The organism is Paeniglutamicibacter sp. MACA_103, from assembly GCF_045798555.1.
Taxonomy (GTDB): Bacteria; Actinomycetota; Actinomycetes; order Actinomycetales; family Micrococcaceae; genus Paeniglutamicibacter.
Genome location: NZ_JBIXLN010000015.1, coordinates 1 through 96,670, shown reverse-complemented (window position 1 = coordinate 96,670; position 96,670 = coordinate 1). Strand labels below are relative to the sequence as shown.

At 68.1% G+C, this 96,670-nt stretch carries 79 protein-coding genes; 65 read left to right on the top strand and 14 right to left on the bottom strand.

What is annotated here, in order from left to right; translation table 11 throughout:
* The first annotated feature begins 202 nt into the window (after positions 1 to 202).
* Complete coding sequence (locus ACIPVK_RS09390) at positions 203 to 2,494, top strand: RelA/SpoT family protein (protein ID WP_407611710.1); 2,292 nt, start codon at positions 203 to 205, stop codon at positions 2,492 to 2,494.
* A gap of 30 nt (positions 2,495 to 2,524) precedes the next feature.
* Here the strand turns inward: ACIPVK_RS09390 and ACIPVK_RS09385 are convergent, their stop codons facing one another.
* On the bottom strand, positions 2,525 to 3,184 hold the full coding sequence (locus tag ACIPVK_RS09385; protein ID WP_407611709.1) for a type IV toxin-antitoxin system AbiEi family antitoxin: 660 nt from the start codon (positions 3,182 to 3,184) through the stop codon (positions 2,525 to 2,527).
* A gap of 185 nt (positions 3,185 to 3,369) precedes the next feature.
* Positions 3,370 to 5,004: a DUF349 domain-containing protein gene (locus tag ACIPVK_RS09380; RefSeq protein ID WP_407611708.1), complete on the bottom strand. Its 1,635-nt coding sequence runs from the start codon at positions 5,002 to 5,004 to the stop codon at positions 3,370 to 3,372.
* 263 nt (positions 5,005 to 5,267) lie between these two features.
* Between ACIPVK_RS09380 and hisS the strand changes: the two genes are divergently transcribed.
* The 3 genes from hisS to ACIPVK_RS09365 all read left to right on the top strand — a co-directional run bounded on the left by hisS (position 5,268) and on the right by ACIPVK_RS09365 (position 9,350).
* The gene (gene hisS, locus ACIPVK_RS09375; protein ID WP_407611707.1) at positions 5,268 to 6,605 is read left to right on the top strand and encodes a histidine--tRNA ligase; all 1,338 of its coding nucleotides are present in this window, start codon (positions 5,268 to 5,270) and stop codon (positions 6,603 to 6,605) included.
* Positions 6,606 to 6,813: 208 nt separating this feature from the next.
* Complete coding sequence (gene aspS / locus ACIPVK_RS09370) at positions 6,814 to 8,616, top strand: aspartate--tRNA ligase (protein ID WP_407611706.1); 1,803 nt, start codon at positions 6,814 to 6,816, stop codon at positions 8,614 to 8,616.
* 452 nt (positions 8,617 to 9,068) lie between these two features.
* A complete protein-coding gene (locus ACIPVK_RS09365; RefSeq protein WP_407611705.1) occupies positions 9,069 to 9,350 on the top strand; it encodes a PadR family transcriptional regulator in 282 nt (93 codons plus the stop codon).
* A 117-nt stretch (positions 9,351 to 9,467) separates the two neighbouring features.
* On the opposite strand, the gene dtd is transcribed toward ACIPVK_RS09365, so the two are convergent.
* On the bottom strand, positions 9,468 to 9,908 hold the full coding sequence (gene dtd / locus ACIPVK_RS09360) for a D-aminoacyl-tRNA deacylase (protein WP_407611704.1): 441 nt from the start codon (positions 9,906 to 9,908) through the stop codon (positions 9,468 to 9,470).
* A 190-nt stretch (positions 9,909 to 10,098) separates the two neighbouring features.
* Here dtd and ACIPVK_RS09355 point away from each other — a divergent pair, with 190 nt between their 5' ends.
* The 17 genes from ACIPVK_RS09355 (at position 10,099) to ACIPVK_RS09275 (ending at position 28,613) form a co-directional block, all read left to right on the top strand.
* Positions 10,099 to 11,805 (top strand): DUF222 domain-containing protein, encoded by a 1,707-nt coding sequence (locus ACIPVK_RS09355; protein WP_407611703.1) that lies wholly within the window; start codon positions 10,099 to 10,101, stop codon positions 11,803 to 11,805.
* 260 nt (positions 11,806 to 12,065) lie between these two features.
* Positions 12,066 to 13,709, top strand: a complete 1,644-nt coding sequence (locus tag ACIPVK_RS09350) for an AAA family ATPase (protein ID WP_407611702.1) — start codon at positions 12,066 to 12,068, stop codon at positions 13,707 to 13,709.
* Positions 13,710 to 13,950: 241 nt separating this feature from the next.
* Complete coding sequence (gene rpsD, locus ACIPVK_RS09345) at positions 13,951 to 14,577, top strand: 30S ribosomal protein S4 (RefSeq protein WP_407611701.1); 627 nt, start codon at positions 13,951 to 13,953, stop codon at positions 14,575 to 14,577.
* Between the two features lie 158 nt (positions 14,578 to 14,735).
* Complete coding sequence (locus tag ACIPVK_RS09340) at positions 14,736 to 15,107, top strand: DUF948 domain-containing protein (protein WP_407611712.1); 372 nt, start codon at positions 14,736 to 14,738, stop codon at positions 15,105 to 15,107.
* A 107-nt stretch (positions 15,108 to 15,214) separates the two neighbouring features.
* Complete coding sequence (locus ACIPVK_RS09335) at positions 15,215 to 15,448, top strand: hypothetical protein (RefSeq protein WP_407611700.1); 234 nt, start codon at positions 15,215 to 15,217, stop codon at positions 15,446 to 15,448.
* Between the two features lie 150 nt (positions 15,449 to 15,598).
* Entirely contained in the window at positions 15,599 to 18,280 is a 2,682-nt protein-coding gene (gene alaS / locus ACIPVK_RS09330) for an alanine--tRNA ligase (RefSeq protein ID WP_407611699.1), read from the top strand.
* A gap of 41 nt (positions 18,281 to 18,321) precedes the next feature.
* Positions 18,322 to 18,810, top strand: a complete 489-nt coding sequence (gene ruvX / locus ACIPVK_RS09325) for a Holliday junction resolvase RuvX (RefSeq protein WP_407611698.1) — start codon at positions 18,322 to 18,324, stop codon at positions 18,808 to 18,810.
* 172 nt (positions 18,811 to 18,982) lie between these two features.
* A complete protein-coding gene (mltG, locus tag ACIPVK_RS09320) occupies positions 18,983 to 21,064 on the top strand; it encodes an endolytic transglycosylase MltG (protein ID WP_407611697.1) in 2,082 nt (693 codons plus the stop codon).
* Positions 21,061 to 21,963, top strand: a complete 903-nt coding sequence (locus ACIPVK_RS09315; protein WP_407611696.1) for a shikimate dehydrogenase family protein — start codon at positions 21,061 to 21,063, stop codon at positions 21,961 to 21,963. The genes mltG and ACIPVK_RS09315 overlap by 4 nt, the downstream gene beginning before the upstream one ends.
* A gap of 32 nt (positions 21,964 to 21,995) precedes the next feature.
* Positions 21,996 to 23,198: a chorismate synthase gene (gene aroC / locus ACIPVK_RS09310; protein WP_407611695.1), complete on the top strand. Its 1,203-nt coding sequence runs from the start codon at positions 21,996 to 21,998 to the stop codon at positions 23,196 to 23,198.
* On the top strand, positions 23,195 to 23,722 hold the full coding sequence (locus ACIPVK_RS09305) for a shikimate kinase (protein WP_407611694.1): 528 nt from the start codon (positions 23,195 to 23,197) through the stop codon (positions 23,720 to 23,722). Before aroC ends, ACIPVK_RS09305 begins: the two co-directional genes overlap by 4 nt.
* Before the next feature lie 193 nt (positions 23,723 to 23,915).
* Entirely contained in the window at positions 23,916 to 25,007 is a 1,092-nt protein-coding gene (gene aroB, locus ACIPVK_RS09300) for a 3-dehydroquinate synthase (RefSeq protein ID WP_407611693.1), read from the top strand.
* On the top strand, positions 25,004 to 25,663 hold the full coding sequence (locus ACIPVK_RS09295) for a hypothetical protein (protein WP_407611692.1): 660 nt from the start codon (positions 25,004 to 25,006) through the stop codon (positions 25,661 to 25,663). Before aroB ends, ACIPVK_RS09295 begins: the two co-directional genes overlap by 4 nt.
* A 181-nt stretch (positions 25,664 to 25,844) precedes the next feature.
* Positions 25,845 to 26,405 (top strand): elongation factor P, encoded by a 561-nt coding sequence (efp, locus tag ACIPVK_RS09290; RefSeq protein ID WP_407611691.1) that lies wholly within the window; start codon positions 25,845 to 25,847, stop codon positions 26,403 to 26,405.
* Positions 26,405 to 26,815 (top strand): transcription antitermination factor NusB, encoded by a 411-nt coding sequence (gene nusB, locus ACIPVK_RS09285; protein WP_407611690.1) that lies wholly within the window; start codon positions 26,405 to 26,407, stop codon positions 26,813 to 26,815. Before efp ends, nusB begins: the two co-directional genes overlap by 1 nt.
* Positions 26,816 to 27,065: 250 nt before the next feature.
* On the top strand, positions 27,066 to 28,460 hold the full coding sequence (locus ACIPVK_RS09280; protein ID WP_407611689.1) for an OFA family MFS transporter: 1,395 nt from the start codon (positions 27,066 to 27,068) through the stop codon (positions 28,458 to 28,460).
* Positions 28,461 to 28,613, top strand: coding sequence for a hypothetical protein (locus ACIPVK_RS09275; protein WP_407611688.1), 153 nt, complete (start codon positions 28,461 to 28,463; stop codon positions 28,611 to 28,613).
* Between the two features lie 48 nt (positions 28,614 to 28,661).
* Here ACIPVK_RS09275 and ACIPVK_RS09270 read toward each other — a convergent pair whose 3' ends face one another.
* Positions 28,662 to 29,858 carry a PrsW family intramembrane metalloprotease gene (locus ACIPVK_RS09270; protein ID WP_407611687.1) on the bottom strand — a complete coding sequence of 399 codons (1,197 nt, stop codon included), beginning with the start codon at positions 29,856 to 29,858 and terminating at the stop codon, positions 28,662 to 28,664.
* A gap of 94 nt (positions 29,859 to 29,952) precedes the next feature.
* On the opposite strand from ACIPVK_RS09270, the gene pyrR reads away from it, so the two are divergent.
* From pyrR to ACIPVK_RS09205, 13 genes are all read left to right on the top strand, one after another.
* Positions 29,953 to 30,543: a bifunctional pyr operon transcriptional regulator/uracil phosphoribosyltransferase PyrR gene (gene pyrR / locus ACIPVK_RS09265; RefSeq protein ID WP_407611686.1), complete on the top strand. Its 591-nt coding sequence runs from the start codon at positions 29,953 to 29,955 to the stop codon at positions 30,541 to 30,543.
* Positions 30,540 to 31,520 (top strand): aspartate carbamoyltransferase catalytic subunit, encoded by a 981-nt coding sequence (locus ACIPVK_RS09260; protein WP_407611685.1) that lies wholly within the window; start codon positions 30,540 to 30,542, stop codon positions 31,518 to 31,520. Before pyrR ends, ACIPVK_RS09260 begins: the two co-directional genes overlap by 4 nt.
* Positions 31,521 to 31,551: 31 nt before the next feature.
* Positions 31,552 to 32,883, top strand: coding sequence for a dihydroorotase (locus ACIPVK_RS09255; protein ID WP_407611684.1), 1,332 nt, complete (start codon positions 31,552 to 31,554; stop codon positions 32,881 to 32,883).
* Positions 32,884 to 33,441, top strand: coding sequence for a hypothetical protein (locus ACIPVK_RS09250; RefSeq protein WP_407611683.1), 558 nt, complete (start codon positions 32,884 to 32,886; stop codon positions 33,439 to 33,441).
* On the top strand, positions 33,438 to 34,631 hold the full coding sequence (gene carA, locus ACIPVK_RS09245) for a glutamine-hydrolyzing carbamoyl-phosphate synthase small subunit (RefSeq protein WP_407611682.1): 1,194 nt from the start codon (positions 33,438 to 33,440) through the stop codon (positions 34,629 to 34,631). The genes ACIPVK_RS09250 and carA overlap by 4 nt, the downstream gene beginning before the upstream one ends.
* Positions 34,632 to 37,976 (top strand): carbamoyl-phosphate synthase large subunit, encoded by a 3,345-nt coding sequence (gene carB / locus ACIPVK_RS09240; protein ID WP_407611681.1) that lies wholly within the window; start codon positions 34,632 to 34,634, stop codon positions 37,974 to 37,976.
* On the top strand, positions 37,969 to 38,832 hold the full coding sequence (pyrF, locus tag ACIPVK_RS09235; protein ID WP_407611680.1) for an orotidine-5'-phosphate decarboxylase: 864 nt from the start codon (positions 37,969 to 37,971) through the stop codon (positions 38,830 to 38,832). The genes carB and pyrF overlap by 8 nt, the downstream gene beginning before the upstream one ends.
* Before the next feature lie 388 nt (positions 38,833 to 39,220).
* Positions 39,221 to 39,556 (top strand): integration host factor, actinobacterial type, encoded by a 336-nt coding sequence (mihF, locus tag ACIPVK_RS09230; protein WP_407611679.1) that lies wholly within the window; start codon positions 39,221 to 39,223, stop codon positions 39,554 to 39,556.
* Between the two features lie 11 nt (positions 39,557 to 39,567).
* Entirely contained in the window at positions 39,568 to 40,146 is a 579-nt protein-coding gene (gene gmk / locus ACIPVK_RS09225) for a guanylate kinase (protein WP_407611678.1), read from the top strand.
* Positions 40,147 to 40,231: 85 nt separating this feature from the next.
* Positions 40,232 to 40,495: a DNA-directed RNA polymerase subunit omega gene (rpoZ, locus tag ACIPVK_RS09220; RefSeq protein ID WP_407611677.1), complete on the top strand. Its 264-nt coding sequence runs from the start codon at positions 40,232 to 40,234 to the stop codon at positions 40,493 to 40,495.
* A gap of 107 nt (positions 40,496 to 40,602) precedes the next feature.
* Entirely contained in the window at positions 40,603 to 41,892 is a 1,290-nt protein-coding gene (coaBC, locus tag ACIPVK_RS09215) for a bifunctional phosphopantothenoylcysteine decarboxylase/phosphopantothenate--cysteine ligase CoaBC (protein ID WP_407611676.1), read from the top strand.
* Positions 41,893 to 42,054: 162 nt separating this feature from the next.
* Entirely contained in the window at positions 42,055 to 43,260 is a 1,206-nt protein-coding gene (gene metK / locus ACIPVK_RS09210; protein WP_407611675.1) for a methionine adenosyltransferase, read from the top strand.
* Between the two features lie 186 nt (positions 43,261 to 43,446).
* The gene (locus tag ACIPVK_RS09205) at positions 43,447 to 45,516 is read left to right on the top strand and encodes a primosomal protein PriA (RefSeq protein ID WP_407611674.1); all 2,070 of its coding nucleotides are present in this window, start codon (positions 43,447 to 43,449) and stop codon (positions 45,514 to 45,516) included.
* Between the two features lie 24 nt (positions 45,517 to 45,540).
* On the opposite strand, the gene ACIPVK_RS09200 is transcribed toward ACIPVK_RS09205, so the two are convergent.
* The gene (locus ACIPVK_RS09200; RefSeq protein WP_407611673.1) at positions 45,541 to 46,557 is read right to left on the bottom strand and encodes an alpha/beta fold hydrolase; all 1,017 of its coding nucleotides are present in this window, start codon (positions 46,555 to 46,557) and stop codon (positions 45,541 to 45,543) included.
* Between the two features lie 148 nt (positions 46,558 to 46,705).
* Between ACIPVK_RS09200 and ACIPVK_RS09195 the strand changes: the two genes are divergently transcribed.
* The 10 genes from ACIPVK_RS09195 to ACIPVK_RS09150 all read left to right on the top strand — a co-directional run bounded on the left by ACIPVK_RS09195 (position 46,706) and on the right by ACIPVK_RS09150 (position 62,834).
* The gene (locus ACIPVK_RS09195; protein WP_407611672.1) at positions 46,706 to 48,409 is read left to right on the top strand and encodes a glycerol-3-phosphate dehydrogenase/oxidase; all 1,704 of its coding nucleotides are present in this window, start codon (positions 46,706 to 46,708) and stop codon (positions 48,407 to 48,409) included.
* Positions 48,410 to 48,470: 61 nt separating this feature from the next.
* Positions 48,471 to 49,985 carry a glycerol kinase GlpK gene (glpK, locus tag ACIPVK_RS09190; RefSeq protein ID WP_407611671.1) on the top strand — a complete coding sequence of 505 codons (1,515 nt, stop codon included), beginning with the start codon at positions 48,471 to 48,473 and terminating at the stop codon, positions 49,983 to 49,985.
* Between the two features lie 258 nt (positions 49,986 to 50,243).
* Positions 50,244 to 52,760 carry a leucine--tRNA ligase gene (leuS, locus tag ACIPVK_RS09185; RefSeq protein ID WP_407611670.1) on the top strand — a complete coding sequence of 839 codons (2,517 nt, stop codon included), beginning with the start codon at positions 50,244 to 50,246 and terminating at the stop codon, positions 52,758 to 52,760.
* Positions 52,761 to 52,782: 22 nt separating this feature from the next.
* The gene (locus ACIPVK_RS09180) at positions 52,783 to 53,934 is read left to right on the top strand and encodes a DegV family protein (RefSeq protein ID WP_407611669.1); all 1,152 of its coding nucleotides are present in this window, start codon (positions 52,783 to 52,785) and stop codon (positions 53,932 to 53,934) included.
* A gap of 103 nt (positions 53,935 to 54,037) precedes the next feature.
* Positions 54,038 to 54,805 (top strand): helix-hairpin-helix domain-containing protein, encoded by a 768-nt coding sequence (locus ACIPVK_RS09175; RefSeq protein WP_407611668.1) that lies wholly within the window; start codon positions 54,038 to 54,040, stop codon positions 54,803 to 54,805.
* A 466-nt stretch (positions 54,806 to 55,271) separates the two neighbouring features.
* Positions 55,272 to 56,018, top strand: coding sequence for a hypothetical protein (locus tag ACIPVK_RS09170; protein ID WP_407611667.1), 747 nt, complete (start codon positions 55,272 to 55,274; stop codon positions 56,016 to 56,018).
* 447 nt (positions 56,019 to 56,465) lie between these two features.
* Positions 56,466 to 57,668: a Fic family protein gene (locus tag ACIPVK_RS09165; RefSeq protein ID WP_407611666.1), complete on the top strand. Its 1,203-nt coding sequence runs from the start codon at positions 56,466 to 56,468 to the stop codon at positions 57,666 to 57,668.
* Between the two features lie 613 nt (positions 57,669 to 58,281).
* Complete coding sequence (locus ACIPVK_RS09160; RefSeq protein ID WP_407611665.1) at positions 58,282 to 60,840, top strand: ComEC/Rec2 family competence protein; 2,559 nt, start codon at positions 58,282 to 58,284, stop codon at positions 60,838 to 60,840.
* 63 nt (positions 60,841 to 60,903) lie between these two features.
* Complete coding sequence (holA, locus tag ACIPVK_RS09155) at positions 60,904 to 61,902, top strand: DNA polymerase III subunit delta (RefSeq protein ID WP_407611664.1); 999 nt, start codon at positions 60,904 to 60,906, stop codon at positions 61,900 to 61,902.
* Between the two features lie 350 nt (positions 61,903 to 62,252).
* Complete coding sequence (locus ACIPVK_RS09150) at positions 62,253 to 62,834, top strand: dihydrofolate reductase family protein (protein ID WP_407611663.1); 582 nt, start codon at positions 62,253 to 62,255, stop codon at positions 62,832 to 62,834.
* A 137-nt stretch (positions 62,835 to 62,971) separates the two neighbouring features.
* On the opposite strand, the gene rpsT is transcribed toward ACIPVK_RS09150, so the two are convergent.
* Together rpsT and ACIPVK_RS09140 are read right to left on the bottom strand one after the other, a co-directional pair.
* Complete coding sequence (rpsT, locus tag ACIPVK_RS09145; protein ID WP_217387945.1) at positions 62,972 to 63,232, bottom strand: 30S ribosomal protein S20; 261 nt, start codon at positions 63,230 to 63,232, stop codon at positions 62,972 to 62,974.
* A 328-nt stretch (positions 63,233 to 63,560) separates the two neighbouring features.
* Complete coding sequence (locus ACIPVK_RS09140; protein WP_407611662.1) at positions 63,561 to 65,405, bottom strand: FAD-dependent oxidoreductase; 1,845 nt, start codon at positions 65,403 to 65,405, stop codon at positions 63,561 to 63,563.
* 221 nt (positions 65,406 to 65,626) lie between these two features.
* Between ACIPVK_RS09140 and ACIPVK_RS09135 the strand changes: the two genes are divergently transcribed.
* On the top strand, positions 65,627 to 66,670 hold the full coding sequence (locus tag ACIPVK_RS09135) for an AraC family transcriptional regulator (protein WP_407611661.1): 1,044 nt from the start codon (positions 65,627 to 65,629) through the stop codon (positions 66,668 to 66,670).
* Positions 66,671 to 66,710: 40 nt separating this feature from the next.
* Here ACIPVK_RS09135 and ACIPVK_RS09130 read toward each other — a convergent pair whose 3' ends face one another.
* A complete protein-coding gene (locus ACIPVK_RS09130) occupies positions 66,711 to 67,286 on the bottom strand; it encodes a type II toxin-antitoxin system PemK/MazF family toxin (RefSeq protein ID WP_407611660.1) in 576 nt (191 codons plus the stop codon).
* 131 nt (positions 67,287 to 67,417) lie between these two features.
* On the opposite strand from ACIPVK_RS09130, the gene lepA reads away from it, so the two are divergent.
* Both lepA and hemW read left to right on the top strand, forming a co-directional pair.
* Positions 67,418 to 69,262: a translation elongation factor 4 gene (gene lepA, locus ACIPVK_RS09125; RefSeq protein WP_407611659.1), complete on the top strand. Its 1,845-nt coding sequence runs from the start codon at positions 67,418 to 67,420 to the stop codon at positions 69,260 to 69,262.
* Positions 69,263 to 69,264: 2 nt separating this feature from the next.
* Positions 69,265 to 70,494: a radical SAM family heme chaperone HemW gene (gene hemW, locus ACIPVK_RS09120; RefSeq protein WP_407611658.1), complete on the top strand. Its 1,230-nt coding sequence runs from the start codon at positions 69,265 to 69,267 to the stop codon at positions 70,492 to 70,494.
* A 99-nt stretch (positions 70,495 to 70,593) separates the two neighbouring features.
* Here hemW and ACIPVK_RS09115 read toward each other — a convergent pair whose 3' ends face one another.
* Together ACIPVK_RS09115 and ACIPVK_RS09110 are read right to left on the bottom strand one after the other, a co-directional pair.
* Positions 70,594 to 71,007 carry a DUF4870 domain-containing protein gene (locus ACIPVK_RS09115; protein ID WP_407611657.1) on the bottom strand — a complete coding sequence of 138 codons (414 nt, stop codon included), beginning with the start codon at positions 71,005 to 71,007 and terminating at the stop codon, positions 70,594 to 70,596.
* 221 nt (positions 71,008 to 71,228) lie between these two features.
* Positions 71,229 to 72,083 carry a DUF3097 family protein gene (locus tag ACIPVK_RS09110; protein WP_407611656.1) on the bottom strand — a complete coding sequence of 285 codons (855 nt, stop codon included), beginning with the start codon at positions 72,081 to 72,083 and terminating at the stop codon, positions 71,229 to 71,231.
* A 280-nt stretch (positions 72,084 to 72,363) separates the two neighbouring features.
* On the opposite strand from ACIPVK_RS09110, the gene hrcA reads away from it, so the two are divergent.
* From hrcA to ACIPVK_RS09095, 3 genes are read left to right on the top strand one after another with little or no spacing between them, the layout of a single operon-like run.
* On the top strand, positions 72,364 to 73,377 hold the full coding sequence (gene hrcA, locus ACIPVK_RS09105) for a heat-inducible transcriptional repressor HrcA (RefSeq protein WP_407611655.1): 1,014 nt from the start codon (positions 72,364 to 72,366) through the stop codon (positions 73,375 to 73,377).
* Positions 73,378 to 73,426: 49 nt separating this feature from the next.
* Positions 73,427 to 74,563, top strand: a complete 1,137-nt coding sequence (gene dnaJ / locus ACIPVK_RS09100; RefSeq protein WP_407611654.1) for a molecular chaperone DnaJ — start codon at positions 73,427 to 73,429, stop codon at positions 74,561 to 74,563.
* Positions 74,560 to 75,363 (top strand): 16S rRNA (uracil(1498)-N(3))-methyltransferase, encoded by an 804-nt coding sequence (locus tag ACIPVK_RS09095; RefSeq protein ID WP_407611653.1) that lies wholly within the window; start codon positions 74,560 to 74,562, stop codon positions 75,361 to 75,363. Before dnaJ ends, ACIPVK_RS09095 begins: the two co-directional genes overlap by 4 nt.
* Before the next feature lie 139 nt (positions 75,364 to 75,502).
* On the opposite strand, the gene ACIPVK_RS09090 is transcribed toward ACIPVK_RS09095, so the two are convergent.
* The gene (locus ACIPVK_RS09090; protein ID WP_407611652.1) at positions 75,503 to 76,432 is read right to left on the bottom strand and encodes a GerMN domain-containing protein; all 930 of its coding nucleotides are present in this window, start codon (positions 76,430 to 76,432) and stop codon (positions 75,503 to 75,505) included.
* Between the two features lie 381 nt (positions 76,433 to 76,813).
* Here ACIPVK_RS09090 and ACIPVK_RS09085 point away from each other — a divergent pair, with 381 nt between their 5' ends.
* Genes ACIPVK_RS09085 through era form a run of 4 tightly spaced genes read left to right on the top strand, consistent with a single transcriptional unit; the run spans position 76,814 to position 80,677 of the window.
* Positions 76,814 to 77,929, top strand: coding sequence for a PhoH family protein (locus tag ACIPVK_RS09085; protein ID WP_407611651.1), 1,116 nt, complete (start codon positions 76,814 to 76,816; stop codon positions 77,927 to 77,929).
* Positions 77,926 to 78,399, top strand: coding sequence for an rRNA maturation RNase YbeY (ybeY, locus tag ACIPVK_RS09080; protein ID WP_407611650.1), 474 nt, complete (start codon positions 77,926 to 77,928; stop codon positions 78,397 to 78,399). The genes ACIPVK_RS09085 and ybeY overlap by 4 nt, the downstream gene beginning before the upstream one ends.
* On the top strand, positions 78,399 to 79,709 hold the full coding sequence (locus ACIPVK_RS09075) for a hemolysin family protein (RefSeq protein WP_407611649.1): 1,311 nt from the start codon (positions 78,399 to 78,401) through the stop codon (positions 79,707 to 79,709). Before ybeY ends, ACIPVK_RS09075 begins: the two co-directional genes overlap by 1 nt.
* Positions 79,706 to 80,677 (top strand): GTPase Era, encoded by a 972-nt coding sequence (era, locus tag ACIPVK_RS09070; RefSeq protein WP_407611648.1) that lies wholly within the window; start codon positions 79,706 to 79,708, stop codon positions 80,675 to 80,677. The genes ACIPVK_RS09075 and era overlap by 4 nt, the downstream gene beginning before the upstream one ends.
* A gap of 238 nt (positions 80,678 to 80,915) precedes the next feature.
* Here the strand turns inward: era and ACIPVK_RS09065 are convergent, their stop codons facing one another.
* A complete protein-coding gene (locus tag ACIPVK_RS09065) occupies positions 80,916 to 81,521 on the bottom strand; it encodes a dihydrofolate reductase family protein (protein ID WP_407611647.1) in 606 nt (201 codons plus the stop codon).
* 634 nt (positions 81,522 to 82,155) lie between these two features.
* On the opposite strand from ACIPVK_RS09065, the gene leuA reads away from it, so the two are divergent.
* The 3 genes from leuA to ACIPVK_RS09050 all read left to right on the top strand — a co-directional run bounded on the left by leuA (position 82,156) and on the right by ACIPVK_RS09050 (position 85,551).
* Positions 82,156 to 83,895, top strand: coding sequence for a 2-isopropylmalate synthase (gene leuA / locus ACIPVK_RS09060; RefSeq protein ID WP_407611646.1), 1,740 nt, complete (start codon positions 82,156 to 82,158; stop codon positions 83,893 to 83,895).
* A gap of 79 nt (positions 83,896 to 83,974) precedes the next feature.
* Positions 83,975 to 84,727, top strand: a complete 753-nt coding sequence (gene recO, locus ACIPVK_RS09055) for a DNA repair protein RecO (protein WP_407611645.1) — start codon at positions 83,975 to 83,977, stop codon at positions 84,725 to 84,727.
* The gene (locus ACIPVK_RS09050; protein WP_407611644.1) at positions 84,724 to 85,551 is read left to right on the top strand and encodes an isoprenyl transferase; all 828 of its coding nucleotides are present in this window, start codon (positions 84,724 to 84,726) and stop codon (positions 85,549 to 85,551) included. Before recO ends, ACIPVK_RS09050 begins: the two co-directional genes overlap by 4 nt.
* Before the next feature lie 11 nt (positions 85,552 to 85,562).
* Here ACIPVK_RS09050 and ACIPVK_RS09045 read toward each other — a convergent pair whose 3' ends face one another.
* On the bottom strand, positions 85,563 to 86,762 hold the full coding sequence (locus ACIPVK_RS09045; RefSeq protein ID WP_407611643.1) for an alpha/beta fold hydrolase: 1,200 nt from the start codon (positions 86,760 to 86,762) through the stop codon (positions 85,563 to 85,565).
* Between the two features lie 61 nt (positions 86,763 to 86,823).
* Between ACIPVK_RS09045 and ACIPVK_RS09040 the strand changes: the two genes are divergently transcribed.
* A complete protein-coding gene (locus ACIPVK_RS09040) occupies positions 86,824 to 87,915 on the top strand; it encodes a quinone-dependent dihydroorotate dehydrogenase (protein ID WP_407611642.1) in 1,092 nt (363 codons plus the stop codon).
* A 197-nt stretch (positions 87,916 to 88,112) separates the two neighbouring features.
* Here the strand turns inward: ACIPVK_RS09040 and ACIPVK_RS09035 are convergent, their stop codons facing one another.
* Positions 88,113 to 88,694 carry a DUF3043 domain-containing protein gene (locus ACIPVK_RS09035; RefSeq protein WP_407611641.1) on the bottom strand — a complete coding sequence of 194 codons (582 nt, stop codon included), beginning with the start codon at positions 88,692 to 88,694 and terminating at the stop codon, positions 88,113 to 88,115.
* 70 nt (positions 88,695 to 88,764) lie between these two features.
* Between ACIPVK_RS09035 and ACIPVK_RS09030 the strand changes: the two genes are divergently transcribed.
* The 7 genes from ACIPVK_RS09030 to ACIPVK_RS09000 all read left to right on the top strand — a co-directional run bounded on the left by ACIPVK_RS09030 (position 88,765) and on the right by ACIPVK_RS09000 (position 96,097).
* Positions 88,765 to 90,174, top strand: coding sequence for a dipeptidase (locus ACIPVK_RS09030; RefSeq protein ID WP_407611640.1), 1,410 nt, complete (start codon positions 88,765 to 88,767; stop codon positions 90,172 to 90,174).
* Positions 90,175 to 90,282: 108 nt separating this feature from the next.
* The gene (locus ACIPVK_RS09025; protein ID WP_407611639.1) at positions 90,283 to 90,657 is read left to right on the top strand and encodes a HesB/IscA family protein; all 375 of its coding nucleotides are present in this window, start codon (positions 90,283 to 90,285) and stop codon (positions 90,655 to 90,657) included.
* A 205-nt stretch (positions 90,658 to 90,862) separates the two neighbouring features.
* A complete protein-coding gene (gene coxB, locus ACIPVK_RS09020; RefSeq protein WP_407611638.1) occupies positions 90,863 to 91,738 on the top strand; it encodes a cytochrome c oxidase subunit II in 876 nt (291 codons plus the stop codon).
* A 6-nt stretch (positions 91,739 to 91,744) separates the two neighbouring features.
* Positions 91,745 to 93,463, top strand: a complete 1,719-nt coding sequence (gene ctaD, locus ACIPVK_RS09015; RefSeq protein WP_407611637.1) for a cytochrome c oxidase subunit I — start codon at positions 91,745 to 91,747, stop codon at positions 93,461 to 93,463.
* A gap of 2 nt (positions 93,464 to 93,465) precedes the next feature.
* The gene (locus ACIPVK_RS09010; RefSeq protein WP_407611636.1) at positions 93,466 to 93,867 is read left to right on the top strand and encodes a cytochrome c oxidase subunit 4; all 402 of its coding nucleotides are present in this window, start codon (positions 93,466 to 93,468) and stop codon (positions 93,865 to 93,867) included.
* A gap of 158 nt (positions 93,868 to 94,025) precedes the next feature.
* Positions 94,026 to 94,811, top strand: coding sequence for a GntR family transcriptional regulator (locus ACIPVK_RS09005; RefSeq protein WP_407611635.1), 786 nt, complete (start codon positions 94,026 to 94,028; stop codon positions 94,809 to 94,811).
* A gap of 95 nt (positions 94,812 to 94,906) precedes the next feature.
* Entirely contained in the window at positions 94,907 to 96,097 is a 1,191-nt protein-coding gene (locus ACIPVK_RS09000) for an alpha/beta fold hydrolase (RefSeq protein ID WP_407611711.1), read from the top strand.
* The last annotated feature ends 573 nt before the right edge of the window (positions 96,098 to 96,670 follow it).

Genomic DNA, 96,670 nt, shown 5'->3' with positions numbered 1-96,670 from the left:
GGGGGGGGGGGGTGGGCCCCCCCCCCCCCCCCCCCGTCCGCCTTTGGCGCCGAAGTGCTATAACCTAGCAAGAGGAAGTCGGGCAGGCCTTCGTCCGGGTGGCCCCGCGTGGCGCCCGGCGCGGGGGCCTGTTTCGACAGCGACGAACTTAGTGCGGAGCCAGCGCCACGGCGACGGACCCCGATCGAAAAGGAGGCACCCCATGGCCGAGAACCACGGTGTCATGATGCCCGGGGCCCCCAATCCCGTCCCCAGGCGCGGGACGATCTCCCGGCTGGTCCGCCTGGCCGGACGCGGGCCCAGCGCGCAGCCCCCGACGCTGGAGCCGTTGTTGCGCACCGTGCGCGCGCAGAACCCCAAGGCCGACCTTGACCTGCTGGCCCGCGCCTACGCCGTGGCCGAGCACTGCCACGAGGGCCAGAAGCGCAAGAGCGGGGACCCGTACATCACCCACCCGGTCGCGGTTGCCACGATCCTGGCGGAGATGGGGATGACCGGGGCGATCCTGGCCGCCGCGCTGCTGCACGACACCGTCGAGGACACCGACTACTCGCTGGAGGCCCTCACCCGGGAGTTCGGCGAGGAGATCGCCAAGCTGGTCGACGGGGTCACCAAGCTGGACAAGGTGCAGTTCGGGGAGGCCGCCCAGGCCGAGACCGTGCGCAAGATGGTCATCGCCATGTCCAAGGACATCCGCGTGCTGCTGATCAAGCTGGCCGACCGCCTGCACAACGCGCGGACCTGGCGCTACGTCTCCCCGGAGTCCAGCGCCAAGAAGGCGCGCGAGACCCTGGAGATCTTCGCCCCGCTGGCCCACCGGCTGGGCATGAACACCGTCAAGTGGGAGCTGGAGGACCTCTCCTTCGCGGCCCTGCACCCCAAGGTGTACGAGGAGATCGTGCGCATGGTGGGGGAGCGGACCCCGGAGCGCGAGAAGTACCTGACCACGGTGCGCTCCGCCATTGCCGAGGACATCACCGCCGCGCGGCTGCGCGGCACCATCAGCGGCCGGCCCAAGCACTACTACTCGATCTACCAGAAGATGATCGTGCGCGGCAAGGACTTCGACGACATCCACGACCTGATGGGCGTGCGGGTGCTGGTGGACACCGTGAAGGACTGCTACGCGGTGCTGGGGCTGATGCATGCGCGCTGGACCCCGCTGCCCGGGCGCTTCAAGGACTACATCGCGCTGCCCAAGTTCAACCTGTACCAGTCGCTGCACACCACCGTGATCGGGCCCGGCGGCAAGCCGGTGGAGATCCAGATCCGCACCCACGACATGCACCAGCGCGCCGAGTACGGCGTGGCGGCGCACTTCAAGTACAAGCACGGCTCGACCCAGGACGGCCGCAGCGTCGAGGAACAGGACATGGACTGGCTGCGCAGCCTCATGGACTGGCAGAAGGAAACTTCCGACTCCAACGAGTTCCTGGACTCGCTGCGCTACGAGATCAACACCGCCGAGGTCTTCGTCTTCACCCCCAAGGGGCAGATCATGTCCCTGCCGGTGGGCGCCACCCCGGTGGACTTCGCCTACTCGGTGCACACCGACGTCGGACACCGCACCATCGGCGCGCGCGTGAACGGCAAGCTGGTGCCGCTGAACTCCGAGCTGCACCACGGCGACATGGTCGAGGTCTTCACCTCCAAGGCCGAGAACGCCGGCCCGTCCCAGGACTGGCAGGGCTTCGTCAAGTCCGCCCGCGCCCGGAACAAGATCCGCCAGTGGTTCACCAAGGAACGCCGCGAAGAGGCCATCGAAAAGGGCAAGGAGCAGCTGACCAAGGCGCTGCGGAAGAACAACCTTCCGCTGCAGAAGCTGATGACCCACGACGTGCTCTCCGCCGTCGCCCAGGAGCTGCGCCACCACGACATCTCCGCGCTCTATGCCGCGGTCGGCGACGGGCACACCTCCGCGCAGAACGTCATCGAGCACCTCACCGCGCTGGTCGGCGGCGAGGCCGGCGGCGTGGAGGAGGTGCTGGAGGAAACCCCCATCTACGCGGTGCCTGCCCGGGCCGCCGACTCCGATGCCGGGGTCATCGTCCCGGGCGCCGGCGAGGTGCTGGCCAAGCTGGCACGCTGCTGCACGCCCGTGCCGCCGGACCCGATCCGCGGGTTCGTCACGCGCGGTTCCGGGGTCTCGGTGCACCGCACCGACTGCGTGAACCTCAAGCAGCTCGAGCAGCAGCCCGACCGCCTGGTCGAGGTGCAGTGGGCGCCGACCAAATCCAGCGTCTTCCTCGTGGAGATCCTGGTCGAGGCGCTGGACCGCAAGTCGCTGCTCTCGGATGTGACGCGGGTGCTCTCGGAGAACCACGTGAACATCCTGGCCGCCAGCGTCTCCACCTCGCGCGACCGTGTCGCGTTCTCCCGCTTTGCCTTCGAGATGGGCGACCCGAAGTACCTCAGCCACGTGCTGAACTCGGTGCGCCGGATCGACGGTGTGTACGACGTGTACCGCACCTCCGGCGGGACCCGACGCTCCTAGCGCGCCGCCCGCGGCGTGGCCCGGGGTGCCTTAGGCCGCCGCGGGCAGGTCCCGTTCCATCAACCGGGTGATGGCGCCCAGCGCGCGGCGCCGGCCCGGACGGCGCACCTGGGCGTCGACCTGCTCCAGCATCTCCGCGTAGCTGCAGCGCAGCCGGGCCGAGGCGCTGATGGCGGCCAGCACCGGCAGCGACTCGCGCAGCTCGGAATTGAAGGCAATGTCCATCGCGGTGCGCAAGGGCGAGGTGACGGCGACGCCGCCCACCGTGCAGATCTGCTCCTCGTCCAGCGTTCCCTCGCTCAGGCGCAGGATCATCCGCGAGGTCGGTGCGCAGGGGCGGTGGTAGCGCGGCACCACGATGTCCAGTTCGCGCGGCATCGGCGCGCAGCCGTAGACCCACGCCGCGGTGACCTTGCACAGGGCGCGGCCCGGCACCAGCTGCTCCCCGGCCACCGCGGCGGCGACCCGCGCGCGGGTGACCGGGTTGTCGGGGTGCACCGCGGAGACATAGGCCCCGGGCAGCATCTCCCGCAGCGAGCCGCGCAGCCTCAGGGCCTGCAGCTCGTTGAGCGTGAACGGCTCATCAACCAGGATGACCTGCGGGCCGCGGCGCGCGGCGGGATGCAGGGGTGTTGGTTCGATCGGCCCGCGGCCGATGTCCGGATCGCTCCGGGGGATTGTGCGTTCCATCCCTCCACTGTCACAGGCCCGGGTGCCTGGCGGCAGGGGAGCGGCCCAAATTGTGGATAACCCCCCCCGCCGCCGGGGAACGACCGCTTGAACTCAAGCCGGCAACGGAATGGTGCGTTAAACAACACGGGCGGGTGCGGTCCGCATGGAACCGCACCCGCCCGGTGGGCGGTGCGTGTGTGCCGTTACTGGAAGTCCGCGGAGGACTTCTGCAGGGTCTCGAGCCACAGGCGGCGTGCGTCCAGGGCTTCCTGGGCCGCCTTGATCTTGGACTCGACGCCCTTGGCCTTGGCCTTGGCCAGGTCCTCCTCGAGGCCTGCGATGGCGTCCTCGAGTTGGGTCAGCATCGAGTTCGAGCGTGCCTTGGTCTCCGGGTTGGACCGGCGCCACTGCTCGTCCTCGGCCGAGCGGACGGCCTCCTCGACCTGGCGCAGCGAGGACTCGACGCGCTGCATGTCGGCGCGCGGGACCTTGCCCGCGGCCTCCCAGCGGTCGCGGATCGAGTCCAGCAGCCTCTTGGCCGTGGTCAGGTCCTTGATCGGCAGCAGGGCCTTGGCCTCCACCAGCAGGGCCTCCTTGACGATGAGGTTCGCGCCGAACTCCTCGTCGATGGCGGCGTTCGCGGCCTGGCGGGCCTCGAAGAAGACGTCCTGCGCGGCGCGGAAACGTGCCCACAGGGCGTCGTCGTCCTTGCGCGAGGCGCGCTTGGAGGCCTTCCACTCGTCCATCAGGCGGCGGTATTCGCCGGCGGTCGGTCCCCAGTCGGTGGAGCGTGAGAGTTCCTCGGCGCGGGCGATCAACGCTTCCTTGGCGGCCTTGGCCTCGGAGTTGGTCGCATCGAGCTGCGAGAAGTACGCGCGGCGGTGGCGGTCGAAGGTGGTGCGGGCGCCGCGGAAGCGCTTCCACAGGGAATCCTCGGTCGAGCGGCCCAGGCGCACGCCGGACTTCTGCGCGGTCTTCCAGGCGTCGAAGAGGTCGTTCATGCGGTTGGACCCCTGCTTCCACTGCACGGTCGTCGGGTCCGTGGCGGCAAGCGCCTCGGCCTCGGCGACGATGGCCTCGCGGGCGGCGAGCTCGGTGGCACGCAGCTCCTCGTTGGCCTTGCGCTCGACGGCAACCAGTTCGGCAACGGCGGCACGGGCGGTCTCGATGCGCGCCTCCAGTGCGGGGATGTCCCCGACCATGGCACGCTCGGCCACGGTGGCGGCGAGGTGGTCCAGGGTCTTGTTCATGTCCGAGCTCGGGGCCTTGGCCGCGACGCGCTGCTCCAGGAGCATGAGCGAGGAGACGACCTCGTCGTGCTTGCGCACGAAGTAGGCCAGGGCTTCCTCGGCGGTGGCATCCGGGTACTGTCCCACGGGGTGCTCGGCACCGTCGATGAGCAGGAAGACGTGTCCGTCCTCGGATACGCGGCCGAACTTGGCGGCTTCCTCCGGCGGGGTGGTGAACGTCGGGGGAGCGGCAACGGGTGCGGCGACCTTCGCGGCGTGCTTGCCCGAGGGGCGCGGAGCCGGGGCCATGGCGGCGGGGGTCGGCACCGCGGAAGGGGTCGGAACGGCGGGGGCTGCCGGGGCTGCCGGGGCTGCCTTTGCTTCGGCTGCCTCCTCGGCGGGGCCTTCCGTTGCCGGGGCCTCCGCCGCTTCCTCGACTACTGCCTCGGATTCCGGGGCCTGCTCTGCTGCCTCCGGCTCGGATTCCGGGGCCTGCTCTGCTGCCTCCGGCTCGGTGGCCGGGGCCGCCTCCACGGTGCTTTCGGGTTGCTGCTCCTCGGCCGCTGCTGCCGGCTGGAGATTGTCGTCGGATTGCTGACTGGTGGTCACCGCTGAAACTCTTTCGCTAGGTTCGGCCCCGGATATGCGCCGGGACACAACTGTCACCGCCACTTTACCCGCCAAGGCCATGGCCTCGGTACTCCGCCGCCGCAAAACCGTGACGCATTCGAGTCGTTTCGCCCTCGGCGCATCGCCGCGCCATTAGACTTGGTTCCCTACGTGCCCGCCGCCGGGCACAGAGTTCCTCGCACCGGCGGCCCGCGGGACGTGGCAACCACCAGCATTCCCCCTTTACTAGGAGTACAGACTTCATGGCACGCAAGGCCTCACTATCCGGCTTCCCCGAATGGCTCCCGCAGGAGCGCGCGGTGGAGCAGCATGTATTGGACACGCTGCGCCGGATCTTCGAGCTGCATGGGTTCGCCAACATCGAGACCCGCGCCGTGGAAACCGTCGGACAGCTGCTGCGCAAGGGCGAGATCGACAAGGAGGTCTACGGGCTTTCCCGCCTGGCCGCCGAGGAGTCGGCGAAGAACGACCCGAACGCGCTGGCCCTGCACTTCGACTTGACCGTGCCCTTCGCCCGCTACGTGGTGGAGAACGCCGGGCACCTGCCCTTCCCGTTCCGCCGCTACCAGATGCAGAAGGTCTGGCGCGGCGAGCGCCCGCAGGACGGCCGCTTCCGCGAATTCACCCAGGCCGACATCGACGTGGTGGGCGACGGCGAACTGCCCTTCCGCTACGACGTGGAACTGGCCCTGGTCATCGCCGAGGCGCTTTCCGCGCTGCCCATCGGCGACTTCCGCCTGCGCGTGAACAACCGCAAGCTCGCCGAGGGCTTCTACCTGGGCCTGGGCCTTGAGGACACCGCCGGCGTGTTGCGCTCCATCGACAAGCTGGAAAAGATCGGTGCGGCCAAGGTCGCCGAGGCGCTGAAGAACGAACTGGGCGCCACCGACGAGCAGGCCGCCGCCGCGCTGGCCCTGGCCTCCATCTGCACCGCGGACACCTCCTTCGTCGAACAGGTCCGCGCCCTGGGCGTGACCCACCCGTTGCTCGAGGAGGGCCTGGACGAGCTCTCCCAGGTCATCGAGGCAGCCGTGCGCCGCGCCCCGGGCAAGGTCGTCGCCGACATGTCCATCGCCCGCGGCCTGGACTACTACACCGGCACCGTCTACGAGACGGTGCTGGTGGGGCACGAGTCCCTGGGCTCGATTTGCTCCGGCGGGCGCTACGAGTCGCTGGCCTCCACCGGGAAGAAGAACTACCCGGGCGTGGGCCTGTCCATCGGTGTCACCCGCCTGGTCTCGCGGATGCTCGCCGAGGAATCGGCCACCGCCGCACGCACCGTGCCCTCCGCCGTGCTGGTCACACTTGCCAACGACGACTCCTGGAACGAGGCGCAGGACGTGGCCGCCGCGCTGCGCGCCCGCGGCATCGCCTGCGAGGTGGCGGCCAAGGCGGAGAAGTTCGGCAAGCAGATCAAGTACGCCGACAGGCGCGGCATCCCCTTCGTCTGGTTCACCTCCGAGGACGGCACCCACGAGGTCAAGGACATCCGCAGCGGCGAGCAGACCGCCGCGGACCCGGCTTCCTGGATGCCGGCGGACGCGGACCTGTCCAACCTGGTCACCGCCGCCCGCCCCTAGCTGCGGCACCGATACCGCGGCCCCCTTCGTGGAGGCGCCGGCGTGAGTCAGCGCACAACGAAGCGGGTTGCGGTGCAGCGGGCACGGCAGTGCCGGTAAACTCGCACATAGATTCTTCTCGACCGCACCCCAGGCGCGCAACCGCCACCGGCTTCAGCCGGCCTTCGGGACACCAGCGGAAATTCGCACCTTTGTAGAAAGGAATGCAGTGCTACGCACTCATCAGCTCGGCACCTTGACCGCCGAGCACATCGGAGAAACCGTCACCCTCACCGGTTGGGTGGCCCGCCGCCGCGACCACGGCGGGGTCGCCTTCCTTGACCTGCGCGACGCCTCGGGCTTCGCCCAGGTCGTGGTGCGCGAGGAGGAGGTCTTCCACCCGCTGCGCAACGAATTCGTCCTGCAGATCACCGGCAAGGTCGAGCGCCGCCCCGAGGGCAACGAGAACCCCGCCCTGGCCACCGGCGAGATCGAGGTCATCGCCGAATCCGTCGTGGTGCTGAACACCGCCGCGCCGCTGCCCTTCCAGATCGACGAGCACGTCGAGGTCGGCGAGGAGGCGCGCCTGCGCCACCGCTACCTGGACCTGCGCCGCCCGACCCCCAACCGCAACATCCGCCTGCGTTCCGAGGCCAACCGGATCGCCCGCAACCTGCTGCACGGCGACGGCTTCGTGGAAATCGAGACCCCGACGCTGACCCGCTCCACCCCCGAGGGTGCCCGCGACTTCCTGGTCCCGGCACGCCTGGCCCCGGGCTCCTGGTACGCGCTGCCGCAGTCCCCGCAGCTGTTCAAGCAGCTGCTGCAGGTCGGCGGCTTCGAGAAGTACTACCAGATCGCCCGCTGCTACCGCGACGAGGACTTCCGCGCCGACCGCCAGCCGGAGTTCACCCAGCTGGACATCGAGGCGTCCTTCGTCGAGCAGGACGACATCATCGCGCTCGGCGAGTCCCTGGTGAAGGAACTCTGGAAGCTGATCGACGTCGAGATCCCGACCCCGATCGCCCGCATCACCTACCACGAGGCCATGGCCAAGTACGGCTCGGACAAGCCGGACCTGCGTTTCGGCCTCGAGCTGACCGACATGACCGAGTTCTTCAAGGACACCGACTTCGGCGTCTTCAAGGCCCCGCACGTCGGTGCCGTGGTCATGCCCGGCGGCGCCTCCCAGCCCCGCCGCACCCTGGACGGCTGGCAGGAATTCGCCAAGCAGCGCGGCGCCAAGGGCCTGGCCTACGTGCTCTACAAGGAGGACGGCGAACTGGCCGGCCCCGTTGCCAAGAACCTGACCGATGCCGAGCGCGCCGGATTGGCAGAGGCCACCGGAGCCAAGCCCGGTGACTGCATCTTCTTCGCCGCCGGCGACAAGAACGAGGCACGGGCCCTGTTGGGCGCCGCCCGCGTGGAAATCGGCCACCGCACCGGCCTGATCAAGGAAGGCGACTGGGCCTTCGTGTGGGTCGTCGACGCCCCGATGTTCGAGCCGGCCGCCGCCGCGGTGGCCTCGGGCGACGTGGCGGTGGGCTCCGGTGCCTGGACCGCCGTGCACCACGCGTTCACCTCGCCGCGCCCGGAGTTCCTGGACACCTTCGACACCGACCCGGAAAGCGCCCTCTCCTACGCCTACGACATCGTCTGCAACGGCAACGAGATCGGCGGCGGGTCGATCCGTATCCACCAGCGCGACGTGCAGGAGCGGGTCTTCAAGCTGATGGGCCTGGACAAGGAATCCGCGCAGTCCAAGTTCGGCTTCCTGCTCGAGGGCTTCAAGTACGGCGCCCCGCCGCACGGAGGCATCGCCTTCGGCTGGGACCGCGTGCTGCAGCTGCTCACCGGCTCCGACTCGATCCGCGACGTCATCGCCTTCCCGAAGACCGGCGGCGGCTTCGATCCGCTGACCAGCGCCCCAGCGCCGATCACCGCGCAGCAGCGCAAGGAGGCCGGCGTCGACTCGAAGCCCGAGTCCAAGAAGGCCGAGTCCAACGAGCCGGCCACGGCCGAAGCCAAGTAGTCCCGCACCGCCCACAGGCGGTTGGCCCGGGGGCGTCCACCATCACGGTGGGCGCCCTCTTGCTTGTCCGGGGGAATCCGGCGGGGGAACGGGCGGTGCCGCGAGGCGCCCCGGCCCTTGAAACGGAGGGCCGAGCCGGTCGGGGAGACGGGCCTGAGCCCGGATCGGCACGCAGCCCCGCGACACGAAAGAACGACCGTGGAAAACCCGCACGAAACGTGGACAACCTTAGTAAGATTAATTATCTAGATAAATTTTTGACTTAGTCCGTCATTTGGCGGCGTGCGTCATGCACCCGTCCCACCCCCACCGAAAGGCCTCGACATGGAACCACTGATCCCGTGGATGCCCGGCGCTTTCGCCGACGCTCTTCGTGCGGAAAACCGCCGCCGGACAGGGGAGTGGGCATGCTGAGCGGCGGCAAGGAGTTTCCCGGCGCGTGGCAACGGGCGATGCTGCCACTGAGCCTGCTCGACGCGCTGGAGGCGGGGCCCAATCACGGATACGCGCTGGCCCAAGCGCTCGAAGCCCGCGGGTTCTCGCCCATCAAGGGCTCCACGCTGTACCCGGCCCTGGTCAAGCTCGAGGCCGCCGGGCTCATGGACAGCACCTGGGAGGACGGGGACGGGGCACCGGGGCGCAAGGTCTACACGCTCACCGGCAGCGGCCGCGGTCACCTGGCTGCGCAGCGCGAACTCTGGGTTTTCTTCCAGGGCGCCGTGCTGCGGGAGTGAATGGGGGGGGATACCGGCCGGTTCGCACGTCCCGGGCCATATGGGCCGCAAGCCTGACGGAACTGCTGGCCGAACCCCGGACCAGGCCCGCGCCGACCCGTTCAGTCTCGGATGAACCTAGCCGGGCAGCTCGTCGGTGTCGACGATGAGGGTGTACGGTCCCGAGTTCACCAACGAGACCTCCATCATCGCGCCGAACACGCCCGATTCCACGTGGGCACCGAGCGCGCGCAGCTGCGCCATGAACTCCTCGTACAGCGGCTCGCTCACCGCGCCCGGTGCCGCATTCGTCCACCCGGGGCGCCGCCCCTTGCGCACATCCCCGTAGAGCGTGAACTGGCTGATCACCAGCAACGGGGCGCCGAGGTCCTCGCACGACTTCTCGCCCTCCAGCATCCGCAGGCGCCACACCTTGGCCGCCAGTTTGGCCGCCAACGCCGGGGTGTCGCCGTGCGTCACGCCCAGCAGCACCACCAGGCCGGGCCCGTCGATCTTCCCGACGACCGAACCTTCGACCTCGACCGAGGCCCGGGAAGCCACCTGCAACACTGCCTTCATGCATCCACCTTCTCATCGATTTCCGTTGCTGCGGCGCGATTCGCCGCCCACGCGCCGCCGGACCTAGCGAGCCTACCGTTTTGCCCGGGCACGGGCATATTCGGGGGACCACGGGGGCACCGCCCCACTTCCCCGCACAACCGGGGCGATCCCGGGGCGGGCGCGGGCCGGAAGGCGGACACTGGTGGGCATGGGCACACCACTATCTGCGCCACTGACGGCACAGGAGACGACTGCGGAGCTTGGCCGGAAGATGGCCGCTGCGGCACTTGCCCTGTCCGAGGTCACCGCGCAGCTGGAACAGGTCGTGCTCGATGCGTCCTCCGGTGCGGCGATGCTGGGCCTGCTCGAGCGCAGCCACCGTTCCATTGCCTATGGCCAACTCGTGGTCGTCCAGCGCGCCGCAGCCGCAGAGGTTCACCGGCTGGACCCGGTCATCGCCCAGAAAATCGACGAACTCGTGGCCCACCCCGAGGATCTGGCGAGCGGCGCCGCCGCCATCCCGAGCGAACGACTGCGCACCGGGATGGCGCCGCACCGCAACATCCTGGCCTACATGCAGGCGCACCTGCATATTTCCGGTTCCGATGGCCGACGCCGCATCACCGGTGCCAAGCTCCTGGTTGCCCCGGCCCAACCCGTGGACGACGGCGGGACCCCGGCGGCACCCAGCTACCCGATCCTGGCCCGGGCCGCGGCCGACGGCAGCGCCGACGTCGGCAACCTCTCCTCCGTCGCCGGCCGGCTCGACTCCATGCAGCCGCGCATCAAGCCACGGCCCGACGCCGGCAAGGTCAACAACGCCATCGAGGAATCCCTGGTCCATGAGGCACGCACCGGCGAGCCCAAGATGTGTGGCAAGGCCCTGCAGGACTGGGGCAGCTTCCTGGCCGAGAACGGGACTCCCCTCAGCGATGAGGAAATCCGTGCCAGGCGGGGCTGCTTCTACCGCGGATTCCGTGACGGCAGCGACGAATACCTGCTGCGCTGCGACCCCCTCGACTCCGAAACCATCGTCGCCTTCGGCGAGGCCTGGACCAACCCCCGCTCGCTGAAGGCCCCGCCGTACTCCGCCTCCACGAACCCCGGTCTCGCCACGTCCGCCCCGGACGACGCCACTGCCGACCCCGACGGTGGGTCCGAGTCCGGGACCCCGCGCTTTTCCCCGGCGGGTACACCCGCACCTGAATGGGCCAGGCCCGCAGATGCCGGGGACGAGGACATCCCGCTGAGCGGACTAGCCTGCGGACTTCCCCCGGAAGGCTCGGGGCTCGCGGCCCTGACGGCACAGGACCCACGCACCAGCCCGCAGCTGCTCCTCGATGCCCTCGTTGCCGCATGCTCCGGGGCATTGAACGGCACCGACATCAGCGAAACTGGCGGCATGAGGGTCAAGATCGGCGTCCTGATCGGCTACCGCAGCTTGCTGGGCCAGTGTGAAGAAGCGGGATTGACCGCACACAACCGTCCCATTTCCGCAGCCAACATCAGGAGACTCGCCTGCAACGGCGACATCCTGCCGGCTGTCCTCGGAGAGAACGGGGAAGTCCTCGACCTGGGCCGCGAAGTCCGCGGTTTCTCCAAGGCCCAACGCAAGGCCATCGCCATCAGGGATCGCGGGTGCATCATGCCCGGCTGCACGCGGCCCGCCTCGACCTCCGAGTGCCACCACGTCATACCCTGGCTCGAAGGCGGCGAAACGAACGTGGGAAATTCGGCACTCCTGTGTGAATACCACCATGTCCAGGTGCATGCGGGCCTCATTACGCTGAAGTCGATCGATGGTGTTCCCTATGTCATCGCCATCGACGGACAACCACGCGGCGCACCGCAGCGGAACCTTTACTGGCACCCCGAGCTTCGCACCATCGGATTCACGGCGCCCCTGTTCGACTAGGGCAGCCAGCGATTCGCGATGGCGGCGCGCCGATCGTGCCACAACTCCCGGGTGTTGTCTTTTCCTGCCGGTGGGGTTGCCCCCAGCTCCGCCGTTGTGTCGGATGTGACGGCTCCCGGGCCCTGCCGCCAACGAAGCGCCGTAAAACACCTTCGGGCGCACCGATGCATCCACAGTTCCATCAAGCCACGCTGACGGGGAAAACCACCCTGATCGGGGGCGGGGAATCGTCGGCGGCAATGCTGAACTAGGCTGGTGGGGTGAACGATCTGCTCAGTGCCTTGGGTGACGACGAGGAAAACGACGAAGAACATGTGCGCCCGCGCGCGCCCCTGGCCGTACGCATGCGCCCCCGCTCGGTCGAGGAACTCGTTGGCCAGCAGCACCTGCTCAAGGCCGGTTCGCCCCTGCGGCAACTGGCCGGGATCGACGGCCCCGGCCCGTCGGGCCCCTCAAGCATCATCCTCTGGGGCCCGCCAGGCACCGGCAAGACCACCATTGCCCACGTGATTGCCCGTGCCCCCGGACGCCGATTCGTCGAACTCAGCGCCATCACCGCCGGCGTCAAGGACGTTCGCCGCGTCATGGACCAGGCGCTCGAGGACCGCGACCTGCGCGGCTTCACCACGGTCCTGTTCCTGGACGAGATCCACCGTTTCAACAAGGCCCAACAGGACGCGCTGCTGCCAGGGGTGGAAAACCGCTGGGTCGTGCTCGTCGCCGCCACGACGGAAAACCCATCCTTCTCCGTGGTCTCCCCATTGCTCTCGCGCTCATTGCTGCTCACGCTTCGCCCCCTGGAAGAGGGGGACATCTCCGCACTCATCATCCGTGCCCTGGCCGACGAGCGGGGATTCAACGACGAGCTGGTCCTGGATCCGGCGGCACTTGACCACCTGGTGCGCATGGCCGGAGGGGATGCCCGCCGGGCACTGACGGCACTCGAGGCCGCCGCCGGGGTGGCATGGAGCGCCGCCGAATCCCACGGCCTCCTGGCTCGTCGCTCCGCGCAAAAGGCCGACGCCTCCACCGAGGCACCCGCAGACCCGCCAGCCGAGCATGCCCCCGCGGATGCAGCGCCAGGCGACACGACGGAAGCAGCCACATCTCCGGCCCCCGCCACGGAGGGAAGCGACGGCGACGGCGAGCCGGGCATTGCCGAGGCGCCCGACTCCGTCGAAGACGCCGCCGTGGATGAGGCCACTGCACCGGGAGAGGCCCCCGGCGACGGGGCGCTGAGCCCCGCGGGCCAGATCATCATCACCATCGAACACACCGAACGCGCCATGGACGCCGCCGTGCAGCGCTACGACAAGGCGGGGGACCAGCACTACGACATCATCAGCGCCTTCATCAAGTCGGTCCGCGGTTCCGACGTGGATGCCGCCCTGCACTACCTGGCAAAAATGCTGGAGGCCGGGGAAGACCCGCGCTTCATCGCCCGGCGCATCATGATCAGCGCCTCGGAGGACATCGGCATGGCCGACCCCACCGCACTGCAGACCGCCGTCGCCGCGGCCCAGGCCGTGCAACTCATCGGCATGCCCGAGGCGCGGCTTATCCTGGGGCACGCCGTCGTGCACCTGGCGACCGCGCCCAAGTCCAACGCCGCCTACAACGCCATCAACGCCGCCGTGGCCGATGTCCGGGCCGGCCGCGGCAGGGGAGTGCCCGTGCATCTGCGCGACGCGCACTATGCCGGCGCCCAGCGGCTGGGCCACGGCAAGGGCTACCAATATTCGCACGACGCGCCGCATTCGGTGGCCACCCAGCAGTACGCACCGGATGACCTGCTGGGTGTCGACTACTACCGGCCCACCGCGAACGGGGCCGAACGTTCCATCGGCGAACGCGTTGAGCGCATCCGCGGAATCATCCGGGCCAAGGACCGCCGGACCAAGTAGCCCACGTGGGCTGCGGATATATCTCACATGCCCGGCAACCACCAGCGGTGAACGCGGGGTTTGGCGGCGGTGGTAGGATGGATCCTTGGCTGGCAAGCTGCCCAACCGCAGATCGACCGGAACCTTGGTCCCGATCGGTTCGCACCGTGGCAGTTGCAGTAACTAGGGACGCGGTTTCCCGCAACTCTCCATCATGGAGGCCAGACCCAATGACAACCGCTAAAAACAGATAAGGACACTCGTGGCTAACAACACTCGTGCCCGCCGCAAGGTTCGCCTCTCGCGAGCCCTCGGCCTTGCTCTGACTCCTAAAGCTGAAAAGTACATGGAGCGTCGTCCGTACGGTCCCGGCCAGCACGGCCGTGCCCGCAAGAAGCAGGACAGCGACTACGCAGTGCGTCTGCGCGAAAAGCAGCGTCTGCGCGCCCAGTACGGCATCCGCGAAGCACAGATGACCCGTGTCTTCGATGAAGCCAAGCGCACCGCTGGCCAGACCGGTGAAAACCTGATCTCGCTGCTGGAAATGCGTCTGGACGCCTTGGTTCTGCGTGCAGGCTTCGCCCGCACCATCGCCCAGGCTCGCCAGCTGGTTGTGCACCGCCACATCCTGGTCAACGGCCAGCGCGTGGACCGTCCCTCGTTCCGCGTGTCCGAGGGTCAGCTGATCCACGTTCACGAGCGTAGCGAAAAGATGGGCCCGTTCCAGATCGCCGCTGCAGGCGCACACCGCGATGTTCTCCCCGCCGTTCCGGCTTACCTGGACGTCAAGCTTGAAGCCCTCCAGGCCAAGCTCGTCCGCAAGCCGAAGCGCTCCGAGGTTCCCGTAACCTGCGAAGAGAACCTCGTCGTCGAGTTCTACTCACGCTAAATTCATCGGGTTCACGCCCAACGAATTGAGCTTGCAACACGAAGCCCGTGGCCCCGCGCCGCGGGCTTCGTGTTATCCAAGACGTTTCGGTTCCGTGCTATCGCCAACCTTTCGGTAAGGTGGAAAAGCACATGTCACCAACGGTAGAGGAAAAGCATATGACAGGGTCGGACATCGCCGGACTCATTGCGGCAGGCGTCTTCGCCGTGCTGGTGGCACTGCTTGCCATCCCCATCTGGAAGCTCGGGAAGGTGTTTGACGAGCTGCGCGGCGCCGTCAGGGACGTCTCCGACGGCACCACACCGCTGCTGACCGAGGTCACCAACACCGTGGCAAGCACCAACGACCAGATCCGCAAGGTCGACGGCATCACCTCGCACGTCTCGGACGCGTCGGCCAACATCAGCGCACTGTCCTCCTTGACGGCAGCCACCGTCGGGCGGCCGCTGATCAAGATCGCGGCATTTTCCGCCGGGGTCCGATCGGTCCTCGACACCAAGCCGACCGGCAAGGGACGACGCTCGCGCTGACACCGGCCCGGTCCAAGGGGCCCGGTCGCAGCCGCCCGAACCCACCCGCCATGCAGCGGCACCGGGCAGCGCACGTTCCCACCATCCACGAAACGAGGAAACCGCAGATGAAGAAACTATTCTGGGTCGGCATCGGAATCGGCGTCGGCGTCCTGGCCGCCCGCAAGCTCGGCGAAGCCCGGGAGCTTGCGAGCCCCGACGGGCTGAACCGCACCGTTGGCCGCATCAGCGACTCGCTGCAGGAGCTGGCCGAGGCCTTCCGCACCGGGATGAATGAACGCGAAACCGAATTGCGCCAGGCCCTGGGCCTGGATGAAACACCTGGCCCAAGCCACCACTAGACTTATTTTCGTGGCACGCGTGCCGACGACCGCCGCCACGGCGGTTCTCGGCAGTACGCAACTCCCCGGCCGAGAGGCCACGGGGGAGCTGCACGTGAAAGCCACACCCAAGCACAGCGCCCGTAAGCACGAAGGGATCGAAGAGGAACGATGAAATCGCAGGAAATTGCACGCCGGTGGGTCGACTACTTTGAGTCGAAGGGCCACACCGCGGTTCCCAGCGCCTCACTGGTCTCCTCCGACCCGTCGTTGCTGTTCACCGTCGCCGGCATGGTGCCGTTCATCCCGTACCTGACCGCCCGCGAGGAGGCGCCCTACAGCCGCGCCACCTCGGTGCAGAAGTGCATCCGCACCGGCGACATCGAAGAGGTCGGCAAGACCGTGCGCCACGGCACCTTCTTCCAGATGGCCGGCAACTTCTCCTTCGGCGACTACTTCAAGGAAGGCGCGATCTCCTACGCCTGGGAGCTGCTGACCAGCTCCGTCGCCGACGGCGGCTTCGGCCTGCCCGCCGAGAAGCTGTGGATCACCGTCTTCCACGAGGACACCGAGGCACTGGAAATCTGGCGCGACAAGATCGGCATCCCGGCCGAGCGCATCCAGAAGATGGGCATGGAGGACAATTACTGGTCCACCGGCCAGCCCGGCCCCGCCGGCCCCTGCTCGGAGATCTTCTACGACCGCGGGCCCGAGTACGGGATCGAGGGCGGCCCGGAGGCCGACGACACCCGCTACATCGAGATCTGGAACCTCGTGTTCATGCAGTACCAGCGCGGCGAGGGCACCGGCAAGGACAGCTTCGAGATCCTGGGCGAACTGCCCAAGAAGAACATCGACACCGGCCTGGGCCTCGAGCGCCTCGCGATGATCCTGCAGGGCGTCGAGAACATGTACGAGACCGACCAGGTCCGTCCCGTGCTGGACAAGGCCGCCGAGCTTTCCGGCAAGGCCTACACCTCCACCGAGGACCCGACGGACCCGAACCACGCCGACGACGTGCGCATGCGCATGGTCGCGGACCACATCCGCTCTTCGCTGATGCTGATTTCCGATGGCGTCTCCCCGGGCAACGAGGGCCGCGGCTACGTGCTGCGCCGCCTGATCCGCCGCGCCGTGCGCGCCATGCGCCTGATGGGCGTGGAAACCGCCGTGCTGCCCGAGCTGCTGCCGGCCTCCCGCGACGCCATGAAGGGCGTCTATCCCATCGTGGAGTCCGACTTCGAACGCATCGCCCGCATCGCCTACGCCGAGGAGCGTGCCTTCCTGCGCACCATCGCCTCCGGCACCACGCGCCTGGAGGAGGCCCTGGAGGTCTCCAAGTCCAAGGGCGGCTCGCTCTCGGGCGAGGACGCCTTCGCGCTGCACGACACCTACGGCTTCCCGATCGACCTCACCCTGGAAATCGCCGCCGAGGCCGGCCTGGCCGTCGACGAAACCAAGTTCCGCGAGCTGATGAACGAACAGCGCACCCGCGCGCAGAAGGATGCCAAGGCGAAGAAGGCCGGCCACGCCGACCTGACGATCTTCACCAAGCTGCACGACGCTGGCGACGTCATCTTCACCGGCTACGAGGAACTCACCAGCGAATCCACCGTGCGCGGCATCGTGCACAACGGCTCCCTGGTCGAGGTCGCCGAACAGGGCCAGCAGATCGAGCTCGTGCTCAACGAGACCCCGTTCTACGCCGAGGCCGGCGGACAGGCCGGCGACGTTGGCTTGATCACCGGCGACGGCTTCGTCCTCGAGGTGCTCGACGTTCAGGCCCCCATCCGCGGCCTGAACGTCCACCAGGCGATCGTGCGCGAGGGCGAACTGCCCGCAGGGGCCTCGGTGCTCGCCGAGGTCGACCGCCAGCGCCGCCATTCCGGGGAACAGGCCCACTCCGCCACCCACCTGGTCCACGCCGCGCTCCACGAGATCCTGGGCCCGGACGCGCTGCAGTCCGGCTCCTTCAACAAGGCCGGCTACCTGCGCTTTGACTTCTCCTGGTCCGAGGCCCTGAGCGCCGCGGCCCGCAACGAGATCGAAGAGGTCGTGAACCTGGCCATCCGCAACAACCACCAGGTGAACACCAATGTCATGCCGCTGGCCGAGGCCCGCGCCGCCGGCGCCATGAGCCTGTTCGGCGAGAAGTACGGCAACACCGTGCGCATGGTGGAAATCAACGACGCCTGGAGCCGCGAGCTCTGCGGTGGCACCCACGTGGGCGCCACCGCGCAGATCGGTTCCCTGACGCTGCTGGGCGAGGCCTCCGTGGGCTCGGGCAACCGGCGCGTCGAGGCCCTGGTGGGCATGGAGGCATTCCGCCACGGTGCCGCCGAGCGCGCCCTGGTATCCGAGCTCTCCTCGATGTTCAAGGTCCCGGCCGCTCAGCTCAACGAGCGCATTTCCGACACCGTCGCGAAGCTGCGCAGCGCCGAGAAGGAAATCGAGAAGCTCCGCGGCGCGCAGCTTGCGGCGCAGGCCGGTGCCCTGGTGGCCAAGGCCCGCGACATCGCCGGCATCCAGGTCCTGGCCCACGACGCCGGCGAGGTCCCCTCGGCCGACGCGCTGCGCACCCTCGCCCTTGACCTGCGCGACCGCCTGGGTGCCGCGGCGTCCGTCGTCGCCCTGACCGGCGCGGCCAACGGCCGCCCGCTGGTCTTGGTTGCCACCAACGACGAGGCCCGCGCCCAGGGCGCCAAGGCCGGCGCCCTGGTGCGCACCGCGGCCAAGATCCTTGGCGGCGGAGGCGGCGGCAAGGACGACGTGGCACAGGGCGGCGGCCAGGACGTCACCAAGACCGCCGAGGCCCTCGAGGCCATGGTCCGTTCGATCCAGGAGCTGTCATAGCCTCGGCGCCCGGGTCATCCGCACCAACCCCGCGTCCCGGGGTGCTGTTAGGCGTCGACGTGGGCATGGCCCGCGTCGGCGTCGCGGCCAGCGACCGCGACGGGGTGCTGGCCACCCCGGTCAAGACGCTGAAACGCGACGTGAAGAAGTCCAGCGACATTTCCGTCCTGGTGAAGCTGGCCGCAGAGCGCGAGGCCGCACAAATCTTTGTCGGCCTGCCGCGCTCGATGTCGGGCGGGGAAACCGCTTCGACCACCATGGCCCGCGATTATGCCCGTGACTTGGCTAATGCACTGCTGCGTACCGGTTCGGACGTGGAGGTGCGGCTGGTGGACGAGCGCCTGACCACCGTCAGCGCCCATCGTTCCCTGCACGAGGCCGGACTGGACGGGCGCAAGCACCGGGCCGTCGTCGACCAGGTCGCAGCCGTGGAGATTCTCCAGCAGGTGCTCGAAATGCGCCGCAATGGACAACTTTCGCCCGGGTTGCGGGCTGCCCCGGACGTCCAGGGGCCCGGCGATGACGACTGAGCCCGGCCTGTCCACCACCCCCGGCCGGAATCCGGCGCGCCCCGACGCCCCGGATGCACTGCCCGGCGACCCCGCTTTGGGTTACGATCACATGAGATCTGAATCGGCTCAAGAAGTGGGCCCGCGTCGCCCCACGGCTACTACGTTGCCTGCGGGCAAGGGAGAAAACCGCATGACTAACGAATCGTCCAACGATTCTCCGCGCCACGAATCCGGGGTTTCGCCCCGGCGTGCCGCGCGTGCCGCGCGCGAAAATGCAGAGCGCACTCGCAGCGCGGCGCAGCCGCTGCCCCCGGTGCAGGAAGCTGCCCACCACCAGGCTGACGTCCCGGGCACACAGACGCCTGCGGCTCCCACCGCCGCGGAAGTGGCCAAGACCGAGGCCGACCTCAAGGCCGCCGCAGCGGCCGAGGACGCCCGAATCCTGGCGGCCGAAGAGCGGACCAAGGCACTCGACGCCGCCCAACGGGCCCGCACCCAGAGCGCCCAACGTGCGCGCAAGGAGGCCATCGAGGCCCAGCGCGCCGCGGCCGAACGCGTCCGACAGACCCTCCGGGCCAACGCGGCACCGCTTCGCGACAGGTCGGCAGCCGCCCGAAGCGCCATGACCCCCGATTCAGCCTCCTCGGCGCCGCGGGCAACCGACCGCAATCCGGCCCGGCCTTCCGGGAGCACGCCCTTTGACCAGGATGCCCGCCGGGAAGCCGGCGCGGATGAATCCGTCCCGGCGGTGCCCGACGCCGCCGCTGCCAAGGTGTCTTCACCGGCCGGTGCCCGGTTTGTGCCGCCGGCCCCGTCCACGCCCCCCGTGGTGAAGGCGGCTCCGGCCCCCGCGAAAGCCACGCCTGCGACAACGACCGGGACAATGGCTGGTGGCGCGAAGCCGTCCGCGAATGCCATCGACGCGCGCCCGGGGCTGAAGCCAGCAGGTGGGCAGCAGCCGGAAACTTCCGGGGTGCGGGCCACGCCGGAGAACGACGCGGTCAGTGAAGTCGCCCCGCCGTCCCACGGGGAACCGGCGCACCCGCCGGTTTCGGCAGGCGACGGGGACGAACCCAACCACCACGCCTCCGGGCACCTTCCCGTGGGCCCGCACAACGGGCCCGATGCCCACCCGGCGGACCACCACGGGTCGCACGAACGCCAGAACCTGTTCCTGACCTCCTCCTCGACATCCTCGCAAGCCCGCAGGGCCCGGCGTCGGCGCCGCAACTGGATCGTGATGGCGGTGCTCCTGGGCTTCTGCGCCGTCATCTTCGGCATCGCCCTCTTCCTGCAGGGCCTCTTGGACCGGCTGAACCCCCAGGACTTCCCGGCACCCGGCGGCGCAGCCGTCAGCTTCGAGGTCAAATCCGGTTGGGGTGCCCAGCAAATCGGGCGCGAACTGGAAAGCCGGGACATCGTGGCCAGCGACAAGCTGTTCCTCGAGGCCATCCAACTGGTGGAGACCGAGAGCCGCGAGATCCACCCGGGCACCTACGAGCTGCGCCGCGAAATGCCCGCCCTGTCCGCGGCGGAGATCCTGATCGGCGAGCCCGCCGCCAAGGTGTCCTACGTGGCCATCAAGCAAAACACCCGCATGAACCAGGTGCTGGAGGAAATCTCCACGGCCACCGGCCTGTCGTCCATTGAGCTCGGGGCCCTCGCCGAGGATCCCGAGGCCTTCGGCCTCAACCCCGAGATCCCGAACCTGGAAGGCTACCTGCACCCGGGAGAATACCGTTTCCCGCTGGACACCGACGCCAAGACGGTGCTCAAGACCCTGGTCGATGCGACGCTCAAGACGCTGACCGACAACGGCGTCACCGACGCGGACCAGCAGTACCACGTGTTGCAGGTCGCCTCGATCCTGCAGGCAGAGGCACGCCAGAACGACTACGGCACCGTGGCCGGTGCGCTGGAGAACCGCCTGCACCCCAGCAACACCGAGACCAACGGGCTGCTGCAGGTCGACTCGGCGGTGATCTACGGACTGGACAGGTACACCCTGCAGATCAGCGAAAAGGAAAAGAAGGACGCCGGCAACGCCTACAACACCTACGTGCACAAGGGCCTGCCGCCGACGCCGATCGGCTCCCCGGGAGACCCCGCGATCAAGGCCGCGGCGCACCCCACGCCCAACGACTACTACTACTGGGTCACGGTGGACACCAACAGCGGCCTGACGAAGTTCGCCAAGACCTACGCCGAGCACCGCGTGAACCAGAACGAATTCCGCGCCTGGTGCGCCGCCAACACGGACGTTTGCAAGTGAGCGCCCCGTCGGCCACCCGGCGTGCGGCGGTGCTCGGGCACCCCATTGGGCACTCCCGCTCGCCGCTGCTGCATTCGGCGGCCTACCGGGCGCTGGGCGTGGACATCGACTACGCCGCGATCGACATGCTTCCCCAGGAGGCAGCATCCTTCGCGGCCCGTCTGCGCACCGAGCCCGGCTGGGTCGGCGTCTCGGTGACGATGCCGCTGAAGGCCGCGCTGATCCCGCACCTGGACGGGCTTTCCGAGCGGGTGAAGCGCCTGGGTGCACTGAACACCGTGGTGGTCGAGCACGTTGCCGGGGCCGTCCGGCTGACCGGGCACAACACGGACGTCGACGGGATCGTGCGCGCGCTGGAGGATGTGCTGCCCGCGCGCAGCGGGAACGCCGAGCCGCAGGAACGCCGCGCCGCGATCCTGGGTGCCGGCAACACCGCCCTCGCCGCGCTGGAGGCCTGCGCGCTGCTGGGGTACACGCACGTGGACCTGGCGGTCCGGAATGCCGAACGCGCCGCCGGCGCCCTGGCCCTGGCCCGGGATCTCGGGCTGTCGTGCGAAACGGTCGATGTCGCCGGGGCCGCGGATAGGCTGGCGCATTACGGCGCCGTCATCTCCACGCTTCCCGCGCATGCGGCCGACGCATTCATCGTCCCGCTGGGCCTGGACCGGGGGACCGGCGTGCTGGCCCCCGGGGCCGTGCTGCTGGATGTCGCCTACGACCCCTGGCCCTCGGCGATCGCCGCGGCCTGGGAGGGTGCCGGAGGCACCGTCGTGTCGGGAATGTCGATGCTGGTGCACCAGGGCGTGGAGCAGGTCAAGTACTTTTCAGGAATTCAGGATGCCGACTGGCGCCACGTCACAAATGTGATGTGCGACGCAGTGGGGCTGTCCCGGCCCTAATCGGAGCCCGGGTACATGGCAGGATGGAGTGCATGTTGCGTTGGTTGACGGCGGGCGAATCACACGGCCCCGCATTGGTTGGAATTATCGAGGGACTGCCCGCGGGCATTGCCATCTCTTCACAGGATGTGCGCGATGCCCTGGCGCGTCGGCGCCTGGGCTACGGCCGCGGTGCGCGGATGAAGTTCGAACAGGACCAGGTGTCCTTCATGGGCGGGGTGCGCCACGGGGTCACCCAGGGCGGCCCGGTGGCCATCGAGGTGGGCAACACCGAATGGCCCAAGTGGGAAAAGGTCATGAACCCGGACTCCGTGGACCCCGAGGAGCTGGCCTCCATGGCCCGCAATGCGCCGCTGACCCGCCCGCGCCCGGGACACGCCGACTTCACCGGCATGCAGAAGTACGGGTTCGACGACGCCCGCCCGGTCCTGGAGCGCGCCAGTGCCCGCGAGACCGCCGCCCGCGTGGCGCTGGGCTCGGTGGCCGCGAACTTCCTGGCCCAGCTGGGCGTGGAACTGGTCTCCCACACCGTCTCGGTCGGCACCGTCGCCTCCCCGGAAAACTCCCCGCTGCCGCGCGCCGCCGACGTCCGTGCCCTGGATGCGGACCCGCTGCGCTGCTTCGATGCGGACACCTCCGAGGCCATGGTGGCCGAGGTCGACGCCGCCCACAAGGAGGGCGAGACCCTCGGCGGCATCGTCGAGGTGCTGGCCTACAACCTGCCCCCGGGCCTGGGCTCCTACGTGCACTGGGACCGCCGCCTCGACGCGCGCCTGGCCGGTGCCCTCATGGGCATCCAGGCGATCAAGGGCGTGGAGGTCGGCGACGGCTTCCTCACCGCCTCGCGCCGCGGCTCGGCAGCCCACGACGAGATCGTGCGCGGCGAAGACGGCGTCATCGACCGCTCGGGCAACAAGGCCGGCGGCATCGAGGGCGGCATGAGCATCGGGGACGTACTGCGCGTGCGCGCGGCCATGAAGCCGATCGCCACCGTGCCGCGGGCGCTGCGCACCATCGACACCGCCACCGGTGAAGAGACCACCGCGCACCACCAGCGCTCGGACGTCTGTGCGGTCCCGGCCGCCGGCGTCGTCGCCGAGGCCATGGTCGCCCTGGTGCTGGCCCAGGCCATGCTGGAGAAGTTCGGCGGCGACTCGCTCGCCGAGGTCAAGCGGAACCTGGACAGCTACCTCGGTGCCATCCCCGAGAACCTGGGGTCGGTCCGCCTTCCATGAGCACCCCGATCTTCCTGATCGGGCCGATGGCCAGCGGCAAGAGCGCCGTCGGGGCGATCCTGGCGCGCCTGCTGGGCACCACCCTGATCGACACCGATGCGGTGGTTGTTGCGGCGAACGGCCCGATCCCGGAAATTTTTGCCGCCCACGGTGAGGCCGGCTTCCGCCGCTTCGAGGCCCGCGCGCTGGCCGAGGCCGTGCGCCCGGACCCGGACGCGCCCGGCGCCCCGGCGGTCGTTGCCACGGGCGGCGGCTCGGTGCTCTCCGCCGAAAACCGGGCGGTCATCGCCGGCGGGTTCAGCGTGTACCTGCTCACCGACGCCGCCACGGTCGCCCCGCGCATCGGGGCCGATACGACCCGGCCGCTGCTCGGCGCCACGCCGATGGAATCCTGGACCCGGATCTTTGCGCAGCGCAGCGGACTCTACGAGTCCATCGCGACATTGTGCATCGACACCCGGGGGAGGGCGGCGGAGGAAATCGCCGAGTCAATACTCACTGCCTACCGTGATGCCGGACACTGAAACACCATCTGGCAGGCCGAAACACGTAGGCTTAAGTTCGGCGACGGACGCATTGACGCGCCCCGAGCATGGCTACCAGTCACCCGCGAAGAGCGGTTGACGCGTTTTCACTCACGCGCCGGAGGCCCGACGCAACGCCGCGCAAGCGGCCTGCGGCCCCGGCGCGCTACGCAGCACTTTGGAGGATCCAACGATGAACCCAGCACCCACGACGATTCAGGTCACCGGATCGGCTCCCGCCGAAAACTACGAGGTGATCGTGGGCAACGGCCTGCTGGGCCGCCTGCCCGGCCTGCTGGGCGAGCGTGTCAAGAAGGTCCTCATCATCCACCCGCGCGCCCTGCGTGCCACTGGCGACATCGTCAAGGAAGAGCTCGAGGCCGCCGGCTACGGCGCGATGAGCGCCGAGATCCCGGACGCCGAAGAGGGCAAGCACATCGAGGTCGCCTCCTTCTGCTGGCAGGTGCTGGGCAAGAACGACTTCACCCGCTCGGACGCCATCGTCGCCGTCGGCGGCGGCGCGGTCACCGACCTGGCCGGCTTCGTCGCGGCCACCTGGCTGCGCGGCACCAAGGTCATCCACATCCCGACCTCCCTGCTGGGCATGGTCGACGCCGCGGTGGGCGGCAAGACCGGGATCAACACCGCCGAGGGCAAGAACCTCGTCGGCGCCTTCCACCCGCCGGCCGGCGTGCTGGTGGACCTGGACACCCTGTCCACGCTGCCCAAGAACGAGCTGGTCACCGGCCTGGCCGAGGTCGTCAAGTGCGGGTTCATTGCCGATGAACGCATCCTGGAGCTCATCGAGGAGGACCCGGCCGACGCCACCGACGCCACCTCGCCGCGCCTGCGCGAACTCATCGAGCGCGCCATCGCGGTCAAGGCCAAGGTCGTCTCCAACGACCTGCGCGAATCCGGTGAGCGCGAATTCCTGAACTACGGGCACACCCTGGCCCACGCCATCGAGCTGGCCGAACGCTACTCGATGCGCCACGGCGCCGCGGTGTCCATCGGCATGGCCTTCGCCGCCGAGCTGGGCCGCAGCGTGGGGCGCACCTCCGACGAGGTCGCGGACCGCCACCTGTCCATCCTCAAGACGCTGGGCCTGCCCACCACCTACCGCGGGGACCGCTGGCAGACCCTGCTCGACGGGATGCGCCGGGACAAGAAGACCCGCGGGGACCTGTTGCGCTTCGTGGTGCTCGACGGCATCGGGCGCCCGCGCATGCTCGATGTCCCCGACACCTCCCTCTTGTTCGCCGCCTACCAGGAGATCGCAGAATGAGCACCGCCACGCACCTGACCCACACCCAGGCCCTGCTGCAGGTCCCGGCCGGAGGACTGGACAGCGCCCCGCGGCAGAACATCGAATCCGGGATCCCCGGGGTGCGGCTGAACCCCACCCTGATGCGCCACGAGATCTCCGACGCCGCGCTGGCCGAGACGACCCTGCGCACCGGCGAGGCAAGCTCCCAGGTGGTGGTGCTGCTGGCCAAGGGCGAGCTGCGCGCCGCCAGCGAACTGGTCGCCGAGACCCGCTTCATCGACCCGCAGAACTTCGCCATGCGCGTGCTTGACACCTCGCTGACCCGGGCCGCGGGCGACGCACCCCGGGCCATCAACCGGCTGCGCGCCCTGCTGACCGAGTTCAAGGACACCGAGCACGAGGCCATCCTGCAGCAGCACCTGGGCTTCGCCTACGTGGAAAGCGGCGACCTGCTGGCCGGCGCCAACCGCTTCCGCAAGGCCCTGGACCTGCGCACCGCCGCCGGCGCCGACGCCCACCTGGTCGAATCCTCGCGCGCCTGCCTGGAATCGGTGCTTGCCCACACCAATACCGGAGCGGCCGACGCCCCGCACCCGGCGGCGGCGAATGCGGCGGCCCAGCACCCGGCCCCGGCCACCGCGCCGATCCCGCTGCAGGACCCCGCCCAGGGCTAGGACGCACGGCGTCCGGCAGATCACCATCGCGGGGAAACCCGGAGCACGGACTCGTGCGCTAAACTTAATCTTGGATTTTTGACAACCCGCCTGAGGGAGGCCGCCCACGCGGCGGCTTCCGGCCGCTGAGCGCTTCGTGCGCACCGCTGGCCCCCGGCGACATACGGAAGAAGGGTAGATCGTGGCATCAACCACCGACATCAAGAACGGACAGGTCCTCAAGATCGAGGGCCAGCTCTGGACCATCATTGACTTCCAGCACGTGAAGCCGGGCAAGGGCGGCGCCTTCGTGCGCACCAAGATGCGCAACGTCATCACCGGCAAGGTCGTCGACAAGACGTACAACGCCGGCGCCAAGATCGAGACCGCCACCGTTGACCGCCGCGACTACCAGTACCTGTACCAGGACGGCGAAGACTTCGTGTTCATGGACCTGAGCGACTACGACCAGATCACCGTTCCGGGCACCGTCGTCGGCGACCAGGCCGGCTACATGCTGGAAAGCCAGAACGCCACCATCGCGATGCACGAGGGTTCCCCGCTGTACATCGAGCTGCCGGCCTCTGTCGTCCTGGAAATCACCTACACCGAGCCGGGCCTGCAGGGCGACCGCTCCTCGGCGGGCACCAAGCCGGCCACGCTGGAGACCGGCGTGGAGATCCAGGTGCCGCTGTTCGTCGAGCAGAACACCAAGGTCAAGGTCGACACCCGCACCGGCGATTACCTGGGGCGTGTCTCCTAGTGAGCGCACGCGCCAAGGCCCGCCGCCGGGCACTTGACATCCTTTTTGAAGCCGAACAACGCGATGTCTCGCCGCTGGCGGCCATGCGTTTGCGCCGTGAAGCCACGGACATCACCATCAACGAGTACACCGTCACCCTCATCGAGGGCGTCATGGGCGAGCTGGACCGGATCGACGAGATCCTCTCCTCCTACTCCAAGGGCTGGACCCTGGAGCGCATGCCCACGGTGGACCGCACCGCGCTGCGCATCGGCACCTGGGAACTGTTGTACAACGACGACGTCCCGGACGGGGTTGCCGTGGCCGAGGCGGTCGCCCTGGTCCGCGAGCTGTCCACCGACGAGTCCCCGGAGTTCGTCAACGGCCTGCTCGGCCGCATCCAGCAGATGAAGCCGACGCTGCTGGCCTAGCCGCGCAGCCCTTCACCATCACCGCCGGCCGGCGGGAACCCGATCCGTTCGGGGGCCCGCCGGCCGCGGTGCGTTAACGCGCAGGTGCCGTGCGGAATATCGGCCCGGACGCCGCGGGACGCGCCCCGGCGTGGGACCCGGGCAGGGGACGTGAAATGTGCCACACTGTGTGGCGGGCAGCGGAAACCGGAAACTGTTTGGTGAAGCGCCCGGATAGCACCCGCATCCGCCACGATCCGAGGAGAACCCGTTGACTTGGCTTGACCGCTCCCGCTCCCTGGCCCCTCCGGGCTTCAACCGCTGGCTGATTCCGCCGGCCGCGCTGGCCGTCCACCTGTGCATCGGCCAGGCCTACGCCACCAGCGTCTACAAATCCGCACTCATCGGGCACTTCGAGGTCTCGCAGACCGCCATCGGGGTGATCTTCTCCATCGCCATCGTGATGCTGGGGCTCTCCGCGGCCGTCATGGGCACCTGGGTGGAGCGCAGCGGGCCACGCAAGTCGATGTTCGTCGCCGCCTGCTTCTGGGGCGCGGGCTTCCTGGTCGGCGCCGCGGGCATCTTCACCGGCCAGCTGTGGCTGCTCTACCTGGGCTACGGCTTCATCGGTGGCATCGGGCTGGGCATCGGCTACATCTCCCCGGTCTCCACCCTGATGAAGTGGTTCCCGGACCGCCCGGGCATGGCCACCGGCATGGCGATCATGGGCTTCGGCGGCGGGGCGCTGATTGCCTCCCCGATGTCCACCGCGCTGCTCAAGGCCTTCGACGGGTTCGACCCGCTGACCGACGGCGCCGACTGGATCGCCTCGGGCACCTCGGTCGGCAAGCTCTTCCTCACCCTGGGCGTGGTGTACTTCCTGGTGATGATGTACGGGGTGGCCAACATCCGCGTCCCGGCCCCGGGCTGGAAGCCGCGCGGCTGGGACGCCACCGGGGCCAAGGCCTCCGCCATGGTCACCACCAAGCAGGTCTCGGCAGCCAATGCCATCCGCACCCGCAGCTTCTGGCTCGTCTGGATCGCGTTGTTCCTCAACGTCACCGCCGGCATCGGGATCCTGGAGCAGGCCTCGCCGATGATCCAGGACTTCTTCCGCGGCGCCGACGGGAACTCCGCGGTCAATGCGGCGGTGGCCGCCGGGTTCGTGGGCATGCTCTCCATCGGCAACATGGCCGGGCGCTTCATCTGGTCGAGCACCTCGGACGTGATCGGGCGCAAGCGCATCTACATGGTCTACCTGGGCGTCGGCGCGCTGTTCTACGTGGTGCTCGCCCTGTTCGGCGGCGGCTCGATGCTGCTCTTCGTGGCGATGGCCGTGGTGATCATCAGCTTCTACGGCGGCTCCTTCGCCACCGCGCCGGCCTACCTCAAGGACCTCTTCGGCACCTTCCAGGTCGGTGCGATCCACGGGCGCCTGCTGACCGCCTGGTCCGCGGCGGGCATCGCCGGGCCGTTGATCGTCAACGGGCTTCTGGACGCCCAGGGCAAGCCCGGCACGATGGTCGCCGGCAACTACCTGCCCGTGCTGTTGACCATGGTGGTGCTGCTGGTCATCGGCTTCGTCGCCACCACGCTCATCAAGCCCGTCGATCCGAAATTCCACGAGCCGGAGGAAGAACTCGCCTCCACCACGAAGGGGGCCTAGATGGACGCGCAACGGCATGATTCCGGCGACGCAATGGACGTACCGGTGAACCCGGCCGTGGGCAGGCTGGTCTTCGGCTGGCTGCTGGTCGGCGTGCCGCTTGCCTACGGGGTCATCACCACTCTGTCCCGCGTGGGGCAGCTTTTCCAGTAACCGGCCCGCGTCCCGGAGCCCGGACGGGTCCGGGACGCGGTCCTCCGGCTAGAGCCCGGCGAGCAACTGCGCCCGCTGCCGGTGGGACTGGTGCAGCAGCGCGGTCTCCCGGGCCACGTCGGCTCCGCTGGCATGGCCCGCGACGATGCGCTGGCGCACCGCGGCAAGGTTCATGGCGGTCGAGGTGAACTGCTTCATCTGCCGGCCGCGGCCGATGCCGGCGGCCCAGCGCCTGGCCCGGCGCCGCCCGGCCCGCGTGGCGAACATCGCCACCTCAGCGTCGGTGAACCAGCCTGCACCCCGGTAGTCCGCCAGGCGTTGCTCGGCAAGCCTCCGCTCGCCGCGCTGCAGCAGGATCACGGCGATGACCGCGGCGATGAACAGCGGCACCTGCAGCAGGAAATAGAAGCTCAGGAAGTCGGCGAAGAAGATGCCCACACCGCCGTTCCACAAAAAGTGCCCGACGATGGCCGGGACCAGGCCCAGCCCGAGGTAGATCGGCCAGCGGCCCCGCCTGCCCGCGGCGGCGCACAGCCCCAGCGCAAAACCCGTCCATGCGGTGAACATCACGTGCGCGAAGGGGGAGAAGAGCCCGCGCAGCACGAAGACGGTCGCCAGTTCGCCCGGCGCCCCCGGATCGGCATAGCTGGACCCGAAGTAAAGGATGTTCTCGGTGAACGCGAAGCCGGCGCCGACGATGCCGCCGTAGACGATCCCGTCGATGGGCCCGTCGAAGTGGGCGCGGTTGATCCAGAAGACCAGCAGCACCCCGACACCCTTGGCCAGCTCCTCCACGATCGGCGCCTGGACGACGGCGCCGAAGAGGTCCATCTCCAGCCCGCCGGCCGGATCGAAGAACAGCTCCATGAACACGTCGCCGACCAGCAGCGACCCGGCGACCGAGACGCCGGCACCCCAGAGCAGCCCGAGTGCCAGCAGCGCGCGCGGCTCCGGGTCCCAGCGGTCCACCCAGCGCAGCCCCAGCAGGCACAGCGCCAGCGGGACCATGGCCAGTGCACCGAGCCACAGCACCGTGCCGGAGCCGAAGACCCCGGAGAGGAACCACGCGACCCCCAACAGCACCGCGGTGCAGGCCACCAGCGCCAGCGTCACGATGCCGCCGGTCCGCGAGGCCGGTGCGCCGCCGGGGCGGCCCGGCGGGGACGCGGGGCCCGGGCCACCGGTCCACGGGTCGAGCGGGGCGGAGTTCGGGGAGGACTGCGGAGGCTGTGAGGTAACGCGCATGTCTCAAATCCTACGTGGAGCACCCGCTGTGCTAATTTTGATGGAGCAAGCAACCTTTAAATTCCGTCCAGTGAGGCGGGGAAGGAGGCCGCACATGAGCAACGAGCAGAACCATGCCCGTGCCACGGCGCCCGTCAGTGCCCGAATTGTCCTCTCCAGCGAAGACATCGACCGGGTCATCACCCGCATCGCCCACGAAATCATCGAGGCGAACAAGGGAACGGCGGACCTGGTGCTCCTGGGCATTCCCTCCCGCGGCTTCCCCCTGGCCCAGCGGCTGGCGCAGCGCATCGCCGCCACCGAGCCGGGCCTGGACGCAGCCGCCATCACCGGCCAGCTCGATGTCACGATGTACCGCGACGACCTGCGCCACTCCACCACCCGCACCCCGGTGCCCACGCGCCTTCCGGCCTCAGGCATCGACGGCAAGGTCGTGGTGCTGGTCGACGACGTGCTGTACTCCGGACGCACCATCCGCGCCGCCCTGGACGCCATCGCCGACCTGGGCCGCCCGCGCATCGTCCGCCTGGCGGTGCTGGTGGACCGCGGCCACCGCGAACTTCCCATCCGTGCCGACCACGTCGGCAAGAACCTGCCCACCGCCACCACCGAAAAGGTGCGCGTGCACCTTTCAGAGGTCGACGGGGCCGACAACAACGAGGTCGTCATCGAGGCCGCCGCATGAAACACCTGCTCTCCACCCTTGATTTGTCGCGCGAAGATGCGATCCGGATCCTGGACATCGCCGAGGAAATGGCCGCCGTGGGCAACCGCGAGGTCAAGAAGCTTCCGGCGCTGCGCGGGCGCACCGTGGTCAACCTCTTCTTCGAGGACTCCACCCGCACCCGCATCTCCTTCGAGGCCGCGGCCAAGCGCCTGAGCGCCGACGTGATCAACTTCTCCGCGAAGGGTTCCTCGGTCTCCAAGGGCGAGTCGCTGAAGGACACCGCGCAGACGCTGCAGGCCATCGGCGCCGACGCGGTGGTCATCCGCCACGGCGCCTCCGGGGCCCCGGCCCGGCTGGCCGCCACCGACTGGATCGACGCCCCGGTGGTCAACGCCGGGGACGGCACCCACGAACACCCCACCCAGGCGCTGCTCGACGCGTTCACGCTGCGCACCCACTGGTCCAAGGTCCGCGGAACCAGCCCGCTGGGCGCCGACCTGTCCGGCATGAAGGTCGCCATCGTCGGGGACATCCTGCACTCGAGGGTCGCCCGCTCCAACCTCTGGCTGCTGCGCACCCTGGGCGCCGAGGTCACCATGGTGGCCCCGCCGACGCTGCTGCCGCACGGCTCGCACGCCTGGCCCTGCGCCATCAGCTACGACCTGGACGCCACGCTGGCCGGCGGCGTCGACGCGGTCATGATGCTGCGCGTGCAGGGCGAACGCATGCACGCCTCCTACTTCCCCAACACCCGCGAGTACTCCCGGCTCTGGGGCTTCGACGACGCCCGGCTGGCGGCGCTCGACGCGCAGCCCGGGACCGAGACCATCATCATGCACCCGGGCCCGATGAACCGCGGCCTGGAAATCTCCTCGGCCGCCGCCGACTCGCCGCGCTCCACCGTGCTGGCCCAGGTGGCCAACGGCGTCGCGGTGCGGATGGCCGTGCTCTACCTACTGCTATCGGGGGACCAGCAGCGTCCCGCCGGCCTCTAAAGAACTTGTCAAGAAACGGGAGCGAATCCTCATGAGCACCACCAACACCTACCTCATCCGCGGCGCCAGGCCGCTGGGCAACGAGGCCAGCGACATCCTCATCCGGGACGGGGTCATCCTCGCCCTCGGCGCCGACGCCGCCACCCACGCCTCCGCGGCCACCGCCACGGTGATCGAGGCCGCCGGCCAGATCGCCCTGCCGGGCCTGGTCGACGTGCACACCCACCTGCGCGAACCTGGCCGCGAGGACGCCGAGACCGTGGAGACCGGCACGCGCGCCGCCTCGCTGGGCGGCTTCACCGCCGTGCACGCCATGGCCAACTCCAACCCCGTGGCGGACACCGCCGGGGTCGTGGAGCAGGTCTGGTCGCTGGGGCGCCGCTCCGGCTGGGTCGACGTGCGCCCCGTCGGCGCGGTCACCGTCGGGCTCGCCGGGAAACAGATGAGCGAGATCGGGGCGATGGCCGACTCGCGCGCACAGGTCCGCGTCTTCTCCGACGACGGCATCTGCGTCTTCGACCCGCTGATCATGCGCCGCGCCCTGGAATACGTGAAGGCGTTCGACGGCGTCGTCGCCCAGCACGCCCAGGAACCGCGCCTCACCGAGGGCGCCCAGATGAACGAGGGCGAGGTCTCCGCGGTGCTCGGCCTGGCCGGCTGGCCCGCCGTCGCCGAGGAATCGATCATCGCCCGCGACGTGCTTTTGGCCGAACACGTCGGCTCCCGCCTGCACGTCTGCCACGTCTCCACCGCCGGGAGCGTCGAGATCATCCGCTGGGCCAAGTCCCGCGGCGTGAACGTCACCGCCGAGGTCACCCCGCACCACCTGCTGCTCACCGACGAACTGGTCAAGAGCTACGACCCGGTCTACAAGGTCAACCCGCCGCTGCGCGCCGAGGCCGACGTCATGGCGCTGCGCGCCGGACTGGCCGACGGCACCATCGACGTCATCGGCACCGACCACGCCCCGCACCCCTCCGAGGCGAAGGAATGCGAGTGGGCCGCCGCCGCCATGGGCATGACCGGGCTGGAGACCGCGCTCTCGGTGGTGCAGCACACCATGATCGAGACCGGGATGATCACCTGGGCCGACTTCGCACGCATCACCTCCACCGCCCCTGCCGCCATCGGCCGCGTCCATGACCAGGGCCGCGACATCGCGGTCGGCGAGCCGGCCAACATCACCCTGGTGGATGCCGACGCCCGCTGGGTCGTGGACCCGTTTGCGATGGCCACCAAGGGGCGCAACTCGCCCTTCAAGGGGCTGGAACTTCCGGGCAAGGTCACCGCCGTGTTCTTCCACGGCCACCCCACGGTGCTGGGCGGAGAGCTGAACACCCCGCGCACCACCGAGGACGCCTAGATGGGCCAGTACGCGGCCGCCGTCTACATCACCCTGGCGATCATCGTGCTGATGGCGGCGCTGATCCTGCTGGGCTGGCGCAACCGCCTGCGCCGGCAGTCCGACGTGCCCGCCCCGGCTGCGGTTCCGCTCGACGCCGACGGCGCACCGGCACTCGGCGCGGCGCTGGGGGAGCCGTCCGAGGGCGTGTACGTGTGCACGACCACCGCCGGGGACTGGCTTGACCGGATCGCCGCGCACCGCCTGGGCATCCGCACCAACGCGGAGATTTCCGTCCACGCCGCGGGCGTGCTGCTGGCCCGCCACGGGGCAGCGGACCTCTTCATCCCCGCCGCGGACCTCACCGGCGTTTCCCGGACCAGCGGCATGGCCGGGAAGTTCGTGGAGAAGGACGGCCTGCTGGTTATCAGCTGGATGCTGGGCACCAAGGCCGTGGACACCGGCTTCCGCCCCCGCTACCACCAAGAACTCCCGGACCTCGCCGCGCGCATCGCCGCGCTGGCAGGCACCGGAACAAACGACACGCAACCACCCGCCGAAACAAAGGAAAACCAGTGACAGCAGTACAGGGAACCGAGCAAGCCCTCTTGGTGCTCGAAGACGGACGGGTTTTCCGCGGCCGTAGCTACGGCGCGATCGGCACCGCCTTGGGCGAAGCGGTCTTCTCCACCGGCATGTCCGGCTACCAGGAGACCCTCACCGACCCCTCCTACGCACGCCAGATCATCGTGCAGACCTTCCCGCACATCGGCAACACCGGGGTCAACGACGACGACGCCGAGTCGACCCGCATCTGGGCCGCCGGCTACGTGGTGCGCGACGCCGCGCGACGCCCCTCCAACTGGCGCGCCCAGCGCAGCCTGGATGAGGAACTGCGCACCTACGAGGTCGTGGGCATCCAGCAGGTCGACACCCGCGCGCTGACCCGCCACCTGCGCGACCGCGGCGCCATGAAGTCCGGCATCTTCTCCGGGGACGCCGCCAAGGCCAGCGTCGAGGAGCTGGTGAAGGCCGTCAACGCGCAGCCGTCCATGGAGGGGCAGAACCTCTCCGAGCTGGTCTCCGTCAAGGAGGCCTACACGGTTGAGCCGAAGGACCACGGCTTCGACGGCGAGGTGGAATTCTCCATCGCCGCGATCGACCTGGGCATCAAGGCGATGACCCCGCAGCGCTTCGCCGAGCGCGGGGTGCGCGTGCACGTGCTGCCCTACAACGCCACCTTCGAGGACATCGGCGCCCTCGGCGCCGACGGCGTGTTCCTCTCCAACGGCCCCGGCGACCCCGCCACCGCGGCCACCCAGGTGGAGCTCGTCCGCCAGGTGCTCGACGCGAAGATCCCGTACTTCGGCATCTGCTTCGGCAACCAGATCCTGGGCCGCGCCCTGGGCTACGGCACCTACAAGCTGCGCTTCGGCCACCGCGGCATCAACCAGCCGGTGCTCGACAAGGCCACCGGCAAGGTGGAGATCACCAGCCAGAACCACGGCTTCGCCGTCGACGCACCGCGCGAGGGCGCCGCGAACGCCCCGCTGGAGCGCTTCGGCCGCGTCGAGGTGTCCCACATCTCGCTCAACGACTCCGTCGTCGAGGGCCTGGCCTGCCTGGACATCCCCGCCTTCTCCGTGCAGTACCACCCGGAGGCGGCCTCCGGCCCGCACGACGCCAGCCACCTGTTCGACAGGTTCATCACCAACATGCGCGCGGCCAAGAACACCGCCGCCACCGCATCCACCCAGGGAGAGAAGTAAATGCCTAAGCGCGAAGACCTCAAGTCGGTCCTGGTCATCGGCTCCGGGCCGATCGTCATTGGCCAGGCAGCCGAGTTCGACTACTCCGGCACCCAGGCGCTGCGGGTGCTCAAGGAGGAGGGCCTGCGGGTCATCCTGGTGAACTCCAACCCCGCCACCATCATGACCGACCCGGAGTTCGCCGACGCCACCTACGTCGAGCCGATCACCCCGGAGGTCGTGGAGAAGATCATCGCCAAGGAACGCCCCGACGCGATCCTGCCGACCCTGGGCGGCCAGACCGCCCTGAACACCGCCATCGCCCTGGACAAGGCCGGCGTGCTGGAAAAGTACAACGTCGAGCTCATCGGCGCGAACATCGAGGCCATCGAACTCGGCGAGGACCGCGAGAAGTTCAAGGGCGTCGTGGAGCGCTGCGGCGCCGAGTCCGCCAAGTCCGTCATCGTGCACACCATGGACCAGGCCTTCGCCGCGGTCGAGGAACTGAACTACCCCGTCGTGGTGCGCCCCTCCTTCACCATGGGCGGGCTCGGCTCGGGCATGGCCTACAACGCCGAGGACCTGCGCCGCATCGCCGGCGCCGGCCTGCAGTACTCGCCGACCACCGAGGTGCTCCTGGAGGAGTCGATCCTCGGCTGGAAGGAGTACGAGCTGGAAATGATGCGCGACAAGAACGACAACGTCGTGGTCATCTGCTCCATCGAGAACTTCGACCCCGTGGGCGTGCACACCGGCGACTCGATCACCGTGGCCCCGGCCATGACCCTGACCGACCGCGAGTACCAGCGCCTGCGCGACATCTCCATCGCGGTCATCCGCGAGGTCGGCGTGGACACCGGCGGCTGCAACATCCAGTTCGCCATCGAGCCGGACACCGGCCGCATCGTGGTCATCGAAATGAACCCGCGTGTCTCGCGCTCCTCCGCGCTGGCCTCCAAGGCCACCGGCTTCGCCATCGCGAAGATCGCCACCAAGCTCTCGCTGGGCTACACGCTGGACGAGATCCCGAACGACATCACGCTCAAGACCCCGGCGGCCTTCGAGCCGGCCCTGGACTACGTCGTGGTGAAGGTCCCGCGCTTCGCCTTCGAGAAGTTCCCGGCCGCCGACGCGACGCTGACCACCACCATGAAGTCCGTCGGCGAGGCCATGGCCATCGGCCGCAACTTCACCGAGGCCCTGCAGAAGGCCCTGCGCTCCCTGGAGCAAAAGGGCAGCGAGATCGCGTTCGACAAGCCCATGGACTTCGAGATCGAGCAGCTGCTCGAGGACTCGGTCAAGGGCTCGACCGACCGCTTGTACAACGTGCAGCGCGCGCTGCTCGGCGGGGCCAGCATCGAGCAGGTCTTCGAGAAGACCGCCATCGACCCGTGGTACCTGGACCAGCTGGTGCTGATCAACGAGACCGCCGCGATGATCCGCTCCAACCCGGACCTCAACGCGGACGTGCTGCGCGAGGCCAAGCGCCACGGCTTCTCCGACGCGCAGATCGCGAAGCTGACCAACAAGACCGAGGCCGTGGTGCGCGGGATCCGCCACGCGCTGGGCATCCGCCCGGTGTTCAAGACCGTCGACACCTGCGCCGCCGAGTTCGAGGCCTTCACCCCGTACCACTACTCCTCCTACGACGAGGAGACCGAGGTCGCGCTGCACGAGAAGCCCTCGGTCATCATCCTGGGCTCGGGTCCGAACCGCATCGGCCAGGGCATCGAGTTCGACTACTCCTGCGTGCACGCCACCATGGCGCTGCGCAATGCCGGGTACGAGACCGTCATGGTCAACTGCAACCCGGAAACCGTCTCCACCGACTACGACGTCTCCACCCGCCTGTACTTCGAGCCGCTGACGCTCGAGGACGTGCTGGAGGTCATCCACGCGGAGGAATCCACCGGCGGGGTGCTCGGCGTGTTTGTGCAGCTCGGCGGCCAGACCCCGCTGAAGCTCGCACAGGAACTGGCCGACGCCGGCGTCCCGATCCTGGGCACCAGCCCCGAGGCCATCGACCTGGCCGAGCACCGCGGCGCCTTCCAGCGCGTGCTGGATGCCGGCGGGCTGATCGCCCCGAAGAACGGCACCGCCGTCTCCTTCGAGGAGGCCAAGCGCATCGCCGACGAGATCGGCTACCCGGTCCTGGTCCGCCCGTCCTACGTCTTGGGCGGCCGCGGCATGGAGATCGTGTACGACGAGGCCAACCTCGCCCGCTACATCACCAACGCCACGGAGATCACCGCCGACCACCCGGTGCTGGTGGACCGCTTCCTCGAGGACGCCATCGAGATCGACGTCGACGCCCTGTTCGACGGCACCGACCTCTACGTCGGCGGCATCATGGAGCACATCGAGGAGGCCGGCATCCACTCCGGAGACTCCGCCTGCGTGCTGCCCCCCATCACCCTGGGCCAGGACGTGCGCGACCGCGTGGTCGCCGCCACCCGCGCCATCGCCGAGGGCGTGGGCGTGCGCGGGCTGATCAACATCCAGTTCGCGCTGGCAAGCGACGTGCTCTACGTGATCGAGGCGAACCCGCGCGCCAGCCGCACCGTGCCGTTCACCTCCAAGGCCACCGGCGTGCAGCTGGCCAAGGCCGCGGCGATGATCGGGGTCGGCGTGTCCATCAAGCACCTGCGCAGCGTGCACCACATGCTGCCGGAGTCCGGCGACGGGGCCAACCTGCCCGAGGGCGCACCGGTCTCGGTGAAGGAAGCAGTGCTTCCCTTCGCCCGCTTCCGCACCCCGGAGGGCAAGGTCGTCGACTCGCTGCTCGGCCCGGAAATGCGCTCCACCGGCGAGGTCATGGGCATCGACAAGTACTTCGACACCGCCTTCGCCAAGTCCCAGGCCGCGGCCAACAACCCGCTGCCGACCAAGGGCAAGGTCTTCGTCTCGGTGGCCAACCGCGACAAGCGCTCGATCGTGATCCCGGTCAAGCACCTGGCCGACATCGGGTTCGAGATCATCTCCACCGGCGGCACCGCCGAGGTGCTGCGCCGCAACGGCATCCCCTCCACCGTGGTCCGCAAGGTCCGCGAGGGCTCGGCCGAGGGCGAGTCCAACATCGTCGACCTGATCACCGAGGGCGAGATCGCCATGATCCTGAACACCCCCTCGGGCGGCGAGGCACGCGGTGACGGCTACGAGATCCGCGCCGCGGCCGTCTCGGTGGGCACCCCGATCATCACCACGGTGGCCGAGTTCGGCGCCGCGATCCAGGCGATCGACGCGATGCGCCACTTCGAATGGACCGTCACCTCGCTGCAGGAGCACGCCAAGACCCTGCAGGCAGCCGGCGTGGCCGAGGCCGCCTCGGCGACGGCAGCCGCGAACAAGGACGGCGCCAATGCCTAGCGCGGCCGCGCGGGCGGCCGCGGCGGCCGCCCGCGCCCCCTTCGGGGAGCGCCTGGCCGCGGCCATGGCCGAGCACGGCCCGCTGTGCGTGGGCATCGACCCGCACCCGGGGCTGCTGGAGGCCTGGGGGCTTGAGGACGACGTGCACGGGCTGCGCAGCTTCTCGCTGACCGTGGTCGAGGCCCTGGCCGGGCACGTCGCGGCGCTCAAGCCGCAGGTGGCGCTGTACGAGCGCCACGGCTCGCGTGGACTGGCGGTGCTGGAGGAAACCCTGGCGCTGTGCGCACAGGGCCGCGTGCTGTCCATCGCGGACGCCAAGCGCGGGGACATCGGCTCCACCATGGCCGCCTACGCGGACGCCTGGCTGGGGGAGGGCAGCCCGCTGGCCGCCGACGCCGTGACGCTGAGCCCCTACCTGGGCTACGGGTCGCTGCGCCCGGCGCTTGACCTCGCGGCGGCCACCGGCCGCGGCGTGTTCGTGCTGGGACTGACCTCCAACCCGGAGGGCAAGTCCGTGCAGCACGTCGGCGGTGCCGACTCCGTGGCCAAGGGAATCATCGACGCGGTCGCGGCGGAAAACGCCGGCGCGGCCCCGTTCGGGTCCACCGGCCTGGTCATCGGCGCCACCGTCGGTTCGGCGCTCGAGGAACTGGGCATCGACCTGGCCGCCTCCCACGCCCCGATCCTGGCCCCGGGCCTCGGTGCCCAGGGCGCCACCGGCGCGGACATGAAGGCCTCCTTCGGGGCGTTCTGGCCGCAGGTGCTCGGCACCTCCAGCCGCGACGTGCTCAAGGCGGGCCCCGATGCCGGCGCCCTGCGCGACGCCGCGGCGGCGACGCGGGATTCGCTGCTCTAGGCAAGGCCCCGGCGGACACCGGATTTCCGGATGTCTTCAGGCCCCCGGCGCAACCCTCACGGGTCGCGCCGGGGGCCTCGTCGTCCCTCCGGGGAACCGTCAGCGGTCCCGAAACGGCCCCGGCGGGCCCCCTTTCGCCCCCGGACGGAGTCCCCGACGCATCGATGCATGTGGGGCCCGCATCCGGCAGGAACTGCCGATGGAAGATGATCTTGCTTACACCTGCCGCCCCACAACTCGCCCAATGACCGGAATTAGCCCTCCGTTCACGCATTAGTGGTAGCCACAGCACGATTAACCATTGCATCGGGGCCCATCATTCGTTATCTTCAGTTCAGGGCTTGTTGCCCTGGTGCTTGACCCAATAGATGGAATGGCGGCAAAAGGCATGGTACTGCGAGAACTCTCGGACGAGGATCGTATTCGCGCGCGGGCAAAGGCGCTGGCTGCCCGCACGCGCAGGGCCGAAATCAAGAACCAGTTCGGCACCGGCAAGCTGGGAATCAACGAACTCCTGGACCTGGTTCCCCACGACGAGGCCATCGGCAGGCTCCGGGTCATGGACCTGCTGGAGTCGGTCCCGGGCGTCGGCGAGATCCGGGCACACACGCTTATCGATAGACTAGGCATCTCACCCAGCCGGCGCCTGCGCGGACTGGGGCGCAAACAGCGCATCGCATTGGTGGATCATTTCCAGCAATCGCCACCCAAAACGAAAGAGTAACGAAGCACACCATGACGGTTAGCCCCCACCCCGCGGTCACAGTCCTCGCCGGTCCCACGGCCGTAGGGAAGGGAACGATCTCCACCTACATTCGCGACAACTACCCCCAGGTGTGGCTCTCGGTCTCCGCCACGACGCGCAACCCGCGCCCGGGCGAGGTCGACGGCGTGCACTACTTCTTCGTGGGGCCGGAAAAGTTCGGGGAACTGGTCAACGACGGGGAAATGCTCGAGTGGGCCGTCGTGCACGGGCAGAACAGCTACGGCACCATCCGCACCAAGGTCGAGGAGGCGGTGGCCGCGGGGAAGCGGGTGCTGCTGGAGATCGACCTGCAGGGTGCGCGCCAGGTCAAGGAGAACCTGCCGGACGCGACATTCGTGTTCCTGGCCCCTCCGAGCTGGGACGAACTGGTGCGCCGACTGGTGGGCCGCGGCACCGAAACCCCCGAGGAGCAGCAGCGTCGGCTGGAAACCGCTAAACTGGAGCTTGCCGCGGAATCGGAATTTGACGTGACCATCGTCAACGACGACATTTCGCGGGCCGCAAACGAGCTGGTGACCCTCATGGGGTTGACCCCGCACGCACGCTAAAAAACTTTTGTGTAAGGCCCGCCGGGTCCCCGGCGGATGCAGTACCCATACGTCTTGATCCACCAACTAGTTATTTGGAGGCTTCGTGAACACGAACCTTGAAGGCATCATCAGCCCGTCCATCGACTCGCTGCTGACCACCACCGATTCGAAGTACGCATTGGTGATCAACTCCGCCAAGCGCGCACGCCAGATCAACGCGTACTACGCACAGCTGCACGAGGGCCTCTTCGAGTACGTCGGCCCGCTGGTCGACACCCGCCTGAACGAGAAGCCGCTGTCCATCGCGCTGCGCGAAATCAACGACGGCATGCTCAACGTCACGAAGATCGAGGAAGCCGCCGAGTAGCCACTCGGCCGCAAACGATTACACCGCGTGGGTGCCGGCGCACCCGGGGGCTTGGCCATACCGGCCCGCCCGGGCCGGCGCCACGCACTAACGCATCGGTGGTAGCAGTGAAGCGCATTGTCCTAGGCGTATCCGCAGGGATCGCCGCCTACAAGGCAGCTTTGCTGCTACGGCTGTTTAAGGAGGCCGGCCACCAGGTCGACGTCATCCCCACGGCCGCCTCGCTCGAGTTCGTCGGCATCGCGACCTGGGAGGCGTTGAGCGGCCGGCCCGTGCGCACCTCGGTCTTCGAGGCCGTGGACACCGTCAACCACGTCCGCCTCGGGCAGGAAGCCGACCTGGTGCTCATCGCGCCGGCCACGGCCGACGTGATGGCGCGGGCCGCGGCCGGGATGGCCAACGACCTGCTCACCGGCACCCTGCTGGCAACCGGCGCCCCGGTGGTCATGGCCCCGGCCATGCACACCGAAATGTGGGAGCACCCCGCAACGGTCGCCAACGTCGCGACGCTGCGCAGCCGCGGCGTGCACGTGATCGAGCCCGCCGTCGGGCGCCTCACGGGCAAGGACTCCGGGGCCGGGCGTTTCCCCGAACCCGAGGACATCTTCGCCGCAGTGGCCCCCTACCTCGAGGGTGCATCCGGCCTGTCGGACGACGACGCGCCATTCGCGACTGAAGCCGTAGCAACCGCAGCCGGGCCGCTGGCCGGGAAGACCATCGCGATATCCGCCGGAGGCACCCGCGAGCCGCTGGACCCGGTGCGCTACCTGGGCAACCGGTCCTCGGGCCGGCAGGGCATCGCCCTGGCCAAGGCCGCCCTCGCCGCCGGCGCCACCGTTCGCTTCGTCGCCGCCCACATGGACCTGCCGGCACCCGCCGGCGTGGAACTGAGCACCGCCTCCACCGCCCGGCAACTTCAGGGCGCCGTGACCGAGGCCGCCCGCGGCGCCGACGTGCTGGTCATGAGCGCCGCCGTCGCCGACTTCCGCCCGGCCGAATACGTGGACTCTAAGATCAAGAAGTCCGACGAACACGCCGACCCGGTGATCACCTTGGTGCGCAACCCCGACATCCTGGCCACCCTGGTCGCCGACCGCGCCGCGGAGGGCACGGCCGGGGACCTGCCGCCGCTGATCGTGGGCTTCGCCGCGGAAACCGGCGACGCCGAATCCAGCGTGCTGGCATACGGGGCCGCCAAGCTGGCGCGCAAGGGCTGCGAGATGCTGGTCGTCAACGAGGTGGGGGAGAACCTGACCTTCGGGACCGACGAGAACTCGGTGACCATCCTCTTCGCCGACGGCACCGAGGCCGTGCACGCCTCCGGGTCCAAGGACGCGGTCGCCGAGGCCGTCATCGCGGCCGTCGCCCGCGAACTGGCCCCCGCCCGGCAGCGCTGAGGGGCCCCGGCGCCGGGGCATGGAGTCAAGTCAGCTTCCGGGCGGCGTCATGGAGCGCTGCGGTGCGCCACGAATCGTCATCATGACGGTGTGGCCACTTCCACATGACCTCGCCGTTCCGCCGAACTGACCGGCGCGGGCACTTACCGGTAGAGTGGCACAGTGACTTTAGAATCCCCGCAGCTACGCCTCTTCACCTCCGAATCGGTTACGGAGGGCCACCCGGACAAGATCTGTGACCAGATCTCCGACGCCATCCTCGACGCCATGTTGGCCCAGGACCCCAACTCCCGGGTTGCCGTGGAGACCTTGACCACCACCGGGCTGGTGCACGTGGCGGGCGAGGTGACCACCGACGGGTACGTGGAGATCCCGGAGATCGTGCGCCGCACCATCCTGGACATCGGCTACGACTCCTCGGCCAACGGCTTCGACGGCGCGCGCTGCGGCGTGTCGGTGTCCATCGGGCAGCAGTCCCAGGAGATCTCCGACGGCGTCTTCAACTCGCTGGAGGTCCGCGAGGGCACCGCCGTGGACCCGCGCGACGCCCAGGGCGCCGGCGACCAGGGCCTGATGTTCGGCTACGCGTCGGACGAGACCGCCACGCTGATGCCCACCCCGATCCACCTGGCGCACCGCCTCTCCGAGCGGCTGACCCAGGTGCGCAAGGACGGCACGCTGTCCCTGTTGCGCCCCGACGGCAAGACCCAGGTCACCGTCGGCTACGACGGGGACACCCCGGTCTCCGTGCAGACCATCGTGGTTTCCTCGCAGCACGCCTCCGAGTTCTCGCTGGAGGACCTCAAGGACGGCCTGCTGGCCGAGGTCGTCAACCCGGTGCTCGCGGGCACGGGGCTGGACACCTCCGAGACCCGCATCATCCTGAACCCCTCGGGCCCCTTCATCATCGGCGGACCGGTCGGCGACGCCGGGCTGACCGGCCGCAAGATCATCGTCGACACCTACGGCGGCTACGCCCGCCACGGTGGCGGCGCCTTCTCCGGCAAGGATCCCTCGAAGGTCGACCGCTCGGCCGCCTACGCCATGCGCTGGGTTGCCAAGAACGTGGTCGCCGCCGGTCTTGCCCGGCGTGTCGAGGTCCAGGTCGCCTACGCCATCGGCGTGGCGCGCCCGGTGGGCCTGTACGTGGAGACCTTCGGCACCGAGACCGTGGACCCGGCGAAGATCACCGCCGCGATCAACGAGATCTTCGACCTGCGCCCGCTGGGCATCATCGAGGACCTGGACCTCAAGCGCCCGATCTACCAGAAGACCGCCGCGCACGGCCACTTCGGCCGCGAGGAAGCGGACTTCACCTGGGAGAACCTGGACCGCGTCGACGCGCTGAAGGCGTACTTCAACGCCTAGGGTCCTCTTGGGGCCGGATCCTGTTCCGGGCATCGGGTGCCGCGGCCGCGAGGCGATGCGGCACCCGATGCGCGCTTAAGCCCGCCGCGCGTCGGGCGTTCCCGGAGGCCGCCCGTTTACGGGCGGGGATGGCCGGCCGGGCGGAGGTAGTGTAATTCTCAAGGTGTTCTAGGGGAGGTGTGGTGCGTGGAAAAGTCGGCTCAGCCCTCGTTGCTGGCGGGCTTCGACCTGTCCGCACCATTGCCCGGCATCCCGAACATGGCCAGCGAATTGCCGGTCGCCCGGGTCGTGATCGACTCCGCCGTCCCGCACCTGGACCGCCCCTTCGACTATCTGGTGCCCGCCGAACTCGACGAGGCCGCGCAGCCGGGCGTCAGGGTCAAGGTCCGCTTCGGCGGGCAGGAACTTGCCGGATTCCTCACCGAGCGGCTCGAGCACTCCGATCCCGGGATCAAGCTGCAGCCGCTGCGCACCGTGGTCTCCCCGGAGGTCGTCCTCTCCGCCGAGGTCCTCGCCGTGGCCCGGGCCGTGGCCGAACGCTATGCCGGCGGGGTGTGGGACGTGCTGCGCTCGGCCGTCCCGGCGCGCATGGCCCGGGTGGAGACCGAGAAGCCGGCCGCCGGCGAGTCCACGCCGGATGCGCCGGACGAGACCGACGCCGACGCGGTGGAAAAGACCGCGGCCGAACCGTCCGCGGCCCTGCTCTCGGAGTACCACGGGGGAGCCGAATACGCCCGGGCGCTGCGCGCCGGGGACTCGCCGCGCGCCGTGCTCTCCGCGGTGCCCAACCGGCCCGGGGACTGGCCGGCGCTGCTGCTCGAGGCGGCCGAACTGGTCCTGGCCTCCGGACGGGGCGTGCTCATCGTGCTCCCCGACGCCCGTGACCTCACCCGGCTCTGCGCCACCCTGGACGAGCGCATCGGCGCGAACGCCTACGCCCGGCTCAGCGCCGAGGACGGGGCGACCCCCCGCTACCGCAACTTCCTGCGTGTCGCGCGCGGGCAGGCCCGGCTGGTCGTCGGCACCCGCAACGCGGCCTTTGCCCCGGTGAAGGACCTGGGCCTGGCGATCATCTGGGACGACGCGGACAATTCGCACGCCGAACCGCGCGCCCCCTACCACCACGCCCGCGAGGTGCTGCTGCTGCGCTGCGGAATCGAGAACGCCGGGCTGCTGCTGGCGGCCCCCGGACGCAGCGCCGAGGCCCAGCGGCTGGTCCGCAGCGGCTGGGCGCAGGAACTGGGCGCGAACCGTCAGTTGCTGCGCGCCCATGCGCCCCGGGTCATCGCCGCCTCCGACGAGTTCGAGGCCGACCGCGACCCGATGCTGCACGCCGCGCGTCTGCCCGCAGCCGCCTGGCGCGAGGCCAAGGCCGCGCTGGCGCACGGGCCGGTGCTGGTGCAGGTCGCGCGCACCGGGTTCATGCCCGCGCTGCGCTGCGAACGCTGCCGCACCCCGGCACGCTGCTCCGCCTGCAACGGCCCGCTGGCCCTGGACGACGCCCGCGGGGCGCCTGCCTGCGGCTGGTGCGGGCTGGTGGCCAACGCCTGGAACTGTGTCGAATGCGGATTCATGCGGCTGCGCGCCGCGTCCATCGGCGCGGACCGCACCGCCGAGGAGCTGGGCCGCGCCTTCCCCAACATCAAGGTGGTCGCGGCCACCGGCGCCAAACCGCTGTACACGGTGCCGGCCACCCCGGCGCTGGTGGTGGCGACCCCGGGCGCCGAGCCGGTGGCGGAGAACGGGTACGCCGCGGTGCTGCTGCTGGACGGGGACCGGATGATGTCCCGCGAAGGGCTGCGCACCGGCGAGGAGGTGCTCAACCGCTGGATGGGCGCCGCGCACCTGGCCCGCGGGCGCGATGCGGCCGCCGGGCGCCCGGGCGGCGGCACCGTGGTGGTCGCCGGCGAGCCGGGGGAGCCGATGCGTGCCCTGGTGCGCTTCGACGCCGCGGCCTACGCCGAGGCCGAACTCGACGAGCGGCGCGCCCTGGGCCTGCCCCCCGCGGTGCGCACCGCCATGGTCAAGGGGCCGGCGGCGGCGGCCGACAAGTTCATGGCGGCCCTGGAGGTGGGCGAGGAGGTGCGCCGGCACGGGCCGGTGTTGCTGGGGGAGGGCGAGCACCGCTGGCTGCTGTTCTTCACCTACGCCCAGGGCCCTGCTGTCACCGCGGCCCTGCGTGCCCTGCGCGCCACCTTCAGCGCGGCGAAGGAACCGGTCGTCTCGATCCGCATCGACCCGGACGGCGTCCTCTAGGCCCGTCTGACCGTCGGGCCGGGGCTATGGTGCGTCCGGCAGGCCCTTGCTGGCGTACGTCGTGCGCGGCATGCCCCGCGGCACCCAGGGGTGCTCCGCGGCCAGGAACTCCTCGATGAGCGAGGCGGCCTCGTCGGCCTTTTCGTAGTGGATCAGGTGCCCGACGTCCCCGATGACCCGCATCCGCGCCCGCGGGAAGGTGCGGGCCAGCGAACGCTGGGCCTTCACCGACCCGAGCTCGTCCTGCTCGCCGATGACCAGCAGCACGGGTTCGTTGATGCGTGCCGCGACATCGCGCACCGTCGCGGTGATCGAGGAGGCGTAGGCCTCGCGCAGGGTGGAGCGCGAGGTGAAGCGGGAGAAATAGCGGCGGTGCTGGTCAAAGACGTAGGCGCGCATCTTCGGGTCCCGGGACTTGAGCATCGCCAGCGACATCACGTCGGTGATGAACCGCGAACGCAGCAGCGCCTCGCCCAGCGGGGCGGGCAGCCGTTCCCCGGCGGCGTAGTAGGCCCCGGCCGCCCGGGACATCGCGGCCTGGCTGCCCTCGAGCGCCGGCTCGCAGATCGGGTTGATGAGCACCAGCTGCGCAAAGGCGCCGGGGTGCCGGGAAAGGTACGTCGCGGCGACGATGGTGCCGAAGGAATGACCCAAAAGGATGGTGTCGGGTCCCAGGGACAGCTGCCCACGCAGCGCGCCGATGACCTCGCCGTAGCCTGCCACGTCGTGGCGCGGTGCGGCCGCGGCAGTGTCGGCCACCGGCGCGCCGGGTGCCGACACGCCGGAAGGCGGGATCGATTCACCGGCGAAGGGCGTCGAGTCGCCGAAGCCGGGCAAGTCCGGCACGATGATCGTGAAGCCCGGCAGCCGGTCGACGATGCGGGCCAGGCCGTGGTGGTCGCCGCGGAAGCCGTGCACCGCCAGGATGACGCCGCGGCAGGGGCCCACGGCCGGGTAGGTCCAGGTGGACACCCGCGCGCCGTGGACGTGGTGGATGCTTTTCAGGGCGCGGCGCTGGGCGTGCGGCGGGGTCGGGAGCATGCCTCCAGCCTATCCCGCGGCGCCGGTTCGGCAACGATTCGCCTACGCTTCACCTGAGCCTCTAGGCGGCGGCGCCGGCACCCGGGTACTGTCGGTAAGACCATGTGAAGCACGCTTTACCCCCGCACCACCGAAGGATGGCCACACCGTGGAAGCCGCAGCGTCCCCCCGATCCGCACTGGCCGCATTGCGCGAGCGGCCCGGCGCCAAGGTGCTCATCGTCGGCGGGGGAATCAACGGGGTGGCGACCTTCCGCCACCTGGCGCTGCAGGGCGTCGACGTGGCGCTGGTGGAACGCGGCGACTACTGCCAAGGTGCCTCGGGCGCATCCTCGCACATGATCCACGGCGGCATCCGCTACCTGGAGAACGGGGAGTTCCGCCTGGTCCACGAGGCCGTGCGGGAACGCAACGCGTTGCTGGACATCGCCCCGCACTACGTCAAGCCGCTGCGCACCACCGTCCCGATCTTCTCCACCTTCTCCGGGCTGCTGGCCGCGCCCCTGCGCTTCGTGACCCACAAGCCCGGCCTGCGGGCCGAGCGCGGGGCGGTGCTGATCAAGATCGGCTTGGTCATGTACGACGTGTTCGCCGGGCCCATCGGCCGCAACACCCCTTGGCACCGCTTCCGCGGGGCCAAGGCCTCCCTCGCGGTGCTCCCGAAGCTGCGGGCGGACGTGAAGTACACCGCCACCTACTTCGACGCCTCGGTGCACAACCCCGAACGGCTCACCCTGGACGTGCTGCGCGACGGGTTGGAGGCCAACGCGAACGCGCGGGCCAGCAACTACGTGGCGCTCGTGGGCCACGGCGAGCGCGGGGCGCGGCTGCGCGACGAGCTCACCGGGGAGGAGTTCGACTTCGACGCGCAGGTCATCGTCAACGCGACCGGCGCCTGGGTGGACCAAACCAATGCGGCGATCGGCACACCCAGCCGCTTCATGGGCGGGACCAAGGGCAGCCACATCGTGCTGGAGCACCCCGAGCTGCTGGCCGCCTGCGACGGGCGGGAGATCTTCTTCGAGCATTCCGACGGGCGCATCGTGCTGATCTACCCGCTGGGGGACCGGGTGCTGGTGGGCACCACCGACATCGACGCGGACATGGACGAACCAGCCCGCTGCACCGATGCGGAAGTCGCGTACTTCTTCGAGCTCATCGGCCACGTCTTCCCCTCCATCCCGGTTCGCGAGCAGCACATCGTCTACCGGTTCTCCGGGGTCCGCCCGCTGCCGAGCCACGACGACACCGCCCCGGGCTTCGTCTCGCGCGACTACCGCATCGAGCACACCCGGCTGCCCGGCGGCACCCCGATGCTGTCCCTGGTGGGCGGGAAATGGACGACGTTCCGCGCCCTGGGCCGGACCCTGGGCAACAAGGTGCTCACCGAGCTCGGCCTCTCCCCGGCCCCCGGCACCCGGAAGCCCATCGGCGGGGGACGGGACTACCCCGGGACCCCGGCCGCGCTGGAGGCCTGGTACGCCCGGCGCGCGCACCTGGCCCCGCGGGCCCGGCTCGAAGTGCTGCTGCAGCGCTACGGCACCCGCGCCGACGCGGTGCTCGAGTACATCGGCCCGCATGATGCGACGCTGCCGGGCTGCCCCGAACTCTCCGCGGCCGAGGTGCGCTACCTTGGCGCGCACGAGCAGGTCGGCACCCTGGCCGACGTGTTCATCCGCCGCACCTCCCTGGCCTTCCGCGGGCTGGTCACCGAGGCGCTGCTGGCCCAGGTGGCCGAGGCGCTGGCGCCGGTGCTCGGCTGGGACGGAGCCCACACCGCGGCGCAGGTCCAGGAGTGCCGGCGCGTGCTGGCCGAGGAGCACGGGGCAAAGCTGTCCCTGAGCAACGCCTAGCGCCTGCCGCCCCCGCACCCCGCTGACCTCCGACCGAAGGGCCCCGTTGAAAGGCACCGACATGAACAAGTACGTCATCGCGATCGACCAGGGCACCACCAGTTCCCGGGCCATCGTCTTCGACCATGCCGGCACCCCGGTGTCCTCCGGGCAGCTGGAACACCGACAGATCTTCGAGCACCCCGGGTGGGTGGAGCACGACGCGGGCGAGATCTGGCGCCACGTCCGCGAGGTCATCGCGGTCGCGCTGGCCGGCGGCAACCTCACCCGGCACGACATCGCCGCGGTCGGCATCACCAACCAGCGCGAAACCACCGTGGTGTGGGACAGGCACACCGGGGAGCCGGTGGCCAACGCCATCGTCTGGCAGGACACCCGCACCCGGGACATCGTCGATGAGCTGGCCGCCGACGGCGGGACGGACCGCTACAAGGAACGCACGGGGCTGCCGCTGGCCCCCTACTTCTCCGGCACCAAGCTCAAGTGGATCCTGGAAAACGTCCCGGGGGTGCGGGAGCGCGCCGAGGCCGGGGACCTGCTCTTCGGCACCACCGACACCTGGGTCACCTGGAACCTGACCGGCGGGACGAAGGGCGGGGTGCACGTCACCGACGTCACCAACGCCTCGCGCACCCTGTTCATGGCCCTGGCCACGCTCCGGTGGGACGAAGAAATCCTCGCGGACTTCGGGATCCCGCGTTCCATGCTGCCTCAGATCAGGTCCTCCTCGGAGGTGTACGGGCAGGTCCACTCCTCCCAGCTTTTGCGCGGGGTGCCGGTGGCCGGGATCCTGGGGGACCAGCAGGCCGCCACGTTCGGGCAGGCCGCGTTCGGCGAAGGCGGCGCGAAGAACACCTATGGCACCGGCTGCTTCCTGGTCTTCAACACCGGGGAGCGGATCGTGGCGTCGGAGAACGGATTGATCACCACCGTGGCCTACAAGCTCGGCGACGCGGCCCCGGTCTACGCGCTGGAGGGCTCCATCGCGGTGGCCGGCTCGCTGGTGCAGTGGCTGCGCGACAACCTCGGCATGATCTCCACCGCCGCCGAGGTGGAGGAGCTGGCCGCCGGCGTGCCGGACAACGGCGGGGTGTACATCGTCCCGGCCTTCTCCGGGCTGTTCGCCCCGCACTGGCGGGCCGACGCGCGCGGGGTGATCGTCGGATTGACCCGCTTTGCCGACAAGCGGCACATTGCCCGCGCGGCGCTGGAGGCCACGGCCTTCCAGGTCCGCGAGGTGCTCGACGCGGTGAATGCCGATGCGAAGGTGCCGCTGAAGGAGCTGCGCGTCGATGGCGGCATGGTGGCCAACGACGCGCTGATGCAGTTCCAGGCCGACGTGCTGGGGGTCCCGGTGATCCGCCCGAAGGTCACCGAGACCACCGCGCTGGGCGCCGCCTATGCCGCGGGCCTTGCCGTGGGGTTCTGGAAGGACCTGGGGGAGCTGGGCTCGAACTGGTCCGAGGACAAGCGGTGGGAGCCGGCGATGGAGGCGGGCGAACGCGATCGGCAGCTGCGCCTGTGGAAGAAGGCCGTCACCCGCACCTTCGACTGGGTCGACGACGACGTGCGCTAGGCCACAGGGGCACCCGCCCGCGGGCCGGTGCGCGTCCGGAGCGCCCGCGGGGGTCCTGCCCGGTGGGGTAGAATGTGGGCATGAACGCAGTGCTCTTGCTAACCTAGCCGCATGGGATACACCCATGCGGCCGCCCCTTGATTGCCAAGGGGCTTTTGTGTGTCAAGGGGGTCTTCGCCGCCGATGCACCCCCGTTGACCAGCAAGCCGGCCACGTTCCACCCACAGGCGCATGAACAAAAGAAGGCGAAACACGATAGTGAGCACCCAGCCCTCCGGCACCGATACCGCGGACAACGAGTCCACCGCAGCGGCCTACAGCTTCCAGGACATGGAAGCCAAGTGGGCCCCGGTGTGGGACAAACTCGGCGTCTTCACGCCCAAGGACGACGGCAGCGCCGAACGCCGCTACGTGTTGGACATGTTCCCCTACCCCTCCGGCGACCTGCACATGGGCCACGCCGAGGCGTTCGCCATGGGGGACGTCGTCTCCCGCTACTGGCGCCAGCAGGGCTTCGACGTGATGCACCCGATCGGCTGGGACTCCTTCGGGCTGCCGGCCGAGAACGCCGCCATCAAGCGCAACGCCCACCCCTCGGAGTGGACGTATGCGAACATCGACACCCAGGCCGCCAGCTTCAAGCGCTACGCGATCTCCGCCGACTGGTCGCGCCGCATCCACACCTCCGACCCGGAGTACTACCGCTGGACCCAGTGGCTGTTCACCCGTTTCTACGAAAAGGGCCTGGCCTACCGCAAGAACCACCCGGTGAACTGGTGCCCGACCGACCAGACCGTGCTGGCCAACGAGCAGGTCGTCAACGGCGCCTGCGAACGCTGCGGCACCCCGGTGACCAAGAAGTCGCTGAACCAGTGGTACTTCAAGATCACCGACTACGCCGACCGCCTGCTCGATGACATGGAGGACCTCAAGGGCCACTGGCCCGAGCGCGTGCTGGCCATGCAGAAGAACTGGATCGGCCGCTCCGAGGGCGCCCACGTCGACTTCACCATCGAGGCGACCGAGTCCAAGGAAGCCCACAAGACCACGGTCTTCACCACCCGCCCGGACACCCTGCACGGCGCCACGTTCTTCGTGGTCGCCGCCGATGCCGAGCTGGCCAATGAACTGGTCACTGAGGAACACCGCGAGGCCCTGGAGGCCTACCAGGAGAAGGTCAAGGGCCTTTCCGAAATCGAGCGCCAGGCCACCGAGCGCGAGAAGACCGGCGTGTTCACCGGCCGCTACGCGATCAACCCGCTCAACGGCGAGAAGCTGCCGGTCTGGGCCGCGGACTACGTGCTGGCCGAATACGGCACCGGCGCGATCATGGCCGTGCCCGCGCACGACCAGCGCGACCTGGACTTCGCCCGCACCTTCGATTTGCCGGTGCGCGTGGTGCTGGACACCGGCGAGGAAGACCCTGCGGTGTCCGGCGTCGCCACCGCCGGGGAGGGCACGCTGGTGAACTCCGGCGAGCTGGACGGCCTGCCCAAGGCCGAGGGCATCGCCCGTGCCATCGAGATCGTCGAGGCGGCCGGAACCGGCGAGAAGTTCGTGAACTTCCGGCTGCGGGACTGGCTGCTTTCCCGCCAGCGCTTCTGGGGCACCCCGATCCCGATCATCCACTGCGCCGAGTGCGGCGAGGTCCCGGTCCCCGACGACCAGCTGCCGGTGCGCCTGCCCGATGACCTGCGCGGCGAACAGCTCGCGCCCAAGGGCACCAGCCCGCTGGCCGCGGCCGAGGAATGGGTCAACGTGCCCTGCCCGACGTGCGGCGGCGCCGCCAAGCGCGACACCGACACCATGGACACCTTCGTGGACTCCTCCTGGTACTTCCTGCGCTTCGTCTCCCCGGATTACACCGAGGGACCGTTCGACCCGCAGGCGGTGCGCGACTGGATGCCGGTGGGACAGTACGTGGGCGGCGTCGAGCACGCCATCCTGCACCTGCTCTACTCGCGCTTCTTCACCAAGGTCATCTTCGACCTGGGCCTGATCGACGTGAAGGAACCCTTCAGCGCGCTGCTGAACCAGGGGCAGGTGCTCAACGGCGGCAAGGCCATGAGCAAGTCGCTGGGCAACGGCGTGGACCTGGGCGAGCAGCTGGATAAGTTCGGCGTCGACGCCGTGCGCCTGACCATGATCTTCGCCTCCCCGCCGGAAGACGACGTGGACTGGGCCGATGTGTCCCCGGGCGGCTCGCAGAAGTTCCTGGCCCGCGCCTGGCGCGTGGCGCAGGACGTCGCCAGCGCCCCGGGCACGGACCCGGCCACCGGTGACAAGGCGCTGCGCCAGGTCACCCACAAGGCCGTGCACGAGGCCGCCGGCATGCTCGAGGGCGGCAAGTTCAACGTCGTCGTCGCCAAGCTGATGGAGCTGGTCAACGCGACCCGCAAGACCATCGACTCCGGTGCCGGCGCGTCCGACCCGGCGGTCCGCGAGGCCGCCGAGGCCGTCGCGGTCATCCTCTCGCTCTTCGCCCCGTACACGGCCGAGGACATGTGGGCGGCGCTGGGCAACGAGCCCTCGGTCGCCAACGCGGGCTGGCCCGCGGTCGACGAGTCCCTGCTGGTGCAGGACACCGTCACCGCGGTCGTGCAGATCCGCGGCAAGGTCCGAGCGCGCCTGGAGGTCTCGGTGGACATCACCGCCGAGGAGCTCGAGGCCCTGGCCCTGGCCGACGAGTCGGTCGTGCGCTACCTCGATGGCGCGGCGATCAACAAGGTCATCGTGCGTGCACCGAAACTGGTCAACGTGGTTCCCGCCTCCTAGCGGCGGCAGGTAGCCTACAGACATGGACGCCCACCAGCCACCGCCCACCCCGCCGCGGCCCACCCGCACCGGCGGTTGGGTGGGCCGGCTGTGGGGCAAGCGCGGCGCCGAACCGGCCCGCCGTCCCTCCCCGCCCCGGGGATTCGTGCCCGTGGGCGTGGTCACCGATTCGGCCGCGGCGCTGCCCGAGGCCTGGGCGCGGGAAAACGCGCGGTTCCTGCGCGTGGTGCCCATGCCGGTGATGGTCGATGACCAGATCTTCTCCGAGGGCACCGACGACGTGCCCACCGAGCTGGCCCTGGGCCTGGCCATGGGCAAGGCGGTGCGCACCTCGCGACCCGCCCCAGGCCAGTTGCTGCGCGCCTACCAGGAGCTCGCCGACGCGGGGGTGAAGGAAATCATTTCCATCCACCTCTCCTCGGTGCTCTCCGGGACGGTGGATGCGGCACGCCTGGCCGCCGCATCCTCGCCCGTGCCGGTCACCGTCGTCGATTCGCTCACCGTGGCCCTGGCCCAGGGATTCGCGGTGATGGACGTCGCGGAGCTGGCCGCTGCCGGCGCTCCGTTGGCCGAGTTGGAGGCGATGGCCAACCGCGCGGCCGAAAACCACGTGTACTTCGCGGTGCCCTCGCTCGAGCAGTTGCGCCGCGGCGGTCGCATCGGGGCCCTGGCCTCGGTGCTGGGCACGCTGTTGAACGTCAAGCCGATTCTTTCGGTGCGCGACGGGCAGATCGTTGCCCACGAAAAGGTTCGCACCCATTCGCGCACGTTGGCCCGCCTGGTGGCCATCGCCCGCGACGAGGCCGCGGCGCGCGGGCCGGAGGCGCGTCTGGCGGTCCACTATTTCGGAAACCAGGACGCCGCCGAGGAAATCGTCCAGGAACTGGCCGGGGCCTCCCGGTTCGAGGTCCTGGCCGTCCCGGTCCCGGCCGTGCTCGGTGCCCACACCGGGGCGGGAGTGATGGCCGTGGCCATTTCCGGCGGCATCGCGCCCCCGCCACCCGGACCGGCGCGGCACGAGCCAAAGCCACGGCCGGAGCCCAAGGCCAGGCCCGAACCAAAAGTGAAGCCCGAGCCAAAGGGCCGCCGCGCGGCCGCATCTACGTCGCAGGGTTCCAAGGGGTCTGCGAAACCGGTTGAACCGGCCAACCCCGAGGTCCCCGGGACGAACTAGCAACCCCGGTGGCGCCCGTCGTGAGGGGGCGCCGCTTCGTGGTTCTCCACAGCGTGGCACTGGCAGGCCCGAGGGGACCGCAGGATCGTGTGGACTGGAGTGCATGGGCTCTCACGAGTGGGTGGATCATGCGGCAGCGAGCAACCTGGGTCCGGTCCCGGGGCGCCTGCGCGTGCTCATCGGCAGGTCGGCTGCGATCGTCCTGATTCTCGGTGCCCTGACATGGATCTCGGTGTCGTTGCTGTTCAACCCGCCCCCGCGAGCACCCAGCGCCGCGGAGTCCATCCCCTTGGAAGTGGCGGAGACCGCCCAAGCGGGTGCCGCTGTGGATCAGGGCGCCGACGGCGTCCCGCCGGAAACGCGGGGGAGCCCGGAGACGGAGGAAAACCCGCCGGAAACGGGAGCCACCGGCCCGCCGGGGAACGGTGCCAGTGCCGTGGTCCACTTGGTTGGAGCCGTAAAGAAGCCCGGGGTGTATTCCCTGCCCCTGGGATCCAGGGTGCTTGACGCGGTGGAACTGGCTGGCGGGCTGGCGGAGGATGCCGCCCCCGAGGCCATCAACCTGGCGGCACAGATCCGTGATGGCGAACAAATCCGCATCCCGCGCCGTGGCGAAACGCCCGCGGCCCCGGCGCCAGGCACGTCGGACGGCACCAGCGGTCCCGGGGCAGAAGCGGGAAAAACCAACGTGAACACCGCCGACCAGGGCCAGCTAGAGGAGCTCCCGGGCATCGGGCCCTCCCTGGCGGGCAGGATCCTGGAATTCCGGCAGGCCAACGGCCCGTTCAAGAACCTCAGCGAACTTGACGCGGTGAGCGGCATTGGCCCGGCGCTGCTGGGCAACCTGCGCGAACGCGTGGTCTTTGAATGAGTGCAGGAGGGCAGTGGCCGGTGCAGCTGCAAGGTGGCAAGACTCCTGCATGATTCACCGGCCCGGCGTCCGAAAGGCGAGTCGGATGCGGGGCCCCGGCCCGCCACGCGGCCGTGCTGCAGCTTGCCATCGCCAGCACGGCCATGGCGACCTGCGAGCACAGCGAGCTCCTGATCGTGGTGTTCAGCGTCATCTTCGCCTTGCCCATGGGTCGCTCCCTGCGGGCTCTTTGGGCACAACCGATGAACTTCTTCTTCTCCAACCTGCGCTCGTCACATACTTCCTCTGTAGGAATTGCACCGATACCGTCCAGCCACGCGTTATGACGGGCATTTCTCCGGGGTCGAGACGAGCGAGGTCTTACGCTGTTGTTGATCTATGACGAGCTCATGTTTGTAAATCATTTTGCCCATCGCTCTTATGTAGATACGATGGCGTTAAGGGTTGCTGGATTTTTGAAGGAGATTTGCATTTTGCGGCTGATGTCGACCGAGCAATCGAAGGAGTCAATCCAGCAACAGCAGGCGATTGCGACAGGATGGTCATCCAGCGCTACTTCGGCACTGTCAAATACGGCTCGCATTGGCTGTCCGATGAACAATCACAGTCGCATCGCGACCAACAGCAACGGAAATCGGATGGTGCTGACACACGTGCTCAACGAGGTAATGAAATGATCCGGACCCGATTGACCGCCATCGCCGCGGTGGTGCTGATGGCAAGTCTCAGCGGATGCATGCCAAATAATCATTCTGGGGACCCGACCAGCGTGACGACAGTTGACGATGGAGGCGCTGTGGAGAGCGAATTGACATGGCAGGAAGCCAAGGCCCGGACGTTGGCCATGCAACTGGAAATCGCGGAGTTGATTCCTGAAGCCAAGGTCGTCAAGATCCATAACAAGAAAACCGGTACCGTGTTCGGCTGCGGTGAAACACAACATAACTGGCTCGGATCAGCCACAGTTACGTTGATTGAGGGTACTGAACCGGAGCCATTGGTGAAGGATATTGAAGCGCACTACCAGGGGAGCGGTTTCGATATTGAAGCCGATATCGATAGTGCTGGAGACTACCGGGTGCAGTTGGGGTCACCCGGTACGGCTGAGAATTACATCATCAGCGCGGGATGGGATCCTGACACAATTCGCATTGCTTCAGGATCTCCCTGCTTCACGTTGCCCGAGGGTGTCTATCCGTGGAGTGACTTCTAGGTTTCCGAGCTGCCGATGTGCGTTGACCGTGGAGTGACTTGGAGGCGGCTTGTTAGCTGCCCTTCAAGGTCCAGTATGCGTCCTTTCTGGGCCGCGATGACGACGGTAAGTGTTCTGTTGCAGTTATGCAGTCGAGCAGTTCGCCTACTGCGGCGCGCGGGTCGACATCGACCGGGTTAAGAGTGGCAGCAACGTCGGCACGATGGTCGCCTCGCGCCATTTCGGCAATGTAAATTGTCCTACTCGGATATCGACGAGAACGGCAACGTCGTCGTGTGCTAGACCCGTGGCTGATGCCCCTGCCGCAACTTCTTGCAGGTCCCAACGGAACCGGAACGTCCAGCTACGGCCAAAGACGTCCGACCACCTTCCTCATCAGCCTAGTTAAAGTTATCAAGCACGACGCATACCAAAGGATAAGTGAGTATACTTTGGTATGATCGAGCGGTGACCACAGATAAGCAGCCCCGCGACACCTGGCCGGCAACGACTTACGAAGCACATCCGTGGGTGCGCGCCGACACCGACATAGCCTCCCGTCGGGCCAGGCTCCAGGCCCGCGGCGACTACCAGGCCGCCGTCCCGCCGTTCATCGCTGCAACCTTGGTTGCATTGCCCGCCGAGGCGATAGCCTTGGCCGATGATGCGAGCCAGGAGCTCGCCCGGTTCGACGCCGAGGCCGGAATGATCGCGGCTCCCTTCGCGTCGATCCTGCTACGCAGTGAGTCCGCCTCCAGCTCGGAGGTGGAGAACCTCACCTCCAGCGCCAAACAGGTGGCCCTCGCCGAGATTGGCGAGTCGAAGTCTGGGAACGCGCGCCTGGTGGTCGCGAACGTTCGCGCCATGACCGCGGCCATCGCGCTCTCGGATCAGTTAGATGAGAACTCGATCATCGCCATGCACGATGCCCTGCTGCGGGCCACCGCACCCGAGTATGTCGGCCATTGGCGCGGCGAGCAAGTATGGATCGGCGGCGGCAGCATCTCGCCGCACGCTGCAGCGTTTGTGCCGCCCCACCACACGCGGGTTCCAAGCCTGATGGCCGACGTGGTCGCATTCGCCGAGCGTACTGACGTGCCGGTGCTTATCCAGGCGGCGATCGCACACGCGCAGTTCGAGACCATTCACCCTTTCCCTGACGGCAACGGCAGGACCGGACGGGCCCTGCTTCAGGGCATGCTCCGACACGGCGGCTTGACCCGCAATGTCACCGTGCCCGTCTCGGCGGGGCTCCTGCACGACACCGATGCTTATTTCCGCGCGCTGACCGAGTACCGGGCCGGGAACCCAGGCGCCATTGTTGCGGCCATTGCAGAAGCATCCTTTGCTGCGATCCGGAACGGCCGCAAACTCGTCGACGACATCCAGACCGCCGCTGCGCGCTGGGATGACCTGGTCGTGGCCCGAAGCGACTCATCCGTACACCAGGTGAAGGGCTTCCTGCTCCGCCAGCCCGTGGTGAACGCAAAGACCCTGGCCAGTGAGTTGCAGATCAGCGAAGTCGCCGCACAGAACTCCATCGACAAGCTGGTCGACGCCGGGGTGCTTACCCAGACCAACACCGGCCGCAGGAACCGCATCTGGCAGGCGCCGGAGATTCTTGCCGCACTCGATGCGTTCGGTGCACGGGCCAGGCGCCGCCGCGGCTGAGAGCCGCAAAGCCCAATGTTCGACACTCGCAGAAAGATCTGCGCATGCCCATATCCGCCAGTTATCTCGGGGAGCACATTAAGTCCTGGAGCATGGGAACCGAAACGTGGGCCGAGCCGAGGCGGATCTACCGTACTTCGGGCCCAACCATGGCCTGCGGCCAAAGCAGTGTCCCGAAGCGGATGCCCCGTGGGCAGCGCCGAAGATGCCCTGGAGACCGACTGCGGCCCCTGCTTCAATGACCCGACCGCCTGGATCTGGACCACCGACGAATTTGGATTATGACCACCAGGTATTGCGGGCAACGCTGGATGCTCGCTGATTACTCCTGGGCGTTGGCTGCCCGGGACCATTCGTGGCGCTTGGGTTCGATGCAGTATTCGATGGGGTTGCCGACCGGCGTCGTTGCCGCCAGCCTCCTTTATGTGCGACCGCCTGTCCGAAACCACCCATGAAGCCGGTTGAATCGGCCAGACCGGGCCCACGGTGCGCCTTGGCAGCAGTGCCGATACCGTGCTCCTTCCTGCTGCCGATTCCCGAAAGGCACCGTTGTTCTCCACAGCCGGGCGCCGCCCGAACCCCATGGCAACGGTGGGCGTGTGGAATTAGTGGCATGGGCTCTCAGCAGTGGGGCGATCGTGCCGCGAGAATCAAGCGGAACCAGGTTCCGGTCCTGGGCCGGCTTGCAGAATCCCTGCGCGCTGCACTGGCCCGGCGGCCGAAAGGCGAGTCCGATCCGGAACCCGGGCGTGTTGACCTGCGCGGGTGCTGGGCGCTGGCCGGATCCTGGGCTGCAGCGCTGGGCGGGGTGCATCTGGGGCAGATGCACCAGGCGTTTTGGGCCGTGGGCTTGTGGCTGCTGGCCGGAGCCGGGGTCTTGGCGTTGCTCCGTCCTCGGCACGGGCGCCTGGGACCGTCCGCGACACCCAGTTTCGCCGCACCAGCCCTTTGCTGTGCCGCGGCGGCCTTGGTGTTCACGCAGCTGGTTTTGACCGGTGCCGGCGCCAACCCTGTCGCGCTTGACCAGGCGGCCCGGGACGGGAATCCGGTGCGCATCCAGCTGGAGTTGACCGCGGCCCCGCGGGCTTCGATGCAAACGGACAAATTCTCCGAAGACGCCCGGCCGCACCAGCAGTTTACCGTCGAGGCACGAGCCGTAGCCGTCGCCGGAAACGGCAGCTGGCGGGGTTCCGGGGTGCCGGTGCGGCTGAGCTATCCCGAACCGAGGGCCCCGCACGTCCCGTTGACAGGCGGCAGTGCTGTGGAGGTGATCGCCACGGTCGCTGCCAGCGAGCCGGGGGACCGTCAGAGCTTCTGGCTCAACGCCTCCGCCGACCTTCTGCCGCTGGGAAGACTTCCGGCGCCGGGGGTGTTCGAGGAATTGCGCGGACGCTTCATCGGCGCCAGCGCGGCACTGCCGCAGCCTGCCCGGGCGCTGCTTCCGGGCATGGTGTTCGGGGACCGCAGCGGGGCGGACGAGGCCCTGAATGAGGCCATGAAGGTGGCCGGACTTTCACATTTGAGTGCTGTCAGCGGGGCAAATTGTGCCATGGTGCTCGGGTTCGTTTTCTCCCTATGCCGCTTGGTGGGCCTTGGCAGGGCTCCCACCTTGGTGCTGGGCCTGGCTGCGTTGCTCGGTTTTGTGTTCCTGGTGGGCTACGAACCCAGCGTGCTGCGCGCGGCGGTGATGGGCACCATCGCGGCCGTGGGCTTGCATGCTTCCCGCGGCAGGAATGCGCTGGCAGCCCTGACCCTGGCCGTGGTGTTCCTGCTGGCCGTCGACCCGTGGCTGGCCGGCGAACCGGCTTTCCAGCTTTCCGTCCTGGCCACCGCGGGCATCGTGGTCATCGGCCGACCAATGGCGGCACGGTTCAACCGGTGGATGCCGGCCATCCTGGCCGAGGGGACGGCGATTGCCCTGGCCTCGCAGATCGCCTGCCTGCCGGTTCTGGTGGCGCTGAACCCGGCCTTCTCGCTGTACTCGGTGCCGGCGAATCTCCTGGTCGCCCCCTTTATTTCCCTCATCACCGTGGCGGGGACGCTCGCCGTGGTGGTCCTCTCGTTGTTCCCGCCGGCGGGCATGGCGTTGGTGTGGATTGCCGGCGTGCCGACCATGGTGGTGGGCCTCGTGGGAACCTGGATCGCGTCGCTGCCCGGTGCTCTGCGTCCGTGGCCGGTCGGGGTGGCGGGCGTCCTGCTGGCCTGGGGAATCGTCCTGGGGACCCTGATCGGACAGGGCCATGTGAATCCGACAGCGGGGTCCTGGCGATCGCGCAGTGTGCTTGCCGCGCAAGGCGTGGTGACGGGGGTGCTGTTGGGCCTGCTGCTGCCGGTCACCGCGCTGGTGCCGGCACCTGTCGTCGACTGGCTTGTGGTTGCCTGCGACGTCGGCCAGGGCGACGGCTTGTTGATCAACGCCGGGGATTCCGGGGCGGTGGTGGTGGATACCGGGAAGACCCCGGAGGACATTGCTGCCTGCCTGAAACGGATGCGAGTCAAGAAGGTAGCCGCCCTCTTCATCACCCATCGCCACGCGGACCACGACGGCGGGATTGACGGGGTGGGTGCCCGGCGGCCCGTGGACAGGTTCTACTACTCGGCGGCGGACGATCCCGCGGATCCTCCCCGGCTCACCGATTCCCGGGGCACTCGGATAACGGCCAGCCAGCTCGGATCCGGGGCGAGAGGAACCGCCGGGCCGGTGGCCTGGCGGGTCCTGGGTCCGATCCCGGACGGCGTGTTCACCGGCGAAAACGACGCTTCCTTGGTCGTCCGCTTCGAGATCGAGGTGGACGGATTGCAGCGGCCGATTTCCCTCCTGGCGACCGGGGACATGGAGGATGAGGCCATGGACCAGCTGATCGACAACGGGCTGATCGAGCACGCCGACATCCTGAAGGTGTCGCACCACGGCGCCGAAAACGGTGGTGTGCGCACGGCACCGACTGTACGCCCGGCGGTGGCACTGATCAGCGTGGGTGCAGAGAACACCTACGGCCACCCCTCGGACGAGGCCTTGCGTGCACTCGAGGAGAACCAGGTGGCCGTCCTGCGCACCGACCTGCGCGGCACCATCATTGTTGGCTGGGACGGGGAGATGTTGCGGGTCTCCTCGCTGGGCCCGGATCCGGGACGGACACCGACACGAACGCCGGCCACGAGCGGTGGGTGATGGAGGTTTTTCCCGATGGAGATAGGATCGATGGGGTTCGTAAGCACTAGGTAAAGGTCGATCATGGCAGCGCCACGAGGCACATCCAAGAACGCGGGCATTTCATGGCGGTCAGTGGCCCCCGCCCCGTTGATCCTGTTGCAGGGTGCCGAGGAGATGCTCGCCACGCGGGCCTTCGAGACGGTGCGCAGCACCCTTCGCTCCGAGGCGGAGATCGAACTGACCCGCTTCGAGGCAAACAGCTACGAGCGCGGCGAAATGCTGCTGGCCTCCAGCCCGTCGCTCTTCAGCGAAACGAAACTGATTGAGGTCCGTGGGCTGGCCACCATGAACGAGGATTTCCTCAACGACGCACTTGCCTACGCGAAAGCCCCGGTACCCGAGGTCACCTTGGTCATGCACCACGGCGGGGGAGTGCGCGGCAAGAAACTGCTGGATGCGCTGAAGTCCGCCGGAGCGGTGGTGGTTGACTGCCAGCCGCTGAAGAAGGACGCGGAAAAGATCGATTTCGTGGCCCAGGAATTCCGCGCCGCCAAGCGCAAGCTCACCGCGGAGGGCGCCCGCGCCCTGGTTGCCGCCCTGGGCAGTGACCTGTCAGAGTTGGCCGCCGCCTGCTCGCAGTTGTTGCAGGACACCACCGGCGCCATCGACCAGGACATGGTGGACAAGTACTATGGCGGCCGCGTGGAGGCCACCGGATTCAAGGTGGCCGATGCCGCGTTGGCCGGCCGCGCCGACATCGCGCTGAGCACCCTGCGCCACGCGCTTGCCACGGGTACCGACCCGGTGCCCATCGTTGCCACACTGGCCATGAAGTTGCGTCAGGTCGCCAAGGTCGCGGGGGCGCGCAAGTCGTCCGGGCAGCTTGCCAGTGAACTGGGCATGCCGCCGTGGCAGGTCCAGCAGGCGCAGGAACAGGCACGGCATTGGAACGTGGATGACCTGGCGCGCTGCATCCGGTTGGTGGCCGAGGCGGACGCGCAGGTCAAGGGTGCCTCGCGCGATCCGGAGTACGCCGTGGAACGGGCAGTGACCCAGATTTCGCTGGCCGCACGACGCTAGGACCGAGTCTGCGTGGTGGTCCGTGGCTGCCACGGGCAATCCTCGGCACGTTCCATGTCCGGCAAAGAGCATGACGCGGTGCCTGCCGAAAACCATGAATGGCCACTACGGACGGTTGACGAGTGCCGGTAAACCGATGGCCGGCCCCATGCCACTGCCCAGAGGTACGTGGCTGGCGGCTGGCGCGTCGACTCCGCAGAACCGTCTGGCACCGGCAACCCGGTGATGCCCGAATCCTGGCTCAACGAAGCCTTGCGGGCGGACGTTGCGGACATTTCTCCCGGTGCCGTGAACCGCTGCTTCGAAGAACCGCTGCTAACATGGGGAACCCCAAAGCAGAGGAGTGTCCCGTGGGCAAGGTGGTCATGTACGGCTCGGTGTCGGTGGATGGCTTCATCGCGGATAAGAACGACCAGCCCGGAGACTTGTTCGACTGGTTGACCGGAGGTGATGTCCCCTTGGACGAGAGCGGCGTCTTAAAGGTGTCGCAGGCTTCCTATGACTACACGCGGCAGTACTGGGACCAGATCGGGGCGACAATCGTCGGCCGTCACGTATTCGACCTGACCGGAGGCTGGGACGGGAAGCCCCCAGCCGGGGTCGACCACGTGGTCGTCGTGACGCACCGGCCGAAGCCCGAGGGCTGGGACTCCGAGGCACCGTTTCACTTCGTCGACGGCGTCGAGGTGGCCGTGGCCAAGGCGCAGGAGCTTGCTGGTGACCGCATCGTTGAGGTCGCCGCCGGTGACGTCGGTGGCCAGGTGCTGGCCGCTGGCCTGGTCGACGAGGTGCGTATGGACGTCGCACCCGTAGTGTTCGGGTCAGGCAAGCGCTACTTCGGGTCGGTCCACGGACAGCACCTGTTGGAGGATCCCGACACGGTACTGCAGGGCAGCCGGGTGCTTCACCTGCGCTATCGGGTGCGCCGCTGACTGATCTGGGCGGGTACGCCTAGAAGGGCACGACGAACGGACAACTGGGAAGAGCTGCCCTGATTTGTTAAACACGAAAGGCTCCCTTTCCCCTAGATATGGAGGAAAAGGAGCCTGACGCTTCAGTGAAGCAATCCTTAGAGGGCGTTAACCTTCTTGGAGATGGCCGACTTGTGGTTTGCTGCGTTGTTCTTGTGCAGCACACCCTTCGTGGCGGCCTTGTCGATCTTGCGACCTGCTGCAACCAGGGCAGCTGCTGCTGCATCCTTGTCTTCGGCTGCAACGGCAGTGTTCACTGCGCGGATTGCGGTGCGAAGCTCGGACTTGACGGCAGCATTGCGCTGGCGCGACTTCTCGTTGGTGAGAATGCGCTTCTTCTGGGACTTGATATTAGCCACTGTATTAAACTCTCTTGCTCATCGCTTGTATGGTCGGTGAGGGATATCTTCCGGGCCATTGACTGAGCGGCGTGGGGATACCTATGGCGACCCGGGAGAAGTGCCCGTCGACCTGCGCGGACACACAAGAAATAATACTAGCAGGTTCGGATGGCCATCACGAGTCGATACCCCCCGCCGGGACTGTGAGCTACGCCTGCCGTGGCGAAGCGGGGCTCACGGGTCTACCCATGCATGGGATCGTGCCGAAACGGAAACGGAAACGGAAACGGCCGGCCCCAGCCCTGAGGGCATGGGGCCGGCCGCACGCAAGTTGCTCCCGGCAAGATTAGTGCGCGGGCTCCATCAGCTCGTCGATCGAAAGATTGGGTCCGGGGGTTTGGAGACCCAGGATCGATGACAGCACGTCCAAGAGCGCGGTCTGGGGGTCCTCGGCCATGCGATGCGATCGCCATCCGATGTGTTTGTCGGGGCGGACCAGGATGACGCCGTCTTCCTCGACCTCGCGCTGGCGCAACCAATCGCCGTAGAGATCCTGCACCTCCAGCCCTTCGCCGATGACTACCGCGGCCAGTTCGATGCCCAGTCGGGCGCCAACTTCCGCCGCCGCATCTGCCCACGCCCGGCCGGTGATGCCGGTGAAGATCGTGAACTGGGTTCCCTTGGCAATGTCATGGGTGGAGAATTTCCGGTCCCTGTCGCCGATCCAGGCGTGCGGCAGGCGCAGGCCCGGGTAGGTCGACTTCTGGTGGTGGAGCATCGGGTCGTCCATTTGGACGGGGCGTTCTCCGCCGTCGGACACCACGGCGCTCGACTCGTAGAACTGGCCGATCTCCGTGCCTTGGGCGTTGAACTCGTAGTCCTTGTTGTCCAGGGCGGCCCGCAGCGCCTTGCGGCGTGCCGCGCCCTCGGGGGAGTTCTCCTTGCGCAGCTTGAGCTTCTCGACGAATTCCTCGTCGGTGGCTGCGTCGGTGACACCCAGGGCATCGAAGATCGGCTTGTACTCGCGTCCGGAGTCGTTGGCGCGGGTGACGATCTGCTTGGCCACGGGTGCCCGTTCGACCGAGTAGGTCTCCAGCAGCTCCTCGCCGGCTTGGCCCTTGATGACGGCCGCCAGCTTCCAGGCCAGGTTGTAGGCGTCCTGGATGGAGGTGTTGGAACCCAGCCCGTGGCTCGGCGGGTGCTTGTGGATGGCGTCTCCCGCGCAGAAGACGCGGCCCTTCTGCAGGTGCGTGGCGTATTGCTCGTTGTTGCCCCACAGCGAGTAGCCCAGGATCTCGACCTCAAGGTCGTCGATGCCCACCAGGTTGCGGATGACCCGGATGGCCTCGTCGTTGTCGAGCACCGGAGGTTCGCCGTTGATGTCGAACCCCCAGCAGATCAGCCATTCGTTCCAGGGGCGGACCATGCGGATCAGTCCGGCGCCCAGGCCGCCGATGTTGGAGCCCGGATTGAAGACCCAGTAGAGGATGGAAGGTCGGTGCGCCGCCAGGTGGGCGAGGTCCGCCTTGAAGGTGATGTTCATGGAGCCGCCGATGTCCATGGCGCCTTCCATGGGAAGGTCGATGTCCGCTGCGACCTTCGAGCGGGCGCCGTCGGCACCGATGAGGTACTTGGCGCGGATCGTGTACTCGTGGCCGGTGAGCCGGTTCAAGACCTGTACGCTCACACCGTCGGCGTCCTGGGTGTGGGAGAGGTACTCGGTGGAGAACTGCGTCTGGGTGCCGCGCATGGTCGCGTTCTTGAGCATGATCGGTTCCAGCAGCGTCTGCGGAATGTCGCAGGGCATCGAGGGGGAGGCCAGCTCGTAGTCCGCCCGGCGGTCCGGGCGGAGCCCCCAGGTGGGGCGGCGCCCGATTTCCTCGCCCGCCATCGACTCGCAGTACACGGTGTCGCCCATCAGTTCGTGCGGCGTCGCCTCGGCCAGGACCTGGTCCTCGATGCCGGCGTCGCGCAGCACCTCCATGGTGCGCTGGTTGGTGATGTGTGCCCGCGGGGTGTTGGCGGTCCAGCGGTACTTGGTGATCATGATGTTTTCGATGCCCTGGTTGGACAGGAACAAGGCGGCCGAGCTGCCGGCCGGGCCGGAGCCCACGATCAGGACGTCGGTCTGGACGACGTTCGCGGTCTGCGGAGTAGCGGTATCGGAAATTCCATCATTGAAAACAGGCATTGGGTGCCTCTCTCGCTTGGGCTGGTGCTCACGGCCCGGGGTGGGTGGAGCGGTGCATGCCACGAGTGTTGCAGGTCACAAGTGCGCCGTGGGTGGCGTTTGGCTCCGATGGCCGTCCAGTTCCAAAAGATGTCCGCCAAGTGCAAAAAGCCAGAGGGTGCCTGAGGTCTTCGCTGGAAGGGCTATCGGCCGACTGTGATTGAGGATACAATTTTGGGTCCATGGGCGAGAACCAAGATGATGTCTGCCGGGCATCCGTTGCCGGGCGCGGAACAGAGGGCGAAGCTGCGCCCTCCCCGCCGGTGTCCAGGCAGGCCAGGCAACTGCGGTTCAGCACCAATGGCATTCCGGCAACGAACCGGCTCGAGTTGTGGGAGAACCACAATGCCAAGGCACTGATTCCCCTGGACATCAGGACCATGGATGAGTCCCCGCTTGAGGCCAGGGAGATCAGCCTGGGCTACGGGTCGCTCAGGTTTGGGGGCGTCACGGGAAGCGCCCAGGTCGTGGAGCGGAGCGAACGTTTTATCCGCCAGAATCCCACGGATGCGATTGCCGTCTTCTTCACCCTGCGCGGGGAGGCGCTGTTCTACCACCGTGACGGACACGAAGTCATCAAGCCGGGCCAGGCCATCGTCTGCGACGCCGACCGACCGTTCATGCGCGGATTCAGCAAGGGCTTGAAGGAAATGGTCCTCACCATCCCGCGCGAGGACTACCTGGAGCTCTCCGGGGGCGAGCCGCTGCTCAAGCCCCGGATCATTGAATTCAACCAGGGGGCGGCGTCAAACCAACAAATGCGGGCGCTGGCCGGACTGGTCAGCGACACGCTTTCCGGGCAGGCGGGGGAGAAGGCCTGCCCCGAGGGCTCGGTCAGGGACCTGCTCGCACTGCTGGTTTCCGGAAATGACGGCGGGTCCGGTGCCGGGTACCTGGCCGCCGCGCATAGCCACATCGAAGACCATCTGCGCGACCCGGAACTCGGGACGGCCCGGATTGCCGCCGCCATCGGCATCAGCGAGCGACACCTGTCACGGATTTTCGCCGAAGCGGGCGAACCGCCCGGTGCCTACGTCAGGGAGCGGCGCCTGGAGCTGGCCCGGGAGCTGCTCACGGATCCGGGCAGGCAAGCGACGTCGGTGGGGGCGGTCGCCCTGCAGGTCGGGTTCGCGTCGCAAAGTTATTTCACGCGCGCCTTCAAGTCCCGGTACGGCATCACGCCGCTGGCATTGCGCCGGGAAGCGCTCCCGGGCGCGTCGCGGTAGCGCCGGCGGGGTTGTCCGAACGTGCCGCGGCGGGGAAGGTTCAGGCCGCGGAGAGCCGTTCCGCGACGCGTGCAAAGGCCTGCTGTCCCAGCACTGCACCCTCGCGCCGGATCCCGGCCTCGTGCAGGCGAATGATCCGATCCACCTTCACCTCGCTGGGGCGGCCCTGCCGGTCCCAGGCGCCGGTGCCGATGTCGACGTAGTCCCGGTCGTGTGTGCGCTCGTTGTTGCGGTCCTTGGAGGTCAGCATCAGCGCGAGCAGGTAATCCCCGTCGCGCCCGACCAGCAGCACCGGCCGGTCCTTGCCCTGGGAATGGTCCTCTTCGTAGGGCACCCACGCCCAGACGATTTCCCCGGGATCGGGCTGCCCGTCGGCCTGCGGCGAGTAGCTGGCGTTCACGGCACCCCGGAAGTCCCCGGGATAGCCGCCGAACTCCCAGCTGCCGGCCTGTGCGGGTGCCTGTGTCGGGGCCGAAGGCCGCCGCCGCGTCGCGGTGGAAGCGGGACGCTGGCCAGCCGGGCGGGCGGTGCCGCGCTGCTGCCGGGCCGCGCCGCGGAGCGCGGAGGACAGGGCGCGGCCCAGGAACCTGAGGACAGAGGCTGTATCGAACTTCATGTGGTCAAACTACCAGTTGGGCAGGCAGCTGAGTCGCAATGCGACACCGTGCCCCAATCATGGGAGAATGGCCTGTGCGAAGAATTTCGCACCCCCGAACATTTTCGTCCCCCATTAGCGAGGTCCCTTACGTGTCACCCATGGCCCGCACCGCACCGGTGCCTGCCGCGACTGATCCGGCGATCATCAGAAACTTCTGCATCATCGCCCACATCGACCACGGCAAGTCGACCCTGGCCGACCGGATGTTGCAGCTCACCGGAGTCGTCTCCCAGCGCGATATGAAGGCCCAGTACCTGGACCGGATGGACATCGAGCGCGAACGCGGCATCACCATCAAGTCCCAGGCCGTCCGCATGCCGTGGGAGGTCGACGGCCAGTCCTATGCACTGAACATGATCGACACCCCCGGGCACGTCGACTTCACCTACGAGGTTTCCCGCTCCCTGGCCGCCTGCGAGGGCGCAATCCTGCTGGTGGACGCCGCCCAGGGCATCGAGGCCCAGACGCTGGCGAACCTCTACCTGGCGATGGAGAATGACATGACGATCATTCCCGTGCTCAACAAGATCGACCTTCCGGCAGCGCAGCCGGAAAAGTACGCCGCCGAGATCTCCAAGCTCATCGGCTGCGACCCCGAGGACATCCTCCAGGTTTCCGGCAAGACCGGCATGGGCGTCGAGGCGCTGCTGGACAAGGTCGTCCGCGACCTGCCGGCACCGGTCGGCGACCCCAACGCACCCGCCCGCGCCATGATCTTCGACTCCGTCTACGACACCTACCGCGGCGTGGTGACCTATGTCCGGGTCGTTGACGGCAACCTCTCGCCGCGCGAGAAGGTCCAGATGATGTCCACCGGCACCGTCTACGACCTGCTGGAAATCGGCGTATCCTCCCCGGAGCCCAAGCCCAGCAAGGGCCTGGGCGTCGGCGAGGTGGGCTACCTGATCACCGGCGTGAAGGACGTGCGCCAGTCCAAGGTCGGCGACACCGTCACCAACTTCGCCAAGCCGGCCGAAAAGTCGCTCGGCGGCTACCAGGACCCGAAGCCGATGGTCTTCTCGGGGCTGTACCCGATCGACGGCTCGGACTACCCGGCATTGCGCGATGCGCTGGACAAGCTGCAGCTCAACGACGCCGCGCTGACTTACGTCCCGGAAACCTCCGTGGCGCTGGGCTTCGGCTTCCGCGTGGGCTTCCTGGGCCTGTTGCACCTGGAAATCACCCGCGAGCGCCTCGAGGCCGAGTTCAACCTCGACCTGATCTCCACCGCACCCAACGTGGTGTACGAGGTCATGACCGATGACAAGAAGCTGCGCACCGTGACCAACCCGAGCGAGTTCCCCGACGGGAAGATCCTCGAGGTCCACGAGCCGATGGTGGCCGGCACGATCCTGGCGCCCAACGAATTCGTCGGCGCCATCATGGAACTGTGCCAGTCGCGCCGCGGCGTCATGCGCGGCATGGACTACCTCTCCGAGGAACGCGTGGAGATCCGCTACTGGCTTCCGCTGGCGGAAATCGTCTTCGACTTCTTCGACGTGCTGAAGTCCAAGACCCGCGGCTACGCCTCGCTGGACTGGAAGGCCGACGGCGAACAGGTCTCCGACCTGGTCAAGGTCGACATCCTGCTCCAGGGCGAACAGGTCGACGCGTTCAGCGCCGTCACGCACCGCGACAAGGCGTACGCCTACGGGCTGATGATGACCCAGAAGCTGCGCGAACTGATTCCGCGCCAGCAGTTCGAGGTGCCGATCCAGGCAGCCATCGGTTCGCGCATCATCGCCCGCGAATCCATCCGCGCCATCCGCAAGGACGTGCTGGCCAAGTGCTACGGCGGCGACATCAGCCGCAAGCGCAAGCTGCTGGAAAAGCAGAAGGCCGGCAAGAAGCGGATGAAGATGGTCGGCCGCGTGGAGGTTCCCCAGGAAGCCTTCATCGTCGCCCTGTCCTCCGACGAGCCCAAGAAGAAGTAGCAATGCCCTCTGCGTTGCCCCTCGGGGATCCGGCACCATCGGACGGGTTGCTTCCGGCAACCTGCGCCGATGGGGCCGCGGACCGAACCTTCTCGGTCTACGTCCACATCCCGTTCTGTGCCGTGCGCTGCGGCTACTGCGACTTCAACACCTACACGGCCCACGAGCTGGGATCCGGCTCCAGCCAGGACACCTACGCCGAGGCGGTCTCCTCGGAGATCGCCTTCGGCGCGAAGGTCCTGGGGGAATCCGGCGTGGCCCGGCGCGAGGTCTCCACCGTCTTCTTCGGCGGCGGAACCCCCACGTTGCTGCCCGCCGCGGACCTGGTCCGCGTGCTGGCCGAGATCCGCACCCAATGGGACCTGGCCCCCGACGCGGAGATCACCACCGAGGCCAACCCCGACTCGGTGACCCGCGAGTCCCTGCAGGTGCTGGCGGACGGCGGCTTCACCCGGGTGTCCATCGGCATGCAGTCGGCGGTCCCGCATGTGCTCAAGACCCTCGACCGCACGCACAACCCCGAGCGGGTCGGCATGGCCGTCGCTTGGGCCAAGGAGGCCGGCCTGCAGGTCAGCGTGGATCTGATCTACGGGACCCCGGGCGAGTCCGTCGAGGACTGGCGCACCAGCGTGCAGAGGGCGCTGTCCTACGACCCGGACCACATTTCGGCCTACGCGCTGATCATCGAGGAGGGCACCCGGCTTGCCGGGCAGATCCGCCGCGGCGAAGTCGCCAACATCGACGACGACGACCACGCCGACAAGTACTTGATCGCCGACGAACTCTTCGCGGCCGCCGGGTACGACTGGTACGAGGTCAGCAACTGGTCCAAGGACGAGTCCACCCGCTGCCGCCACAACCTTGCCTACTGGCAGGGCGGGGACTGGTGGGGCGCTGGCCCCGGCGCGCACTCGCACGTGGGCGGGCTGCGCTGGTGGAACGTCAAGCACCCCGCCGCCTACCAGCAGCGCATCGACGCGGGAACCTCGCCCGCGGCCGGCCGGGAGACCCCCGACGCGGACGCCCGCTACCTGGAGCGCGCCATGCTCTTGACGCGCATCGTCGACGGGATGGACACCGCCTCCCTGGAGCCCGCGGGCCGCAAGGCGATTGCCGGCCTCATTGCCGACGGGCTGGTGGTGCCCGAGGCGGCGTTTGCCAAGAAGGTCGTGCTCACCCTGCAGGGCAGGCTGTTGGCCGATGCCGTGCTGCGGCGCCTGCTGGATTTCTAGCCAAGAGGGTCCCCGTACGGGGACAAAAATGAAGGTGTGGCCGGCAACCCCTCGGGGCTTGCCGGCCACACCTTCATTTTTTTGGGGAGTAGCGGCTGCTTACTTGAAGAGGCGCAGGTTCAGCCCGTAGCGGTAGGGGCGCGACTTGTTCGCATTGATCCCGGCCCGCACTCCGCTGATGGTCAGGAAAAGCCAGATGGCCACCACCAAGATGGCGAAGAACCAGCCGATCGCGGGGATCAGCGAAAACAGGTGCAGCACGATGGCCAGGACGGTCAGCGGGAAGGTGAAGTTCAGCGCTTCCTTGGACTCCTGGGCGGTGAACGGGCCGCGGGCGCGGAACACCGCGTAGATGACCAGCGCGGGGACGCATCCCAGGATCGCGCCGAAGTGGGCGATCATGGCCCACTGGCGATCCTCGGAGGGAGTCAGGGGCAGGGGTGCGGCCGAGGAACCTTCGAATCGATCCGACTGGCTGTCGCCGCCGGGTGCATTTCGTGCCTCGTTTGCCACTTCTGATGTCCTGTTCGTTGGGTTGGGTGAACCGTTGGCCAGTTTATCCTCAATCGGGCACCGCGGGTGAACACGAAATGCCGTGCGGCGCGCATTTGGGTCCGGCGTGCTGTTTTGGCCGGGAATCGGCACCCTTCACGGTGCCCCGCGCACCCGCTCGCGTCGGCGCGGTGAGGAACCTCACGTCGCGCACGCGCATCGTCGCCCGGCCCGGGCTGTTTTCATTGGTCCTCGGCGGTCAGGAAGTCGATGACCTCCTCGACCCGGCCCAGCAGCGAGGGCTCCAGGTCGGCGTAGGAACGCACCTGTCCCAGGATCCGCTCCCAGCCCTGGGCGACGTCGATCTGCTCGGCGTGCGGCCAGCCCAGTCCCTTCAGGATGCCGGTCTTCCAGTCGGTGCCGCGCGGCACCACCGGCCACGCCTTGATCTTCAGGACGGAGGGCCGGATGGCCTGCCACACGTCCACATAGGGGTGCCCGACGATCAACACGTTGCCGGCCGCGCCGGGCACGCGCATCGCCTCGGCCGCGATCTTCGCTTCCTTGGTCCCCGCCACGAGGTGGTCTACCAGGATGCCGAGCTTGCGCTGCGGGGACGGGGCGAAGGCGCGGATGGCCCCGGCCAGGTCGTCGACGCCGTGCAGCGGTTCGACGACGATGCCCTCCACGCGCAGGTCGTGGCCCCAGACCTTTTCCACCAGCTGGGCATCGTGCTTGCCCTCCACCCAGATCCGGCTGGCGCGGGCGGTGCGTGCCTTCAGCTCGGTGACCATGCGCGAGCCCGAGGCGCTGCGGGCGGTACCCCGGGCAGCCGGGGGAGCGGCGGCGGGCTCGATGATTTCCACCGGCTCGCCCTCGAGCAGGAAGCCGAAGCCGGCGCGGAAGGACTTGGTGCGTCCGCGCCGGTCCTCCAGGACCATCACGCGCATGCCGCCGGACTTCTCGGTCCGGACCACCTCGCCGACCCACCCGCTTTCCACGTCCTCCAGCACCAGTCCGCGCGCCAGCGGGACCTTGCGCAGAACGCGTTTCTTGGGGGCGCTGATGTCCTGGGCGCCCCAGCCGTGGTTGCTCATTGTGTCACTTTCGCCTAGTGGTCAACAGGTCCCGGGCCGATGCACGCGGCGGCGCCCTGCGCCAAGGCGCGGGCCTCGTGTGGTGCCGCGAGGGGCCGGTGTGTCGAACGCGGCATCGCGGCCAAGGACCAAACCATGCTAACAAGCGATCCGAATCGTATTAGACTTAGCAGTTGAACGTGTCGAGTGCCAATGCGCGCTTCACACGCCCCGGCGCCCGGCCGGTGCGTGGGCAGCGCCCCCTTGACCATGGTGATCCGGCTTGTCGGGAGAGGTGAGAATGACCGAACCGCGTCGGCTCGAAGTCCTTCGAGCCATCGTTGAAGACTACGTGCAGTCCCGCGAGCCGGTTGGTTCGCGGGCGCTGCTCGAGCGCCACGACCTTGGCGTGTCCGCCGCGACGATCCGCAACGACATGGCATCGCTGGAGGAAGAGGGGCTCATCGTTGCCCCGCACACCTCTTCCGGGCGGATCCCCACGGAAAAGGGCTACCGGCACTTCGTCGACCAGATCGGCGACATCAAGCCGCTCTCGGGAGCCGAACGGCGCGCCATCGCGGCGCTGCTCGAGGGCTCCCACGACGTCAACGACGTGCTGGAAAACACCGTGCGGCTGCTGGCCAACATCACCCGCCAGGTCGCGCTGATCCAGGTCCCGCACTATTCCAATGCCACCGTGCGCCACATCGAGCTGGTCGGCCTGGGCGCCGGGCAGACGCTGGTGGTGCTCATCGCCTCCAGCGGCAAGGTCGAACAACGCGTGATCCTGCTCCCGCCCTCGGTGGGGGAGGAGGACCTGCAGCGGCTGCGCGCGGTGCTGCTGGCGGCATTGGACGCCAAGCCGATTTCCGACGTCGCCAGGCTCGCCCACGGCGTGCCGGAGACGATTGAGCCGCGCCTGGCCCCGGCGGCCCGTGCCCTGGGCGAGGTCCTGGGTGCCCTGGCACGCAACAGCTCGGTGGACAGGATCCTCACCGCCGGCACCGCGAACCTGGCCCGCGCCAACAGGGACTTCCCGCTGAGCATCACCCCGGTGCTGGAGGCGCTCGAGGAACAGGTGGTGCTCCTGCGCCTCTTCTCCGAACTCGAGCAGGACGCCCACGGGATCGCCGTGGGCATCGGCACGGAAAACCAGTACGGCGCGCTGACCGAGGCCTCGGTGGTCGCCACCGGATACGGACCAGGGGAGCAGGCCATGATCGGCGTGCTGGGCCCGACCCGGATGAACTACCCCACCTCGATGGCCGCGGTCCGCGCCGTCGCCCGATATCTTTCCCGAATCCTGGCCGGCTAATGCGGGTCGAAACACATTTTGTGAAGTACGAAAGGACACAGCGAGCACTGTGAGCACCCATTACGAAGTCCTGGGCGTCAGCAAGGACGCCACCGGCGAGGAAATCAAGAAGGCCTACCGCAAGCTGGCCCGCAAGCTGCACCCGGACGTGAACCCCGGGGACGATGCCAGTGAGAAGTTCAAGCTGGTCACCCGCGCCTACGAGGTCCTCTCCGATGCCGACAAGCGCGCCAACTACGACGCCACGGGCAACGAGAACGGCACCGGGCAGACCGGCTTCGGCGGAGGCGGCGGATTTGGCGGGGGCGGCGGCTTCGGCGACATCTTCGAGCAGTTCTTCGGCGGCGGCGGGGCCCAGGGCCCGGCCTCGCGCACCCAGCGCGGCCGCGACGCCTTGATCACCGCCACCATCGACCTGGCCGACGCGGTGGCCGGGACGGTCTACCCGCTGGAGATGGAAACGGCAGTCACTTGCAAGACCTGCGAGGGCAGCTGCTGCCGTCCGGGCACCTCCCCGGTCACCTGCACCATCTGCCACGGCGCCGGACAGGTCCAGCGCCCGGTGCGCTCGTTCCTGGGCCAGATGATGACGGTGGAGACCTGTGCCGCCTGCCGCGGCTTCGGCACCACCATCGAAGACCCCTGCATCGACTGCAACGGCCAGGGCCGCATCCGCGAGCGCATCTCCAAGCAGTTGAAGGTTCCCGCGGGCGTTGCCAGCGGCACCCGCATCCACCTGGCGAGCCAGGGCGAGGCCGGTCCCGGCGGCGGACCCAACGGCGACCTCTACGTCGAGATCGAGGTCCGCCGGCACAAGATCTTCGAACGTGACGGCGTGGACCTGCATGCACGCATGAACGTGCCGATGACCGCCGCGGCCCTGGGCGCGGACCTGGACCTGGAGACCTTCGACGGTGCCCAGGTCATCGAGGTCGAATCCGGTGCCCAGTCCGGCGACACCGTCCGCCTTCCGGGCCTCGGCGTCCCGCGCCTGCGCGGCGGCAAGCGCGGGGACATCATCGTGCACCTGCAGGTCGAGACCCCGACCAAGGTCGATGCCGCGCAGCGCGAGCTGCTCGAGCAGCTGGCCAAGCTCCGCGGCGAGGAATTCGCCGAGGGACGCATGGAAAACAGCGGCGGCATGTTCTCGCGGCTGCGCGGGAAGCTGGGCAACCTGGGCGCATGAGCAACCAGTGCTTCTTCCTGGCTCCCGGTGAGCTTGCCGACGCGCACGTGGGCGCCGAATTGCGGCTGGAGGGCCCCGAGGGCCACCATGCGGTGACGGTCAAGCGGGTGCGCGCCGGCGAAACGATCGACCTGGTTGACGGTTCCGGGGTGCGGGCGACCGCCGAGGTCACCGCGACGCAGAAGGCCGCGCTGGACGCTACCGTGCGCGCCCTGGAATCCGAGGCGCTGCCGCCGGTGGCCATCACCCTGGTGCAGGCGCTGGCCAAGGGGGACCGGGACCTCCAGGCGGTCGAATCGGCCGTCGAGTTGGGCATCGACGCCGTACGGCCCTGGCAATCGGACCGCGCCATCGTGCGCTGGAACGACGCGAAGGCCGCCAAGGCCTTGGCCAAGTGGGAGGGCACGGTGCTCGCCGCGCTCAAGCAGTCCCGCCGCACCTTCCTGCCCGAGGTGCGCCCGATGCTCACCAGCGCCGACCTCGCCCGGGACATCGCCGCGCGGGTGGCCGGCCCCGTCCCGGTCCTTGTCGTGGTGCTGCACGAGGCCGGCACCGAGTCCCTCGCCGCGGTCGTGGCCCGATGGACGGAGGCCAACCCCGTGCCGGCGTCCGCCGGGCCCGGGGTGCGTGCGGAGATCCAGCTGCTGGTGGGGCCCGAGGGCGGGATCTCGGATGCCGAGCTGGAGAATTTCACGGCCGCCGGGGCCCACGTCGCGCTGCTGGGAAGCCACGTGCTGCGCGCCTCCACCGCCGGCCCCGCGGCCCTGGTGCTCACCCGGCACCTGCTGGGCCAGCTCTAGGAACACTCCCGCGGTAGCCGCCTGCGGCGACACCGAACGAAGACACGGAACAAAAAAGGTCCCCCGGGGCCCCGCCGGAAAACCGGCAGGGCCCCGGGGGACCGGCGTTTTGGCGCATCCTTGAAAGTGCGCGCCAACACTATTGCTTGACGGTGAAGTCCTTGGATTCGCTGCCGACGCGGTCCCCGGTCTGCGCATCGACGCCCCAGGCGGAGAACGTGTAGTCCCCGGGTGCCAGCACGTAGGTGAAGGAAAATTCGTTGTGGCCCAGCGCATCCCCGCCGGTGTGCAGTGACCCGGAGGCCACGGTGGATCCCTGCCCGGCCGATTCGGCACGGCGGGTGATTTCCCAGAACTCCCCGCCGGAGAACATCGCGCTCACGCCGTGGAAGGTGACCTGGCCGGCCTTCTCCGTGGTGCCGAACTGCGGGTCGATGATCCACAGGGGCGCGGCCAGCCCGGCATCGCGCACGAAGTTGTGGTCAAGGGCGATCTGGTCGAAGGCCAGGAACCCGGACTCCCCGTCGACGAGGATGCGCACGCTGGGCTCCAGCCCCTCGGTGAGGATCCCGGCGTTGGACGCGGCGGCAGTGGCGGTGAACACCAGCTGGGCAATGGACCGTTCGGCCAGGCCCTGGTCGACGTCCGAGCCGAAGGCCTTGGCTGAGAGGTCGACGGTGATGACGTTGTCGGGACTGATCGAGGCCCCGACCGCCGCACTGGGGCGCCAGGCGCTGAAGTAGCGGGGGTCGGCGGGCTTTTGCGAGAGCATGTAGCGCACCGAATCGGCGATCGGGTCCGCCGCGCCCCTGATGCGGACAAACTCCCGGTAGAGGGACACTGTCCCGTCGTTCTCCGCCAGCCAGTACACCGGGACGTGCGCGTTGGTGCTCAGCGATTCCATCTCCACGCTCGGCAGCGGCGCGGGCGTCTGCACGCTGGTTGCCGCCTTCGGCATGGAATACTGCTCGCCGGGCACCCCCAGCCCGCAAGCGGCAAGGGTGCCCAGGACCACTGTGAGCCCCAGCACCGCAAGGCGGGAACGGGGGGAGCGACTGGAACGGAACATCGGAATATAAGGGCTCTCTGCAAGAATCGGGGGCAAATCGGGACACGGGCTGGCGGGGGATCGCTGCCGGTCAATCCCCAGCTTGGCATAGGTTGTCGACCGGTAGGGCGGGAAATCCGCGATTCGCGTGGACTGTTGCCTGATTGATATGTATCGATGGAAGTTGTGCCCGAATCGTTGCACAACGGCTACGCATACCTTTCGCCCTGCGGTTTTGGCCGGGCGCACGGCCCCAAACGGTGCCGCACCCGTGCCCGGCCGCCGTGTCCCGGTGCCGCCGCCGCCATCCACGATAGGATTGGGAATGTGCAGGGAACCATGGCCGCGGAAAGACCGCAGGCGCCATTCGCCGGCACGGAACGCGGAGGCTGCAACAGTCGTATGGACCAACAAGTGAGCCAAGTGGGCCAACCCCGGGGAACCGATGCGCTGGTCCAGTTCGACAGTTCGGACCAAATGGTCGCCACGCTCGGCGCACACGATGAATTGCTGCGCGTCATTGCCGGAGCCTATCCGCAGGTGGAATTGCACGCCCGCGGCAACGAGCTGCGGGTCGCCGGCGATGCGGCCCAGGCCCATCGGGCCCTGCGCGTGATTTCCGAGGCCCGCACGCTGGCCGGCAACGGCACCCGCATCTCCGCCCAGACCATCGAGCAACTCATCCGCATGCTGGAAAACTCCGGGGCCGACGACGCCCAATCGGTGCTGGGCCTGAAGATCCTCTCGGGCCGCGGCAAGGCCATCCGCCCCAAGACCGTGAACCAGAAGTCCTACGTCGACGCCATCGACGAGAACACCGTCATCTTCGGCATCGGCCCCGCCGGCACCGGCAAGACCTACCTGGCCATGGCCAAGGCGGTCGCCGCGCTGCAGGCCAAGGAGGTCAGCCGCATCATCCTGACCCGCCCGGCCGTGGAGGCGGGGGAGAAGCTGGGCTTCCTGCCCGGCACCCTCACCGACAAGATCGACCCCTACCTGCGCCCGCTCTACGACGCGCTGCACGACATGATCGAACCCGACTCGATGCCCAGGCTGCTGGCCGCCGGCACCATCGAGGTCGCCCCGCTGGCCTACATGCGCGGGCGCACGCTCAACGACGCGTTCATCATCCTGGACGAGGCGCAGAACACCACGCCCGAACAGATGAAGATGTTCCTCACCCGACTCGGCTTCGGCTCCAAGATCGTGATCACCGGCGATATCACCCAGGTCGATTTGCCCGGCGGCACCAAGTCCGGGCTGCGCGTGGTCACCGAGATCCTCGAGGGCGTGGACGACATCGCCTTCTGCGAGCTCGACGCCACCGACGTGGTCCGCCATCGCCTGGTCGGCGCCATCGTCGGCGCCTACGAGCGCTGGACCGCGCGCCAGGACCCGAACTTCAACCGTTCCAAGGCCCGGGCCCGCCGCCGCGCCGCCACGGGACGGAACCCCGAACACCCGCCCGAGAAGAAGCAGCAGGGCCACGCGCCCGAAAACCAGGAGCAGTCCCCATGAGCGTAGAGGTCAACAACGAGTCCGCGGTAGGTGCGGACCTGGAACGCATCAGCGCGCTGGGGCGCCACATCCTGGCCGAGCTCTACGTGCACCCGGAAACCGACGTCTCCATCATCCTGCTCGACGAGGAGCCGATGAGCGCGCTGCACGTGGAATGGATGGACCTCGAAGGGCCCACCGACGTGATGAGCTTCCCCATGGACGAGCTGCGCCCCGGCGTCCCCGGCTCGCCCACCGAGGCCGGCATGCTCGGCGACATCGTGATCTGCCCGCAGGTCGCCACCCTCCAGGCCAACACCGGCGGGCATTCGGTGGAGGACGAGATCCTGCTGCTGACCACCCACGGGATGTTGCACCTGCTGGGCTTCGACCATGCCGAACCCGAGGAGAAGGACGTCATGTTCTCCCTCCAGCGCCAGCTGCTCGAAGGCTTCCTGGGCCGCCCCGCTCCCCGGGAGACGATGGACTAGTGACCGCGGTCATCCTCGCGTTCTGTGCACTGCTCTTCATCCTCAGTGCCGCCCTCCTCACCGCCGCCGAATCGGCATACCTCTACCTCTCGCGGCAGCAGGCCGAGGCGCTGCGCAACGACTACGCCTCGCCGCACCTGGCCAACATCCTCGCCGACTCGCAGAGCCACACCCACGCCGTGCGCTTCTGGCGGATCTGGTTCGAGACCGCCTCGGCCGTGGCCGTCGCGATCCTCTACCTTGACCGGCTCGACAACGTCTGGCTGGCCGGGCTGCTGGCCACCGCCACCATGGCAGCGGTCGGCTTCGTTCTCGTCGGGGTGTCCCCGCGCCGCCTGGGGCGCAGCCACGCGGACACCGTCGTGCGCTACACCGCGCCGCTGGTCCGCTTCCTGCGCGTGGTCCTCGGGCCCATCCCCACCTGGCTGGTGGGCATCGGCCAGGCCCTGAGCCCGAACTCGGTCGCCGAGGACGACGGCTTCCTGTCCAAGGAACGCCTCCGCGACCTGGTCGACCGGGCCACCGAGGGCGACGAGCTGGAGGACGAGGCCGCCGAAATCATCAACTCCGTCTTCGACCTCGAGGACACCTACGTCCGCTCGGTCATGGTCCCGCGCACCGACATGGTCACCATCGACAAGGGCCAGGGGCTCAACGCCGCCATGGACCTGTTCCTGGCCTCGGGCTGCTCGCGCATACCCGTCATCGGGGAGAGCGCGGACGACATCTTCGGCATCGTCTACCTCAAGGACGTGGCCTACAAGCTGCACCTGGGCCCGGAGGCCGCCGACGTGGTCGAGGACCTGGCCCGCAAGGTACGCTACGTTCCGGAATCCAAGTCCGTGGCGGAGCTGCTGCCCGAGCTGCAGCAGGAATCCACCCACATGGCCATCGTCATCGACGAGTACGGCGGAACCGCCGGACTGGTCACCCTGGAGGACCTCATCGAGGAAATCGTCGGGGAGATCGACGACGAATACGACCGGCAAAAGGTCGACATCGAAGAGGTGAGCGACGGCAGCTTCGTGGTGCGCGCCCACACCTCCATCGACGAGCTCGGCGAACTCTTCGACATCGACATCGACGAGGACGAGGTCGACTCGGTGGGCGGGCTGCTGGGCAAGGTGCTCGAATCCGTGCCCGTGCTCGGATCCCACGCCACCATCGCAGGCATTGAAATGAAGGTCCTCTCGCTGAGCGGACGACGCAACCGGATCGGCAAGATCCTGGTGCGCAGGCAGGCAACACCACCCACGACCGGCGAACACGCCGCCGCCAAAGATGCAGGGCATCACAAGGAGCAATCATGAACCGGAACATCAAGAAGCCACAGATGCTGCCCACCGGAGGCTGGCCCGAGGACTTCCGCGCCGGGTTCACCTCCTTCGTGGGCCGCCCGAACGCGGGCAAGTCGACGCTGACCAACGCGCTGGTCGGCCAGAAGGTGGCCATCACCTCCGCCAAGCCGCAGACCACGCGGCACACGATCCGCGGGATCGTGCACCGCGCCGACGCGCAGTTGATCCTGGTCGACACCCCGGGCCTGCACCGCCCGCGCACGCTGCTGGGCCAGCGCCTGAACGACCTGGTGGCTGACACGCTCTCCGAGGTCGACGCCATCGGCTTCTGCCTGCCGGCCAACGAGAAGATCGGCCCGGGCGACCGCTTCATCGCCACGCAGCTCGCGCAGCTGCAGAAGAAGCCCATCGTCGCGATCGTGACCAAGGCCGACACCGTTGACCGGGCCGCGCTGATGGCCCAGCTGATGGCCGTCACCCAACTGGGCGTCGACACCCTGGGCGAGGGCGGCTGGGCCGCGGTCGTGCCGGTCTCGGCCACCGGGGACTTCCAGGTCTCCGAGGTCGCCGACGTGCTCGTCGCCCAGATGCCGCTGTCCCCGCCGCTGTACCCGGACGGGGAGCTGACCGACGAGCCGGAGGCCAAGATGGTTTCCGAGCTGATCCGCGAGGCAGCGCTGGAGGGCGTGCGCGACGAGCTTCCGCACTCCCTGGCGGTCGTGGTGGAGGAAATGGTCCCGCGCGAGGGACGCCCGGAGGACAGCCCGTTGCTGGATGTCCGGGTGAACCTGTACGTGGAGCGCTCGAGCCAGAAGGCCATCATCATCGGGCGGGGCGGGGCGCGGCTGCGCGACGTGGGAACGCGTTCGCGCAAGGCCATCGAGGCACTGCTGGGCACCCGGGTCTACCTTGACCTGCACGTGAAGATCGCCAAGGAATGGCAGCGCGACCCCAAGCAGCTGGGCAAGCTCGGCTTCTAGCCCCGAAGCCCGCCGTGCCCTTCTGCCCCGTGCGGACCCCCTGGCGGGTACCGTGCGGGGCCTGCTTCGTGGCGATCGCCGACCGGGTCCGGCGGGCCACCGGCCGGTCGAGTCCCGGCGGGCCTCCCTGGCCCGCGAGCAGCGACACCGCCCGCGGGAATTTGGAAAGCCCTGCGACGCCGTGCTGCTTGCGCGGCAAGGCGCGGCAGCCCGGAAGCCGTCGCGCGGATACCGCCGGTCAGCCGGCGTTGGCGGGCCGGTAGGTGTTGACCAGGACCCCGGCCGGCAGTGCCCGGGACTCGAGAAGCCGGAAGCGCGCGAGCGGAAACCCGTCGGAGAACAGCCGCTTTCCGCTTCCCAGCACCAGCGGGTAGACAACGAGCCGGTACTCGTCGACGAGGTCGTGCGCGGCCAGCGTCCCGATCAGGTTTCCGCTGCCCCACACGCGGATCTCGCCTCCGGGTTCCTCCCGCAACTTCTGCACCGCAGCCGGAACGTCGGGCCCCAGAAGCCGCGAGTTCTTCCACCCAAGCTCGCTGAGCGTGCGCGAGGCAACGTACTTGGGGACCTGGTTGTATCTTTTGGTCAGCCATCCCTGGAAGCCCGGCTCGTTTTCATCCCATACGCCCCAGGCACCGGCGAAGATCTCGTAGGTCTTGCGGCCGAGCAGCAACGCCTCGGTGCGCCCCTCCCACTCCTCGATGATTTCCCCGACCTCCGCGGGGCTTTCCCGGGTTTGCCAGCCGCCGTGCTCGAAGCCGCTTTCGCGGTCCTCCTCCCTGCCGCCCGGCGCCTGGACGACGCCGTCAAGGGTAATGAATGCCTGTACAACGATCGAGCCCATGTTGCTTTCTCCCTGCTGGTTGCGGGTACGGCTGCGTTTTTGCGAAGCCGATGCCGCCCGATGCCCGCAGGCGCCGCCCCGGCACCGTCCTGGCCGGTCCGTGAGCGGCAATCCGCCGCCCTGCATCGGACCGGATGCGCGGCAACGCCATGGCCGCAGGTGAACGGCTCCGTTGCCCCTGTTGCGCCCGGGAGCCTGCAGGCCCGATTTTAGTGCAGGGGAATAGCGAAAGACAGGGCTTCGGGCCCGGGACATCCCCGGAGACCGGTCGGAAAATTCGCCGTCGCAACGCAACGCGCCGGGGCCCGGCCTGCGAATCCGCGCGCGGCAAGCGGGCGGCCTGGAGACCGCTGCGGCCGGGCATGCCGCCAGGCGGCAGGAAGCGGTGGCAAGCGCGTAGCCGGGGCCGGGGACCGGACCGCACGGTGTCCACAATGTGACACAAGTTGTTCAACAAGTCACCTCGGGCGCCGGGGCGGTGTTATGTTGGATACGTGCATTTCGGACTACTTCTACTAAGCCGCCGCGGCGAGACCCAGACAGGACTCTAACGCGTCCTTCGGCCGACCCCTCGCTGCGGAGTCACCCACCGTCCCGGCCCACTTTCGCCCCACCAAGGAAAAGGCCCACTGAAATGCAAAACCTGCAAAAGCCCTCCGGAATGCCCGTCCACAAGTACGTGCCTTTCCAGGACCAGATCAACGTCTCGCTGCCGGACCGCACCTGGCCGGACAAGTACATCACCACCGCCCCGCGCTGGTGCGCCGTGGACCTGCGTGACGGCAACCAGGCGCTGATCGACCCGATGAGCCCCGAGCGCAAGCACAAGATGTTCGACCTGCTGGTCAAGATGGGCTTCAAGGAGATCGAGGTCGGCTTCCCGTCCGCCTCGCAGACGGACTTCGACTTCGTCCGCCAGCTCATCGAGCGCGGGATCCCGGACGACGTGACCATCCAGGTCCTCACCCAGTCCCGCGAGCACCTGATCGAGCGCACCTACGAGGCGCTCGAGGGCGCCAAGCAGGCCATCGTGCACCTGTACAACTCCACCTCGGTGCTCCAGCGCCGCGTGGTGTTCAACCAGGACCAGGACGGCATCGTCGACATCGCCCTGACCGGCGCGCGCCTGTGCAAGAAGTACGAGGAGCAGCTCACCGGCACCAAGATCACCTACGAATACTCCCCGGAGTCCTTCACCGGCACCGAGCTGGAGTTCGCCAAGCGCATCTCCGACGCCGTGGCCGAGGTGCTCGAGGCCAGCCCCGAGAACAAGATGATCCTGAACCTGCCGGCGACCGTGGAAATGGCCACCCCCAACGTGTACGCCGACTCCATCGAGTGGATGCACCGCAACCTGGCCAACCGCGACTCCATCGTGCTGTCCCTGCACCCGCACAACGACCGCGGCACCGGTGTCGCGGCGGCCGAGCTCGGCTACCTGGCCGGCGCTGACCGCATCGAGGGCTGCCTCTTCGGCAACGGGGAGCGCACCGGCAACGTCGACCTGGTCACCCTGGGCATGAACATGTTCGGCCAGGGCATCGACCCGATGATCGACTTCTCCGACATGGACGAGATCCGCCGCACCGTCGAGTACTGCAACCAGCTCCCGGTCCCGGAGCGTTCCCCCTACGGCGGGGACCTGGTCTTCACCGCCTTCTCCGGCTCCCACCAGGACGCCATCAAGAAGGGCTTCGAGTCCATGGAGGCCGACGCGAAGGCGGCCGGCAAGACCATCGACGAGATCACCTGGGGGGTTCCGTACCTGCCGGTGGACCCGAAGGACATCGGCCGCTCCTACGAGGCCGTGATCCGCGTGAACTCGCAGTCCGGCAAGGGCGGGGTCGCCTACCTGCTCAAGAACGAGCACTCGCTGGATCTGCCGCGCCGCGCGCAGATCGAGTTCTCCGGCGTCATCCAGCGCAAGACCGACGGCGAGGGCGGGGAAATCTCCTCGGCAGCCATCTGGTCGGTCTTCCAGGACGAGTACCTGCCGGTCACCGAGGGCTCGGACGCGCAGGAGTGGGGCCGCTTCAAGCTCGGCTCGGCCAATGCCGACACCGCCGAGGACGGCAGCTTCGCGCTGACCGCCACGCTGCTCATCGATGGGGTCCCGCACCGCCGCTCGGCCGCCGGCAACGGCCCGATCAACGCGTTGGTCAACATCCTGGGCAACGAGGGCGTGGACGTGCGCGTGCTGGACTTCACCGAGCACGCCCTGTCCGAGGGCGGCAACGCCGCCGCGGCCGCCTACGTCGAATGCGCCGTGGGCGAGCGCGTGCTCTGGGGCGTGGGCGTTGACACCAACACCACCATGTCCTCGCTGAAGGCAGTGATCTCCGCGGTCAACCGCGCGGTGCGCGACCAGCACTGAGCGCGGGAAAAGTAGTACACGGGGTCCCGTGCGCCGCAACGGTGTGCGGGACCCCCATTAGTTTGAGATGATGGACTACGTGGCACGTTCAGGGTTTACCGCAAAGAGTTACCGCACCCGCGGCATAGTCTTGCGCACCCACAAGCTGGGCGAGGCCGACCGCATCATCACGCTGCTGAGCCCCGAGTTCGGGGTCGTGCGCGCGGTGGCCAAGGGCGTGCGGCGCACCAGCTCCAAGCTCGGCGCCACCCTCGAGCCGTTCATGGAGGTCGACGCCCAGATCGTGGCCGGCCGCTCGCTGCACACCATCATCCAGGCCCAGCTGCGCCACCCCTACGGGCAGGCGCTCGTGGCCGACTACTCCGCGTACACCGCCGGGGCGGCGATGCTGGAGACCGCCGAACGGCTTACCGACGCCGACGCCGAATCCGTCGCCGCGCAATACCGGCTGCTGCACGGGGCCCTGGCGGCCCTGGCCCGCGGCGGCCACGAGCCCGGGACCGTGCTGGACTCCTACCTGTTGCGCGCCCTGGCCACCGCCGGCTGGGCGCCGAGCTTCACCCACTGCGTGCGCTGCGGCGCGGTGGGACCCCACCAGGCCATCAACGTGCCCCTGGGCGGGGTGGTCTGCCACGACTGCCGGCCCGCCGGATCGATGTCCCCCTCCCCGCAGACCGTCGCCCTGCTCGCCGCCCTGCTGGCCGGCGACTGGGAAGCGGTGGACGCCGCCGATGCGGCAACCCGCGGCCAGGCGGCCGCGATCACCTCCAACTACCTGCAATGGCACCTGGAACGCGCAGTGAAATCCCTCAAACTCGTGGAGCGAAGATGAGCAAAGCCCCCAAGATCACCGGCAAGCCCGGACCCGTCATTCCCGCGATGCGCCCGGGCGACGCCCCGATGCCCGCCATCCGCCCCGAACTGGTGCCGCAACACGTCGCCATCGTGATGGACGGCAACGGCCGCTGGGCCAACGCGCGCGGGTTGCCGCGCACCGAGGGCCACCGTGCAGGGGAAGCGGCGCTGCTGGACGTGATGGCCGGCGCGGTGCAGATGGGCATCAAGTACGTCTCGGTGTACGCCTTCTCCACCGAGAACTGGAAGCGCAGCCCCGAGGAGGTCCGCTTCCTCATGGGCTTCTCCCGCGACGTGCTGCGCCGCCAGCGCGACACCCTCAGCGAATGGGGCGTGCGCATCCGCTGGGCCGGGCGCGAGCCGCGTCTGTGGCGCACCGTGGTCAATGAGCTTAAGGAAGCCGAGAGGCTCACCGCCGCCAACCAGACCTGCCAGCTGACCATGTGCGTGAACTACGGGGGGCGGGCGGAGATCGCCGACGCCGTGAAGGCCATCGCCGAACAGGTGGCCGCCGGGACCCTGAAGCCCTCGCAGGTGAGCGAGAAGACCGTGGCGAAGCACCTGGACGAACCCGAGATGCCCGACGTCGATTTGTTCCTGCGCACCAGCGGCGAGCAGCGCACCTCCAACTTCCTGCTTTGGCAGTCGGCCTACGCCGAGATGGTGTTCATCGACGAGCTGTGGCCCGACGTGGACCGCACCACGCTGTGGGAAGCGGTGCGCGAATACGCCAGCCGCGACCGCCGCTACGGGGGAGCGGTGGACAAGCCGGTTCAGAAGCCGGTGGCCGCCGAGGGCTGAGCCGGAATCCCTCAGGACCGTCCGAGTGCCGCCTCCACGCGCGCACCGTGTCCCGGCAGGTAGCCGGCGCCCCAGCTGTCGATGGACGCGTACGCCGCGGCGCGCGGCTCGGGCCCGGAGGCGAACACGTCGTGCATGGCCCCGGGGATGATCGCGTTGGTGACCTCGCGGCCCAGCTTCAGCGAGCGCTCACGCACCACGTTGACCTCCAGGACGCTGTCGTTGTGCATCATCGATTCGTCGAACACGGGGCCCAGGTGCGAGGTCTTGGAGGTCAGCACCAGCACCGGGACCTTGATGTCCAGCCCCCTGGCCACCTCCCGGTGCCCCGCCATCACCGCCGTGATCCAGCCGGCCGTCGCGGGGAAGGACACCGGCGGGCGCCAGCGCGGGTGCAGGTCCCAGGAACCGTGGGCCCGCCGGCTCATCGAGCGCCAGTAGTTGTCCAGTTCCGGCAGGTGCAGCTTGGCGCGCGGACGCAGCCGGGCGATGGGTTCGACCACGCCTTGGGCGGCATAGCGGACCAGGTAGCTTCCCTGCAGCTCCAGCCACGGGCTGTTCAGGACCAACGCGTCGAACGCCCGCGGGTGCCGGTTGACCCACAGGCTGGCCACCAGCCCGCCGGTGGAATGGGCCACGCAGATCCCCTGTGCATCGGTCCCTTCCAGGGAGCGGATCACCTCCAGCGCCGCTTCCAGGTCCGCGTCGTATTCATCCAGGGAGGCGGTGAAGCCGGGGTTCAGGTGGTGCTCGCGCAGGCTTCGCCCGTAGCGGCGCAGGTCCAGCGCGTAGAAGGCGTATCCGCGCGCGGTCCAATAGCGGGCCAGCTCGGTGTTGTAGAAGTAGTCGCTCCAGCCGTGGACCGCAAGCACAAAACCGGCCTTCGGTTCCGCGTTCCCGGCCGAGTGGGAAGAGTCGGTTGAACTCGGCCGCGGCCACAGCCTCTCAAGGGTGGCGCGCACCCTCGACCCGGCCGTCGTCCCGGCATGCGCGGGTTCCGGGGCCGGCAGGCGGTAGCGCACCAGCGTGGCGCACAGCTCGCCCTCGGCGTCGCTGCCCTGCGGCAGGGTCGTGTAGCTGAACCCCTCGCCCAGGATGTCCGGCTCCCAGGCGCCGGGCCGGGTCGTCGCGCTGAACTCCGGCCAGCCGGTGCTGGGATCGTTCTCCGGCGGGAGCCCGGGCCTGGAACCAAGGGAGGAGGCGTGCGACATGTGTTGAGCATAACGAACTTGAAGTTGTTTGGAAGCGGGGTTGCGGGGAAGACTAGGAGTCATGCGCATATACCCCACGATTTTCCGTCTGGTCTTCACGAAGATGGACCCCGAAAAGGCACACCACTTTTCCTTCGATGCCCTGCGGCTGGCCGAGAAGCTCGGGGTGTCCGTCATCGCGAGGAAGCTGTGCGCCCCCGATCCGGCGCTGCGTCGCACCGTGATGGGCATCGACTTCCCCTCGCCCTTCGGCCTGGCGGCGGGCTTCGACAAGGAAGGGGCCGGGATCCCGGCCCTGGCTGACCTGGGGTTCGGCCACGTGGAGGTCGGCACCATCACCGGCGTCGCGCAGCCGGGCAACGAACAGCCCCGGCTCTTCCGCCTCGTCGAGGACAAGGCCGTGATCAACCGCATGGGGTTCAACAACGACGGCGCCCGCGCGGTGGCACCGCGCATCCGCGCCGCACGGCTGCGCCTGGCCGGACGCTTCGGTGACCTACGCCCGGTCATCGGCGTGAACATCGGCAAGACCAAGACCGTGGAGCTCGACGACGCGGTTGCCGACTACCTGGTCTCCACCCGCGAGCTCGCGGCCCACGCGGACTACCTGGTGGTCAATGTGTCCTCTCCCAACACCCCGGGGCTGCGCCTGCTCCAGGGCGTTGAGACGCTTCGCCCGCTGCTGAGCGCGGTGGGCGCGGAGGCCGACCGCGTCGCCGGGCGCCACGTCCCGCTGCTGGTCAAGATCGCACCGGACCTCAACGACGAGGACATCGCGGACGTCGCGAAGCTGGCCACCGAACTGGGCCTTGACGGCATCATTGCCACCAACACCACCATTGCCCGCGAACCGCTGGTCTCCGACGCCTTCAAGGTTGCGGAGATCGGGGCCGGGGGACTGAGCGGGGCCCCGCTGAAGGCCCGCTCGCTGGCGGTGCTCAAGGTGCTGCGAGAGAAGGTGCCCGCAGAAATGGCGATCATCTCGGTGGGCGGGGTGAGCACCGGCGAGGACGTCATCGAGCGCCTCGAGGCCGGCGCGGACCTGGTCCAGGGCTACACCGCGTTCCTCTACGAGGGACCGCTCTGGGTCCGCGGCATCAACAAGGCGCTGGCCAAGGCGCAGGCACAGGGCCGGTCCCTGGCCAGGAAGTAGCAAGCTCCGCTTCGCGGGCCCCTGCACCGAACCATGGGTGTTGGGGCCCGCGGCGTTTGGACAGCCACCCGGGGGACCGGGGCCCGTTGCGGCCGCCGAGTCCCGGGCAGCGAAAAGGCGTGTGGCGCCCCGGCCGGAATCCGTCCGGCAGGGTGCCACACGCCTTGGTGTGGAATCATGAACGCGTTTGCGTGGTTTTAGCGCGGGTCCTCGCCGCGGCGGACCTGCGGCTTGGGCAGGCGCAGCTTGCGGAACTGCAGGCCGCGCATGATGGCGTAATAGGTGACGCCGCGGTCGACCGAGCCGAAGCGGGCGACCATGGCCTTCTTCAGGCCGCGGGACATGATGAACGCGTCGACGGCCACCAGACCCACCAGGATCCACAGGGCAAAGGTCACGTACACGGTCACCTCCGGGAACCTCGAGAGGGTCAGCGAGACAATCAGGAACGCGAACACCGCGAACATCAGGTACTCGCCGACCATGAAGCGGCGGTCCACGTAGTCGCGGGCGAAGCGCTTCTGCGGTCCCTGGTCACGGGCCGCCATGAAGCGCTCGTCACCGGTCTCGTTGGCCAGCCGCATGCGGTTCTGCGCCTCCAGCCGCTGCGCGCGCTCGGCCTCACGGGCCAGCTTGCGGTCAGTGGGCACCAGCGGGCGCTGGTTTTGCGCCTGCTGCGCACTGCGCTTCGGGGTCGGGGCATTCTTGCCGACGGGCTTTGTGGTCTCTTCTGTGGGCGCTTCTACGGAAGCTGCCTGATCTTTCTTGCGTCCAAACACCCTTCCAGTCTAGCTTGCACGCGGCACGCCATCGTCATCGGGCACCCGGCGCGGTTGTAGGCTTTCTCGTATGACTACCAAGAACACCGCCGTCCCGGCGTCTTTCGGCGTGGATCGCGACTCCTTGAGCGCGCACGTCGACACGGATTTCGACCGCATTGTCTCCGAACTGGGCAGGCTGGTGGCCATTCCCGGCATCGCCTGGGAATCATTCGACCCCGCCCAGCTTGACCGCAGTGCCGAGGCCGTGGCCCAGCTGGTGCGCGAGGCCGGCATGGAGAATGCCGAGATCCTGCGCGTACCCACCGCCACCGGTGCCATGGGAGGCCCGGCCATCGTGGCCAGCCGCCCCGCCCGCGACGGCAAGCCCACCATCCTGCTCTACGCGCACCACGACGTGCAGCCCCCGGGTGACGAGGACCTGTGGGACACCAAGCCGTTCGAGGCCACCGAGATCGGCGGCCGTCTCTACGGGCGCGGCGCGGCCGACGACAAGGCGGGCATCATGGTGCACATCGCCGCCCTGCGCGCGGTGCTGGACACCGTCGCGGACTTCGGCCTCGGCGTCACCTTCTTCCTGGAGGGGGAGGAGGAAGCCGGCTCGCCCAGCTTCCGCCAATTCCTGGAAACCCACCGCGACCGCCTGGAGGCGGACGTGATCGTGGTCGCCGACTCCAGCAACTGGAAGGTCGGTGTCCCGGCCTTGACCACCTCCCTGCGCGGCATGGTCGGGGGAGTGGTGGAGATCCGCACGCTTCAGCACGCTGTGCACTCGGGCATGTTTGGCGGTCCGGTGCTCGATGCCCCCACCGTCGCCGCGCGCCTGATCTCCACCTTCCACGACGCGCAGGGCAACGTGGCCATCGACGGATTGGTCTCCACCGAGCGCGCGAACGTCGACTACCCGGAAGAAGCGTTCCGCGCCGATTCCTCGGTGCTCGATTCCGTGGCGCTGGCCGGCAGCGGCAACATCGCCGACCGGCTCTGGAACAAGCCCGCGCTATCCATCATCGGCATGGACATTCCCTCTGTCGCGGTTTCCTCAAACACCCTGCTGCCCTCCACCCGGTTCAAGCTGAGCCTGCGCGTGGCTCCCGGCCAGGATCCCGAGGCTGCCACCGCGGCAGTGCGCGAGCACATCATGAAGCAGGACCTCGGCGGCGCGCACGTGAGCTTCGAGGCCGACGAGGCCGGGCAGTCCTTTGCCACCGACACCTCCGCACCGGCCGCCCAGGCCAGCCTCTGGGCGCTGGGGGAGGCGTGGGGCGTCCCGGCCGTGGAAACGGGCATCGGCGGATCCATCCCGTTCATCTCCGACCTGCTGGAGGTCTTCCCGGCCGCGCAGATCCTCGTCACCGGCGTCGAGGACCCGGACTCCCGAGCCCACTCGGCCAATGAGTCGCTGCACCTGGACGATTTCCGTCATGCAATTTTGGCCGAGGCGCTGCTCTTGGCACGCTTGAACAACCACGGGCTATAAGGCCCTTACGGCAGCCGCGCGCCAGCATTTGCGGACTCGTCGTACCATTGATGGTGAGGGGCCGCGCTTGAGGCGTAGCCCAAGTGAGCAGTATATGGAGGATCACGCATGACAACTGCAGCCAATGAGACCACCGCAGACCCGACCGAGCTTCCGAGCCACGAGGTCAAGCTTTCGGAGGTCGCAGCAGAAAAGGTTCGTTCACTGCTCGAACAGGAGGGCCGCACCGATCTTCGTTTGCGCGTCGCTGTTCAGCCAGGGGGATGTTCGGGCCTGATTTACCAGCTTTACTTCGACGAGCGCCTGCTTGAGGGCGACGCCGTCAAGGACTACGACGGCGTTGAGGTTGTCGTGGACAAGATGAGCGTTCCCTACCTGGACGGCGCTTCGATCGACTTCGAAGACACCATCGCCAAGCAGGGTTTCACCATCGACAACCCGAGCGCCGGCGGCTCTTGCGCCTGTGGAGATTCCTTCCACTAAGCCGGAACCAAATGCACCGCCCAAACGTTGAGACATCTTCGTCCCTGGGCGGTGTTTTGGTCGGCATTCGCATGCCCGAGAGGGTAAGCTCTACGATAAGTAGTAAAACTATGGTTTTCTTCGACCTCATCAGCGTTGATTCACTTGAGTCCGGCCGCTGGGTGTCGAAGACTCATTCAGCACCAACAAAGAGGAAGGGCCGTCTGTGAGTTCGCAAGACCGAACCAGCAGCCGCCGCAAAGGCATAGCCAAAGTCTTGGCCATTGCCGGCGCCGGCGCGTTGTTGTTGACGGGATGTTCAGCGGAAGTCCAGCGAGGTTGGCTCCCAAACGTCGAACGTGACACCACCAACCACACCGGTATGATCCAGGATCTCTGGGTCAACTCGTGGATTACCGTACTTTTGATCGGTATCTTGACGTGGGGCCTGATGCTTTGGTGCATCATCGCCTACCGCCGCCGCAAGACTGACACTGGCTACCCGCGCCAGCTCAGCTACAACTTGCCCATCGAAATTTTCTACACGGCCGTGCCGCTCGCGCTAGTCCTGACGTTCTTCATGTTCTCCGACAGCACCGAGAAGGCGATCAACGCCGAGGTGGATTCCCAGCTCGTGGTCGATGTCCGTGCCAAGCAGTGGGCATGGGACTACAACTACACCTACGGGGCCCTGGAAAAGTACGAAGCCACCACTCAGGCACGCCTGACCGGTGAACCGGGCGTCGAGGAAACCCTGCCCACCTTGTACCTGCCCGTTGGAAAGTCCGTCAAGCTCGAGCTGAACAGCCGCGACGTCATCCACTCGTTCTGGGTCCCTGCATTCCTGCAGAAGCTCGACATGATCCCCGGCAGGACCAACTACATCTACCTCACCCCGCAGGTCGTAGGGCAGTTCGACGGCAAGTGCGCGGAGCTCTGCGGTGAATACCACTCGGAGATGCTCTTCAACGTGAAGGTCGTGCCCGAGGACGAATTCGTGACGTACCTGAACACCTTGAAGGACGGCCACGTCGGCGAGGAATACGACCGCCAGCCGAACAAGGTCAACGAGGTTTCGGCCCACGCATCGGAAGGAAAGTAATCCGTCGTGACTACTTACGAATACGCAACCGATGAGGCGAAGACCATCGCCCCGCGCGTGGTCCCGGTTTCCAAGGGACGGATCTTCGTCAACTGGATCACCACCACCGACCACAAGACGATCGGGTACATGTACCTGATCACCTCGTTCATCTTCTTCTGCATCGGCGGCGTGATGGCACTGGTCATCCGTGCCGAGCTGTTTGAACCGGGCATGCAGATCCTGCAGACCAAGGAACAGTACAACCAGCTGTTCACGATGCACGGCACGATCATGTTGCTGATGTTTGCAACCCCGCTCTTTGCAGGGTTCACCAACGTCATGATGCCGCTGCAGATCGGCGCACCGGATGTGGCCTTCCCGCGACTGAACGCCCTGGCCTTCTGGTTCTTCTCCTTCGGTTCCACCATTGCGTTGGCAGGTTACCTGACCCCGCAGGGTGCGGCTTCCTTCGGCTGGTTCGCTTACGCACCGCTGTCGAACACCACCTTCAGCCCGGGCGTGGGCGGGGACCTCTGGGTCTTCGGCCTGGCCCTCTCGGGCTTCGGCACCATCCTCGGCGCCGTCAACTTCATCACCACCATCATCTGCCTGCGCGCACCGGGCATGACCATGTGGCGCATGTCCATTTTCACCTGGAACGCGCTGATCACCTCGATCTTGGTCTTGATGGCCTTCCCGCCGCTGGCAGCAGCTTTGTTCGCACTCGGTGCGGACCGCCGGTTCGGCGCGCACGTCTTTGACCCGGACGCAGGCGGAGCCATGTTGTGGCAGCACCTCTTCTGGTTCTTCGGACACCCCGAGGTGTACATCATTGCGCTTCCGTTCTTCGGCATCGTCTCGGAGATCTTCCCGGTGTTCTCCCGCAAGCCGATCTTCGGCTACAAGGGCCTGGTCTTCGCAACGATCTCGATTGCTGCGCTGTCCGTCTCGGTGTGGGCACACCACATGTACGCCACCGGCCAGGTCATGCTGCCGTTCTTCGGCTTCATGACCATGCTGATTGCCGTGCCGACCGGCGTGAAGTTCTTCAACTGGATCGGCACCCTGTGGCGCGGATCGATCACCTTCGAAACCCCGATGCTCTGGAGCATCGGCTTCATGGTGACCTTCCTCTTCGGTGGCCTGACCGGCATCATCCTTGCGGCCCCGCCGCTGGACTTCCACGTCTCGGACACCTATTTCGTGGTCGCGCACTTCCACTACGTGGTCTTCGGAACCGTCGTCTTCGCGATGTTCGCCGGATTCTACTTCTGGTGGCCGAAGTGGACCGGCAAGATGCTCAACGAGCGCCTTGGCAAGATCCACTTCTGGCTGTTGTTCGTGGGCTTCCACGGCACCTTCCTGATCCAGCACTGGCTGGGCGTCATCGGCATGCCGCGACGCTACGCCGACTACATGCCGGAAGACGGGTTCACCACCATGAACCAGTTCTCCACCGTGTTCGCCTTCATCCTGGGCATGTCGATGATCCCGTTCTTCTGGAACGTCTGGACCACGCACCGCCACGCGAAGAAGGTCACCGTGGATGATCCGTGGGGCTTTGGTGCATCGCTCGAATGGGCAACCTCTTGCCCGCCGCCGCGCCACAACTTCCACTCGATTCCGCGTATCCGTTCCGAGCGACCGGCTCTTGACCTCCACCACCCGGAACTGAGCGCCCGCTCGACCCCGGACACCGCGGTGGCCAAGATCTTCGGCCCGGCAGACCAGAAGGACCTGTAGAGATGAAAGTAGAATCCTGGCTCTTCTTGGGCGGCATATTCATGTTCACTCCGGTGGGCATCGTCTACGGGATCATGACCGAGTGGAAGGAGCCGGTTGGAGTTCTGGCCACGTTCATGCTCACGGCCATGACCCTGATGATCGGTTGGTACCTGCTCCACACCTCGCGTCGCGTCGGTGCGCGTCCCGAGGACCGCGTTGACGGTGACATCCACGAGAATGCCGGAACGCTCGGCCTCTTCGCTCCGTGGAGCTGGTGGCCGCTGGCCCTGGGCACGGGCGCCGCAATCGGCTTTGCCGGTTTGGCGCTCGGCTGGTGGGTCCTGTACATCGGTGTTGGCCTCACGATCATCGGTCTCATTGGCTGGGTCTACGAGTACAGCCGCGGTGAGCACGCCCACTAACCCGGGCGCGTGACAAAAGCAGTTCATCAGCGGAAGCGGTGCTTCTTTCCCCTACGGGGGAGGGAAACACCGCTTCCGCTGTTTAAGCGGGCATGGGCCGAATGCGGGACAATGGAAACGTGAGGGCCGGGTGCCGGCCCGACGACAATGGAGTAAACGTGAAACCCTACGCGCCGCAGCCCAAGGTGCATGGCCTGATCGACGAGGAATCACCGGTCAGCAAATACCGGCAGATCCGCGAGATCCTGCGTACGCACGCCGCGAGCGTCTGCCAGCCCGGATACCGGCTTCCGCCCGAACGCGAGCTGGCCGAGGGATTCAACGTGGCCCGCAAGACCCTTCGACAGGCCATCGACTCGCTGGTCGAGGACCAGGTGCTCAAGCGCGTGGTCGGCGTGGGGACGTTCGTGGCGCACCCAAAGCTCGACCTGCAGATCCGGTTGAACTCATACAGCGAGGAAATGGTCAGGCGCGGCATGGTCCCCGACGCGCACGTGCTGCGCTTCGAGGAGGCACCTGCCTCCAGCAGCCTGTCGCGGCACATGGAGATCGACGAGGGCCAGCCCGTGATCCGCTTCAGCCGCCTGCTGCTGGCCGACGGCAAGCCCATGAGCCTGGATGAGAACTTCATGCCCAGCGAGCTGGTGCCCGGCTTCCTGAACGACCCTCCGCCCATTTCGCTGTACCAGTCGCTGCACGAACGCTATGGCCTGGTCCTGGAATGGGGCGAGGACCAGATCGAAAGCACGGCGGCAACCAGCGAACATGCCGGACTGTTGCAGGTCGAAGTCGGCTTCCCGCTGCTGCGCATCACCAGGTATGCATTCGTCGGCGAGGTGCTCGTCGACTATTCGATCTCCCTGTACCGATCGGACCGCTACAAGCTGTTCGTCCCGCTGCAGCGCCAGGGGACCCGCAGCCCGCGCTACACCACCGTGCGGTAGCGCCAGGCGCTCCAGGGCGGCGTCAGGCCCCTCCTGGGTGCAGCAGGCGGCGTCCGCCCGCGGCCTCCCATGGAACGTCCACGGCCTTGCAGACCATGGTTGCAGTCATTGGCGCCAAGCCTGTGATTGTGATCGGTGGACTCGATCGACTGGTTCCCCCGAGAAGCGGATGCAATGAACGGGGCGTCAAACCGATCCAGGAGTGTGACCTGCGGGTAAAGACGCGCGCCGGGGTCCTCACTTATAGTGAGCCGATGAGGAAGTGGGTGGTGCCTGCATCGGCGGCGCTGGGACTTGCCGGTCTCGCGGCGCTTTTGCTAGCGCGCGGGCCCCGTCTGCCGCCGGGCACCGCGAGAACGATTGCCCGCATCCGCGCGGGCCCCGTGACGGGAGTCGTCAACGGCATATCGGGATACGCCCGGTTCGACGGGGTCCGGATCTGGTACGAGTCCATCCCTCACGCCGGCGCGGAAAAGGGTGTCGTATTACTCAACTCCTCACTCGGCGTGGGCTCGTTGTTCTGGCCGCCGGCATTCCTGCGCGCCTTGGCGGCCGGGGGATACCGCGTGGTCAGGTACGACCATCGGGGCACCGGCGCCTCGAGCTGGATGGCGGGCTGGAGCCGTAGGCAGCCGTACTCGCTGATCGACATGGCGAACGATGCGATTGCCGTCCTCGACGAGCTTCGCCTCGACCGCGTTCACCTGCTCGGGCTCTCCCTCGGAGGTTTCGTGGCCCAAGAGGTCGCTGTCGCCTACCCCGAGCGCGTCCGCTCCCTCACGCTCATGTCCACCTCGGCGGACCCAACCGACACCTCGATGCCCGGACCCAAGGCCTGGCCGCTGCTCCAGTCGGCGATGGCCGGCCTTCGGCCGCTGCGCTATCGCTTGCTCGGCGGCGAAACAAATCTTGTCAAGGAGGTGCTTGCGGGGCTCGTTGCCCAAGGGGGAGACGAACCTATCGATGTCGAAGAATGGACAAGGATCGTTCTTTACGACCTGCGCGAGCGAAACGGACTCAACTTCCGTGCACTGCTGCAGCATCAGGTAGCTGTTGCCGTGACCCGCTCGCGATACCCACTACTGGGCTCGATCACTGCGCCCACCCTGGTGATACACGGGAACGCCGATGCGTTCTTGCCAATCGAGCACGGCCACCGGCTCGCCGCAGCCATCCCTTCGGCGCACGGGCTGTGGCTGGAAGGCGCTGGCCACCCGTTCCCATACCCCGACATGCCTGGGGTTATTGCGGCGATCACGAGCCACCTTGACGCCGCCGATGCTTAAGTTTCGAGACCGGCGGGGTGACCGGGTTGGCGGCAACTCAACAAGCGAGGCTGAAATTGCGGTCCTCTCCCGAAACCGGGGTATTCATGGTCTTCGCGATCAGCGTCATCTCGGCCAGCCATCCGATCAGCGTTAAGGTGATGCCACCGCCGGTCATGTCCTTCCCCGTGGGAGCTTCCTTTGGGTTGGTAGTGGCCGAATACGTAGGGAACTCGTTTTGAAACCTCGGGATTGAACAGGGAATACGATTTTCCGGAGTCCCATGGCGCCGAACTTGCGGCCCTGGATTCCTGCGGTCCCAACTGATTTCACCTCGGTGTGTTTTTTCGCCGCGGTGGGCGGTCCTGGTTGGTGGTGATCGAGCGGGCTGGAGCTACTGCAGGGCGTCCCTCGCGGCCCCTTCCCAGCTGCTTGCCCAACACCGGTTGGAACGACACCGCACGGCAGGACGATCGGAGGCCTTGGGGATAGCCGGGGGAGCGGGGCCGAAGTGTGCTCGCCGCTGTCGGCCTCGGCGGGACGGGCAAAAGCGGGTTAAAAACTGCGGGGGGCCCCCCCAAGGGGGGGCCCCCC

Coding starts and splice junctions, on each gene's coding strand:
- ACIPVK_RS09260 (WP_407611685.1), top strand. CDS start 30,540: ATGAAACACCTGCTCTCCACCCTTGATTTGTCGCGCGAAGATGCGATC.
- ACIPVK_RS09085 (WP_407611651.1), top strand. CDS start 76,814: ATGGACCAACAAGTGAGCCAAGTGGGCCAACCCCGGGGAACCGATGCG.
- ACIPVK_RS09010 (WP_407611636.1), top strand. CDS start 93,466: ATGAAAGTAGAATCCTGGCTCTTCTTGGGCGGCATATTCATGTTCACT.
- ACIPVK_RS09090 (WP_407611652.1), bottom strand. CDS start 76,432: ATGTTCCGTTCCAGTCGCTCCCCCCGTTCCCGCCTTGCGGTGCTGGGG.
- ACIPVK_RS09025 (WP_407611639.1), top strand. CDS start 90,283: ATGACAACTGCAGCCAATGAGACCACCGCAGACCCGACCGAGCTTCCG.
- ACIPVK_RS09275 (WP_407611688.1), top strand. CDS start 28,461: ATGGACGCGCAACGGCATGATTCCGGCGACGCAATGGACGTACCGGTG.
- holA (WP_407611664.1), top strand. CDS start 60,904: ATGGCAGCGCCACGAGGCACATCCAAGAACGCGGGCATTTCATGGCGG.
- gmk (WP_407611678.1), top strand. CDS start 39,568: ATGACGGTTAGCCCCCACCCCGCGGTCACAGTCCTCGCCGGTCCCACG.
- aroC (WP_407611695.1), top strand. CDS start 21,996: ATGTTGCGTTGGTTGACGGCGGGCGAATCACACGGCCCCGCATTGGTT.
- ACIPVK_RS09110 (WP_407611656.1), bottom strand. CDS start 72,083: ATGAGCAACCACGGCTGGGGCGCCCAGGACATCAGCGCCCCCAAGAAA.
- hrcA (WP_407611655.1), top strand. CDS start 72,364: ATGACCGAACCGCGTCGGCTCGAAGTCCTTCGAGCCATCGTTGAAGAC.
- pyrF (WP_407611680.1), top strand. CDS start 37,969: ATGCCTAGCGCGGCCGCGCGGGCGGCCGCGGCGGCCGCCCGCGCCCCC.
- ACIPVK_RS09030 (WP_407611640.1), top strand. CDS start 88,765: ATGACTACCAAGAACACCGCCGTCCCGGCGTCTTTCGGCGTGGATCGC.
- alaS (WP_407611699.1), top strand. CDS start 15,599: ATGAAATCGCAGGAAATTGCACGCCGGTGGGTCGACTACTTTGAGTCG.
- ACIPVK_RS09270 (WP_407611687.1), bottom strand. CDS start 29,858: ATGCGCGTTACCTCACAGCCTCCGCAGTCCTCCCCGAACTCCGCCCCG.
- ACIPVK_RS09365 (WP_407611705.1), top strand. CDS start 9,069: ATGCTGCCACTGAGCCTGCTCGACGCGCTGGAGGCGGGGCCCAATCAC.
- ACIPVK_RS09355 (WP_407611703.1), top strand. CDS start 10,099: ATGGGCACACCACTATCTGCGCCACTGACGGCACAGGAGACGACTGCG.
- ACIPVK_RS09385 (WP_407611709.1), bottom strand. CDS start 3,184: ATGGAACGCACAATCCCCCGGAGCGATCCGGACATCGGCCGCGGGCCG.
- ACIPVK_RS09065 (WP_407611647.1), bottom strand. CDS start 81,521: ATGGGCTCGATCGTTGTACAGGCATTCATTACCCTTGACGGCGTCGTC.
- ACIPVK_RS09130 (WP_407611660.1), bottom strand. CDS start 67,286: ATGAAGTTCGATACAGCCTCTGTCCTCAGGTTCCTGGGCCGCGCCCTG.
- aroB (WP_407611693.1), top strand. CDS start 23,916: ATGAACCCAGCACCCACGACGATTCAGGTCACCGGATCGGCTCCCGCC.
- ACIPVK_RS09040 (WP_407611642.1), top strand. CDS start 86,824: ATGCGCATATACCCCACGATTTTCCGTCTGGTCTTCACGAAGATGGAC.
- ybeY (WP_407611650.1), top strand. CDS start 77,926: ATGAGCGTAGAGGTCAACAACGAGTCCGCGGTAGGTGCGGACCTGGAA.
- ACIPVK_RS09340 (WP_407611712.1), top strand. CDS start 14,736: ATGACAGGGTCGGACATCGCCGGACTCATTGCGGCAGGCGTCTTCGCC.
- leuA (WP_407611646.1), top strand. CDS start 82,156: ATGCAAAACCTGCAAAAGCCCTCCGGAATGCCCGTCCACAAGTACGTG.
- ACIPVK_RS09305 (WP_407611694.1), top strand. CDS start 23,195: ATGAGCACCCCGATCTTCCTGATCGGGCCGATGGCCAGCGGCAAGAGC.
- glpK (WP_407611671.1), top strand. CDS start 48,471: ATGAACAAGTACGTCATCGCGATCGACCAGGGCACCACCAGTTCCCGG.
- ACIPVK_RS09335 (WP_407611700.1), top strand. CDS start 15,215: ATGAAGAAACTATTCTGGGTCGGCATCGGAATCGGCGTCGGCGTCCTG.
- mltG (WP_407611697.1), top strand. CDS start 18,983: ATGACTAACGAATCGTCCAACGATTCTCCGCGCCACGAATCCGGGGTT.
- ACIPVK_RS09175 (WP_407611668.1), top strand. CDS start 54,038: ATGGGCTCTCACGAGTGGGTGGATCATGCGGCAGCGAGCAACCTGGGT.
- ACIPVK_RS09045 (WP_407611643.1), bottom strand. CDS start 86,762: ATGTCGCACGCCTCCTCCCTTGGTTCCAGGCCCGGGCTCCCGCCGGAG.
- ACIPVK_RS09200 (WP_407611673.1), bottom strand. CDS start 46,557: ATGCTCCCGACCCCGCCGCACGCCCAGCGCCGCGCCCTGAAAAGCATC.
- ACIPVK_RS09135 (WP_407611661.1), top strand. CDS start 65,627: ATGGGCGAGAACCAAGATGATGTCTGCCGGGCATCCGTTGCCGGGCGC.
- mihF (WP_407611679.1), top strand. CDS start 39,221: ATGGTACTGCGAGAACTCTCGGACGAGGATCGTATTCGCGCGCGGGCA.
- dtd (WP_407611704.1), bottom strand. CDS start 9,908: ATGAAGGCAGTGTTGCAGGTGGCTTCCCGGGCCTCGGTCGAGGTCGAA.
- ACIPVK_RS09180 (WP_407611669.1), top strand. CDS start 52,783: ATGGACGCCCACCAGCCACCGCCCACCCCGCCGCGGCCCACCCGCACC.
- ACIPVK_RS09050 (WP_407611644.1), top strand. CDS start 84,724: ATGAGCAAAGCCCCCAAGATCACCGGCAAGCCCGGACCCGTCATTCCC.
- carB (WP_407611681.1), top strand. CDS start 34,632: ATGCCTAAGCGCGAAGACCTCAAGTCGGTCCTGGTCATCGGCTCCGGG.
- ACIPVK_RS09295 (WP_407611692.1), top strand. CDS start 25,004: ATGAGCACCGCCACGCACCTGACCCACACCCAGGCCCTGCTGCAGGTC.
- ACIPVK_RS09160 (WP_407611665.1), top strand. CDS start 58,282: ATGGGCTCTCAGCAGTGGGGCGATCGTGCCGCGAGAATCAAGCGGAAC.
- pyrR (WP_407611686.1), top strand. CDS start 29,953: ATGAGCAACGAGCAGAACCATGCCCGTGCCACGGCGCCCGTCAGTGCC.
- hemW (WP_407611658.1), top strand. CDS start 69,265: ATGCCCTCTGCGTTGCCCCTCGGGGATCCGGCACCATCGGACGGGTTG.
- ACIPVK_RS09255 (WP_407611684.1), top strand. CDS start 31,552: ATGAGCACCACCAACACCTACCTCATCCGCGGCGCCAGGCCGCTGGGC.
- ACIPVK_RS09000 (WP_407611711.1), top strand. CDS start 94,907: ATGGTTGCAGTCATTGGCGCCAAGCCTGTGATTGTGATCGGTGGACTC.
- hisS (WP_407611707.1), top strand. CDS start 5,268: ATGGCACGCAAGGCCTCACTATCCGGCTTCCCCGAATGGCTCCCGCAG.
- ACIPVK_RS09095 (WP_407611653.1), top strand. CDS start 74,560: ATGAGCAACCAGTGCTTCTTCCTGGCTCCCGGTGAGCTTGCCGACGCG.
- ACIPVK_RS09250 (WP_407611683.1), top strand. CDS start 32,884: ATGGGCCAGTACGCGGCCGCCGTCTACATCACCCTGGCGATCATCGTG.
- era (WP_407611648.1), top strand. CDS start 79,706: ATGAACCGGAACATCAAGAAGCCACAGATGCTGCCCACCGGAGGCTGG.
- ACIPVK_RS09390 (WP_407611710.1), top strand. CDS start 203: ATGGCCGAGAACCACGGTGTCATGATGCCCGGGGCCCCCAATCCCGTC.
- ACIPVK_RS09140 (WP_407611662.1), bottom strand. CDS start 65,405: ATGCCTGTTTTCAATGATGGAATTTCCGATACCGCTACTCCGCAGACC.